General features: G+C 42.2%; 91 protein-coding genes and 1 riboswitch. Of the genes, 65 read left to right on the top strand and 26 right to left on the bottom strand.

Translation table 11 applies throughout. The features are described 5' to 3' along the window. From AC3AQ9_RS18180 to ystJ, 16 genes are all read left to right on the top strand, one after another. Positions 1-114: IS3 family transposase (locus tag AC3AQ9_RS18180; RefSeq protein ID WP_488308903.1), on the top strand; the 114-nt coding region annotated here is incomplete at its 5' end. Positions 115-200: 86 nt separating this feature from the next. Next, positions 201-2,321, top strand: a complete 2,121-nt coding sequence (locus AC3AQ9_RS18175) for an ATP-binding protein (protein ID WP_488308899.1) — start codon at positions 201-203, stop codon at positions 2,319-2,321. A gap of 19 nt (positions 2,322-2,340) precedes the next feature. Continuing rightward, on the top strand, positions 2,341-3,036 hold the full coding sequence (locus AC3AQ9_RS18170; RefSeq protein ID WP_488308898.1) for a response regulator transcription factor: 696 nt from the start codon (positions 2,341-2,343) through the stop codon (positions 3,034-3,036). Positions 3,037-3,203: 167 nt separating this feature from the next. Further along, positions 3,204-3,629, top strand: coding sequence for a DUF4870 domain-containing protein (locus AC3AQ9_RS18165; protein WP_488308897.1), 426 nt, complete (start codon positions 3,204-3,206; stop codon positions 3,627-3,629). A gap of 38 nt (positions 3,630-3,667) precedes the next feature. Continuing rightward, positions 3,668-4,459, top strand: a complete 792-nt coding sequence (locus AC3AQ9_RS18160) for a YveK family protein (protein ID WP_488308896.1) — start codon at positions 3,668-3,670, stop codon at positions 4,457-4,459. Beyond that, positions 4,401-5,096, top strand: a complete 696-nt coding sequence (locus AC3AQ9_RS18155) for a CpsD/CapB family tyrosine-protein kinase (protein WP_488308895.1) — start codon at positions 4,401-4,403, stop codon at positions 5,094-5,096. Before AC3AQ9_RS18160 ends, AC3AQ9_RS18155 begins: the two co-directional genes overlap by 59 nt. Positions 5,097-5,135: 39 nt before the next feature. Next, the gene (locus tag AC3AQ9_RS18150) at positions 5,136-6,989 is read left to right on the top strand and encodes a polysaccharide biosynthesis protein (protein ID WP_488308894.1); all 1,854 of its coding nucleotides are present in this window, start codon (positions 5,136-5,138) and stop codon (positions 6,987-6,989) included. 58 nt (positions 6,990-7,047) lie between these two features. Next, positions 7,048-8,409, top strand: a complete 1,362-nt coding sequence (locus tag AC3AQ9_RS18145; protein WP_488308893.1) for a phenylacetate--CoA ligase family protein — start codon at positions 7,048-7,050, stop codon at positions 8,407-8,409. A gap of 142 nt (positions 8,410-8,551) precedes the next feature. Continuing rightward, the gene (locus AC3AQ9_RS18140; RefSeq protein ID WP_488308892.1) at positions 8,552-9,757 is read left to right on the top strand and encodes a DegT/DnrJ/EryC1/StrS family aminotransferase; all 1,206 of its coding nucleotides are present in this window, start codon (positions 8,552-8,554) and stop codon (positions 9,755-9,757) included. A 139-nt stretch (positions 9,758-9,896) separates the two neighbouring features. Further along, complete coding sequence (locus tag AC3AQ9_RS18135) at positions 9,897-11,039, top strand: YeiH family protein (protein WP_488308891.1); 1,143 nt, start codon at positions 9,897-9,899, stop codon at positions 11,037-11,039. Positions 11,040-11,547: 508 nt separating this feature from the next. Further along, on the top strand, positions 11,548-12,948 hold the full coding sequence (locus AC3AQ9_RS18130; RefSeq protein ID WP_488308890.1) for a M20/M25/M40 family metallo-hydrolase: 1,401 nt from the start codon (positions 11,548-11,550) through the stop codon (positions 12,946-12,948). A 195-nt stretch (positions 12,949-13,143) separates the two neighbouring features. Continuing rightward, complete coding sequence (locus tag AC3AQ9_RS18125; RefSeq protein ID WP_488308889.1) at positions 13,144-13,473, top strand: hypothetical protein; 330 nt, start codon at positions 13,144-13,146, stop codon at positions 13,471-13,473. 241 nt (positions 13,474-13,714) lie between these two features. Then, a complete protein-coding gene (locus tag AC3AQ9_RS18120; protein ID WP_488308888.1) occupies positions 13,715-14,398 on the top strand; it encodes a hypothetical protein in 684 nt (227 codons plus the stop codon). A 221-nt stretch (positions 14,399-14,619) separates the two neighbouring features. Beyond that, a complete protein-coding gene (locus AC3AQ9_RS18115; protein WP_488308887.1) occupies positions 14,620-15,384 on the top strand; it encodes a 3-hydroxyacyl-CoA dehydrogenase family protein in 765 nt (254 codons plus the stop codon). Between the two features lie 36 nt (positions 15,385-15,420). Next, positions 15,421-15,567 (top strand): hypothetical protein, encoded by a 147-nt coding sequence (locus tag AC3AQ9_RS18110; protein ID WP_488308886.1) that lies wholly within the window; start codon positions 15,421-15,423, stop codon positions 15,565-15,567. Between the two features lie 399 nt (positions 15,568-15,966). After that, positions 15,967-17,196, top strand: a complete 1,230-nt coding sequence (gene ystJ, locus AC3AQ9_RS18105; protein WP_488308885.1) for an NADP-dependent malic enzyme — start codon at positions 15,967-15,969, stop codon at positions 17,194-17,196. Between the two features lie 77 nt (positions 17,197-17,273). On the opposite strand, the gene AC3AQ9_RS18100 is transcribed toward ystJ, so the two are convergent. Continuing rightward, on the bottom strand, positions 17,274-18,449 hold the full coding sequence (locus AC3AQ9_RS18100; protein ID WP_488308884.1) for an aminotransferase class I/II-fold pyridoxal phosphate-dependent enzyme: 1,176 nt from the start codon (positions 18,447-18,449) through the stop codon (positions 17,274-17,276). 130 nt (positions 18,450-18,579) lie between these two features. Continuing rightward, positions 18,580-18,682, bottom strand: a riboswitch (SAM riboswitch). A 191-nt stretch (positions 18,683-18,873) separates the two neighbouring features. On the opposite strand from AC3AQ9_RS18100, the gene AC3AQ9_RS18095 reads away from it, so the two are divergent. The 5 genes from AC3AQ9_RS18095 (at position 18,874) to AC3AQ9_RS18075 (ending at position 22,066) form a co-directional block, all read left to right on the top strand. Next, the gene (locus tag AC3AQ9_RS18095) at positions 18,874-19,179 is read left to right on the top strand and encodes an antibiotic biosynthesis monooxygenase family protein (RefSeq protein WP_488308883.1); all 306 of its coding nucleotides are present in this window, start codon (positions 18,874-18,876) and stop codon (positions 19,177-19,179) included. Continuing rightward, positions 19,176-19,529, top strand: coding sequence for a hypothetical protein (locus AC3AQ9_RS18090; protein WP_488308882.1), 354 nt, complete (start codon positions 19,176-19,178; stop codon positions 19,527-19,529). Before AC3AQ9_RS18095 ends, AC3AQ9_RS18090 begins: the two co-directional genes overlap by 4 nt. Positions 19,530-19,550: 21 nt before the next feature. Further along, a complete protein-coding gene (locus AC3AQ9_RS18085; RefSeq protein ID WP_488308881.1) occupies positions 19,551-20,201 on the top strand; it encodes a cobalamin B12-binding domain-containing protein in 651 nt (216 codons plus the stop codon). Beyond that, positions 20,179-20,952, top strand: a complete 774-nt coding sequence (locus AC3AQ9_RS18080; protein ID WP_488308880.1) for an STAS domain-containing protein — start codon at positions 20,179-20,181, stop codon at positions 20,950-20,952. Before AC3AQ9_RS18085 ends, AC3AQ9_RS18080 begins: the two co-directional genes overlap by 23 nt. Before the next feature lie 106 nt (positions 20,953-21,058). Beyond that, positions 21,059-22,066, top strand: coding sequence for an LLM class flavin-dependent oxidoreductase (locus AC3AQ9_RS18075; RefSeq protein WP_488308879.1), 1,008 nt, complete (start codon positions 21,059-21,061; stop codon positions 22,064-22,066). A gap of 94 nt (positions 22,067-22,160) precedes the next feature. Here AC3AQ9_RS18075 and AC3AQ9_RS18070 read toward each other — a convergent pair whose 3' ends face one another. The 6 genes from AC3AQ9_RS18070 to AC3AQ9_RS18045 form a co-directional block, all read right to left on the bottom strand. Then, on the bottom strand, positions 22,161-22,334 hold the full coding sequence (locus AC3AQ9_RS18070; protein ID WP_488308878.1) for a hypothetical protein: 174 nt from the start codon (positions 22,332-22,334) through the stop codon (positions 22,161-22,163). 168 nt (positions 22,335-22,502) lie between these two features. Next, the gene (locus tag AC3AQ9_RS18065) at positions 22,503-23,387 is read right to left on the bottom strand and encodes a hypothetical protein (protein WP_488308877.1); all 885 of its coding nucleotides are present in this window, start codon (positions 23,385-23,387) and stop codon (positions 22,503-22,505) included. 206 nt (positions 23,388-23,593) lie between these two features. Further along, positions 23,594-24,316, bottom strand: a complete 723-nt coding sequence (locus tag AC3AQ9_RS18060) for an amino acid ABC transporter ATP-binding protein (protein WP_488308876.1) — start codon at positions 24,314-24,316, stop codon at positions 23,594-23,596. Further along, entirely contained in the window at positions 24,309-24,968 is a 660-nt protein-coding gene (locus tag AC3AQ9_RS18055; protein ID WP_488308875.1) for an amino acid ABC transporter permease, read from the bottom strand. The genes AC3AQ9_RS18060 and AC3AQ9_RS18055 overlap by 8 nt, the downstream gene beginning before the upstream one ends. Before the next feature lie 179 nt (positions 24,969-25,147). After that, positions 25,148-25,933, bottom strand: a complete 786-nt coding sequence (locus AC3AQ9_RS18050; RefSeq protein ID WP_488308874.1) for an ABC transporter substrate-binding protein — start codon at positions 25,931-25,933, stop codon at positions 25,148-25,150. 526 nt (positions 25,934-26,459) lie between these two features. Next, positions 26,460-27,119 carry an HAD family hydrolase gene (locus AC3AQ9_RS18045; protein ID WP_488308873.1) on the bottom strand — a complete coding sequence of 220 codons (660 nt, stop codon included), beginning with the start codon at positions 27,117-27,119 and terminating at the stop codon, positions 26,460-26,462. Positions 27,120-27,276: 157 nt separating this feature from the next. On the opposite strand from AC3AQ9_RS18045, the gene AC3AQ9_RS18040 reads away from it, so the two are divergent. Continuing rightward, entirely contained in the window at positions 27,277-27,567 is a 291-nt protein-coding gene (locus tag AC3AQ9_RS18040) for a hypothetical protein (RefSeq protein WP_488308872.1), read from the top strand. Between the two features lie 77 nt (positions 27,568-27,644). On the opposite strand, the gene AC3AQ9_RS18035 is transcribed toward AC3AQ9_RS18040, so the two are convergent. The 5 genes from AC3AQ9_RS18035 to aceA all read right to left on the bottom strand — a co-directional run bounded on the left by AC3AQ9_RS18035 (position 27,645) and on the right by aceA (position 35,802). Continuing rightward, positions 27,645-29,714 (bottom strand): thioredoxin domain-containing protein, encoded by a 2,070-nt coding sequence (locus AC3AQ9_RS18035; RefSeq protein WP_488308871.1) that lies wholly within the window; start codon positions 29,712-29,714, stop codon positions 27,645-27,647. 67 nt (positions 29,715-29,781) lie between these two features. Then, positions 29,782-32,469, bottom strand: coding sequence for a phosphoenolpyruvate synthase (locus tag AC3AQ9_RS18030; protein ID WP_488308870.1), 2,688 nt, complete (start codon positions 32,467-32,469; stop codon positions 29,782-29,784). Positions 32,470-32,758: 289 nt separating this feature from the next. After that, positions 32,759-32,887, bottom strand: a complete 129-nt coding sequence (locus AC3AQ9_RS18025; RefSeq protein WP_488308869.1) for a protein YhfH — start codon at positions 32,885-32,887, stop codon at positions 32,759-32,761. Positions 32,888-32,906: 19 nt separating this feature from the next. Further along, positions 32,907-34,451, bottom strand: coding sequence for a malate synthase A (gene aceB / locus AC3AQ9_RS18020; RefSeq protein WP_488308902.1), 1,545 nt, complete (start codon positions 34,449-34,451; stop codon positions 32,907-32,909). A gap of 61 nt (positions 34,452-34,512) precedes the next feature. Continuing rightward, positions 34,513-35,802 carry an isocitrate lyase gene (gene aceA / locus AC3AQ9_RS18015; RefSeq protein WP_488308868.1) on the bottom strand — a complete coding sequence of 430 codons (1,290 nt, stop codon included), beginning with the start codon at positions 35,800-35,802 and terminating at the stop codon, positions 34,513-34,515. Positions 35,803-35,975: 173 nt separating this feature from the next. Here aceA and AC3AQ9_RS18010 point away from each other — a divergent pair, with 173 nt between their 5' ends. After that, positions 35,976-36,626 carry a LytTR family DNA-binding domain-containing protein gene (locus tag AC3AQ9_RS18010; RefSeq protein ID WP_488308867.1) on the top strand — a complete coding sequence of 217 codons (651 nt, stop codon included), beginning with the start codon at positions 35,976-35,978 and terminating at the stop codon, positions 36,624-36,626. A 78-nt stretch (positions 36,627-36,704) separates the two neighbouring features. After that, positions 36,705-37,199: a hypothetical protein gene (locus tag AC3AQ9_RS18005; RefSeq protein WP_488308866.1), complete on the top strand. Its 495-nt coding sequence runs from the start codon at positions 36,705-36,707 to the stop codon at positions 37,197-37,199. A gap of 65 nt (positions 37,200-37,264) precedes the next feature. Here the strand turns inward: AC3AQ9_RS18005 and AC3AQ9_RS18000 are convergent, their stop codons facing one another. Further along, on the bottom strand, positions 37,265-38,629 hold the full coding sequence (locus AC3AQ9_RS18000; protein WP_488308865.1) for an aspartate kinase: 1,365 nt from the start codon (positions 38,627-38,629) through the stop codon (positions 37,265-37,267). Between the two features lie 121 nt (positions 38,630-38,750). Between AC3AQ9_RS18000 and AC3AQ9_RS17995 the strand changes: the two genes are divergently transcribed. The 3 genes from AC3AQ9_RS17995 to thrB are packed head-to-tail and all read left to right on the top strand — an operon-like array spanning position 38,751 to position 42,003. After that, positions 38,751-40,043 carry a homoserine dehydrogenase gene (locus AC3AQ9_RS17995; protein WP_488308864.1) on the top strand — a complete coding sequence of 431 codons (1,293 nt, stop codon included), beginning with the start codon at positions 38,751-38,753 and terminating at the stop codon, positions 40,041-40,043. Then, positions 40,040-41,101 carry a threonine synthase gene (gene thrC, locus AC3AQ9_RS17990; protein WP_488308863.1) on the top strand — a complete coding sequence of 354 codons (1,062 nt, stop codon included), beginning with the start codon at positions 40,040-40,042 and terminating at the stop codon, positions 41,099-41,101. The genes AC3AQ9_RS17995 and thrC overlap by 4 nt, the downstream gene beginning before the upstream one ends. Next, positions 41,098-42,003, top strand: coding sequence for a homoserine kinase (gene thrB / locus AC3AQ9_RS17985; protein ID WP_488308862.1), 906 nt, complete (start codon positions 41,098-41,100; stop codon positions 42,001-42,003). The genes thrC and thrB overlap by 4 nt, the downstream gene beginning before the upstream one ends. Positions 42,004-42,045: 42 nt before the next feature. Here the strand turns inward: thrB and AC3AQ9_RS17980 are convergent, their stop codons facing one another. Then, positions 42,046-43,470 (bottom strand): NAD-dependent succinate-semialdehyde dehydrogenase, encoded by a 1,425-nt coding sequence (locus AC3AQ9_RS17980; protein ID WP_488308861.1) that lies wholly within the window; start codon positions 43,468-43,470, stop codon positions 42,046-42,048. 337 nt (positions 43,471-43,807) lie between these two features. Between AC3AQ9_RS17980 and AC3AQ9_RS17975 the strand changes: the two genes are divergently transcribed. The 10 genes from AC3AQ9_RS17975 to AC3AQ9_RS17930 all read left to right on the top strand — a co-directional run bounded on the left by AC3AQ9_RS17975 (position 43,808) and on the right by AC3AQ9_RS17930 (position 54,750). After that, positions 43,808-45,004: a hypothetical protein gene (locus AC3AQ9_RS17975; RefSeq protein ID WP_488308860.1), complete on the top strand. Its 1,197-nt coding sequence runs from the start codon at positions 43,808-43,810 to the stop codon at positions 45,002-45,004. A gap of 99 nt (positions 45,005-45,103) precedes the next feature. After that, complete coding sequence (locus AC3AQ9_RS17970; RefSeq protein WP_488308859.1) at positions 45,104-46,279, top strand: amidohydrolase; 1,176 nt, start codon at positions 45,104-45,106, stop codon at positions 46,277-46,279. A gap of 21 nt (positions 46,280-46,300) precedes the next feature. After that, positions 46,301-47,599, top strand: coding sequence for a Zn-dependent hydrolase (locus AC3AQ9_RS17965; protein ID WP_488308858.1), 1,299 nt, complete (start codon positions 46,301-46,303; stop codon positions 47,597-47,599). Between the two features lie 1,001 nt (positions 47,600-48,600). Continuing rightward, positions 48,601-49,272, top strand: a complete 672-nt coding sequence (locus AC3AQ9_RS17960) for a YveK family protein (RefSeq protein ID WP_488308857.1) — start codon at positions 48,601-48,603, stop codon at positions 49,270-49,272. A gap of 29 nt (positions 49,273-49,301) precedes the next feature. Further along, positions 49,302-50,282: a GNAT family N-acetyltransferase gene (locus AC3AQ9_RS17955; RefSeq protein WP_488308856.1), complete on the top strand. Its 981-nt coding sequence runs from the start codon at positions 49,302-49,304 to the stop codon at positions 50,280-50,282. 56 nt (positions 50,283-50,338) lie between these two features. Then, complete coding sequence (locus AC3AQ9_RS17950; RefSeq protein ID WP_488308855.1) at positions 50,339-50,812, top strand: hypothetical protein; 474 nt, start codon at positions 50,339-50,341, stop codon at positions 50,810-50,812. Between the two features lie 32 nt (positions 50,813-50,844). Next, entirely contained in the window at positions 50,845-51,168 is a 324-nt protein-coding gene (locus AC3AQ9_RS17945; RefSeq protein WP_488308854.1) for an MGMT family protein, read from the top strand. A 230-nt stretch (positions 51,169-51,398) separates the two neighbouring features. Further along, entirely contained in the window at positions 51,399-52,133 is a 735-nt protein-coding gene (locus AC3AQ9_RS17940) for a gamma-glutamyl-gamma-aminobutyrate hydrolase family protein (RefSeq protein ID WP_488308853.1), read from the top strand. Positions 52,134-52,325: 192 nt separating this feature from the next. Then, on the top strand, positions 52,326-53,381 hold the full coding sequence (gene cax, locus AC3AQ9_RS17935; RefSeq protein WP_488308852.1) for a calcium/proton exchanger: 1,056 nt from the start codon (positions 52,326-52,328) through the stop codon (positions 53,379-53,381). 82 nt (positions 53,382-53,463) lie between these two features. After that, on the top strand, positions 53,464-54,750 hold the full coding sequence (locus AC3AQ9_RS17930; protein ID WP_488308851.1) for a glucose-6-phosphate isomerase: 1,287 nt from the start codon (positions 53,464-53,466) through the stop codon (positions 54,748-54,750). Between the two features lie 46 nt (positions 54,751-54,796). On the opposite strand, the gene AC3AQ9_RS17925 is transcribed toward AC3AQ9_RS17930, so the two are convergent. Together AC3AQ9_RS17925 and AC3AQ9_RS17920 are read right to left on the bottom strand one after the other, a co-directional pair. Beyond that, a complete protein-coding gene (locus tag AC3AQ9_RS17925; RefSeq protein ID WP_488308850.1) occupies positions 54,797-55,078 on the bottom strand; it encodes a hypothetical protein in 282 nt (93 codons plus the stop codon). Between the two features lie 15 nt (positions 55,079-55,093). Next, positions 55,094-56,383 carry a helix-turn-helix domain-containing protein gene (locus AC3AQ9_RS17920; RefSeq protein WP_488308849.1) on the bottom strand — a complete coding sequence of 430 codons (1,290 nt, stop codon included), beginning with the start codon at positions 56,381-56,383 and terminating at the stop codon, positions 55,094-55,096. 432 nt (positions 56,384-56,815) lie between these two features. Here AC3AQ9_RS17920 and AC3AQ9_RS17915 point away from each other — a divergent pair, with 432 nt between their 5' ends. Both AC3AQ9_RS17915 and AC3AQ9_RS17910 read left to right on the top strand, forming a co-directional pair. Beyond that, on the top strand, positions 56,816-57,364 hold the full coding sequence (locus AC3AQ9_RS17915) for a YflT domain-containing protein (protein WP_488308848.1): 549 nt from the start codon (positions 56,816-56,818) through the stop codon (positions 57,362-57,364). 193 nt (positions 57,365-57,557) lie between these two features. Continuing rightward, complete coding sequence (locus AC3AQ9_RS17910; RefSeq protein ID WP_488308847.1) at positions 57,558-58,481, top strand: general stress protein; 924 nt, start codon at positions 57,558-57,560, stop codon at positions 58,479-58,481. A gap of 44 nt (positions 58,482-58,525) precedes the next feature. Here the strand turns inward: AC3AQ9_RS17910 and brnQ are convergent, their stop codons facing one another. From brnQ to secA2, 5 genes are all read right to left on the bottom strand, one after another. After that, positions 58,526-59,845, bottom strand: coding sequence for a branched-chain amino acid transport system II carrier protein (brnQ, locus tag AC3AQ9_RS17905; protein WP_488308846.1), 1,320 nt, complete (start codon positions 59,843-59,845; stop codon positions 58,526-58,528). 120 nt (positions 59,846-59,965) lie between these two features. Further along, entirely contained in the window at positions 59,966-60,148 is a 183-nt protein-coding gene (locus AC3AQ9_RS17900; protein WP_488308845.1) for a CsbD family protein, read from the bottom strand. Positions 60,149-60,263: 115 nt separating this feature from the next. Then, complete coding sequence (locus AC3AQ9_RS17895; RefSeq protein WP_488308844.1) at positions 60,264-60,545, bottom strand: hypothetical protein; 282 nt, start codon at positions 60,543-60,545, stop codon at positions 60,264-60,266. Positions 60,546-60,858: 313 nt separating this feature from the next. After that, positions 60,859-61,755, bottom strand: a complete 897-nt coding sequence (locus AC3AQ9_RS17890) for an accessory Sec system S-layer assembly protein (RefSeq protein WP_488308843.1) — start codon at positions 61,753-61,755, stop codon at positions 60,859-60,861. Further along, on the bottom strand, positions 61,752-64,115 hold the full coding sequence (secA2, locus tag AC3AQ9_RS17885; protein ID WP_488308842.1) for an accessory Sec system translocase SecA2: 2,364 nt from the start codon (positions 64,113-64,115) through the stop codon (positions 61,752-61,754). The genes AC3AQ9_RS17890 and secA2 overlap by 4 nt, the downstream gene beginning before the upstream one ends. 235 nt (positions 64,116-64,350) lie before the next feature. Between secA2 and AC3AQ9_RS17880 the strand changes: the two genes are divergently transcribed. Next, positions 64,351-65,427, top strand: coding sequence for a glycosyltransferase family 4 protein (locus AC3AQ9_RS17880; RefSeq protein ID WP_488308841.1), 1,077 nt, complete (start codon positions 64,351-64,353; stop codon positions 65,425-65,427). 256 nt (positions 65,428-65,683) lie between these two features. Here AC3AQ9_RS17880 and AC3AQ9_RS17875 read toward each other — a convergent pair whose 3' ends face one another. Further along, entirely contained in the window at positions 65,684-66,724 is a 1,041-nt protein-coding gene (locus AC3AQ9_RS17875) for an LCP family protein (RefSeq protein WP_488308840.1), read from the bottom strand. Between the two features lie 154 nt (positions 66,725-66,878). Further along, entirely contained in the window at positions 66,879-67,514 is a 636-nt protein-coding gene (locus tag AC3AQ9_RS17870; RefSeq protein ID WP_488308839.1) for a YigZ family protein, read from the bottom strand. 160 nt (positions 67,515-67,674) lie between these two features. Here AC3AQ9_RS17870 and AC3AQ9_RS17865 point away from each other — a divergent pair, with 160 nt between their 5' ends. The 6 genes from AC3AQ9_RS17865 (at position 67,675) to AC3AQ9_RS17840 (ending at position 73,229) form a co-directional block, all read left to right on the top strand. After that, positions 67,675-68,820 carry a sensor histidine kinase gene (locus AC3AQ9_RS17865; RefSeq protein ID WP_488308838.1) on the top strand — a complete coding sequence of 382 codons (1,146 nt, stop codon included), beginning with the start codon at positions 67,675-67,677 and terminating at the stop codon, positions 68,818-68,820. Positions 68,821-68,847: 27 nt separating this feature from the next. Further along, complete coding sequence (locus AC3AQ9_RS17860) at positions 68,848-69,522, top strand: response regulator (protein WP_488308837.1); 675 nt, start codon at positions 68,848-68,850, stop codon at positions 69,520-69,522. A 124-nt stretch (positions 69,523-69,646) separates the two neighbouring features. After that, the gene (locus tag AC3AQ9_RS17855; protein ID WP_488308836.1) at positions 69,647-70,204 is read left to right on the top strand and encodes a DUF4440 domain-containing protein; all 558 of its coding nucleotides are present in this window, start codon (positions 69,647-69,649) and stop codon (positions 70,202-70,204) included. A gap of 167 nt (positions 70,205-70,371) precedes the next feature. Further along, positions 70,372-71,205, top strand: coding sequence for a DegV family protein (locus AC3AQ9_RS17850; protein ID WP_488308835.1), 834 nt, complete (start codon positions 70,372-70,374; stop codon positions 71,203-71,205). A 39-nt stretch (positions 71,206-71,244) separates the two neighbouring features. After that, positions 71,245-72,573 (top strand): ATP-dependent helicase ComFA, encoded by a 1,329-nt coding sequence (locus AC3AQ9_RS17845; protein WP_488308834.1) that lies wholly within the window; start codon positions 71,245-71,247, stop codon positions 72,571-72,573. After that, a complete protein-coding gene (locus AC3AQ9_RS17840) occupies positions 72,570-73,229 on the top strand; it encodes a ComF family protein (protein WP_488308833.1) in 660 nt (219 codons plus the stop codon). The genes AC3AQ9_RS17845 and AC3AQ9_RS17840 overlap by 4 nt, the downstream gene beginning before the upstream one ends. 357 nt (positions 73,230-73,586) lie before the next feature. Here the strand turns inward: AC3AQ9_RS17840 and AC3AQ9_RS17835 are convergent, their stop codons facing one another. Next, positions 73,587-74,291 (bottom strand): SDR family NAD(P)-dependent oxidoreductase, encoded by a 705-nt coding sequence (locus tag AC3AQ9_RS17835; protein ID WP_488308832.1) that lies wholly within the window; start codon positions 74,289-74,291, stop codon positions 73,587-73,589. A gap of 126 nt (positions 74,292-74,417) precedes the next feature. On the opposite strand from AC3AQ9_RS17835, the gene hpf reads away from it, so the two are divergent. The 12 genes from hpf (at position 74,418) to AC3AQ9_RS17775 (ending at position 87,319) form a co-directional block, all read left to right on the top strand. Beyond that, on the top strand, positions 74,418-74,999 hold the full coding sequence (gene hpf / locus AC3AQ9_RS17830) for a ribosome hibernation-promoting factor, HPF/YfiA family (RefSeq protein ID WP_488308831.1): 582 nt from the start codon (positions 74,418-74,420) through the stop codon (positions 74,997-74,999). A gap of 315 nt (positions 75,000-75,314) precedes the next feature. Continuing rightward, positions 75,315-77,837: a preprotein translocase subunit SecA gene (secA, locus tag AC3AQ9_RS17825; protein WP_488308830.1), complete on the top strand. Its 2,523-nt coding sequence runs from the start codon at positions 75,315-75,317 to the stop codon at positions 77,835-77,837. 204 nt (positions 77,838-78,041) lie between these two features. Then, positions 78,042-79,143 (top strand): peptide chain release factor 2 gene (gene prfB / locus AC3AQ9_RS17820; RefSeq protein ID WP_488308901.1). Its coding sequence is split into 2 segments (ribosomal slippage): positions 78,042-78,113 and positions 78,115-79,143, totalling 1,101 coding nucleotides; the frame shifts between segments, so codons are not numbered across the junction. Positions 79,144-79,325: 182 nt separating this feature from the next. Next, complete coding sequence (locus AC3AQ9_RS17815; RefSeq protein WP_488308829.1) at positions 79,326-80,198, top strand: YitT family protein; 873 nt, start codon at positions 79,326-79,328, stop codon at positions 80,196-80,198. Positions 80,199-80,248: 50 nt separating this feature from the next. Continuing rightward, positions 80,249-80,596, top strand: a complete 348-nt coding sequence (cccB, locus tag AC3AQ9_RS17810; protein WP_488308828.1) for a cytochrome c551 — start codon at positions 80,249-80,251, stop codon at positions 80,594-80,596. Positions 80,597-80,860: 264 nt separating this feature from the next. Then, positions 80,861-81,547: a cell division ATP-binding protein FtsE gene (ftsE, locus tag AC3AQ9_RS17805; protein WP_488308827.1), complete on the top strand. Its 687-nt coding sequence runs from the start codon at positions 80,861-80,863 to the stop codon at positions 81,545-81,547. Then, positions 81,537-82,421 carry a permease-like cell division protein FtsX gene (gene ftsX / locus AC3AQ9_RS17800; protein WP_488308826.1) on the top strand — a complete coding sequence of 295 codons (885 nt, stop codon included), beginning with the start codon at positions 81,537-81,539 and terminating at the stop codon, positions 82,419-82,421. Before ftsE ends, ftsX begins: the two co-directional genes overlap by 11 nt. 72 nt (positions 82,422-82,493) lie before the next feature. Further along, positions 82,494-83,930: a murein hydrolase activator EnvC family protein gene (locus AC3AQ9_RS17795; protein WP_488308900.1), complete on the top strand. Its 1,437-nt coding sequence runs from the start codon at positions 82,494-82,496 to the stop codon at positions 83,928-83,930. Positions 83,931-84,106: 176 nt separating this feature from the next. After that, a complete protein-coding gene (locus tag AC3AQ9_RS17790; RefSeq protein WP_488308825.1) occupies positions 84,107-84,685 on the top strand; it encodes a peroxiredoxin family protein in 579 nt (192 codons plus the stop codon). Between the two features lie 12 nt (positions 84,686-84,697). Continuing rightward, positions 84,698-85,804 carry a trans-sulfuration enzyme family protein gene (locus AC3AQ9_RS17785; protein ID WP_488308824.1) on the top strand — a complete coding sequence of 369 codons (1,107 nt, stop codon included), beginning with the start codon at positions 84,698-84,700 and terminating at the stop codon, positions 85,802-85,804. Between the two features lie 199 nt (positions 85,805-86,003). Continuing rightward, complete coding sequence (locus AC3AQ9_RS17780) at positions 86,004-87,047, top strand: PDZ domain-containing protein (RefSeq protein ID WP_488308823.1); 1,044 nt, start codon at positions 86,004-86,006, stop codon at positions 87,045-87,047. Positions 87,048-87,061: 14 nt separating this feature from the next. Continuing rightward, the gene (locus tag AC3AQ9_RS17775; RefSeq protein WP_488308822.1) at positions 87,062-87,319 is read left to right on the top strand and encodes a CsbA family protein; all 258 of its coding nucleotides are present in this window, start codon (positions 87,062-87,064) and stop codon (positions 87,317-87,319) included. Positions 87,320-87,350: 31 nt separating this feature from the next. On the opposite strand, the gene AC3AQ9_RS17770 is transcribed toward AC3AQ9_RS17775, so the two are convergent. Continuing rightward, the gene (locus AC3AQ9_RS17770) at positions 87,351-87,662 is read right to left on the bottom strand and encodes an AzlD domain-containing protein (protein ID WP_488308821.1); all 312 of its coding nucleotides are present in this window, start codon (positions 87,660-87,662) and stop codon (positions 87,351-87,353) included. Further along, positions 87,662-88,354: an AzlC family ABC transporter permease gene (locus tag AC3AQ9_RS17765; RefSeq protein WP_488308820.1), complete on the bottom strand. Its 693-nt coding sequence runs from the start codon at positions 88,352-88,354 to the stop codon at positions 87,662-87,664. The genes AC3AQ9_RS17770 and AC3AQ9_RS17765 overlap by 1 nt, the downstream gene beginning before the upstream one ends. A gap of 407 nt (positions 88,355-88,761) precedes the next feature. On the opposite strand from AC3AQ9_RS17765, the gene AC3AQ9_RS17760 reads away from it, so the two are divergent. From AC3AQ9_RS17760 to AC3AQ9_RS17730, 7 genes are all read left to right on the top strand, one after another. Beyond that, a complete protein-coding gene (locus AC3AQ9_RS17760; RefSeq protein WP_488308819.1) occupies positions 88,762-89,391 on the top strand; it encodes a TVP38/TMEM64 family protein in 630 nt (209 codons plus the stop codon). Positions 89,392-89,468: 77 nt separating this feature from the next. Further along, positions 89,469-92,945 (top strand): helicase-exonuclease AddAB subunit AddB, encoded by a 3,477-nt coding sequence (addB, locus tag AC3AQ9_RS17755; protein ID WP_488308818.1) that lies wholly within the window; start codon positions 89,469-89,471, stop codon positions 92,943-92,945. Next, on the top strand, positions 92,923-96,528 hold the full coding sequence (gene addA, locus AC3AQ9_RS17750; protein ID WP_488308817.1) for a helicase-exonuclease AddAB subunit AddA: 3,606 nt from the start codon (positions 92,923-92,925) through the stop codon (positions 96,526-96,528). The genes addB and addA overlap by 23 nt, the downstream gene beginning before the upstream one ends. Positions 96,529-96,538: 10 nt before the next feature. After that, a complete protein-coding gene (locus AC3AQ9_RS17745; RefSeq protein WP_488308816.1) occupies positions 96,539-97,717 on the top strand; it encodes a DUF418 domain-containing protein in 1,179 nt (392 codons plus the stop codon). Positions 97,718-97,760: 43 nt separating this feature from the next. Beyond that, on the top strand, positions 97,761-98,660 hold the full coding sequence (locus AC3AQ9_RS17740) for a fumarylacetoacetate hydrolase family protein (RefSeq protein ID WP_488308815.1): 900 nt from the start codon (positions 97,761-97,763) through the stop codon (positions 98,658-98,660). Positions 98,661-98,729: 69 nt separating this feature from the next. Further along, positions 98,730-99,101, top strand: a complete 372-nt coding sequence (locus tag AC3AQ9_RS17735; RefSeq protein WP_488308814.1) for a YisL family protein — start codon at positions 98,730-98,732, stop codon at positions 99,099-99,101. Between the two features lie 310 nt (positions 99,102-99,411). Beyond that, on the top strand, positions 99,412-100,863 hold the full coding sequence (locus AC3AQ9_RS17730) for an alpha-amylase family glycosyl hydrolase (protein ID WP_488308813.1): 1,452 nt from the start codon (positions 99,412-99,414) through the stop codon (positions 100,861-100,863). Positions 100,864-100,970 lie beyond the last annotated feature (107 nt).

The raw sequence follows: 100,970 nt of genomic DNA, 5'->3' as shown, positions 1-100,970 counted from the left end.
AAGAAGCGGATCGAACGGTACATCGACTACTATAACAATGAACGCATCAAACAAAAATTGGCCGGCATGAGCCCGGTACAATACCGGACGCATGCCAGCCAATTAGCTGCATAACGAAAACTCTAACTTTAAGGGGTCACTACCTATCAGACCGCACCCATCACGGTGGGTATATGGCTGTATGCCTTGGGGTGTTTTTTATGGCTCTGGCATTAACTGATAAAGCTGCAGTGAAACGGCAGGAAAAATACAATCTGGAGCGTAAAGCGATAGAACGGCAACGAATGGCCATGGAGTCATTAAAGCACGCCAATGAACGGAAAGATGAGCTGCTTGCGATAACATCACATAGCTTAAGGACGCCTTTATATGGAATGATCGGCATTGCGGAATCGCTGCAGGAAATGTCAGCCGGCAGAGTTTCACAGACAATGTCCCATCAGCTTGGCACAATCATTTCAAGCGGAAAGAAATTGGCTCATATGATTAACGATATTCTGGATTTCTCAAAGCTGAAACAAAATGCTTTAGATATTCATGTAGAGCCGGTTAATTTATCCGATGTCGTAGAAGCGGTAATAACAGTATGTGCTCCGCTAGTAAAAGATAAAGATCTTGTACTTTACCAAACGATCTCCGACAGTATTCCTTCAGTAATTGCTGATCCTGATCGTGTTCAGCAAATATTATTCAATCTGGTGGGAAATTCCATCAAATATACGCAGACCGGAGAAATCGTGGTGTCTGCTCAAAAAGCCGGGAAACAAGTGAAAATTTCTGTAAGAGATACGGGAAAAGGAATACAGCAAGATAAAATCCAGACATTATTCGAACCTTATCACCAAGAAGAAACTGAAGCGGGAACAACAAGTGGAGTTGGTATTGGTTTAAACATTTCAAAACGGTTAGTTGAGCTCCAAGGCGGCTGGCTGGAGGTGGAATCAGAGGTAGGCGCCGGGTCTACATTCAGTTTTACGCTTCCAATCTATATAAAAGAAGAGCTGGAAGAAACCGAAGCCCATAAAGATGTGATCGTTGAAGAGTTATCAACCGAAGAATTGGCTAATTCCCTGATGCAGCGAAGATTCGACAGAAAGCAGATGAGAATTCTGGTCGTTGATCATGAAGATATCAATAGACAGATGGTGACTTACCAGCTCATGAGGGAAGGATTTGAAGTGACAGGAGTTACAGAAGGCAAAGGGGCTCTGCAGCTTCTCGAGGAGCAGCCCATCGATATGGTCATACTGGAATGGGAATTAGCCGACATGACAGGTGATGAATTATGCCGGAATATACGGAAAAACTTTACATTGACTGAGTTGCCTATACTAATGTTGTCAAAAGAAGAAGGGCTTCAGCATAAAACAAATGCCTTTACTGCGGGAGCTAATGATTATTTAGTAAAACCTTGCGATAAAGAAGAGTTCTTATTGCGTGTAGAGACACTTGCGAACTTACGAAGCTTGACACAGGAAATTACAAACATAAATTACTTTCTTGAACGCAATATTAAAGAACGGACCATGGCGCTGGAAATCACCAATATGAACCTGGTGACAGTCAATGATGAGATTCAGGAAATCGAGAAATCCCGAAATGAAATGTTATCAACAATTTCCCATGAATTAGGAACTCCGATCACTTTGATCCATAGTTATATCCAAGCGGTCAAAGAAAGTTTAATTGATGAAAAGAACCCTAGATATTTGGATATGATCCATAATAAGTTATTGCTGTTGGAACGGCTAACGGAAGACTTGGTAGAGCTATCGAAATACAAATCGGGCAATATGACATTGAGATTCGAGCAAGTGACGTTAGGAAGTTGGTTGCAGCGCCTGATTATGGGAATGGAATCGGATGTAACACAAAGTGGCCGTATTTTTGAACATCATAAAGGCAAGCATGAACCTTGGGAAGGTCAGATGATTTTATCCATTGACGTGGATCGGATTGATCAAGTTTTTTCGAATGTTTTATGGAATGCTGTTAAACACACTTCTTCAATAGATGGGAAGATTACAGTTTCAGCCGAGGTTTATACGCATGAGAAAGAAGATACAGTGCTCAATTTGGAAGAATTTGATGGTGAAGTGATCATTAAAGTAGCTGATACGGGAAGCGGTATTGATAAAGATATCTTGCCCCATATTTTTGACCGTTTTTTCAAAATGGATGCATCAACAAAACATAAAGGCAGCGGGTTAGGACTCGCGATTGCAAAAGAAATTATTCTCTCGCATAAAGGCGAGATTTGGGCGGAAAGCGAAGTAGGGAAAGGAAGTGTTTTCTATATTGCACTGCCGCTGAATTTCTAATTATTTTAGGAGGTATATCATGAGTGAAGCAACAGTACTTGTCGTCGAAGATGAAGAAGGCATCCGCGAACTGATTCGATTGTTCCTGATAAAAAAGGGATATCGGGTGATTGATGCCGAAGATGGCTATGAAGCGATGGACTTGCTGGCTAAAGAAAATCCGGACCTTATTTTGCTTGACATTGAAATGCCAGGAATGAATGGATTGGAGGTATGTGAACAAATCCGTATGCAAACAAAATTGCCCATCCTTTTCGTCAGTTACCGGAAGGAATTATCTTATAAAATCCAAGGCCTCGAAGTTGGAGGAGATGATTACATCACAAAACCTTTTGATTTCAATGAATTAGAAGCACGCATCCGGGCCATCCTCAGAAGAAATGGCTGGACAAACGGTGAAGAAGATAAGCTGGCAATTTTGCAGTATAACAATATTAAGATTCATATTGATGCCAGGGAATTGTATATAGACGACAAGCCTGTCCGCCTTTACCATAAGGAATTCCAGCTTCTTTTGCTGCTTGCCCAAAATCCGAACCGAGTATGGACTGCTGAGCAATTGTATGACCGTGTTTGGGGATATTATTCCGAAGGTGACATCCAGACAGTAAAAGTCCATATCAGCAATTTGCGAAGGAAAGTGGAAAGAGATCCGGCTAATCCGATTCATATTAGGACAGTCAGAGGATTTGGCTATAAATTTGCAACTGAATAATTCTGCCTAAAAGAAAACTCTCCTCCTTTTGTTTATAAGACAAAAGGAGGGGAGTTTATTTTTTTATAGAAAAAATATTTCAATAATTAAAACTATTTAACTTCTTTTTAACCTAATCTCTTTAGTATTAGGTCAAATGATTGAGAATGATAAAGGAGGAACAGAACATGGTTGAGAACAATTTTAAAATATCCAATGAACAGCAACTGGGAAATCTGGAAAAGCAGACAGTGTTCAAACGGCCTGCAGAAATGAGCACTGCAGGTCCAGATAGTACTTCGATTGGGCTCACTGAAAATATTGCCGGTTCACTTGCTTATTTATTCGGCTTTTTCTCGGGTTTCGTTTTTCTTTTGATTGAAAGGGAAAATCGATTTGTCCGATTTCATGCATTTCAATCCATTTATTTATCTATTGTCTTTTTTACCGTTTTTACAGTTCTAGGCATGCTTCCAATGATTGGCTGGCTGTCAGGGGTAATTCTATCGCCAATCGGCTTAGTGCTCTGGATCATTTTAATGTTAAACGCCTATAACGGAAAATACTCGAAAATAGTTTATATCGGCCAATTTGCTGAAAAGCAATTGCATTAAAAGCAGTTCAAAATCACTTAGAAATAGAGGTGTAAGGCATGGAAAGTACGTTCAATATTAAAGAATTTTTACAAGTTTTACGGAAGCGGCTTCCGCTGATCCTTATTGTGACGTTATTATTTGTCGCATTAAGCGGAGTTGTTAGCTATACAATGATGAAACCGGTTTATCAGGCATCCACACAAATTCTCGTTAACCAGAGAGTGACAAATCCGCTGCAAGCGAGTGAACAGCTAAATATTGATGCCAATCTTCAATTGGTCGAAACTTATAACATCATTATTAAAAGCCCAGCTATATTGACGGAAGTAATTGAAGAGCTGGAATTGAATGAGTCAGTTTCCCAATTGAATGAAAACATCACAGTCTCAAGTGCAGAGAATTCTCAAATTCTCACTTTGGATGTAGAAGATGCGTCTATGGAAAGAGCGGTTCTGATTGCTAATACCACTGCTTCGGTATTCCAGGCGAAAATCAAGAGCTTGATGAATGTCGACAACGTCAATATTTTGGCACCTGCATTCGTGCCGATTGATCCTGAACCGGTAAAGCCGGATCCAATGTTCAATATGGCAATTGGGGCAGTCATCGGTTTCATGCTAGGCACGGGCTTTGCCATTTTATTGGATCAAATGAATACGACCATTCGGAAAGAAGAAGATATTGAAGAAATTGTAGGCCTTCAAGTGCTTGGAATCGTCAGCACAGTGAAAGGCGGAAAAGAATTTAAAAGATTGACAAATATTAACGAGAAGAAGGAGTTGATAGCTGATGTGGACACAGAGAAAATCAAAGCGGTCAGCAACCCGAAAATTGGTGGGTCATACTAAACCGCAGTCCTTGGTAACTGAACAATACCGGACCATCCGGACAAACATTAACTTTTCCTTGCCTAGTGAGGATATGCAGACCATCCTGTTTACTTCCGCTGCAAAAGAAGAAGGAAAATCAACTACTTCCTGCAATATGGCCATTGTCTACGCAGAAGCAGGCAAGAGAGTGCTCCTGGTCGATGCGGATATGAGACGGCCCACGCTGCATCATTCGTTCCAACTCAGCAATAAAATCGGATTATCAAATTTGCTGTTGAAAAAAGGGAGATTGCAGGACACCGTCAAAAGAAGCGGTGTGGTGGGGCTGGATCTCCTATTATGCGGCCAGATTCCTTCAAATCCGGCAGAACTGCTCAGTACGCCTGTACTGGACAGCTTATTGGAAGAAATGAAAGCCAGATATGATTTGATCATTATTGATTCGCCGCCTTTACTGGCAGTGACAGATTCTAAAATCCTGGCGAATAAATGCGATGGGACCGTGCTGGTAGTAAATACGGGAAAAACGGAAAAAGACAGTGTCAAAAAAGCCAGAGATGCACTCGTTACTTCGAGAGCACTTATCCTGGGTGTGGTCATGAATAACTATCAGCTCAACAAAGACAATTACTATTACCATAATTACAGCAATTAAAGGCGTTTCCAAAATGAAAGATGAGATGGGGTAATTCAATTGACGATAAAGAAAAGATTCATTTCATTATTCTTCATTGACTCACTGATCCTTCTTTCCTCCATTTATGCTTGTTATTTGTTTCTGTATCCATATGCGAGCGTTCTGTCCAATGAGATGCTTTTCATCAGTACAGTAACGCTTTTCATCGCATATCATTCATTTGCCTGGCATTTCGGTTTATACCGCAAAGTTTGGTCTTATGCCTCTGTCGATGAATTAAAGTCGATTGTGACGGCAGTATCATTGACCATATTTGTTGCAATGATCATGCAGTATGCGTATTCAAGCCAGCTATATGTGAGAACATTGATGCTTTCATGGATGCTGCTAATTTTCTTTATCGGAACTTCCCGGATTTCATTGCGGATCCTGCAGGAAGGAAAAATTAAGAAAAAAGCGGTAATGACGAGTCGCACCATGGTCGTTGGTGCTGGCCAGGCAGGAAGAATGATTGCACGGCATATGAGGCATAATCCAGAGTGGGGGAAAAACCCAGTCATCTTTGCAGATGATGACCGAACTCAATGGGGTCTTGAAATTAATGGAATTGAAGTGGTAGGGGCCCTTGATAAGATCCCGGAATTCGTAGTAGATCATCGAATCGATCAGATTGTCATTGCCATTCCTTCATTAACTAAAAAAGAAATGGCTGAACTGACAAAAATGTGCATCGATACAGGTGCTAAAACACAGACGCTTCCACGCATTGAGGATTTAATGACCGGAAAAATCAAAGTGAGCGATATCCGTGACGTGAAAATTGAAGACTTGCTTGGACGTGAGGAAGTCAAGCTGGATATGGCTGCTATTGAAGAACAAGTGAAAGGGAAAACGGTCATGGTAACTGGTGCGGGAGGCTCAATCGGTTCTGAAATATGCCGGCAAATTTCAAATTTCAATCCAGCCCGCATTCTTTTATTAGGCCATGGCGAAAACTCCATTTATACAATTGACATGGAACTCCGCCGAAAGTTGCCTAAAGCCATTGAAATCATTCCAATTATTGCGGATGTCCAAGATCGGGAACGCATTTTTCAAGTCGTCAATAAATTCCGTCCGGATATGATTTACCATGCAGCAGCCCACAAACACGTGCCACTTATGGAAGCAAATCCGCTGGAAGCTGTGAAAAACAATGTGTTCGGCACCAAAAATATCGCGGAAGCTGCCGATAAGTATGGAGTCGGAAGCTTTGTTATGATTTCAACTGATAAAGCAGTTAACCCGCCGAACATCATGGGAGCGACCAAGCGGTTTGCCGAAATGATTGTCCAGAATTTAGCCATTAACAGCAAGACCACTTTTTCTGCAGTCCGATTCGGAAATGTATTGGGTTCAAGAGGCAGTGTTGTGCCGTTGTTTAAGGAGCAGATTGCCAAAGGCGGACCTGTAACCGTCACTGATGCGGAAATGACACGTTATTTCATGACGATTCCTGAAGCTTCTCGCCTTGTTATCCAAGCCGGACTGCTGGCTTCTGGAGGAGAAGTGTTTGTTTTGGATATGGGGGAACCGGTTAAAATTGTCGACTTGGCCCGTAACTTGATTAAATTATCCGGATACGAAGAAAACGAAATTAAAATACAGTTCACTGGTATGCGCCCTGGCGAAAAACTTTATGAAGAGCTGTTGGACGCCAGTGAAATTCAAGAAGAGAAGATTTTCCCGAAAATATATATCGGCAAATCCACTCCGATCAGCCAAGTTGAAATGCTCAAGATTATCAAGCAGCTGCCGGAGATGGACGCTGAAGAAACAAAGGCCGTCTTGATAAGGCTTGCAAACCGCAAACGCCAGGAACCGGAATGGCAAGAAAATTGGAATGTTGAAGCGAAAGGTGAATTTGCTTGACGCTTAGATCTGAACAAACTGCATGGCAATTTACTATCACTTAAAGGAGGAAGTGCGAATGCGTGATTTGACTATGAAAATATACGACAATTCGCCTATCTACTTCCAAAACCTTTTAACAAGCGTTGAGGGATATAGAAAAACCAAAAAGAGATATGGAAATATTTATTTTAAGTATTTGAAGAAACTGGGCCATCGTGATTATTCAGACGAGAAATATGAACAAGAGTATCAACAGGCGGAAATACAGAAACTGCTCAAGCATGCCTGCGGTAAAAGCCCTTTTTATCGTGAATTTTACAGAGGAATTGATATTGAATCTATCCAGAGCGTAGAAGATTTAAAGAAACTGCCGATTCTGGAGAAAGAGATGCTCCACGACAATATCAACTCGATGTATACACTTCCCGAAAGTTCAGCATTGGTTAGCCAAACACTGGATTCGGCGGGCATCCCATTGAAGTTTCTTCTGACAAAAGAAGATGTACAAAAGTATATGGCTTTTCTCGACTTTTTCAAAAAGCAGCATGGTGTCATTAATTTGGAAATGAAGCGTGCAACATTCAGTACTGAGCGCTTCATTCCCAAGAGACAGCAAAAAAAGGTTTTTTGGCGAGACAATTATTATATTAAACAACGTCTGTATTCCACTTTTTACTGCAATGAACAAAATTTAAAGGCATTTGTGGAGAATTTGGACGATTACAAGCCGGATTTTATAGATGGTGTGCCATCGGCAATTTATGAAGTTGCCAAATACATCAACCGAAATCATATCATTTTATCGTTTAAGCCGGTTGCTGTTTTTTCAACAATTGAGGCGCTTTCAACGGCCTATCGAAAAGAAATCGAAGAGGCTTTCGATTGCCCGCTTCGCATTCATTATGCTTCTTTAGAAGGTGCGCCTTTTATTACAGAATGTATAAAAGGTAACCTCCATTACAATTTGAGATCCGGTGTGATTGAAACGACAGAGAACCAAGAAATGGTGGTCACCAGTTTCAATACATATGGTACACCGCTGATTCGGTATAACATCGGTGAGCGGATTGAAATGCCTAAAGAAAAGCAGCGATGTGAATGTGGCAGTGCTCATCCAGTTCTAAAAGAGATAAAAGGAAAGAAAGAAGACTATCTTCAATCGAAAAGCAAAGGGAAATTTACTGCATTATATATGTCGATGGTCAGCAGTAAATTTTCAGCCAATATAAAGAAAATTCAATATATCCAAAGTTCCCAAGATGTAATCGATGTGATGATTGAAGCCGCTGAAAGTTATACGAATGCGGTAACTTCCATCATTTACGAAGAAATGGAATATATTTTCGGTGAAGATATGAAATTCAATATCCGGATTGTTGAAGAAATTCCATTACAGCCAAACAAAAAACATAGACTGGTCATCAATAACATAACTTAATGAAAGATTATTATTTGAATGATCATTGAAGGAGTGGAAGCGATTCAATGAATCTTTTGTGTGACAGTATTTTAATGGATGCATTAAACATTCTCCAGCCTATGAAAAACGAAATGCCAAAATATGATGAGGTGGTTAAACGATGAAGATTCTCCCTATAGATCATGGCAAGCAGACCGATATTTTTCTGACTGCTATTGAGAAGAAAGAAAGAATCTTACTGTCAGCTCCTCATATGACTGGCAATGAGATGAACTACATCAATGAAGCATTTGAAACCAACTGGGTTGCGCCAATAGGACCGAATGTGGATAAATTTGAAGAAGAATTAGCTGCTTATGTAGGAACGGCTGGCGGAGCAGCACTTAGTTCCGGGACTGCCGCGATTCATTTAGCGCTCAGCTTGTTGGAGGTTGGAAAAGGGGATCGGGTATTTTGCTCAACTCTGACTTTCGTAGCGAGTGCCAATCCTATCTTATATGTAGGAGCTGAACCGGTTTTCATCGATTCGGAAGAAGAAACCTGGAATATGTCTCCAAGCGCTTTGCGTAAAGCTTTTCAAGCGGCAGAAAAGGAAAAGCGTTTGCCGAAAGCCGTTATTGTTGTCAATATATATGGGCAAAGCGCAAAAATGGATGAGCTGCTGGCTATTTGTGAAGCGTATGGAGTGCCGATTATTGAAGATGCAGCTGAATCGCTTGGGTCATTATACAAAGGCAAAAAAAGCGGCACAATCGGCAAATTTGGCATATTTTCTTTTAACGGCAATAAAATCATTACGGCATCCAGTGGAGGGATGCTCGTCTCTAATGATACCAAAGCTTTAGAAAAAGCACGGTTTTTAGGGGCGCAGGCCAAAGATCCGGCACCTTTCTACAAACATCATGTTGTCGGCTATAATTACCGAATGAGCAACATACTTGCTGGAATTGGACGGGCACAGCTAGAGGCCATTGAAAATCGTGTCAGCACCAGAAGAAAAGTATTTGAGCGTTATGTTGAAGGGTTAAAAGATATTGCAGCCATCAAATTCCAACCCGAGCTCGAAGAAACTTATTCCAATCGCTGGCTGAGTGTCATGACGCTCGACCCGGAACTGACTATTATAACTCCTGAAATGATTAAGCAAGCATTAGCTGCTGAAAACATAGAATCCCGCAATGTATGGAATCCATTGCATCAGCAGGAATTGTTCAAAGATGCGCAGTTTTTTGCTCATGACGGGGAAGAAGTGGTCAGTGAAAAGATATTCCGGGAAGGATTATGTCTTCCTTCTGGTTCAAATATGACAGAAGCTCAACAAAAGCGGGTCATTGAAGTAATCAAAGGTTTGTTTATCCAGCATTAAGCAATATGTAAAGGCCAATCTTCTTTAGATAGGCCTTTTTGTTTTGTAGCAGAATTTTACCCCTTTACTTCATTAAATGCTAAGATAAGAAAAGGTATTTTGATTCGTTTCTAAGTATTATCAAGTGAGGAGAAAAAGAATGGCGGACATTTTAAAACAATTTCCTGCCGCAGCATTTATTCCTGGATTACTGATTTGTTTAACGGTAATGATAGCAGGAATTTACGGCGCTGATTTCATCGGATTTCTTTTGTTGACGGCCGGCATTTTGCCTGAAGGAAGCGTCAGCCCCGTTTCAGGGATATTTGTGGCAATTTTAATTGGAATTATTATACGGAACACGACCGGTCTTCATGAAATGTTTTTAAAAGGCATCAGTTTTGCAGTGAAATACGCATTGCGGGCCGGTATTATTTTACTGGGCTTGCGATTGAGTTTAACGGAAGCATTAAAGCTGGGTGCTTGGGGGGTGCCGCTGATTGTGGCATGTATTTCGGTCGGGCTGTTTGTCACTTTGTTTTTCACAAATAAGTTGAATCAGTCGAACCGACTGGGTACATTAATTGCGACAGGCACTGGGATTTGTGGCGTGACCGCCATCATGGCGACAGCGCCGGTAATCAAAGCGAAAGAAAACGAGATTTCATATGCGGTTGCCAACATTACTATTTTCGGATTGCTGGGTATGCTGTTTTATCCTTATCTGGCCCATGCTTTTTTTCCGGATGAGCCGATAAAAGCCGGGTTGTTTTTAGGAACCGCTATTCATGATACGGCACAAGTAACGGGCGCCGCACTTATTTATGATCAAACGTATGACTCGGATACGGTAGTGGATGTTGCGACTATTACCAAATTGACCCGCAACTTATTCATCATTGCCGTCATTCCTTTTGTTTCTTTCCTGTTTTTCAGAAATGGCAACAAGAACGGTCAGAAAACAAAGCTGCCGAAATGGTATAAACTGTTCCCATTGTTCATTCTTGGCTTCTTCTTATTATCACTGTTGCGTACGATTGGAGACGCTACTGTTTCTTCCACTGGACAGGCGTTTAATCTATTCAGCCCGCAAGCCTGGGAAGACTTTTATGGTTTTTGGAGTTCGTTCGGCTCTACTTATATGTTGGGATTAGCGATGGCAGGGGTAGGTTTAAGTACAAATTTGAAGATTTTTAAGGGTCTCGGCATCACACCATTTTATATTGGGTTAATTGCTGCTTTGTCGGTTGGCGGCGTTAGCCTGCTTCTAATTTCCTTGTTTGGTGATTTAATCAACGTATAAGACTTACGCTTCCCGCAATTAGCGGGAAGCTTTTCTGGCTGTTGAGAAACACGTATGTTCTTCTGTCATTGCGCTCCAGGGCGGACGCTTTCCGAGGGGTGTGGCCCTGAGCCTCCTCAGTCGCTGGCGAAAACCGTGTGCTCCTGCATCGCTGCGCTAACTTCGTCGCAAATGAGTTGGGCAAACTGCTTTTGCCCAACTCATTCCCTGCGGGGTCTCAGGGCTCACATCACTTCGCTGCTTCGTCGCAAAGACTTAGCCTCGTAGGCGTCGGCTAATGTCTTGCCCGCGGCAAGCGCAGCTGGTTGGCGGAATATCGGTTAAGGAATAAGGGTTAATACAAATTTCAATTTTCTCAACAAGCTACAAAGCTTCTCGCATTAGCGGGAAGCTTTTTTTGATTTTCAGGAAAACAGCTACAAAATACCATTTTAAATAAACAGAAAATTCGATGCTATTATCGTGTTACTTAGATATAATAATTTAAAAGAAAAGGAGGTATTATTAGATGGCGCATATAAGTGACTCTTTAAAATCTATAGAACGCATTATCAATGAACGGGAAGAAGAATATTTGAAGACATTATACAAGCTGCTCCGGATTGAAAGTGTCAGTGCTGAAAATAGAGGAATCGATGAAGCCTGCAATATGCTGCTAGAGCTGATGATAAATACAGGAATCAAAACGAAGATTATGCCTTCAGCAGGAAATCCTTTTATCTATGGTGAAATCATCCAAGATCCGGAAGCTTTTACTTTATTGATTTACGGCCATTATGATGTACAGCCCCCAGATCCTGTTGAAGAATGGCTGTCACCTCCTTTTGAACCCACTATACGAGACGGAAAGATTTATTGCCGAGGTGTCGGGGACAATAAAGGTCAGCTGATGGCCCAGCTATTGGCAATTAAGAGTTATCAAGATGTTGAAGGGAAACTTCCAATCAATATAAAATTTTTGTTTGAAGGCGAAGAAGAAGTTAGCAGTCCAAACCTGGCGGCTTTTGTAGCAGAAAACAAAGAGATGCTGAGAGCTGATCTGGTTTATACTTCAGATGGTCCAAAACACGACAGTGGTGCCCCATTGGTTCTTTTGGGCGTGCGGGGAATCTCCTATATTGAATTCACGGCAAAAGGCGCAGACTGGGATAACCATTCTGGCAACAAAGGAAATATTGTTCCGAATCCGGCATGGAAGATCATCGATTTATTGAATACGATGCGTGATTCAGATGGCCATATTTTAATTGAAGGTTTTTATGACAATATCCGCCCTATTACTGAAAAGGAAGAAGCATTGATCCGAAGTCTGCCATTTGATCGGGAAAGTATCGCGAATCAGATCGGCTATACCGGCTTTAACATGGACAAAGAAGAGTATTACCGAAAAATGACCTTGGAACCGACTTTTAATATCGCAGGTTTTACAAGTGGATATGGTGGCAAAGGTTCCAAGACCATCATTCCTTCCAAAGCAGTACTTAAAATGGATATCCGGCTGGTTGTTGACCAAGATCCCGATGACATCTACCGGAAAATTGAAGCGCACGTAAAAAAGCATGCACCGGATATTTCAGTGAAGAACCTCGGCGGCATGAAACCTTCCCGGACTTCGGCTGATCTTGAAATTGTGGATGTAGTAAAAATGGCGGTTCACAATGCGTTCAGGCAAGAGCCTGTTATGCAGCCGAGCATGGGTGGCAGTTTGCCGGATTATGTATGGACTGATGTACTGAATACACCATCACTTATTGTGCCGTATGCAAATTTCGATGAAGCCAACCATTCACCCAATGAAAAAATGGGCATCATTGATTTTATCAACGGCATCAAATGCACCTGCCATGTCATTGAAGCGATTGGGAAGAAAGAGAAATTCATGCATTCTCCATCCCCACCTCCCCTCTAGAGCAGGTGTCTTGCTGATGATTAATGCAGGATAAATCATAGCTTGATTTCATCAACAAAAAGAATTGAATTGGCAGCTGACATAATACAAATCTGAAAGTATAACTGTCTTATTTATAGGCTGTTGAATTACGCACCATGTTAATCCTCCTGAAGAGCGGGTATAAGTAAAAGAGAACAAAGGAGGCGGCCTTGCATGGAAATAATGGCAGAAAGAGATTTATTGAAAGACGATTATGGCAATTATTATATGGTCTCTAATGTAAGCGGGGATTCCTTGACTGTAGTGAATGCTGCTTTATATTATGCATTTAATGAAATGCTTGATGAATCATTAGTAGCCAAAGTGAAGGAACAATATCCGAATGAGGTAGCATGCGGTAAATATTTTGCCGATCAAGTAGAGGCGCATATTGAAAAGCTTGAAAGCGGAAAGCTGCCAGGCGGAATTTATGCTATTGAAGAAGTAAAGCAACAATATAAATTGCACGTCAAGCCTATTTATGATGAGTCCTTTCATGTATAAAAAATGCCATTCCGGAAGAATAATTCTTCCGGAATGGCATTTTCTTTTGATCTATATACATTTTCCAAAGCCTCTCGAGCATATAAAAGAAGTGTTTCCTCAATATCAGAAATGACATTAAGCGGTTGTTGTTCTTGGAAAAATTAATATTGCCAATAAGCCCTATAACTTTCTGCTTCCTGCCTTTATATGTGAAACGGCTGACAACGAATCACGTCTAATTCAAAAAGGAGAGATTCAAATGAAACGGCTACGGAAAGCGGGAATTCTTATCTTTTTATTGATGCTGTCTGCTTGTGGCTCTGAGCCTGTGATGCCGGAAGTGGGGACTCCTGAGCCTGAGACGGAAATACCGCAAGAAATGGAGAAGTCTGAAGGTGAAAAGGCAGCAGCAGAGGAACCGGATGCAAACCCGAAAGATCTCTATGCGTATTTCATGGAAGACGGCACGACGGCAAAGTTTAAAGGAGAAGGAAATGAATTTGCGGCAATTACGCTTCGCACCGAATATTTGGAAGAAGATCATGTAGCTGTTTACGAGGATAATGGTGGAACTGTAACATTGCGGGTTTATCGGCTTCAGGAAAATAGAATCGATTTAGTTAAAGAAGAGCCGGAGTATTATGAGGATTATCAGCCGACGACAGAAGAACTACAGTCACTGGAACCGATTGCGCTGTTTCTGGAAGTTCCAATAGAAATAGGGGATAAAGTCAAAGGAATGACCGTCATCGAAACTGACGCCCAAGTAGAAACACCATACCGCTCTTTTGAAGAAGCGATTCTACTGGAAAGCACCAGCGAAGAAGGTGCCTTGCTTCGGACATATCTCGTCAAAGGATTTGGGGAAGTGAAACGGGAATTTCGGATGGGTGAAGGAGAGGAAGAGTTTATCGTGACCTCTTCTTTGGAATCAATCGAATAGTCTAGTAAGCAGTTTGCCCATGTGTTGAGTGCATGGGCGTTTTTCGTTTTAAGATTGAATGAAATGAATGATTGGAGAAAGGAGTGACAAAGCAATTCAATCCGTAGAGTTTCTTAATCTCTGCTGAATATTAATTAATAAATCGAAAGTGCAGAGAAAGCTATTAATTTATTAATTTGCTGGGTATAGTTCGTTATACATATAAAAAAGAAGTGCGAACTATGGAGAAGCTTTCGATTTTAGGCTGTGGTACGATGGGGCATTCTATCGCATTGTCGGCCGCCTGGGCTGGGCATTCGGTAAAAGTTTATGGCATTAATGAAAAAGACCTTGAAAATGCAGGGAAAGGGCTGCGCAATAAACTCAGGGTCATGATTGAAAATGGCTTATTTGACGAAAGAGAAGCTGAACGAATAAAAGATCGTATCCATTTTTCAATGTCTCTTGCGGATGTGGTTAAGGACGCTACGTATATCATTGAAGTAATTCCTGAAATATTTGAATTGAAAAAAGCGATGTATAAAAAGCTTGAAGGAATGGCAGGGGAAGAAGTCATTATCGCAAGCAACACTTCCGGCTTTAAGCCGAGTTTATTGGCTGAAGATATGCAGCATCCGAACCGCTTTATCGTGACCCATTTCTGGAACCCTGGCCATTTGATTCCTTTAGTGGAAGTAGTCAAAGGAAAATATACTGACGACACAACGGTGGTGCGCACCATGGATGTACTGACTGCTATGAATAAAAAACCGATTTTATTGAACAAGGAATTGCCGGGTTTTATTGGAAATCGTCTGCAGTATGCATTGTTCCGGGAAGCACAGGACTTGCTCGATTCAGGGGTTGCCACAAAAGAAGACATCGATGCTGCAGTGACATATAGCATTGGGAGACGTCAGCCGGTAACCGGACCACTGATGACAGCGGATATGGGCGGATTGGATGTATTTTCTGCCATTTCGGATTATTTGTTCGAAGATCTTTAGAAAGCGCAGCGTTCTGGAGAGGTACTGACAAAATTGGTGGAAGAAAAGAAATTCGGAGATAAAAATGGTGAAGGTTTTTATAAATGGGATCCGGAAGTATCTGAGAAAATCAATGCTAAACGAGAACAGACACTCATTCATTTCCTGAAAAATGATATGAAATCTGCTGGAGAAAATGAATAATGAGTACTGGCAAAACCGAATAAGAAAAATAGAAAGTAATTATCAGAGACCGCTACACTGAAAGTGAAAGAGGTACCTGTCTTTGAAATGAATTGAACAAATTCGAGGAGAAGTCCTGAACACTGTTGCCTTAGAAATGCTTGATCGATATGGAAGGAACCACTGATATAGCTATTTGTAATGTTAATAAAAGTGGCTTGAGGAATGGATGGCCAATCTATATTTTAGATGGGACTATATGGGGCAGTAAGGATTTGGGAAGGAAGCGGCTTAGAAAGCGCTTCCTTTTTTCTTGCTCTCAGTCGAAAGACTGAATTGTAATACCAATAGCCGAAAAAGGGTTTCTTTTTTCAGAAAACTCTTTATAATGAACAATTATGAACAAAGGGAGATGAGGCAATGTCGAACCTAAAAAACGATTCTTTACATTTGCACCGACAACATCAAGGGAAATTGGAAGTCCGATCAAAAGTAGCGGTGAAGAATGAACGCGATTTAAGCTTAGCCTATTCTCCCGGAGTAGCTGAACCGTGCAAGGAAATTGCACAAGACCGCAGTAAAGTATATGACTATACGATGAAAGGCAACACTGTGGCCGTTGTCACTGATGGAACTGCCGTTCTTGGACTTGGAAATATTGGCCCTGAAGCGTCATTGCCGGTGATGGAAGGAAAGGCTGTATTGTTCAAAGAGTTTGCTGGTGTGGACGCTTTCCCGATTTGCTTGAATACTACCGATGCTGAAACAATTATTCAAACCGTCAAATTGCTGGAACCCGGTTTTGGCGGGGTGAACTTAGAAGATATTTCCGCTCCGACATGTTTTATTGTTGAAGAGCGTTTGAAAGCAGAAATGGGCATTCCGGTGTTCCATGACGATCAGCATGGAACAGCAATTGTTACATTAGCTGGTTTGATCAACGCTCTAAAATTAGTCGGAAAAAATATTTCAGAAACAAAAATAGTCGTCAACGGAGCAGGCGCTGCTGGCATAGCGGTGGTTAAGCTATTGAGAAAGTTCGGCTGCAGCCAGCTGATCATGTGTGACACCAAAGGAGCTATTTTTGAAGGGCGGACCTACGGCATGAATCCGTTCAAGGAAAAAGTTGCAGAAAACACCAATACGGAACGCATTGAAGGATTACTGAGCGAAGTGATCAAAGGTGCAGATGTCTTTATCGGGGTTTCAGCAGAAGGTGCTCTTACCCAGGACATGGTGCGCAGTATGGCTCAAGATTCCATCATTTTCGCAATGGCCAATCCAAATCCGGAAATCCTGCCGCATTTGGCGAAAGAGGCAGGGGCTCGTGTAGTGGGAACTGGCCGCTCTGATTTCCCGAATCAAGTCAATAATGTATTGGCATTCCCAGGGATTTTCAGAGGTGCATTGGACGTTCAGGCAAGTGCAATCAATGATGAAATGAAAGTTGCGGCTGTACATGCGATTGCCAGTTTGATTGAGGATAAGGCAATCCATGATGATTACGTGATTCCGGCTCCATTCGATCTGCGGGTAGCACCAGCAGTGGCAGAAGCTGTTGCAAAAGCAGCAGTGGAAACAGGTGTAGCAAAATACGCATCTGTGCAGGAAAATCAGTCAGTTGAAGTTGCGACCGGGTCAGGCAGTTAACATATATATAGAAGAAAGCCGTTCAATCTAATCGATTGAACGGCTTTTTTGTTGGACAAGAGGAGAAAAGTTGCTATTTATCGTATAGACGATGTGATTCCGGCAGATTCCCGGACTTTCTGCAATGCTTGTTCCAAGTCTTCCAGTAAATCATCGGTATGTTCCAATCCGACTGACAGGCGCAATAATCCGTCTGTAATGCCCCGCTTTTCACGTTCTTCTCTCGGCATAGAGGCATGGGACATCGTCGCTGGATACGATAAAATCGACTCGACTGCGCCTAAGCTGACAGCGAAGATGGGAATGCGCAAGCTCTCAACAAACGTCCAGGCAGCTGCTTTATCTGCCAAGCGAAATGACAGGACTGCTCCTGCACCTGAGGCTTGCCGTTCATGGATCGGGTAGCCCGGATGGAAACGAAAACCCGGATAAAAAACTTCTTCAATTACCGGATGGCTGTGCAGATAATCGGCGATGATGCGAGCTGAAGCGGCTGACTGCTTGAGCCGGGCCCCCAAAGTTTTAATGCCTTGGATCAAGTTATAGGAATCCTGTGCTCCTAAAACAGAACCGAATGTGTTTTGAATAAACCCAAGCCGGTCGCCCAGTTCCACATCTTTTGTAACGGCAAGCCCTGCAATGATATCACTGTGTCCAGAAAGGAATTTCGTCGCACTATGAAGGACAAGGTCTGCTCCGAGGTCCAGCGGATTTTGATAAAGCGGCGTCATGAAGGTATTGTCGACAAATGTCAGGCAATCGTTGGCTTTTGCCAGTTTTGCGGCAATTTCAATATCGGTGATGTTCATGACTGGATTAGAAGGTGTCTCAATATAAATCACTTTAGTATTTGGCCGGATTGCTTCAGCCATTTTACTTAAATCGGTCATATTGACAAACGTGTAATCGATTTGGAATTTGTTCAGCACTTCTGTAACAAAACGGTAAGTGCCGCCGTAGACGTCTTCAGACACCAATACATGATCGCCTGCAGAAAGAAGCATGAACGCGGAAGAGATGGCGGACATGCCGGAAGCGAACGCAAAACCGCGTGTGCCATTTTCCAGTTTGGCGATTGTTTCTTCCAGCTTTAAGCGCGTCGGGTTTCCTGAACGGCTATAATCGAAAGGACCAAATTCATCAAAGCTTGGCTGGTGAAAGGTCGAAGACAAGTATATAGGCACATTTACTGCACCGGTTCGCCGGTCAACTCCGGTTGAATGGATAAATTGAGTTTCCAAATGATCGGTCATAAGTGACAAACCTCCTCTTCAAATTTGGCGAAAGCCTAAGGGAAATCGATGATTAAAACTTCGCCATCTTTTTAATAAAAACAGGGGCTTTCTTCAAAAAAGAAGAAAGCCCCTGTTCAGGAACACAATCTTCTCATCTTTTAGGCGAATGCCTATTGGAATTAGCACCGTGGCCGCGAGGCTGGTTGCTGAGACATCATAGGGCCAAATCCCTCCGTCTCTCTTGATAAGAAATTAAATATGAAGTTATACGCTGTTCGATATTTCAAAGTTTAGAGCAATTCGAATAGAAGTGCAAGGGAAAAGTGAAAATTATCAAAAAATGACTTTGAACCGAAAGGGAGTTCGGCAACAGTGCATTTCTTTTAATTCGAATAGCGAAAGGTTATAATTAGCAATATCAATCATTAAAAGGGGAATGTGGATGTATATTGTGACGTCAACAGTAGAAGTGCCAGAAGAAAAGACAAAGGATCTCATAAAAATATATCAAAATCGTTCCCGGCGGGTGGACCAGGCCGAAGGCTTTCATCAGTTTCGCCTGATTCAGAACACTAAAAAGTTAAATGAATTGACGGTGCATTTGGAATGGCATTCAAAAGAAGCTTATTTGAAATGGGTCCGAAGCAATGAATTCAAAGAAATCCATGAACTTGAAAAACATTATCCGGACAAGGCATTAGCAGGAATCGTGCCGAAAGTCCGGCAATACGAGGTCGTCGCCGAATGAACAAAGCTATTAAAGATCAAATCGCCTTGGAAACAGCCACAAGCATTTATGAAGCGTATCCAAGCCTTTGGGAACGGTTCGGTGAACAGGGCTTCCAGCATACCGAGAAAGACAATCATCATCATTTGGATCATCTCGAAACAGCTTATGAACTGGAAGACAAACAAGTATTTTTAGATTACAGCCGCTGGCTGGAAACGGTATTGAACAGCCGCAATGTGGAAACAGCACTCATCATTGATAATTTTGAACGGCTCATTAAGATTCTTCCAGGAAAAACGGAAAAACTTGAAGAAAACTTTATGCTGGATTGCCTTCGGCAAGCAAATAAATTACTTTCTAAATCGTAGCAAAAGGAGGTTGAGGAGATAATGCAGCCAACCCAACTAGCGGAATTGTTTCTGCAAGGGGAAGATATGGAAGCATTGCGCCAGATTCAATCTTTTCTTGAAAGCCATAGCCGAAAAGAATTGTTCGACCAATTACTGACGCCGGCGATGTATCATGTCGGCACGTTATGGGAAAACAATGAAATCACAGTTGCCGATGAACATTTGGCTACCGCAATCTGCGATTTCGTGGTATCTGCTGTAGAAAATAGAAAACTGGCAGAAAGCGGCGGGGAAAGAAAAGTCATGGTATTGGGGCCAGAAGGAGAAGACCATTATATCGGATTGAAGATGGTGGCATCTCTGTTCCGGGAATATGGCTGGTCGGTCCAATATATGGGACCGAATCTGCCACTGCCGCATGCTTTGGAAGCAGCAGAAAAATGGAAACCTGACGTCATTGCTTTGTCGGCAGCGCTAGCTTACAGATTGCCTTTATTGAAAACCTACGTAAATGAATTTTTGGCATTGAAGTTCCAGCCGGCTGTTCTGGTCGGCGGACGTGCAGTCAATATTTCGAATTCGAATTCTTTAAGAAACAGCGGGGCAATGGTGGTAAGAGACTTAAACCAATTAGAACTTTGGATCAAGACGGGAGAGAAGCCTGAAAATGACTACGAAATCTCAATTTAATGGTTTGCCGCTCCCGGCATTTAAAGTGAACAATGAATTATCTGTAGTTGACTACTCTATTGAAGCATATGAATTATTTGGAGAATGCCGCAAATTCACAGATATCGTTGATGCAGATAGTTTGCAAAAAGCTCGGACTTTGCTGAGTTCCGAACCCCTTCAGCCTAAATTTGAACTGAATTTCGTCTCTAACAAAGGCGATTTATTTTTAGCGGATGTTTATGGCAATTGGAGTGATCCGACCTTTCTTTCTCTTATCATTGTGCCGAAGGACAATCAGCTGGAACGTGTTTCGGGCCAATTGGCCAAACTTCGGGAAAGACTTCGGGAAACGGATTATGATCTTTTTCAGGAAAAAGAACGAACGCTGGAATTGCTTCAAAAAGTGAGGGAATTATCTGCACCATGCATCCAGTTGGATACACAACGGCTGCTCATTCCCTTATTTGGCGATTTGACTGAAGAACAGGTATTGGCATTTACGCCACGCTTGCTGGTGCGCATTTATGAAACCCAGGCTGACACTGTCATTTTTGATTTGACGGCAATGGGAAAGGTTACCGATGACGGACTGCGCCATTTGGATTCCCTTCTTCAATCTTTCAGCTTGATGGGCACATCCAGCATCTTTACAGGAGTCAAACCGGAACATGCAAAGCGGCTGCATCTCATGCGCACAAAGCTGCCGATGTGTTTTGTTTCTTCCTTGCAAGAAGTGCTGTCTTCCGATAGAGGGCATAGCAAAAGCTGACTCTTTTCGCGAGAGTCAGCTTTTTTGTATGGCTTATTCCATGAGCGGATAAGATGTATTTATTTGGAAAAACCGATACAATATGAAGGACAAGGAGTGAAGACGAATGCACATAAAGAAATTCAAAGATATTCCTCTATCCGTATTGGATTTAGCACCGATCAACGAAGGCAGCGATGCATCCCAGTCGTTCCGCAATAGTGTCGAGCTCGCGCAGCATGCTGAAAAATGGGGGTTCAACCGGTATTGGCTTGCTGAGCATCATAATATGCCCGGAATCGGCAGTTCGGCCACTTCCGTATTAATTGGCCATATAGCCGGCGCGACTCAAAAAATACGGATCGGTTCGGGCGGGATCATGCTGCCAAACCACGCACCGCTTGTCATTGCGGAACAATTCGGGACGCTAGAAGCGATGTACCCGGGCCGCATCGACTTAGGATTGGGACGGGCTCCAGGCAGTGATCAGGCTACGGCTTATGCGCTTCGCCGTACGCTGCAAAGCAGCGGCGACGATTTTCCGCAGCAAGTGGCAGAGCTGGAAAACTATTTTTCCGACAAACCCGTAGGACGGGTGCGTTCTTATCCAGGAACGGGACTTCATGTGCCTATCTGGCTTCTTGGGTCAAGCGGCTTTAGTGCACAGCTGGCTGCCATCAAAGGATTGCCATTCTCATTCGCCAGTCATTTTGCACCTGACTTCACCATGCAGGCGCTGCAGTTATATCATCAGAACTTCAAGCCTTCTTCAGTATGGAAAGAGCCTTATGCCATGGTCGGCGTCAACGTTATTGCAGCAGATACACAGGAGCGGGCGGAGTGGCTGGCAACTTCAAGCCAGCAGCAAATGTTCAATTTGATGAGAGGCATGCCTACTGTTTTTACGCCGCCAATCGACGATTTGGAGGAAGTCTGGACTGACCGGGAAATCGCTATCTTCAAAGAAAAAATGGCGACAGAGTCCATGATTGTTGGCACACCGGATGTGGTGCTTGAAAAACTTCAGAACTTTGCCAATAAAACACGTGCCAATGAAATTATCATCAATTCACAGATTTTCCATCAAAAAGACCGCTTGCGATCTTATGAAATTGTTGCGGAGCTGATGGAATAGAATTTTTTCCCCTTAAAGCCCTTGGTGGCTTTAAGGGGTTTTTTACAAAATAAATCCGCCTCCTTTTTCAAAGAGGCGGTGAACGTGAAGAACTTTAATGAAGATTTTGTGCTTTCTTTTCTTCACTTTTTACTTCTTCGACTGCGTCGTCTTCTTCCACAAATGAAAAATCAGGTGCTCCTTCACCAACCATGTTCAGCGATGCAAAATAATCTTCATCAAATTGTCGGCGCTCAACTTCTTGCGGGTCCACACGTCTGCGGTCCATACTGATTACCTCCTTAGTTTTGATAAAAAAGTATGTGAAAAGAAGGACACATCTATACATCTTCATTATACAGATTATTCAGTTATATTTGAAGCGAACATGCTTAATGTTCAAAGGTTGGTGCAGAAAGAAAAAACCCGCTAAAGGAAAACTTTAGCGGATTGCCTATTATTCCAGAGCGGCTTTCGAATTCAGTACCATGGATTCGAAAAATAAAGAAGGGGCGGTTTTATTCCACTCCGCTGATACCGGGTCTTCTATTCGTTCTTCATCCAGGCTATAGGCCATTTGGGTGCGAAGATCTTCCGTTTGTTTAATTTTGGCCATCGGCCCTTCAGGAGTCAGCCAGTTGAGCTGCTGGCGCCGATTGTTCAAGGTGAAATCAATCCACTGATCTTCCTTGGCCGCTGTTTCAAATAACGGAGTTTCCGCTATCATAAACCATGTTTCAGTTTGATAATTAGGGGGCAGCCAAAAATTCTTTCTTAAAGCACCTTCTTCCATCGTCAAGTCCGGAATTTCATGACGCAATTCCTGAACTTCCGTTCCATTGCCAAGCGTTAAGCTCCTTGAGACATATAAATTTCCTTGCAGTATTTCACCAGTGGCCATTTTGATCGTACCAAAAGGATTTACCGTTGGGTCTACTCCGTACACTTCATCTTCTTGATGATTCACGGGTTCTGGATTCCACGTTTTAACTTCAGCTCCTGAAAGCCCGTTCGTATTCAGTGATACGGCATAAGGCATCCAGCTCGTATTGTCCAGTTGTTCAAAAATGATTTTTACGCCATTATCGAGTGTTCTTTCAACGAGTGTATATGTCCCGATCGGCAATCCCAACAAAGTAAGTTCATGGGAACGAATCGAATCTTTGCCTTGTTCAGTTACAGCAGGCTCAGACAAAGTGAAAAAAGTCGGCTTTTCTACCGTTAATGTGATACTTCCTTGTGAATAAACTTCCTGTTCGTTTTTCAAATACATCATGCCCGTAAATAAAACAAGCCCCATGAAAAACACCACGGCTACTAAAAGAATGATCTTTCTAAACAATTATTCCACCTCTACTATTTCATAGTGCTTTGATTATATCATGCAGATGGGGAAGAAAAGGAGCGGATATATGAGCATCGAATGAACGATGAAGGGGAGCTGCTCGTAAACGTGTTAAAAGCCCAAAGTTGCCCGTAAAACAGCTAAAGTCGCTCGAATGCCAAACAAAGTTGCTCCTAAATAAAAAGCGCCTTAAAGGCGCTTTTTCATAACACTTTTTCTAAAAAGTCTCTTGCACGTTCAGTTTGGGGACTGTTGAAAAACTCCACCGGCTGGCCTTCTTCAACCAGAACACCATGATCAAGGAAAATCACACGGTCAGCGACTTCGCGGGCAAAGCCCATTTCGTGGGTCACAACCGCCATGGTCATTCCGGATTTTGCCAAGTCTTTCATGACATCGAGAACTTCTTTCACCATCTCGGGGTCCAAAGCGGAAGTCGGTTCGTCAAACAGCATCAAATCCGGTTCCATCGCCAAGGCACGTGCAATGGCAACTCGCTGCTTCTGTCCACCCGACAAACTGCTTGGATAAGCTTTTTCTTTCTCAGATAAGCCGACACGCTTCAGTAAAGTGCGCGCTTTTTCCTGTGCCATTTCTTTTCGTTCGCCTTTGACTTTCATTGGAGCATAAGTCAGATTTTCAAGCACTGTCAAATGCGGGAACAAGTGGAAATGCTGAAAGACCATTCCGATATGCTGACGGATTTTTTGGACGTCTTTTTTCGGTCCGGTCAAATCTTGGCCATTGACAACAATGGTGCCGGAAGTAGGGATCTCAAGCATATTTAAACAACGCAGAAATGTTGACTTGCCTGAACCTGATGGGCCAATGATGGAAACCACTTCGCCTTTTTTTATCTCTGTGGAGATGTCTTTCAGTACTTCGTTATTGCCGAATTTTTTATACAAATGTTCCACTTTAATCACTTTGCTTCAGCCTCCGTTCAAACATTCTGCCGATGACCGTCAAGCCCATGACCAGGCACCAGTAAATCACCCCGACGAATAATAGCGGTTCAAAGTTACGGAACAAATCAGATCCAACGACTTGCGCGCGGCGCATTAAATCGAGATAACCGATTGTCGAAACAATCGCGGATTCTTTTGTCAGCGTGATAAATTCATTCATTAAAGCAGGGAGAATATTCTTCAACGCCTGTGGCAGAATGATGTCTGTCATCATTGCCCGGTAAGGAACGCCAAGAGCTTGGGCAGCTTCCATCTGTCCTTTATCAACAGCCTGGATACCAGCACGGATTATCTCCGAAATATATGCAGAGGAGTTTAACCCGAATGCCAGGATTGCCGAAAGAAAAGGCGAGATATCATAGCCGGTCAGCTGCGGAATGGAATAATAAATGATCATTAATTGCAAAATCAGCGGAGTACCCCGGAATACTGAGGTATACGCATCGGCAAACCAGCGTAAAGACTTGATGGAGCCAATTTTGAATAATGCCAGGATCGTTCCGAGAATTGAACCAAGGATGATGGCAAAAAATACGAATTTTAAAGTGACCCATATTCCTTCCAGCATGAAAGGGATATAAGGAACAATCTGCGAAAAGTCCAAGTTCATAGTTTACAACTCATTTCTATAAAAAAGATTTATGCCGCTAAGATCAATGTGGAAGAATAAAGATTGAGTGGAGAACGAGGTCCCCACTCAATGAAGTTTTCTTATTATTTATACTTAAACGGACAGTGGTTAAATTAATGCTCAAGCGGAAAAGAGATTCCTTACTCGAGTATGATTTTTTATTCTTCTATTTTCCATTTCTTTTTCAATTCAGCGAGTTCACCGCTTGTTTCCATTTCTTCAAGGACAGCATTAACATCATCAACGAGCTCGCTGCCTTTCGGGAAGGCGACAGCCATTCCCGGCGAAGAAGTTGTCGGATCATCGAATGCATCAAGGTCCTGGGCTTCGATATAGCCTTTTGCTACTTGTTTGTCCATGTAAGCAGCATCGATGCGGTTAGACAGGATTTCCTGGATCAATGCGCCCGAATCGTCTAATGCTTTAATTTCAAAATTGACGCCTTCTTCTTTCACAATAGCATTTGCGCCTTCTTCTTGGATTGTGCCAAGCTGAACGCCGACTGTTTTGCCTTCCAAGTCTTCAAGAGTCTTGATGTCAGACCCTTTCGCAGTTAAGAACATTTCGCCCGAATGGTTGTATTCAGTAGAAAAATCAACGTTCTTTCTGCGCTCTTCTGTTGCAGACATTCCCGCGATGACCATATCTACACGGTCATTTTGCAAAGCACCGATCAATCCATCAAATTTCATGTCGGTGATATTCAGTTCATAGCCAAGCTCTTCTGCAATGCGGTTGGCAAGGTCGATGTCAAAGCCCACAATTTCCCCTTCTGGATTTCGTGATTCAAATGGAGGGAATTCTGCAGAAGTTCCCATATCCAGCACTTTCGCCTCTTCTTCTGAACCGCCTGAATTGCCGTTTTGTGGTGATTCGCTTCCACATGCGCTTAGCAATAAAGCTGCTGAAGCAAAAAATGCAAACATAGTATGTTTCTTTATCATTTAAAGTTCCTCCTAATATCTTGTGGATAATTATTCAACTAAATGAATTTTAACAAACAAAAAGTACTTTGGAAAGTGTTTTTATAAGTATTAATGAATAATAATGAATTTTAATTTTTCTGTATATTATTATATGATGATTAGAACCGAGAGTCACTAAAAATTTAAGAACCACGGCGGATTGGATGGAACTTTAGGTTTTACAGTAAAAAGTGACATAAAAAATAAAAGATGCGGAGAAGGAAGAAGATCTTGAATGAGGAAGGTGGCAATGTATGTATTAGAATAATGTATAATGATTTCGATTTTCAAACACAAATAAAGCAGAAATTCTTAAGAAATACATAATTATTTTCTGCGTCATAAAAACTATCAGATTCCAAGTAATTCAAATTTGAATTTAGTGAATGAAGTAAGGAGTTATATGAATAAATGCACAAACAAAAAAGCGAATCGCTGCTGCGATTCGCTTTTTATTATTTCCAGGTTCCGTAGTGGTTGGAATTATAGAAATGCATGAGCTTCCCTAGATGATTTCCCAATGCCGCTTTTCAGCAACTGCCCTTAAATCGGGTTCCGGCTGTACAGCTACCGGATGGCCAACCAGTTCAAGCACCGGTAAATCAGAAAGGCTGTCTCCATAAGCAAAGCTATTCGGCCAATCCACATCTTGGCCAGACAAGGCTTCTTGAATTTTCTCCGTTTTGAGAGGACCTTGGATATGGGAAATCTTTGATTGGTGATCAAGTATATTATTGGCATAAGGGATTTCTGTGCCGATGATGGTCTGAATCGGCAGTTTTTCTGTCACGGCATGAAGAAGAGGAGTGAACGCTCCTGATACGAGCATGACATAGTCGTCATCATGCACATGCTGCTTCAAGCGCTCTACGACAGCCGGGTTAAAATCGCCATGCATTTTATCGGCAATTTCTCCGAAATAAGATTCCAGCTCCGGTTTTGTAAAACTCTCAAGCGCTGACAGATAAGCTTGAACAGAGCGTTCACGCATCTTTTTTACGGACACCAGCCTTAATTTCGAGCCAATGTACGGAGGCATAATGGTCCGATAAAACTGGCGGTATCTTTTGTTGTGTACAGGATGGTTTTTTAGATGGTCCATCATCAATTGAAAAGTTTCTTTTGAATATAAAGTTCCGTCAAAATCGAAAATGGCAACGCGCATTGGAATCACTCCGGTTATAGGATTTTCTGTTAGCTTCATCATAACGGAAATGTTGGCAGGCTTCTACAGTTTTAAGTAGAAGGGAGGGAGACCTTAGGTTTATGCGGCTTCAAGAGCAGGGTATAGAAGAGGAAATGAAATACTGGGAGGTTTTTGGATGGCAATACAGCGAATTATGGTTGGTTACGTCGAACTGACTGAAGAAGAGTCAGAAGAACTTTTTGATGAAGTGAAAAAAGATAAAGAAGTGGAAAGCTACGATGCTCTTCAGGCTTTGATGGAGGATTTTGATTCCCGGATTATTGAACCCGAAACAAAGCCATTAAAAGAGATCCTGGACGAAGAAGCTCCGACCGAAGAAGCGAGCACTGGAACTCGTTATATCGAGATTTTTAATAAATTGGAGGAAGATTCCAGTTATCGGATCAAATCTTCTAAACAAGATTAAAAATAACGCTTCAATGTGTTAATTGATAATATCAAAAAAAGCCGGCTGCGAAAGATTGCAGCCGGCTTTTACAATGTTTACAGCAAGCGGGTTTTTGCTTCTTCTACAGCGAATAGAGGCATTTTACAAACTGAATTCTCGCAGATGTATATAGCAATGGGCTGGTCGTTGTGAACTTTTCCTTCAGCCAGAGCGGAAATTTCTGTTCCGGCTTCAAGCCAGACATCAAAGGGACGGTAAGTGGTGCGGATCAATTCCATTATGCTTTCTTTATCGACACCTGAAGCTCCGCTAACAACGACTTCTTTGCCACCTGACTCGAATGCCATGCGTGCCATTAATAAACTGAGAACGGCTGTCGGGTATTTGACAGCTTCATCGGCAAACGAAGTCATTGCCTGCTCGGCTTTATCCAGCAATTGGCTATTTGCATCCAATTTTGCCAAGCGCCATAGCTGAAGAATGGCGATGCCGTTTCCGGAAGGCATGGCGCTGTCAAGAACGGTTTTGTCCCGGACGATAAGTGTTTCTGTATCTTTATCGGTAAAGAAGAAACCATGATGTGCCGAATCATAAAAGCGGCCAAATATTTCATCTGCCAGCTGCCGAGACTTCTTCAAATGGAGTGGTTTGCCGGTTGCCAGGAATAGTTCCAGATGGCCCGACAAGAGGTGGGCATAATCATCCAAATAACCAAGGTGCCGCACTTCGCCGTCACGGAAGCGGGCAAACAGCCCTTCGTTTTTCCATAATTCCTCTTCAATGAATGCAGCCGCTTTTTCCGCCATGTCAATAAACCGAGGTTCTGAAAAAACAGCGCCGGCTTTGGCAATTGAAGCGATGGTCATGCCGTTCCAAGCAGTGAGTATTTTGTCATCCAGATGCGGGTATGGCCGCTTTTCTCGTTCAGTAAGCAATTCACGCCTGCAAGACTCCAAATGCTGGTCTAGTTGTTCCAGGCTGAATCCGTATTTTTCAGCAATCGCTGATTTATTCGTACCGATCAAGTTCGGGATATTGCGGCCTTCAAAATTGCCTTCAGGTGTAATATTGTAAACATCCGCGTAAATTTCAGCGCGGGCAGTCCCAAGGATTTTTGAAATTTCATCGGCGCTCCAAATATAGTACGTACCTTCAGCGCCTTCCGAATCTGCATCGATTGCAGAATAAAAACCGCCATCGGAATGGGTCATTTCGCGTTGAATAAATTCAATGGTATCGTAAATAATTTTCTTGAAGCGAGGCTCCGGGTTGATGAGGTATGCTTCAGTATACGCTGCCAATAGTTGCGCCTGGTCATACAGCATTTTCTCGAAATGGGGAACAAGCCATTGCTGATCGGTCGAATAACGGGCAAAGCCCGAGCCGAGATGGTCGTAGATTCCGCCGTCTGCAATCCCGTTCAAGGTTTTTTCTACCATATCATACGCCTGCTCCACGCCAGTTGTGTGAAAATAACGCAATAAAAACAGCAATTGGCTTGGAGTCGGGAATTTAGGCGCTTTGCCAAAACCTCCAAAAATCGGATCAAACTCGTTTTTTAGAATAGCATAAGCATGTTCAAGTACAGCTTTTGGAATTTCTTTCTGCAATGAACCAGATCCAGGCTGCAGCACTTCTGTTAATTTTCCCGCAATATCCTGGATTTTTGAAGGATTGTCCTGGTAAATCGCATATAATTGCGGCAGCACATCCATCATGCCAGGGCGACCGTATTTTCCTGTTTTCGGAAAATAAGTGCCTGCATAAAACGGCTTCTGTTCAGGAGTTAAAAAGACATTGAGCGGCCAGCCGCCTTCGCCATTCAGCATTTGGCAGATGTTCATATAAATCGAATCGATGTCCGGCCGCTCTTCGCGATCCACTTTGATCGAGATGAAATGTTCGTTAAGAAGGGCCGCCACTTCTGGGTCCTCGAATGATTCACGTTCCATCACATGGCACCAATGGCAAGTCGAATAACCGATCGATAGGAATACGGGCTTGTTTTCACGGGAAGCCCGTTCAAAAGCGGTATTGCTCCAAGGGTACCAATTTACTGGATTCTTTTCGTGCTGGAGGAGATAAGGCGATTTTTCCTCCGACAGCCAATTCTTTTCTTCGCTGGGGCGGGCATCAACAAGAGGATTTTTTTCAGCAGGAGCCATGCAGAATCATTCCACCTTTCACAAAGTTTCTGGAATTACTGTTTGGAATAGCGGCAAAACACAACAATTACTGGCCAATGTATGACTGTTCTTTTCTGCTGAGTATTTGCACGTATCCATTCGTGCCATCAACTTGGATAAAGTCACCATCTTTGATCAGCTCTGTTGCTTTGTTCACTCCGACAACAGCTGGAATTCCATATTCACGGGCAACGACAGAACCGTGTGTCATCATGCCGCCAACTTCTGTTACCAGGCCAATCGCTGACGTGAATAAAGGGGTCCAGCCAGGATCTGTATAGGGGGCTATCAAAATTTCTCCAGGATTCAGCTGTGCATCTTCTGCCCGGAGAATCACCCGGGCAATGCCTGTTACTGCACCGGAAGATACCGCTGTTCCCATCAACGCGTTTTTTGGCCCTTTTGCTTTACGCGGTTTTCCTTCAATCATTTCCCCGTCACTGGTCATTACACGCGGCGTTTTTAATTTGTAGTTAAGGTCATGCTGCTTTTTTCGCGATTCGATCTTTTCTGGCAGGTTCTTCAATTGCTGTCCGTCAAGCAAATCAATCAATTCTTCCGAGGACAGGTAAAAAACATCCTCAGGTTTGATGATTTTACCTTTATGGACTAAAAATTTCGCCTCTTCCAAAATGGCAAGTTTGTATAAATACATCAGCTTCACCAATGCAAATTTATGATGTTCCCGCATGCCCATGAGGTTACGATAAAGTTTGACCAGCCTGGCAACATAGCGTTGTTCAATGCCGCTATATTGGCGAATGATTTCCTGGCCGGCTGCTTCTGCTTCTTTTATGCCATGCTCGAATCTTTTACGATGCTCACCGGATGACATGGTCTGTATATTGCTGATGATTGAAGGGATGAGCTGTCCGGGTTCTTCCTGCCAGCGCGGTTTCGCTATGTCAATTTCTCCGATGCATCGTGCGCCGTATTTCATGAGAAAATGGTCCAGTTTCTGTTTGAACTCATTGCCATCCGGAATATTTCCAAGCCTGCTACTAAAACTTCCAGGATCCGCTGTCTGTAAATAATGAATCAGCTCTGGTTTCTCCCGGATGGAATCTGCAAGGTCGCCGAGTTCCAACCCCATTTCCGTGGTTACATTGCCAGGAAGGGATTTATACAGCTTACTAAGCAATAAAGCGCTTTGTTCTTCGCCAAGTTTTTGAGCCAGTTTTTTCTTAAGTGTTCCAGAAGCGAGCATGCCTGTAATGAAATAAGGAATAATTTTGGACAGCACTTGTGGGAACATATTTGCCATTCCATGCTCAATCATGCGAATTCGTTCAGCTCCTGAAACTTTCTGCAATTTCAACTCGGTAGCTTTGACGTATCTATTGATAAAATCAGTGGCTTTGCTGTTTGCGGTTACAGGGTTTTTAAACCAGTAATTGGCGCTTACTTTAAAAGCGACAGGAAGGGCCATTGGGGCGATTCTGCGCAGTCTCAGCATGACAGTCTTTTTTGGCACGTTCACTTGATGGAACTCCGAACGGCTAATCGCTTCTGAAAGAGCGGAAGCCAAAAGCTCATCCATTCCGCTCATCAATTTCAGCAGCCGATGCCGGATTGGGGGCAGTGTCAATGCTCCGGTAAAGTCAGCAAATGCACGGCCGCCTGCTTCACGCAACACGCGGTTTTCGGGAGCGACTGGATTTTTATTGATAAAATTGGTGACATTGCTCAAAAGGGAAAGGGACAACGGGTGCATGGGATCGGTCATCATTTGGATATAACCAAAATTAATAAAGACATGAAACTGGTCGTCGTTGATAGAAGGAAGGGGGTATAGGGAAGTGATGGGACGGCTTTGCAAAATTTTGAATTCGCCATTTACGAGTCCCCATTCAATGTCTTGTTCGGACCCGTAATGATTTTCAATCTGCTGGCCGATTTCAGCCAGTTGCAAAACTTTATGATTTGGCAGCGCCTGTATTTCCTGAAAAGCCGGCGAGAGAGTTTTCGTTATAGTGCCGCCTTTCGGGAGAGCGTATATGGCCAGTTCTTTTTTTGCAATCTGCTTGTAGAATATCTGATTGTTGCGGACTTGATACAAATCAGCCGAAACGAGGCCGGATACTAGAGCTTCGCCAAGACCGAAGCTGGCATCAATTGATATCGTATGGCGGTGTCCAGTGATGGGGTCGGCAGTAAACATGATTCCAGACACCTCAGGGAACACCATTTCCTGGACAACGACGGAAAGATAAACGGAACGATGGCCAAAACCATTTTTAGCGCGGTAGGAAATGGCACGGTCTGTGAAAAGGGAAGCCCAGCAGTTTTGGACTGCGGAAAGAATCGCTTTTTCCCCGATAACATTCAAAAAGGTATCTTGCTGGCCTGCAAAAGAAGCGTTTGGCAAGTCTTCGGCGGTAGCGCTTGAGCGTACAGCGTATGACTGCTTCTCGCCGGCCAATTTCCAGGCAGTCAATATCGCGGTTCTAATGTCTTCAGGCACTGGCAGTGATACCAGATGGTTTCTGATTTGGCTCGCCACAACTCGGAGCTGGTCCAAGTCTTCAGGAGAAAGATTGTCTAAAAGGGTGAACAGCTCCTCCATTTTCACGCTGGATTGAATCAGTTTACGGTAAGCGGCCGTTGTTACACAGAATCCTTTTGGGACGGGAAAACCGGCACCTGCCAGTTCTCCCAGGTTCGCGCCTTTTCCGCCTACAAGCGGCAAATGGTTCCGATTGATTTCAGTGAAATTCAATACGTACTTTTCCATTGTTCCACCTCCGGCATTGCTATATTGCCTTTATTATAGTCTTTGTAGGTCCAGGGTTAAAGGTGTATTTGAAAAGAAATGGAGAGGGTTAATCAGTAGTGATTTCCAGTTATTTGGATATACTTTCTTTCCGGCGGCGAATACTGTCCGTTCGTAGCCAAATACTGTCCGTTTGACATGAAATACTGTCCGTTCACAACGAAATACTGTCCAAACCAAATATCCCTGTCCAATTCCCCATAAAAAAGAGGCCAAGCAGCATTTGCTTGGCCTCTCTCCGGTAAAATCTCTATTCCTCTTTCTGTCCGATGCAGCGTTCGCATTCGTAGATGATGGACTCGCGCTGTTCTTTGATTTCACATCCACATTCCCGGCATTCTTTCTTTGAGCGTGTTTCGTAAGTTTTCATCGTTTTCATCGTGATCTCCTCCAGTATTTTAGTTTAGTTTTTCATACCCGGGCAAGGTCAAAAATTCGGCAAAATCACTTTGCAACGTGAGGTCTCTAAACAGCTCGCGGGCTTCCGCGTAACGCCCGGAAAGGTATACCGCATCTCCGGCAGTTTCTTTGATCTTATCGGCTTCTTCTTCAAGAATTTCATGGAATAGGGAAACAGTGATATCACGTCCGTCTTCGAGCATTCCTTTTGGATGGCGGATCCACTGCCAGACTTGCGAACGGGAGATTTCCGCAGTCGCTGCGTCTTCCATCAAGTTATTGATCGGCGCTGCCCCGTTTCCGGACAGCCAGGAAGCGATGTACTGGATGCCGACGGAAATATTGGAACGGAGCCCTTCTTCGGTGATGCTGCCGGCCGGTACTTCCACTAAATTTTCCTTTGTCACACTGACATCTTCGCGTTTTCGGTGAATTTGATTCGGCGTCGGCATTAGTTTGTCAAATTGTTCCATGGCCACTGCCACCATACCTGGATGGGCTACCCATGTACCGTCGTGCCCGTCTCTCGCTTCCCGCCGTTTATCTTCCGCCACTTTCCGGAATGCCTCAAGGTTTGCTTCGGGATTTACTTTAATCGGAATTTGAGCTGCCATGCCGCCGAGCGCAGGAGCATTCCGCTTATGGCAGGTCTGGATGCATAATTGGGTATATGCCCGCATAAATGGAACAGTCATTGTCACTTGTGAACGGTCAGGGAACAAGTATTCCGGCCGGTTCCGCATCCGTTTGATGACACTGAAGATATAATCCCAGCGGCCGCAGTTCAGGCCTGCGGAATGGTCACGCAATTCATACAGAATTTCATCCATTTCAAATGCCGCCAAAATCGTTTCAATCAATACCGTAGCCCGAATGGTGCCTTGTGGAATTCCAAGCTCGTTCTGTGCAAAAACGAAAACATCATTCCAGAGCCGGGCTTCCAAATGGCTTTCCATTTTTGGTAAATAAAAGTATGGACCTGTACCACGGTCGATCAATTCCTGTGCGTTATGGAAAATATAAAGCCCGAAATCGACTAAGCTGCCAGAAGCAGGCTTGCCATCAATCCCGATATTCTTCTCCAGCAAATGCCAGCCGCGGGGGCGGACCATCAATACCGCCGTCTGTTCATTCAAGGTGTATTTCTTACGGGTGCCGGGCGCTTCAAACGAGATCTCTCGCCTGACGGCATCCCGTAAATTTATTTGCCCGTCAATGACGTTGAACCAGTTGGGCGCTGTCGCGTCTTCCAAGTCCGCCATGAACATTTTGGCACCGGAGTTCAGTGCGTTGATCAGCATTTTACGATTGGTCGGCCCTGTGATTTCCACACGTCGGTCTTGCATATCTTCTGGCAAGGGGGCAATCGTCCAGTCGCTTTCACGAATGTGTTTGGTTTCCGGCAGGAAGTCCAGAGGCTTTCCGCCATCAATTTCCTGTTGGCGTACTTGCCGCCGTTCGAGCAAGGCAATCCGCCGTTCATCAAAGTTCACATGCAGTTTTCTTATAAACTCCAGCGCTTCCGGCGTTAGAATCGATTCCATTTCTGGGGTTACTTTATTTTTTATTAAGACATCCGACTTTGTGATCAATCAAATCATCCTTTCATTTCACCGGTTGGAATTGAGCCGTTTCAGTTGATCCTTTCATCGCAGTGGTTGAACTTGTACCACCTGAGATGATTTGCGATACTTCGTCGAAGTAGCCAGTGCCGACTTCACGTTGATGACGCGTTGCTGTATAGCCTTTCGACTCACTTTCAAATTCAGCTTGCTGCAATTTCGAATATGCAGCCATGCCATGATCTTTATAATCATGAGCCAGTTCAAACATGCTGTGGTTCAAAGCATGGAATCCAGCAAGCGTAACAAATTGGAATTTATACCCCATCTTGCCAAGTTCAACTTGGTATTTCGCAATGGTTTCCTCGTCCAATTTCGCTTTCCAGTTGAAAGAAGGTGAACAGTTGTAAGCCAAAAGCTTGCCAGGGAATTTCTCATGGATGGCATCGGCGAAAACTTTCGCTTCTTCCAAATTTGGATGGGACGTTTCGCACCACACCAAATCTGCATAAGGTGCATACGCCAATCCACGGGCAATCGCTTGTTCAATGCCAGCGTTGGTGCGGTAGAATCCTTCAGGTGTCCGTTCGCCGGTGATGAAAGGATGGTCAACCGGGTCGATGTCGCTCGTGATCAAATCGGCTGCATCTCCATCAGTGCGGGCAATCAAGACAGTCGGAACGCCTAATACATCGGATGCCAGCCTCGCTGAGATTAAATTTCGGACTGCGTTCTGAGTCGGCTGCAATACTTTGCCGCCTAAATGGCCGCATTTTTTCTCGGAAGCCAATTGGTCTTCAAAGTGAACGCCGGCAGCACCAGCTTCAATCATCGATTTCATCAATTCAAAAACATTCAGGGGTCCGCCGAACCCGGCTTCTGCATCGGCGACAATTGGTGCGAACCAGTCGAAGCCGTCATTGCCTTCCACATTGTCGATTTGATCTGCACGCTGCAAAGCCTGATTGATCTTTTTCACAACATTCGGCACCGAGTCGACTGGATATAAGCTTTGATCTGGATACATCTGTCCGGCCGAGTTCGCATCGGCTGCTACTTGCCAGCCACTCAAGTAAATGGCCTCTAATCCTGCTTTTACTTGTTGAACAGCTTGATTGCCGGTCAAGGCGCCTAAGGCATTGACAAAATCTTTTTCATGGATGGAGCGGAATAGACGCTCGGCTCCTCTTCTGGCAAGCGTATATTCAATTTGGATGGAACCGCGAAGTTTGACTACATCCTCCGCTGAGTAAGGCCGGAAAATTCCGTTCCAACGGCTGTCTTCAGCCCAGCTCTTTTTCATTTGTTCGATTTGTTGTTGTTTAGTCATCATCTAATCCATCCCTTCGAAGAAAAAATTTTATAAACTGTGTTAATACAGTTTGTGTTGATGTATATTAATATATAACAGAATATTTCGACTGTCTTGAAAGTCGGACGAAAACAGGGATTTAGAGGATGAAATCAATTATTTTACGACGAACACTATTGAAAGGGGAATCGTGTATGGAGAAAAGTGTGTTGGAACAGGTAGGATTCATCATGGGGGACTGGATTCCGAAAGAAGCTTCGATTGCCGTGGCAGTGGGGAACAGTTATGTTTACTGCAGAGCAGGAGTTCAAGATTCCCGTATTCGAGTGGGCGATGAAGTGGCAGAGGATAGCGTGGCTGGCCGTACATATAAAGAAGGCAAGCGTTTAGAATTGCTGATGGAAGATGATTTTACGGGAGTAGCTTATTTGGGAATTGGTTATCCCGTGCAAATTTCAGATCAAGCAGGTGTTCTAGTCATTATTCTGCCGTCGAATTTTAGACAACGCTATAAACAGCCGATGCGGTTCCTGACAGGTAAACTTGAAGACACTTGGCGCCCCGTGCCGGTTGCCAATGTTTCGCATATTGAAAGCAGCCAAAAAAAGACTTGGTTTTATGCGGAAGATGAAACATACTGTTCTATCCATACATTGAAAACGCTCAAGGATCAATTGCCGGATACATTTTTGCCTATTCACCGTTCTTATATCGTAAATATTCCATTTATCCAGGAAATCTCCCGGGATATTTCGTCAAATTTTGTTTTGACGCTAAAAGATGGAGCTGTCCTGCCTGTGAGCCAGAATTACACCAGCTTGGTTAGGGAACGCCTAGGATTTTAAACAGAATATTTCCGGCGGAAACGATTAATTTTCGTAAGCCAGGGTAAAGTTCTGTATGGGAAAAGGAGTTGAAGTTTCATGGAAAATGAACAATATTATCATTTTGAAGATGACAAAGCCATCCCGAACAATCCAAGGCTGCCTTTGATTATTTATCCAGGAGCATTTAAAGAAAATCCGGAAACGATCGAAGCGGCATTCAACAAGAACGGCTGGACGAACAGCTGGACTGATGGCATCTTTGATTATCATCATTACCACAGCAATACACACGAAGTGCTGGGTGTGCGTTCAGGGGCTGCAACAATACAGTTCGGCGGAGAGCAAGGGGAGGCCTTGCAAGTTTCAATAGGGGATGTTGCAGTTCTGCCAGCCGGGACTGGACACAAATTGCTAGATAGCACGGATGATTTCCAAGTGGTAGGAGCGTATCCTGGCGGGGCAGAACCCGATAAGAAATTAGGCAATCCGGAAGAGCGGCCGGATGTGCTGGAAGCGATATTGGATGCGCCATTGCCAGAGAAAGATCCAGTCTTTGGCAACGATGGCCCGCTGCTTACTAATTGGACTTAAGATCAAAAAACCCCTTGGCCATTTAATGGCCAAGGGGTTAAATTTTTCAATAATACAGAGACATGTTAGATAACCAGAGAAGGAACAAAGAATTCATTGTATAACTCCTTTAAAATTTTGGTTTCATCTTCTTTCAAGACTCCGAAGACGAGGCTTACTTCAGAGGAACCCTGATTGATCATTTCGATATTGGCTCCGGTTCGGGCAATGGCCTCAGTTGCACGGGCGGCAAGTCCGGTCGTATACTTCATCCCTTCGCCGACCAAAACCACCATCGAGAAGTTGCTGATGAAATGCACATCGTCGACTTCCAGCTCGTTATTTATGCGTTCCACAATGCGGCTTTCCTTTTCAGGCGTCAATTGATGGCTGCGTATGATGACTGAAAGATTGTCAATGCCTGAAGGAATATGTTCATAGGAAATGTGCTCGTCTTCCAGAATCTGCAGCAGTTTGCGCCCAAAACCGATTTCCCGGTTCATCAAATATTTGCTGACGTACAGCGTTGAGAATCCGCTGTCCGCTGATATTCCAGTTACGGGAAGGCGTGAATAATCTCGTTCTGCTACAATCATCGTCCCAGGAGATTGGGGATTATCCGTGTTTTTGATGCAAACAGGAACAGACTCTTTGAATGCGGGCATTAACGCTTCATCATGCAGCACAGCGAAACCGGCATAAGATAGTTCACGCATTTCACGGTAAGTCATTGTCTCGATTTCCACTGGATTTTCAACAATTCTTGGATTGGCTGCAAACACACAGTCAACGTCTGTGAAGTTTTCATACAATTCCGCTTTTACAGCAGCCGATAAAATGGAGCCGGTGATGTCTGATCCTCCGCGATCAAAAGTCCGCAACGTGCCATCGTGTGTGTAGCCGAAAAATCCAGGAAACACGCTAATGACTTGTTGATTGGCCAAAGTGGATAAATTGTTGTATGATTCTGGCAACGCCTGAACTCGTCTTGGGAGTTCAGTGACGACTAGTCCTGCTTCTTTTGGATTGATGTATTCTGCAGGCAATCCTATAGAAGAAAAATAAGCCGCGATCAATTTTGCGGAATTGTCTTCACCGCTGGCTTTTACTTGATCAAAGAATAAAGAAGGATTGTCTTTGCTGAATGCCAGCCTGTGAGAAAGATCGGCTGCAATGATGGAAACAATTTCACTGTCGAGCCCCAATTCTTCCGCAATCGATGCATATCTGCCAACTACCTGGCTCAATGCTGAAGCAGTATCTTTTCCTGCTAATGCGGTTGTTGCTAATTGGATAAGAAGATCCGTGACTTTTACATCGCCCTCAAAACGTTTGCCAGGGGCTGATACCACAACGATTTTCCTTGCGGAATCCGATTTCACAATATTGGCTACTTTCTGGATTTGTTCCGCGCTTGCTACAGATGTTCCGCCGAATTTACATACTTTCATCTTTATCAAGTCCAATCTTTAGAGAATTGAGGGTTGTTTTCCATTTAATATAATACTATAATGTCCTTATGGTAAAAACAACTGTATTTTTACAGTGTACACAGCGTAGGAGGAATCGTCAATGAAAAATGAAATTTCAATCGGATTATTAGGGCTTGGAACAGTAGGCAGCGGGGTCGCTAAAATTTTGCAGCAGCATCAACAGGATTTGCATCATAAATTGGGTGTCCAAGTGGCCATTAAGAAAGTATTGGTCAGAAACAATAAAAAAGATCGTTTACCGATTCTTGATCCAAGCGTCTTTACAACCGATATAGATGAAATATTGAATGATTCTTCTCTGGATATCATTGTGGAAGTAATGGGTGGCATGGATGGAGCGAAACGGGCGATTGAAGAAGCGCTGAAAAACGGCAAGCAAGTAGTGACCGCAAACAAAGATGTTATGGCGGAACATGGCCACGAGCTTTTGAAATTAGCCGATGCACAGAAATGCGACTTGTTTTATGAAGCGAGTGTTGCTGGGGGCATTCCCATCATCCGCACCTTGGAAGATGGATTGGCGTCAGACCGGATTTCAAGCTTAATGGGTATCGTCAATGGGACAACAAACTTCATCTTAACAAAAATGAAAAAAGAGAATATGAGTTATGAAACAGCATTGGCGGAAGCCACGAGATTGGGCTATGCAGAAGCGGACCCTTCAGCAGATGTGGATGGGCTTGACGCAGCCCGGAAAATGGTCATTTTGTCTTCACTGGCTTTTTCAACAGAAGTCCATATTGAAGATGTATTGGTCAGAGGAATGAGGGAGATTCAAGACGGAGACTTGGAAATGGCGAATAACTTCGGTTATACCATGAAGATGGTCGGCTCTTCCAAAAAAGATGAAGACGGCATCGAAGTGGCAGTAGAGCCGATTTTCCTGGCAAATTCACATCCTCTTGCTTCGGTCAATAATGAGTTCAACGCAGTATACATATACGGAGATGCAGTAGGGGAAACCATGCTGTATGGTCCGGGGGCCGGTTCGCTGCCGACCGCGACTTCTGTTGTATCGGATGTTATAGCTGCATGCAGAAACTTATTGCTTGAAGTTAACGGCAAGCGGATCCATTCTGCACAGCACGAACGGGTGATGAAACCGGAAAGCAGCCGTTACGCGAAATATTTCCATCGCCTTCTTGTAAAAGACGAAGTGGGAGTCTTATCAAAATTGACTGCCATCTACAGCAAGCATGGAGCCAGCCTACAGTCGGTTATGCAGCATCCGGCTGCAGAAGACGGCCAGGCGGAACTTGTATTTTTGACTCATCAGATTTCGAGACAGCAGCATCTGGATGTATTAAATGACTTAGCAGGAACGGCAAGCGTCATCAGCCATTACCGCATCGAAGGGGAGGAAACAGCATGAGATGGCCAGGATTGATTGAACAGTATAAAGAGTGGTTGCCGGTAAGCGAAGCTACACCTGCATTAACGCTGCAGGAAGGCAACACGCCGCTTGTCCATTTGGAGAAGCTGTCAGAGCAATGGGGAATTGAACTTTATGCGAAACTGGAAGGGGCAAACCCGACCGGTTCCTTTAAAGACCGTGGCATGGTCATGGCCGTCGCCAAAGCAAAAGAAGAAGGAAAGACAGTATTAGTTTGTGCTTCTACCGGCAATACCTCTGCCTCTGCTGCCGCATACGGCGCCAGAGCAGGCATGCGTACAATCGTCGTCATTCCAGAAGGGCGCATTGCTCTTGGCAAATTGGCTCAGGCAAAAATGTACGGAGCAGATATCTTGGAAATCAAAGGGAATTTTGATGAAGCACTTCGGATGGTCCGGGAAGTTGGACAAGAAGCAGGGATCGCACTGGTGAACTCGGTTAATCCGTACCGTCTGGAAGGACAGAAAACAATTGCGTTTGAAGTCATTGATCAGTTGGACCGTGTACCGGACATCTTCGCATTGCCAGTTGGCAATGCAGGGAATATTTCTGCATCATGGAAAGGGTTTAGTGAATATGCTGAAAAAACTGGCGCAAAACGTCCGGAGCTTTTGGGCGTCCAGGCAGCCGGAGCAGCACCAATCGTCAACAACCAAGTTGTTGAAAATCCTGAAACGGTAGCAACAGCCATCCGTATCGGCAATCCGGCAAGCTGGAATTTAGCTCTAAATGCATTAGATGAATCGAACGGAACAATTCTGGCGGCCACAGATGAAGAAATTCTGGAAGCTTATCAATTGCTGGCTTCAACGGAAGGAGTTTTCGCTGAACCGGCATCTTGCGCTTCCATCGCTGGCATTAAAAAACAAGCAGAAAGCGGCATGCTGCCTAAAGGATCGACTGTTGTGGCAGTATTAACCGGCAATGGCTTAAAAGATCCAGAAACCGCCATTTCAGTCAACGAGCACAAAGCACAATTGGTGCCGGAAGATATGGAACGTTTTTGGGAGGATTTAAAGAAAGGAGTAAAGGCATGAATTGGAAAGACTTTACGGTAACAGTGCCTGCTTCGACAGCCAACCTTGGCCCCGGATTTGATTCGATCGGACTGGCACTGGATCTTCACTTATCCATCCATGTCTCCCATGCAAATGAGTGGTCGGTCCAGTACAACGATGAAAGCTATCAGCATTTAGCAGCTTCTGCAGATAATTTGATCATTATGGCTGCTAAAAAAGTCGCAGCTAAGTATGGCCGTGATTTACCATCTGCAAGACTCCAAGTGGAAACGGATATTCCGCTTAGCCGCGGTCTTGGAAGCAGTGCTTCCGCGATTGCCGGCGGCATTGAAATTGCGGATCGTCTTCTTGATCTGAACATGCCAATAAAAGAGAAAGTGGAGATCGGCACAGAGATGGAAGGGCATGCGGATAATATTTCAGCAGCGCTATTAGGCGGCTTGACGATATCTTATGCGGATGCAGAAGAATTGGCAGTTATCCATGTTCCAGATGTAGAGATTGCTGTCTTAATCTTGGTTCCTCCTACAGAGTTTCTGACTGCAGAGTCCAGAGGATTATTGCCAGAAGAACTGCCGCATGCTAAAGCAACCTGCAGCAGCATGGCGGCGAATGTACTATCTGCGGCACTGGTAAAAGGGGATTGGAAAACGGCCGGCCGGATGATGGAGAAAGATGAGTTTCATGAGCCGTACCGAAAAAGCAGGTTTCCTGACTTTGATGCCATCCGGAAAGCCTGCCGGAAATCGGGTGCTTATGGCTCCGCTATCAGCGGTGCAGGACCGTCCTTATTCGTAGCTGCAGAAAAAGGCAAAGAACATGAAATCAGCCAAAAGCTGAAAGAGCTCTTCCCGCATTACGAATGTCTGGTTACCAGACCATCAACTGCAGGAATTAAATCAGTTGAAACCGTGTTATAGCCTAGAAAAAACGATCCGAAAATTTTCGGATCGTTTTTCTTTTTATAATTTGATGGAAATATACTTTGTTTCCAAGAAAGCTTCCAATCCTTCTTGTCCGCCTTCGCGGCCAATCCCGCTTTCTTTCATGCCTCCAAAAGGCGCTTGGGCAGTGGATGGAGCACCGTCATTCCAGCCGACAATGCCGTACTCAAGATTTTCTGAAATATAAGTCCCCCGGGAAAGGCTATCTGTAAAGAAATAAGCAGCTAAACCAAATCGTGTATCGTTTGCCAGCCGCACCGCTTCTTCATCGCTATCGAAAGCCATGATAGGGGCAACGGGACCAAATGTTTCCTCGTTCATGACAAGCATATCCGGGGTAGCATCGATTAATACGGTCGGGTTATAGAAGTAAGCGCCGTTTTCCGCTTTACCATCTCCTCCAACTAAAACTTTCGCTCCTTTTTCCACAGCGTCTTGTACATGCAGCGCTGATTTTTCATAGCCATCCTGATCAACAAGCGGGCCAATCTGGACACCTTCATCCATGCCATTGCCGACTTTCAACTTAGCGGTAGCCTCTTGAAGGCGTTGCGAAAACTCTTCTACAATTGACCGATGGACATAAATCCGGTTGCCGCATACACAAGTTTGCCCAGCGTTTCGGAACTTCGATGCCATCACCCCTTCAATCGCTAGCTCCATATTGGCATCTTCACAGACAATGATTGGAGCATGGCCGCCGAGTTCGAGCGATAAATTGAGCATGGAATCCGCACTTTGTTTCATTAATTCTTTGCCGATTTCAGTCGATCCTGTAAAAGTCAGCTTTCGGACAGCTGGGTGGCTAGTGAAGACGCGTCCAATTTTGCTGGCACTCCCTGTAACCAGGTTAATAACTCCTTTTGGGAATCCCGCTTCTTCTGCCAACTCATACATACGTACAGCAGTCAATGGCGTCAATTTTGCAGGCTTCGCTACAAAGGTACAGCCGGCTGCAAGGGCTGGGGCCATTTTTCTGGCCATCATGGCGGCCGGGAAATTCCATGGTGTGATCGAGACGACAACTCCGACCGGCTGTTTCAATACTTGAATCCGTTTGCCTTCTTTTGTCGCAGGGATAAGCCGGCCATTTGAACGTTTCGCTTCTTCAGCAAACCAGGAAATAAAGGAAGCGGAGTATTCGATTTCACCGATTGCTTCTGCCAAAGGTTTACCCATTTCCTTTGTCATGATTTCTGCAACTTCCTGTTTGTGTTCCAGTAAAAGATCATGCCATTTCATCAATAGGGAGGCACGTTCGTAAACAGTCGTTTTCGACCATGTTGCAAATGCAGTGGATGCTGCATCCACTGCTGCTGTAGCTTCTGCTTCACTGCCATTTGGAACTGTACCAAATTTTTCACCAGTTGCAGGATTCATCACATCAATTACGCCATCACCCGATGTTGTCCATTCACCATTAATATAGTTTTTGCCTTCCATTAATCTTTTCCTCCTTTTATAGCTTATATTGTCCTATCCTATCCCGTTACCTCTAATGCTGAAAACATAAACCTCTACAAGTTTTTCTCTTATCAACAAGAAAGTTCTTTTTTCACGGTGTTCAGCTTATCAAAGCAGCAACGAAAGATAAAATGAAAAGAATGGTAACAGCCTTCTGCTGGTTAAATAACAGCTTAATTGATTGTTAGTTCCAAATTGTCATTGAATTCTATTTATAATAGCTTAAATTTATGCTAACATTGCAACAATACTTTATCTAAGTAAAGAAATAGTAAAGTGTCGAATTTTCTATTGAACGCTAAAGGAGGAAGTAGAAATGGCGCAGATGCTCGCGTTGACGATTGTGGTTTTCATATTATTTATTGGCGAAGTTGTATCAATTCGCACAAAAGCTTGGATTCCCTCTATTTTTATCAGTGGAGTATTATTCTTACTAGGATATTGGACATTTTTCCCGCCAGATATTGTTGAAATTGCCGGCATTCCACCAGCTGTAGTAACAATGCTTATTTTCTTGCTGATTACAAATATGGGAACTTTATTATCCCTTCAGGAACTGAAAGCCCAGTGGAAAACAATTTTGATCGCTCTTGCAGGAATTGTAGGGATTTGTGCTGCTCTTTTCAGTATTGGCATGGTGCTATTTGATTTTCAAACAGTAATAGTAGCTATTCCGCCATTAGTAGGAGGAGTTGTTTCCGCTTTAATCATGTCTGAAGGAGCACAGGCAGCTGGATTGCCGACATTAGCAGTATTTGCAATTGTCATTTACGTCATGCAAGGTTTTGCAGGCTATCCTCTAACTTCCATCATGCTAAAGCGTGAAGGCAGGTCTCTTCTGCAGAAATACAGAAACAACGAATTGAAGGAAAGAGTGTTGGTGTCTGAAGTAAAAGGAACACCGACTGAAGAAGTAAGAGAACCAAGAATGTTCGCAAATATGCCAGATAAGTACAATACCGACTTTTTTAAATTTTTCCGATTGGCGTTAGTTGGCTATCTGGCTTACCTTGTTTCCGATTTGTCAGCGCCTTATGTCGAAATCAGCCCATATGTACTCTGTCTATTCTTCGGGGTTGTAGCAAGGAGCATCGGTTTCCTCGAGCGTCATCCGCTTCAAAAAGCGAATGGTTTCGGTTTTGCCATCCTAGGTCTATTGCTTTTTGTTTTTGATGGCTTAAAAAACGCTACACCAAGCATGATGTTGGAAATTATTTATCCACTGGTAGCCTGCATTGCTTTAGGGGTTGCGGGGATGTATATTTTTTCTTTCATTGTCGGCAAATTATTGAAAGTCAGCAAGGAAATGGCGTTTGCTGTTTCACTCACTGCGCTTTACGGATTCCCAGCGGATTATATTATTACCGTTGAAGTGATCAATTCCTTAACTAAAGATGAAAAAGAACGGGATGTATTGACAAGCCATATGTTGCCGCCAATGCTGGTGGCCGGGTTTATCACTGTAACAATTGTGTCGGTTATTCTGGCAGGAATTTTCGTCGGATTCCTATAGTAAGGTACTTCTTTCAAGGATTCATCCAACTGAAGGCTGATTGAATCAAGGGAACCATTATTGCCCATTAAAGCGGAAGAAAACAGGAGGATTAGTAAAATGATTAATGAAATCATCAAGAACGCCGTACAGGAAAACAATGAAGAAATGATTGGGATTCGCCGCAAATTGCACAGTGAACCGGAACTGTCCTGGGAAGAGTACAATACTTCTCAATTTGTCTTTGAATATTTGACGGCTCTTGGGATCGAATGCAGAAAAACGGACCCTACTGGCGTGATCGGCACTTTAAAAGGCGGTAAAGAAGGCAAAACCGTTGCGCTTCGTGCGGATATGGATGCATTATCAGTAGAAGAATTGAATGCCGATTTGCCTTACAAATCAGCAACGCTTGGAAAGATGCATGCCTGCGGACATGATGCCCATACGGCAATGCTGCTATCGGCAGCAAAAGCACTGGCAGGCATAAAAGATGAACTTCCGGGCTCTGTCCGTTTTATATTCCAACCGGCAGAAGAAGTGGCAACAGGAGCCAAAGCAATGGTGGAGCAAGGAGCAGTGGATGGAGTCGATGATGTCTTTGGCATCCATATCTGGTCACAGATTCCGTCCCATAGTGTAGCTTGCAATCCAGGCCCATCTTTTGCGTCAGCCGATATTTTCAAAGTGAACTTTAAAGGGCAAGGCGGCCACGGTGCCATTCCACAAGCATGCATCGATGCAGCAATAATTGCTTCATCGTTTGTGATGAATGTCCAAACTGTAGTTTCACGGACAATCGATCCCCAACAGCCAGCCGTTGTAACGGTTGGTAAAATGATCGTGGGAACAAGGTTTAATGTAATCGCTGAAAACGCTGAAATTGAAGGAACCGTCCGCTGTTTTGATTCTGAGACGCGGGACCACATCGAGAAGCAGCTGAAAATCTATGCTGAAAACACAGCTGCGATATACGGGGGTACCGCTACGGTTGAATATTTTAGAGGTACACAGGCGGTCATTAACGACACTGAAAGTGCAGAGCTGGTTCAGCAAGTGGCTAGGGAGGCTTTTGGAGAAGGAGCCGTTTACGATGAAAAGCCGACAATGGGCGGCGAAGATTTTTCATTTTATTTGGATGAAGTACCCGGCAGTTTTGCGTTGGTCGGCAGCGGCAATGCAGAAAAAGATACGCAATGGGCTCACCACCACGGAAAATTCAATGTGGACGAAGACGCTCTGGCAACCGGTGCAGAATTGTATGCACAATATGCATGGGCTTATTTAAATAAATAATATTGTTGGAGGAATAAAAGAATGACGATAAATAACCCAGTATTGGATGATTTACTGAAAGGTTTTGATACTAGTCTGTCACATTCGGGCATCAACGGGGAACGCCTTGCCCGGCGCCTTTATGAGCTATCTCATATCGGCTTTACACAAGTAGGGGGAGTTAAACGCCCCGGTTTTTCTATAGAAGAAAAATCGGCGAAAGCGCTTGTGAAAAAGTGGATGTATGGAGCGGGGCTTGATGTGTCAGAAGATGGTGCTGGAAATGTCGTTGGGCGCCTTCAAGGAGCAAATCAAGATGCAAAAGTCATTGCTTCAGGTTCTCATGTAGATTCTGTTCCGAACGGTGGGAATTTCGATGGGCCATTGGGGGTGTTATCAGCTTTAGAAGTGGTAGAGGCATGGAAGGACAGCGGATATATCCCCGAAAAACCATTTGAAGTGATCATTTTCACGGATGAGGAAGGATCGCGGTTTAATAGTGGATTAAGCGGCAGCCGTGCTATGGCTGGAGAAATCAGCGATGAAGAGATGCTGAACTTGCGTGATTTTAATGGAGCTGATTTGGAGCAGGTACTGAGAGATTATGGAAGTTCAATACAAGCGTTCAAAAGTGCAAAGCGCGATTTCAAAGAACTTGAATTATTTGTCGAAGTTCATATCGAGCAAGGGAAGAAATTAGAGCAAGAAAATCAGCCAGTAGGCATTGTCAGTGGAATTGCAGGATTAGCATGGCTGGAAGTTGAGTTTTTCGGTGAAGCTGGGCACGCTGGAAACACTCCGATGATAGGGAGAAAGGATCCGCTGGTAGCAGCAGCAGAATTTATCCAGAAAGCCTCTGAATTTCCAAGAGAGGTAAGCGAAACTGCAGTAGCCACGGTAGGCAAAATGAACGTATTCCCGAATGGAGCCAATGTGATCCCGGAAAGAGTGTCTTTAAACGTAGACATCCGTGATATCCAAGAACAAACACGAGATCAACTGGTAAATCTTATTACAGAAGAAGCAAGAAGCATAGCAGCTAAACGTGGAATTCACGTAGAGATTAAACAAAGCACAAAAATCCAGCCGATTCCGATTGCGGCAAATTTAAAAGAGAATTTAGCTGAATCATTAGCGAAATTTGGAATTAAATCGACTTATATACCAAGTGGAGCAGGGCATGATGCCATGGTTCTCGGAAGGCATATTCCAGTTGCCATGCTGTTTGTCAGAAGCAAAGAAGGAATCAGCCATAATCCTAAAGAATGGTCCTCCTTAAATGATTGTGTAATTGGAGTCCATGTTTTAAAAGATTTTATCGAGAAAATAATGAAACAATAATGTATATCCGCAAACCCATCCAATTTCTTGGATGGGTTTTTAAGTTTACAAAAATTAATAATACTATTAGAATTTTAAGAAAAAATTTACAATAAAATGAATAATTAATTATTTATAGGGTATATATGTAAATGAGGAAATAAAATAGTAAAGATTTGGGAGGCGAAGGTATGGTATCGGCGAGAAATAACCTTTCTGACACTCAGCCATTTACGGATCATAAAATACTTCAGAAGAGCCGGGAATGTTTTGTTAATGAATCCGATCGGATTGCAGAAACGGGAGAAAGATTCATAAGATATTTTATGAAAAATTCCACTCCAGAAGGTGTCCTTTTCAAAACGATTAAAGAAATAACCATGGATATGAACATCCCGCATCAAACTTTATCGAGAGTGTTGAAGGCGCTTGAAAGTAATCGCATTATATATAGAAGGAATGGCATTATCGGATTAAGAAAAGACTAAAAAATCCCATTTCATTCGAGATGAGATCAGACTATGGACAAAAACGGTTTTGGAATGGCTTCATTCCAAAACCGTTTTTTGCTGTGAACCTATAGGTACGGCGTTAAACAAGAGAAATCGGAGCTATCATCTCATACCGTTCCTATAGTAAAAAAATTGCTAACCCGCTCGTATATTTCTGGCATCTTACATTGCTTCATTTGAAGTGATGTTTTTTATGTAGAAACAGAAAATATATTTTAATTTTCCTCATGACTTCTTTAAAGAATTAAAAAAGAATATAAAAAGCTTCATAAGACTGATAAATCAGATAATATAACTATATTGGGGCATAAAGGACTAACAATAAAAATCAGAAAAAAGTTAAATATATTATCAGAGCCTAAATACTTAATTATGACAATTATTTTTTTGTTATTTTGTCTAAAAGTGTAGATAGAACTAAAAAAGTATGATATAAATGAACTACAATTATCTGAATTTTAAGAAACTAATTATTCTTTAATTCTATTTGCTTAAAAGGAGGAATATTTTGTGGGCCAAAAAATCCTTATTTTAAATATCTTAAAGAATTTAAGGAGACAATTAAAAGTGATTCTCAGCATTACTTTTCTTTCAGTTGGAGCTGTGTGGTTTTTAATGTATTTTGTCTTAGTACCTGAATACAAGGCTACCAGCCAAATTCTAGTGGAACAGGCTGAAAGCATCACTCCTTCAGCGGAAGCAGATTTGCTGGTTGCTTCCCAAGGTCCTGAAATTATGGAAACCTATAGAGCTGTTATAAGGAGCCCTCAAGTTTTAGGGAAGGTCATTGAAGGATTAGGTTTGAATTTAACGATCAAGGAATTACACGAAAAAATTATTGTTTCTGAAGCAGCTGATTCTCAAGTATTAAATATAACAGTTTCCAGTGCAGAAAAAGATTTGGCAATTCAAATAGCTAATACAGTCGCATTAACTTTCAAAGAAGAAGTTCCTAAAATGATGGAAGTGGATAATATATCGGTCATTCCTATTACGAGTGATCAACTTCCAACTTCGTCATTTGAAAAAGATATGGTTTTCAGCTTAGGAGTTGCCGGGGCTTTTGGTTTTATAATCGGCACTTTGGTGGCATTTATCCTGGAAATGCTAAATACATTATTTAAGGCAGGAAGACGAGACAGCAAATCCGCAGCTGCAAAGCTGCAAACCGTATTTAAATAGTTTTTAGCCGAAAAACAGGGGTGAAGAGTATGTATGAGGTTGTTGCCATACACGATCATATGCGCTGGCAAAAAATTCTCGACCTTTTCCAAATTACAGATATATATTACACGAGCCAATATTTTTTAAGCGCAATGAAACTGGACCCCGGCGAATCGATGATGTTTTATTATACCGGTGAAGATGGGGAGGTAGTTTATCCATTTATCAAAAGGAGCATAGAAAATGATGCCCCAGGTTTTTTTGATATCACCACACCTTTTGGATACGGAGGCCCATTATTAAAGACTAAATCGAATGCTTCTAAATTGGCTGCAAATTTCCTTAATGAATTTTCTAGGTTTTGCGAAGAAGAAAAAATTATCGCAGAGTTTATCCGCTTTCATCCTTTAAAAAATAATGCTCTTTTATTTGAGAAACAACTGAAATTACTTCCTTTATATGACACTTTCTCCATTGACCTTAAAGAATATGAGCAGCAGGAGAATGAACTTGATCAACATGTTATAAAGAAACTAGGAACAGTACGCCATATGTTTGAATTTCTGGTTTTGTACTATTCGACTGTGAGGCGGAGAGAAGATGCCGATAGCTACTACTTTTTTACAAATGATTATTTTGAAACACTTATCAGTTCACTTGGTCCACACCTTCATTTATTTGGAGCTTACTGCGGAAACAAGTTAGTATCCGCTTGTTACGTATTAACTATGGGAGATACCATTTACCATCATCTGGACGGCAGTTTGGAAGAAGCAGAAGACTCCGACGCAATGAAAGCCCTCTTATTAAAGATTGCGGAGTGGGGAAAAGAGAATAATTTCACTTTTTTTCATCTCGGAAGTGATTTTAAAGGAGAGGGAAGAAAAATTTCAGGCCTTAAAAAAGGAATAGCAAATCATGAACCATCAACCTTCTACATTTGTGAAAAAGTTCATGATAGCTCGACTTATAAGAAGCTGATTTCTATAGAAGAAATTGACGTGATAAAAAGATATCGAAATGTTTAAAAGAAATAGTAATGTAGACCGTAAAACTATATGCCAACTTGGAGAGGGGATATATAATGAGGTATTTACAGTATAAAGGAGTCATCGAGCGAGAGTATAAGAAGTCGTTAAAAAAGATCATGTTTGACCTCTGTGTAAAAGAAGGCCTGACAGCATCTCAAGGAGCCAAAAAGTTAGGAATCGCTAAAGAAATATTCGTTTACTGGCGGCATCATTACCGATACGAAAGAAAACAATTATTGTTTGATCAAACTGTGAATGATTTGGACAAGCTGCAGGATTTGTATGCCGAAGACGCAAAATCCATCGACTTAAGCAAGCCATTCTTGTTTCAAAAAGAGGAGTCTGTGCGTGGGCTGGAAGAATTGATCGACCGCATGATTGATTATTATAAAATCGTTCATTACAATAGTAAGGGCTTAGCTGTCGAATCTGCAAAACTTCCTTTATATGAATTCAGTCAAGGTGTGGTTGAGCGCTATCGCCGAGGTGAGTTGCTGGAAGAAGCAAAGAATGCAGCAGCAACTTAAAGGAAATCTTTATCAGACAGGACGGAAGTTCAATGCAACCATTTACTGAAAAAGCTGTTGAGACGATAAAAAAAATACCGATTGGGAAAGTAATGACTTATGGGCAAATAGCTGCTCATGCTGGCAGTCCGCGGGGAGCTAGGCAAGTTGCCCGTTTGCTTCATAGTATGAGCAGTAAACATCAATTACCATGGCATCGTGTAGTGAATGCTCAAGGGCAAATCGTAATTCAAGATGAAGAGGCACGATTTACGCAACAGTCATTTCTTGAACAAGAAGGAGTCGAGGTCGATCGTCGTGGGAAAATCGATTTGCGGCGATATCAATACATACCTGAAGAGCCGTATGATCAATAATAAATACATAGTTTCATTAGATTTAATACATAAATTAACCTGCACTTCTTCGACATCCGTTTACTTTTTCTAACATGGTCTTTAATCCTCACTCACTTTTAAAATAAAGGAAACTCCCTTTCATTTTCATTTTAATAAATCGTATGCTTCTTTGATTTTTGTTTATTTTGTTAATCGGTTGGGTAAATAAGCAGAGTGTGCCGTTTTAAATGAAAAGAGGAAAACAATTTATGAAAAATACAGATAAACCAGTTATTGGAATTACAGCGCGAGTTGAAAAAGACCAAATGTATTCACTTGATCCGGTTTATGGCCAAGCTATTTTACAGTCCGGCGGATTGCCGTTGATTGTCCCGATTGTAGATCAAGAAGACATTCCGGTATTATGCGAACGGCTGGATGGCCTAATCGTTACAGGTGGAGGAGATATTAATCCTTTGCTTTATGGAGAAGAACCGCATGTCCGCTTGGGAGCGGTATATCCTGGCAGTGATGAATACGAGAAAGAACTGATATTAAATTTCCTGAAGCTGGATAAACCATTTATCGGGATGTGCCGAGGGCTTCAAATGCTGAATATTTCACTAGGCGGCACAAATTATCAGGATTTGGAAGCACAATTTGAAGGCAATTTAAATCAACATAAACAACTGGCAATGCGGACGCACCGGACCCATTCGGTTAAACTTGAAGAAGATAGTAAACTGCTTGAGATCATGGGCGAAAAAGAATTCAATGTGAATTCGTTCCATCACCAAGGAGTGAAAGATGTTTCAAGCCAGTTGAAAGTAACAGCCCGAGCTGCAGATGGACTCGTTGAGGCACTTGAAAGTGAGTTTTATCAATTTGTAATGGGCATACAGTGGCATCCTGAAGAATTTGCGGTCCAGGGAGACGAAGCCTCCAAAAAACTATTTGATCGTTTTGTAAAAGAATGCATGAAAGATAAAGGGCAAAATCAATAAATATTTTAAAGTCTCTATTCAAAAACCCCTACACTATCAGAAACCAATCTGACAGTGTAGGGGTTTTTGTTTTCATTTATATTGAAGAAAAAATGGGAGAGCAAAAGACTGAAGATATATTTTGAAAAGTAGAGGTTAAGGATATTCCAAGGGGGGGTATTGATGCTTAAAAAGAATATGGGAGAGGGTTCTATGAATCGAATTTTTATTATAACGGCGTTTATTGGTATACCGCTGACGGTTGTTGGATCACTGTTGCACTGGCCCAGTGTAGTTATGTTTATCATCTGTTCAATAAGTATAGTAGCCTTATCCAGTTTCATGGGACGTGCGACGGAAAGTCTTGCGATTGTCAGTGGCCCACGAATAGGTGGACTCCTTAATGCAACTTTTGGAAACGCAGTAGAACTTATCATCTCTATTTTCGCATTGCAAGCAGGGCTCATTGGAGTTGTTCTAGCCTCCTTGACAGGTTCTGTATTAGGGAATTTATTGCTTGTAGGAGGTCTTTCCTTTTTCCTTGGCGGCATTAAATTTAAAAGGCAGAAATTCAGTATCCATGATGCCTCCCATAATTCTGGCTTGTTGATTTTTGCCGTAGTAGTGGCTTTTGTCATTCCTGAAATTTTTGCTATGACGATGAATGATACGAAGACCATCCAATTGAGTGTAGGGATATCGATCATTTTAATTCTGTTGTATTTAGCCGGATTATTTTTTAAGCTGGTTACACATCGCGGCGTGTATGCCCATGCGGATCCTGAAACTGAGTCTTCACATGAAGAGCCGGAATGGTCCAAAAGAAAAGCGCTTATTATTTTATTAGTCGCTACTTTGTTTGTGGCTTATGTCTCCGAGAATTTAGTTCATACGTTTGAGGAAGTAGGGGAACAGTTTGGATGGTCAGAGTTGTTTATCGGAGTTATTATTGTGGCGATTGTAGGGAATGCAGCAGAGCATGCGTCCGCTATTATTATGGCAATGAAAAACAAAATGGATATCGCAGTTGAAATTGCCATCGGCTCTACGCTGCAAATTGCCATGTTTGTAGCACCAGTACTTGTGCTGATTTCACTTTTTATGCCGGTACAGATGCCATTGGTTTTCACTATATCTGAACTTGTAGCGATGATTACTGCGGTATTTCTGGCAATCAATGTAATGAACGACGGAGAATCCAACTGGTTTGAAGGTTTAACTCTTCTAGCCGCTTATTTAATCATGGGAATTGGGTTTTACTTACTGTAAAAAATATAAGACTTTTGACATCTGCTTCATGGTAAACTGAATATATCAAAAAAAGGCGGTGGTTCTTATCGGAACAGTATCTTTGAATGACAAGTATCTGAATCAATTCATTGAAAAAGATGAAGTAATGGCAATGCAGGATTTTGTCGAATCAGCTCACCGTAAGATTCATGAAAAAAAAGGAGCCGGAGCTGAATATTTGGGCTGGCTGGAATGGGCTTCTCAAATGGACAGGAACGAATTGGCCCGAATAGAAGAAACTGCACAAAAGCTCCGGAAAGAAGCAGAGGTACTAATTGTTATTGGTATAGGTGGATCCTATTTAGGTGCAAAAGCGGTACAAGATCTTCTTTGTCCATCTTTTGGCTTGAATGATATGGACGTAGTTTATGCAGGCCAAAATTTGAGTGGCCGTTATATGGAAGAACTCTTGTCTTTTATCCAAGGCAAAGAAGTGGCATTAAACGTTATTTCAAAGTCGGGAACAACTACTGAACCGGCTATAGCGTTCCGGGTGCTGCGTGCATGGATGTACGAAAAATACGGCGAGCAAGCTGCAGAACGTATTATTGTCACAACTGATAAAACGGAAGGTGCTCTTCGCAAGGCTGTTGATTCTACAGGTTATACGTCATTTGAAATTCCGCCTGATGTCGGGGGACGTTATTCAGTTCTGACTGCAGTTGGATTATTGCCTTTAGCTGTCGCAGGAGTAGATATTCGTGCATTAGTGGACGGTGCAGCAAAGGCGGAAAAAGAATTGGCATCGGCTGATGTGTTTGAGAATGACGCTTACCTTTATGCGGCGTATCGCCAAATTCTCAACGCCCGGGGGTATTCAGTAGAAGTTCTCGCCAGTTTTGAACCGGCAATGTCAGGCCTGAATGAATGGTGGAAGCAATTGTTTGGCGAAAGCGAAGGCAAACAAGGGAAAGGCATTTTCCCGGCATCGGTCATATATTCGACCGACTTGCACTCTTTAGGGCAATATCTTCAAAATGGCCGGCGTACCTTGTTTGAAACGATGATTAGTTTCAGCGAAGATCAATACCAAAGCAAAATCCCTTTTGATGAAGAGAATGGAGACGGCTTAAATTATTTGGCTGATAAAACGATGCATGAAGTCAACCAGCAAGCTATGAATGCTACAGCATTAGCGCATGTAGAAGGTGGCGTGCCTGTTCTGACAATTGAAGTTAATCGAATAGATGCATTCAATACAGGGTATTTAATTTATTTCTTCTTAAAAGCGTGTGCAATGAGCGCTTACTTGTCCGGCGTTAATCCATTTGACCAGCCTGGCGTCGAATTGTACAAGCAAAACATGTTTAAGTTGCTTGGAAAGCCAGGATACGAGAAAACGATTTAAGCAAAAAAACCAGCGGCTCATAAAAGCCGCTGGTTTTTTCATTTGATTAAGCTTTGAAATTCTCTTTCACGGACCAAGGTTCAGGGACACGCCAGTTGGCCACATCACTTTTCACGGACCAAGGTTCAGGGACACGCCAGTTGGCCACATCACTTTTCACGGACCAGGGTTCAGGGACACGCCAGTTGGCCACACCATTTTTCACGGACCAAGGTTCAGGAATGCGGAATCCACTCGCTAGATCTTCTTCTTTATCAAAAGAAGTATTAATAGAAAGGACAGTTAAAGCTAAAATTGTAGTTAAAAGTAATCCAGTGCCTTTTTTCATGTGCTTTTTCACTCCTCATTGTTTTCTTATTAAATTTTTATAGGCTTCTTGAGACTTTCTATAAGCAAGTGCAGACTTTTCATATAGCTTTTGTTTATAGTAGACATTACCCAATTGACTATAAAAATATCCCAATTCATAAAAGTTTTTATGGTGTTCTAGACTTGGGATTAAATAAGTTAAAGTTAAATTTTCAAAATCGGTAAGTTCTTCCGCTGTCAGATGAATTAAACACATAAATTCAATATAAGATTCTTTGAAGGCATGGTTAGTAGGGGAATCTAAATTTACTTTTTTTGCTTTAATAAGATCCAGGCCTTTATTTTTCCAAATCTCTATCGACTCATGGTTGTTCTGTTCAATATCAGACATAATGATTACACAATAACTTAATAAAGTGTCTGAAATATATTCGGCTGGAATAAAGTCTAATGCAGCTATCATGTGTTCTTTCGCTAATTCATATTCTTGATTGAGAAAGTAATTATAGCCTAAGTTATATTCAGTGGTGAACTTTAGTATTTCTATATCTAATTTTCTTCCAATAGCTGAAGCATTTTGATAGTGTTCAATTGAAGTTTTGTAATTACCGAGTCTATTATGAGTGATTCCCATATTAATATGGCATTCAACGATTCGCTTAGGTATAAACTCTTGTTGATAAATCTTTAAAGCCATCTCAGTGTATTTAAAGGCCATTTCGGTTTCCCAGCATTGTGAAGAAGTAATTCCAATAGAATAATATAAATCGCCTTTTTCAGAAGCAGTTAATGAATTAGGTGAAATTTTCTCAGCCATTAAATATGTTCTAAGGGCAGCTTCGAAATCATTTAATATATAGTAATAATTCCCCGTATATTTATGAAACAAGTAAAACTGTTCCTGGTTCATAAACTCTTTAAAACGTTCCATTTCTTTCAGTTTTTCTTCTGCACTGTCTAAATCTCCCGTGATAATGAAATAACGGATTTGCTGAATGTTATATTCGAGTTCGATATCTTCATTAGCATGCAGCAAGGGGTGGTCATGAATATCTGCATATTGTTCCATGATTTTTCCTTTGTTTTGAGGATGAAGCAAAGAAGATTTGAAGTTTTTGACTAACACTTGGCCAATCGGGTTTTCTTTTGGAGCTAAAGAAATTTCCAGCTTTTTGCACAACGCTTCAAGATCACGCAATGACGGCTCTTTAAGACCTGATTCAATTTTTTTCAGTTCTCTCGGAGAGAGGATCCCTGAAGCGGTTTCTTCTAAGCTGATTCTCTTTTTTAGCCTATGGTATTTGAGGCGTAAACCTGTATTCATTGATTCTCTCCTTTCCGTTTGAATGGGCAGAATATCGGTCATCCACGTAGGAGAGTTCTTTTCCAACTTAGTCGTGGCTTCTGTGAAATAGAAAGATGAAATATTGTTAAGTACTATAATATCCGCCTCCACAACTCTTAGTGTACTGCAATTCCATATATTACATCCATGATATCATCAATTTTCGAAATAAACTGCTTTTTTAAGACCTATTTTAATAATAAAAATAAAAGGTAAATAATACCTAGAAGGGGAATTATTATAAAGCATAAACGATTATAATAAGTATGTAAATCTACGTTTTCGAGAAAATCTGTGCAGAATCGGTCAATTATTGAGCGGATGATTGAAGACATGGCGCCAAGCAAGTTTAGAGCTTCTTCTTTTAAGGGTAAAGATAGTAAAAATACTTAGTCCTTTGGAGGTTTTTGTATGGGTTCTGAAAAGCAAGTATTGGCAGTTGTCTATTCAGAGAAAGATCTATTATCTAAAATCAATGATTTAAAGCAGCAAGGGTACGAGGAAAGTGAAATTCATATTATGGCGAAAGATATAGATCGATTTGATCGAGTTGAAAATAAGACTGAGGCAGAAATTGAAGGAGCAGGTTCTTTCAAAGAGAAATTCAAAGGGATTTTCTCCAGTCACGAAAATAAGGGAGGTGGAGTTAAATCATTGGGATTGTCTGACTCTGAATATGAACGTTACTCAGATGAACTTGAAAAAGGCGGGATTCTTCTGTATGTCAACGCTGGCCGAAAAGGCATTGATGAAGTGATCGCTGAAAGCCATTTTCGGGACCGTGAAGGAAATCCGGTAGAAGCTTCTACCAATGAATATGTAAATTCAGTAGATAATACATTTGATGATCCACAAGATCGCTTTGACCGTGGAGAATCGTTTCAGCATGATCCATTGCTGATGAAAGAAGAAAATCACATCTCTTTTACTACTTTACCTGAAAATGAGAAGAAAAAGTAAGGGGTAAAAATGGAAAATGCTCTAAAATCTTTATTGAATGAAAAGATGTAGAAATATAAATAAAACATAAAAAACCTCCGGATTTCTTCCGGAGGTTTTCTTTAGTGCTAATAATGAAAGAAATGCAGATGTTTTAGCTTTCAAGACCTTAGGGTACACATATATTAAAACCAGTTACAGGAGGATGAAACTTATGAATCGTGAAATTGTTTTAGTATACAGCCAGGAAGAAATGCTAAGCAAAGTGGAAGAATTGAAAATGCGCGGTTATCAGGAAAACGATATACATGTGCTTGTAGACGATGATTCCGTACTTGGGGCAGTTGGCGATGACCGGGAAATTCAAACACATGAAACGGGCTCTATAGGCAGCAAATTCAAATCATTTTTTACCGGAAGAGATACGGTCCGGGAAGAATTGAAAAAATTGGACCTTGAACAACGGCAAATAGATGATTATCAGGAAAACCTTGAAAATGGAGCGATATTGCTTTATACCGAACTGCCATCAAGAGAAAATGATAACTATTCTTCTTTCGGGGATGATACCCGGACAGTTGACAGCGATGAAGTAAAGCGCAATACGGCTATGGCACCTTTTGGGCGCGATGTTGAACGAGACGATCGAAGACATAATGATGCACCTATCCGTGATAAAGATGTAAGAACGGATTTGGGTACTACCGGCATCCGGTCAGATGAAATTTACACTACGAAAACGCCGAGAGAAGAACAGTATGGCGTTCCAGGCTACGGGGATAAAACACAGGATTCCCGGCTGAAAGGTGACAGCATTCACCCAACAACCGGCAGCCGAACTGCCGATGAGAGTTTACCGGAAGAAAAACTGATGGAACATGAACCGGGGATCGGATCAGATGCAGGAGGGGATATAATGAATTCGGATGATGGCGTCCATCGGAGACAAGATGATCAGTCTCCTGGCATCGACCCAAATCTGGGGCCAGCGCCATTTGGCCGTGATTCCGAAGAAGAGCATTTATTAAATGACAGAAATGATGATTTTGAAGAACCGCGCAGCCCAAGAGAAGGGAAATCACTTCACGAAGAAGCGAATAAAAAACCAGGCACTCCACCAACTCCTAAATTATTCTGAACGAAAAAACAGCCTTCAATTGAGGGCTGTTTTCTTTCGTTATTTTATTGCCTCTTAAAGCGGGCAATCACGGTGCCAAGGAGGGTTCCAACAATGGCTGGAACCAGCCAGCCGATGCCTTGTTCAAATAGCGGCAAGATGCTTAATGCTTTGTCTATGCTATTGAATGATAGACCAGCTGCACGAAGGCCGTCAAAGACACTGATGATGCCTGTTAAAGTGAGGGCAATTACATAAACAAACGGTTGGCGGTCGAATGAACGGTCGAAGAACGACAATACTACCAGAACGATAGCTATTGGATAGATTGCCAATAAGACAGGGAGCGACACTGCAATCAACTGCGCTAACCCTATATTAGCAATTAATGTGCTGAATCCGGCATAAGCAATAACATAAGAGACATATGAAATTTTCGGATATATCTTATGGGAAAACTGGGCAGTGGCTGCAACTAATCCAATGGAAGTTGACAAGCAGGCAAAAAGAATAGTGGCCGATAAAATAACTCCTCCCATTTCGCCATAGAGTACACGTGATGCCAGAGCAATAATCGTCCCTCCATTATCCTGTAAGCCAACAGCCGATACGCTGGTGACACCTATGTAACTAAGGGACACGTAGACCAATGCCAATCCTGATGCAGCAATAAAACCTGCAAAAGCAGTTGTTTTTAAAATCGTTCTTTGGTCGATTACGCCTTTTGCGCGGATTGCTTCAATAATGACAATTCCAAAGACAAGGGCCGCAATCGCATCCATTGTTAAATATCCTTGTAAAAAACTGTTGAAAAAAGCATCGGTGCTGTAATTGCCTATCGGTTCCTCTATTTCACCCATCGGTGTAAGAATGCTTTTTACAGCCAACAATCCAATAACCAAAATTAAAATGGGCGTTAAAATTTTTCCTATCCGGTCCACTAACTTCGTAGGGTTTAAAGAAAACAGAATGGTCACCGCAAAGAAAATGATCGAGAAAATGAGCAATGGCCAAAAAGAGGAATCGAAATTGCTAGGGAGAAAAGGCGCTATCCCGATCTCAAAAGAAACAGTTGCAGTGCGCGGGATTCCAAAAAAAGGACCGATTGCTAAATAGACGATTGAAGTGAATATAATACCGAAAACAGGATGAACACGGCCTGCAATTGTTTGCAAATCTCCTCCTGCTTTCGCAATTGCCAAAATCCCAAGAAGAGGCAAACCGACACCGGTCAATAGAAAGCCGATAATGGCAGGCACGATGTTGGTTCCTGCGAGCTGGCCAAGGTAGGGAGGGAATATGATATTGCCGGCGCCTAAGAATAAGGCAAATAACATAAGTCCAATCATAATGGATTCATTTAAAGTCAGCGTTCTCTTTCGCATAGCAAACTCCTTTTAAAAACTATTTACACAAATTCTTATTATAGCTGAACTTAAGAATTTTAAAAAACTTTAAATAGAGGAATCAAAAAATCCGATCAAAATGACCGGATTTAATTTCTTTTATTTATTGTCTTTTTTAAATTCTCCGACTTGATCCTGCAAATCGCCTTTAGCTTTATCAAGTTTACCTTCTGCTTGTTTCTTGTGGTCGCCTGTGGCATTCCCGACTTGGTCTTTCATTTCACCTTTGCCTTTATTTACTGCGCCTTTTAATTTATCTGATAAACCTTCACCATTGCTCATTGAAATTCCTCCTCTTAAATGTCTTAGTGTATATATAACCGACTGGGAAATAGTTAAACATTGAGCGTTAATCGGCAGTTAAAACTCCGATCATCTTAATGGGGATTTTATAAATTTAGATAAGTGACGATAAGGTATCTTTAGCGGCATCCCGTACACTGCCGCAAAAATCCTGTTCTGCCAAACGCCTTAAAGTAGTTAATGGAGTTCGAGGATTTTCAGCCACTCCTTTGCGAACTTCAATATGCTGATCCATGGACAAGTCGACAAGTAATCCTACACAAGTGATAGATTTAGCCAGTTCAGCGCGGTACAGATACTGCATTTTCAATACAGCTGCTTCGTCCCAAGGCGTCCATTCTATCAAACTTGCATAAAATTCCAGATTGCCATTCATCGCTTTTTGCACCCCTAAGTATAATTTTTGTAAAATTCGAACTACAAGTTGATTATAACATATATCCTGTGATTTAAAAGAAAATTAGTACGAATGAAACGTTCTTAGTTAATTTATGCTTTTTCCTGAGTTCATTAAATAACTTTAATCAGTATTCTTGGTAAGAAAGATGCAGTGATGTTCATTGACGTAAAAGATACTTTTGTAACCAAGCGATATAAATAATGATGACAGCAAAAGACTCCATGTGTTGATAAAAATGAATAGAAAAAGGCCGCCTGTTCGAAGGGATTTTGAACAGGCGGCCTTTTTCTTATTTACTGATTCGGGCGGTCCAGCGTGATAAATCAGGGTCATTCATTTTAAGCATCTCTTTTGGGAAAATAAATGTCCATGGTTTAGAGGTGTTGGCTTTGATTGTCAGATTTTCTAAAGAAAACGAACCTATCGCAACTTGTTTTCCAGCTGCATCTAAGATTTCCAGTGGTATTTTCTCTAATTGAATATGTCGAGTATGTCCATTACGAATAAAAACGGATACTGCTAATCCATTTTCTTGTGTAAATTTTGCTTGAAATCCAGTGACATTTACTTCTCGAGGATTCAAATCTGGTAAAGTTTGCACGAGTTCTCTTAAAGCGGTTTTTTGGCTGTCTTCTAGCGCATTTTCCCAAGCAGGATCCAGTTCCAAAGAGTGGGGGACAAGAGATTGTACATTAAAAGCTATTGTCCACTGATTTGTTGGCGATTCAGAATTTATGATATTGTTTTTATCAAATTTAAATATCCATGGCCGATCAGAAAAAGCAGGCAACGTGCCAATTTGAGATAAATCGAATTCCTGGGCAGCAACGATTTTTTCATCTTCGTCTAGTAGCATCAGTTCTGCTTTACCAAGTTTTATTGGCCGATCCAGAGAAGATCTTAGAAAAGCCTGGACATTCCAATCACCTGATTGTATTTCTTTGTCAATATCAATTCCCGCTAACGATAATTGATTCGCTTTCAATGGAGGCAAATCATTGGATAGAAATTTCAGAACATATTCTTGTTCTTTGTTCATTGTCCATTCAGGAGAAATGGATAAAGTAGTTGAAACTTCACTTGTTCCTCCATTGCTGGATATGCCATCATCAATCAATTCTGATGAATCAATAATAGACTCATTTCCAGTTGCCGCAGTTTTTTTAAAGAATGAAAAGATATTCATAGTGTTGTCTCCTTATCTTCATTCTCAAGCATTCGTAAAAAGCCAAGTAATTCAGTTGCAATTGAGTAGCGCAATTCTTGAAAATTACTTGTAAATAGCTCGAGACCCTCACGCTGATATATTCTCAATGGATCTTCTTGTTGATAGGATCGCAAACCGATTCCTTCTTTTAAATAAGACATAGTTTCTAATTGTTTTATCCACATTTTATCGATATAGGACTTCATGACGAAAGGCAAAATGTCAGTAAATCTTTTATTGTTCGCGTATGAATCAATTAAATCAAGTGAATCATTGATGAGCGATTTTACAGCATCTTCAACTTCTTTTACCGTATTAGCCTCTGGAAGTGCTATGTCTTTTCCTACTAATTCATGTAAGGAGTGCCGCGTTTCCTGGATATATCCATGGTCTTCATTTTGATTTTCGATTATCGTTTTTGAAATAATGGATTCAGCTGCTTCAAAAACCATGTTTTTTAGTATTTGCATATTTTCATTGCCGCTTAAAACACGAGTGCGTAAGTCATAAATAATTTTACGCTGATCATTAATGACGTCATCAAGTTTCAAATTATATTCACGCATAGAGAAATGAGAACCTTCAACTATCCGTTGTGTGCGTTCAGTTAATTCATGGACTTCTTTATTCAGTATTTCTCCGTCCTTAGTTGTTTCAACTTTTTTAGTGAATTTCTCAATTTCTTCTTTCGCAAAACGCTTAAACATATCATCCGTCAAGGAAATGATGAACTGGGTAGAGCCTGGATCGCCTTGGCGGCCGGAACGTCCGCGCAATTGATTGTCAACCCTGCGGCTTTCATGCTTTTCCGTTCCAATTACATGCAAGCCGCCAATGGCAGCAACGCCTTCACCTAACATTATGTCAGTGCCGCGGCCAGCCATATTTGTTGCTACTGTAATCTGGTTTAATTGACCGGCTTGAGAAATCAGATCGACTTCCTGTTCCACACTTTTAGCGTTCAATAATTGGAAGTTCAAACCTTTCTCTTTCAAATATTTTGCAACTTCTTCAGATTGCAAAATTGAAGTGGTGCCGATCAAAACGGGTTGTCCTTTTTTATGGCGTTCAAGCACTTGCCGTGCCACTTCTTCATATTTATTTTCTGCAGTTAAAAATACACGGTCAGGCAAATCAATTCTTGCCCGGGGGTTATTTGTCGGCACTTGAATAACGTCCATGCCATAAACATCTCTGAATTCTTTTTCTTGTGTTTTAGCAGTACCAGTCATACCAGAAAGAATTGGATACATTCTAAAGTAATTTTGAATAGTGATTTGTGCCTGTGCTTTATTTTCTTCTGTAATTTCCACTTTTTCTTTTGCTTCTATCGCTTGATGCAGGCCATCAGACAATGTTCTTCCTTCCATAGTCCGGCCAGTGAACATATCCACAAGTACGATTTTTCCATCTTTTACAATGTAATCGACGTCTCTTTGAAACATGACACGCGCTCTTACTGCCATAATGACATAATGATAAAGTGTCTGATGTTCTAATTCATATAAGTTTTCAATTCCAAAAGCTTTTTCAACTTTTTCAATCCCTGTCTCTGTCAATGAAGTTGCTTTTGTTTCAGGATCAAAATCATAATCCACTTCTTCTATGAACCGGGATGCCAATATTGCACTGATTTGATGAAGTTCTGCACTGGCTTTTGTTTTGCCGGCAACAATTAAAGGGGTTTTTGCTTCATCTATCAAAACGCTGTCTACTTCATCAATAATTGCATAATGATAGGGGCGTTGTACTGTATCATTCATATTCTCAACCATATTGTCGCGCAAATAGTCGAAGCCAAACTCTGTTCCTACACCGTAAGTAATATCTGATAAATAAGCAGCTTTCTTTTCTTCTGCGGTCATTAGAGGAAGATTCAAGCCAACTGTTAAGCCTAAAAATTGATGGATTTTACCAATTTGTTCAAAGTCGCGTTTAGCCAGATAGTCGTTGACTGTAATGATATGTACGCCTTTACCTTCCAATGCTCTAGCATAAGCAGGGAGGGAGGCTACAAGTGTTTTTCCTTCTCCAGTTGGCATTTCAGCTATATTACCTTCAGCCAATACCAATCCGCCGATAAGTTGAACATCGAAATGGCGCATATTTAAAACTCTCTTTGAAGCTTCCCGCACTACAGCAAAGACGTCCGGAATTATTTTATCCAATTTGGTTTTATTTTGAAGTTGTTCTTGAAATATAGTAGTCATATGCTGAAGTTCTTCATCACTCATTTTTTGATAAGTTGCTTCCAGTCTATTAATTTCATTAACAATTTTATTGTATTTTTTTAATTTCCTGGAAATTAGTTTATTTGAGTGTTTTAAAAATGTTACCATATATGTTAATCTCCTTTTTTGCTCCACAAATACCTGATTATTTTATCAAACTTTACCAATAAACACCACTTAAATAAAGGTCACTTAATTATATGGAACCTTTTTTATCGGAATACGTCAATTATTTAGGCAAAAAAATGAAAGATAAAACTCCTTTATTTATTTAGTGTACATGCTATAATCAAAATGGATACATTTGTGAATAAAGAATTAAAAAGTAAGAAGGAGGAAGGATATGCTATACCTAACTTTGGTTTTGGCATTTATCGCTTCGATAGTTCTCACTCCGGTTGTTAAGCGATTGGCATTCCGGATAGGAGCAGTTGATCGCCCAAATTATCGAAAAGTTCATGCGAGAATAATGCCGCGTTTAGGCGGATTAGCTATATTTGGCTCCTTTGTGATCGGCTATTTTATCCTGAGACCTGAAGAATCGATTTCTAACGCTGTAGAACCAGCATTTATTCCGATTTCAAGTGCAATTCTAATCGGAGCTTTAATCATAACGGTTACGGGTGTTTTAGATGATTTATATGAAATATCAGCGAAAGCCAAGTTATTTGGCCAGCTGGTTGCTGCTGCAATCGTTGTCGTTGGTGGGGGCTTAGAAATTTCATTTATTAACTTGCCGTTCGGTGGAGAATTGGATTTCGGCTATTTCAGCATTCCGTTAACCATCATATGGATTATAGGGATTACTAATGCAATTAATTTGATAGATGGTTTAGATGGCTTGGCAGCAGGCGTATCAACTATCGCTTTAATCACATTGGCTATTATGGCGTTTATCATGGGAGATCCTTTCGTATTGGCTACAGCAGCTATATTGGCGGCTAGTTCTTTTGGATTTTTATTTTATAATTTCCATCCGGCTAAAATCTTCATGGGTGATACTGGCGCATTATTTCTAGGATTTATGATTTCAGTATTAGCACTTATGGGCTTTAAAAACATAACGGTGGTTGCATTGATTATCCCCATTATTATGCTGGGTGTTCCTATTTCCGATACATTTTTCGCCATTGTACGCAGAGTGCGCGAAAAACAATCAATATCAGCAGCTGATAAATCTCATTTACATCATTGCTTATTGAATATCGGATTTTCGCATCGGCAAACAGTTCTTATCATCTATGGTATAGCGGCATTATTCGGATTAGCAGCATTGCTCTTTTCTCAAGCAACCCTATGGGGTGGAATCCTGCTGATCAGCGTTATGCTAATTGCAATAGAATTGTTCGTAGAAATCGTTGGTTTGGCAGGGAAAAATTACCGCCCTCTGATCAACCTTGTAAAATTCATTGGAAAATAAAAAGGATCGAACGAAAAGCGACATGCTTGCGTTCGGTCCTTTTATTTTTTATAAAAGAAATTCGAATCCAGTTCAATGCACTGCAAGAAGGTTGGCAATGGCTTACATAAAGCATCAATCTTTCTAAGCTATTTTTCTTCTATCACATAAGGTAAATAGAATTGAAATTTAAAAATTTTTTTTAAAGGAAGAAAAAACCGTCTTCTGCTGATGGATTAACATCTAGTAGCAGAAGACGGTTTTGCTTCGTTGCGGTTTAAAAATTCTCTTCTTCAGTTCGTTCAGCAAAATCAGTATTGCTATTGTCCGATAAACTTGATGTGTCAGGCTGTAATCCTAAATGCCCTTTCAAGATATCCTGGACCTCTGTCAATGATTCTTCATCCAATTGCCAATAATAAATTCCGGTAGACATATCATCGTAACCATCTAACGTCAATGTATCTATGTTCGGCTTGCCGCCTTTTGCATATTCGAAAAATGACTGCATGTCTCTGAACGTTAAATTGGTTTTCATATTATCACCGATGGCATCGATTACACTGCCATATCTGGTAATAGATGAAGTAGACAAAATTTCATCCATAATGCTTTCCATTATCATTTGCTGGCGCTTTCCGCGTTCAATGTCATTATCTTGATGGCGGGTTCGCGCTAATGCAAGTGCCTGGCTGCCGTTTAAGATTTGAGGTCCTTCTTTTAACACTATAGCACCTTTTTTATCATTCTCGTCTTGTTCTTTTATATCATAAGGCACTGTCGCTTCTATGCCTCCAAGAGCATCAACTACATCGATAAAGGCATCGAAATTCATACGTACATAATAATCGACAGGTACTTCCAATAATTCCTCAACGGTTTCGATTGTTGAAGTCGGCCCATTGTACCCGTATGCATGCGTGATTTTGTCTTCATATCCTGCGTCGGGAATGTAGGCGTAAGTATCCCGGGGAATGCTTACCAATTTAATCGACTTGTCGGCATTGTTCAGTGTAGCAAGAATCAATGCATCCGATCTGGTGCTGCTTTCACTTTGGCTTCGCTTCTCACTATTATCCACACCTATAAATAAGACGGAGATATTGTCATGCAAGGGCTCTACCTGCTCATCGCGCAAATCTGACTTATCACGACCTGTGGCTTCAAATGATCTGTCTGCTGCACTTTCCGCTTTTTTTATTAAATAAATTCCGTAAGCTGACCCACATATGAGCAAGGAAACAACTAAAGTAGCGATAATTTTGATTGCTGCCCGTTTTTTGCTCGATTTCTTTTTGCGATAGCTTTTACGATTCATGGTTATAACTCCTCTGTATAGGAATGGGCTAACCGACTATTCAATTCGATTGATCCAATCTTACTGGTGTAATTTGACGTATTATTGTGGGTCTTTGGTTCCTTTGATTCTATCTATTATACAGCGAGACAGAAGAAACGTAAATGGAAAATGATTAACCTAATTTGAACTCTAAAAACTCCTTTTGCAGACAGATGATTTCCGCTTGGCCGTTCGTCATTTCGTTGATCCAATTGATGAAATCCGTTTCTTTTTCTACGGGCACATATACCAAAATCTTAACTCCATCAGTGTATTGAATATCTTTCAAGGGATATGGAGATTGGCGAATTTCGTTTTCTGCTTTGCCGAGCCAACTATAATCAATTGATATGGCCATAAGGTTATGAAGCCTTCGTTCGACAATGCCGGATGCTGAAATTGCTTCAGTTGTCGTTTTTCCATAGGCCCGGATTAAGCCGCCGCCTCCAAGCTTGATTCCGCCAAAATAACGCGTCACCACCACTACCGTATCTTTTAACCCTTGCTTTTTCAGCACTTCCAAAATAGGGAAACCTGCAGTTCCACTAGGTTCGCCATCGTCATTGGCTTTTTGGATTGAATCGTGTTCACCTATTATATAAGCAGAACAATTATGGTTGGCAGCACGATGTTTCACTTTAATGGATTCTATAAATGCAATAGCTTCTTGCTCGGATTCTGCTCTTGCGGCATAGCCGATAAATCTTGATTTTTGTATAATAATTTCACATTCTGTTAACTCACCAATAGTTTTGTAATTTTCTCGCATTTTAACTCCCCCTGGTGTAAAATATAATCAGATATTTTGTAATGTGTTTTTAATACTGATTTGCTTATAAAGTGGTATACTTGTGACAGCCGTGACAGGCATAAAGGTGCAAGGTATTTTTCTCCATATACAGTTTAAGTATAGCTAAGGCGGTTTTAAAATGGCTAAAAAATTCGATTTGAAAGCGCTAGATTCCATTTTTAATGAAGTACTCGATAAAATGGAAAGTTCCAAGCAGGATATTTTCGTCATAAGTGAAAAAAGTCGCCAAAGTTATGAAAATATGAAAGACGAACTTGAAGATGTGCGATCGAATATATCCCGTGTGATAAAAGCGGGGGATGCGCTCGAAGAAAAGACTCGGGCAGCACGGCGTCGCCTCGCCGAAGTATCTCAATTTTTTAATTCATTTTCTGAAAGCGAAGTTCGGCAAGCATATGAGCAAGCAAACGAACTTCAAGTCCAATTGTCAATCAACCGTTCAGAAGAAAAGCAATATCGCCAAAAGCGGGATAGGCTGCAACGCCGCTTGCAGACGCTGCTGCAAACGATTGAACGGGCTGAGCATCTGGTTAACCGTATTAATGTAACCATCAATTATTTATCTTCTGATCATCAGGAACTTGGAGAAGCGATTGACAGCGTCAAGCTAAAGCAAGATTATAGCCTGCGTATTATTGAAGCGCAAGAAGAAGAGCGTAAAAAGCTCTCACGGGAAATCCATGACGGACCAGCCCAGATGATGGCAAATGTCTTGCTGCGTTCAGACCTGATTGAACGGACTTATCGGGAAAAAGGGCCAGAACCGGCTTTCAAGGAGATCTCCTCGTTAAAAGAAATGGTTAGGGATGCGTTGACTGAAGTCAGAAGAATTATCTATGATCTTCGGCCGATGGCTCTTGACGACTTAGGTTTAGTACCCACCTTGAAGAAATATCTTGAAACCACTGAAGACTATAATAATGGCACAAGGCTCCATTTCCACACTAGCGGAAAAGAAGTCCGGCTTCCAGGCAATTACGAAACAGCCATCTTCAGATTGGTGCAAGAAGCCGTTGCGAATGCAATACGCCACGGCAAAGCTACTGTAATTGAAGTTAAAGTAGAATGGTTAAAAGACCATGTCACTCTAGTAATAAAAGACAATGGTTCAGGATTTGATCAAAGTATAGTAAAGAGCCAGTCTTTTGGATTGATTGGCATGAAAGAACGAATTGATTTAATAAACGGTGATTTTTACATCAATTCTTCATTAGGAAACGGAACCGTATTGATGTTCCAAATCCCGTTGGAAACTGACGGATAAGATATGGTATTTGAGGAGGACAACATAATGACGAAAATTATTATTATCGATGATCACCAATTATTCCGCGAAGGGGTAAAACGAATTCTGGATTTCGAAGATTCGTTTGAAGTGGTCGCTGAAGGTGGAGACGGCACAGAAGTTGTCAAATTGTATGAAGAACACCAACCCGATGTCGTATTGATGGATATCAATATGCCGCAAAAAAACGGCGTTGAAGCAACGGGGGAATTGATGGAAAAGTACCCGGATGCAAAAGTCATTATGCTGTCAATTCACGATGATGAGTCCTATGTTACCCATGCTTTGAAAACTGGGGCATTGGGTTATATGTTAAAAGAAATGGATGCCGAGGCAATCATTCAAGCAATCAAAGTGGTAGCTAAAGGCGGGTCTTACTTACATCCTAAAGTGACACGCAACTTAGTTATGGAATTCCGCAGATTAAGTGAACGTGAAAATAAAGGGTCTTTCCATCAAACAGAAATTCGCCGTCCGTATCATTTATTGACTAAGCGCGAAAGTGAAGTACTTCAATTGCTGACGGACGGACAAAGTAACCGGGTAATCGGGGAAACTTTGTTTATTTCCGAAAAGACGGTTAAAAACCATGTTTCCAGTATTCTTCAAAAAATGCAGGTGAACGACCGGACACAAGCTGTAGTAACAGCAATTAAAAATGGCTGGGTTGAAGTTAGATAAACGAACGATTGCCAAAAAGGCTTGCAGCTTGCTGCAAGCCTTTTTCGTATAAAGAATTAGACACATATTCTTCATTGTATTTGGTGTCTTGCTATGGCAAAATGAACCGCAGGAGGAATGTGCTATGAAAAAACTATTAGTAACAATAGGAATATTGCTCACTCTTGCTGCATGTTCAGAGACAGAAGATTCAACTGTAAATCAGAACACTGCAAATGATGGCGATTCAACAAGTGAAAATAATGCAGTCGACCATGGAATTGAAGATGAAAAGGTTGGCTTTACTTTGGATGACAAGGGAAAAGTGATTGAAGCGGATGTACCAAAAGGAGAAGCTGATGCAATTTTAGCGGCTTATCAGGAATATATTGAAGCTTTTAATGCAGAAGATCTTGAACGCTATATGAATGTGATTTCAGAAAACCCGGATGGCTTTGACCGGGAAGAAGACAGCAAGGCTTTGACAAAAGCTTTCGCTAGTTATGATACAACGTATGAAACCAGTGATGAAACCATCGTGAAATATGAAGAAGACAGAGCAGAAGTTTTTGCTAATAACAATGTCACGATGACAGATCCAAATACCGGTAAAAGTACGAAGCAAGCCGGACGCCAAGTCGTAGTCTTCAAAAAAGAGCAAGACGAATGGCGTGTCAGCAGCCTTCACTTTATCGGCGGTTAAGAAGCGAAACTTTGGTTCAGTTTAGGGGTTTTTTGTCTTCTTTCAAGGACATCTTGAGTCGCCGGATTTAATGGTATAAAAACTTCCTGGAAAATTTTCCAGGAAGTTTTTTTATTTGTCTTTTTGGCTGTTTTTTTTGGTAAACTGACAGAGGAGGCTGGTTAAATATGAAAACAGCAATAGTAACGGACAGTACAGCTTATATTCCCAAAGCAATACGAGAAGAAGCGAATATACACATGGTTCCGCTTCAAGTAACTTTCAGGCATGAATCGTTTGCAGAGGAAGAAGATCTGTTCGTTGAAGAATTCTATAAAAAAGCGAAAGAAGAGTTGCCGAAAACTTCGCAGCCGCCGTTGGGAGAATTTGTGAGTTTGTACACAAAACTTTCCAGTGACTATGATGAGATTATTTCTATTCATTTATCGAGCGGCATCAGTGGAACTTATGAGGCGTCACGCCAAGCGAACGATTTGGTGAAAGAAGTAGCCGTCCATTCTTTTGATTCAGAGATTTCCTGCGCTATGCAAGGGTTCTACGTTTCAAAAGCTGCTGAACTGGCAAGTGCAGGAGCGAGTGCTGCAGAAATTTTGAAAGAGCTTAATGAAATGAAAAAATCAATGCGTGCTTATTTTATGGTCGAAGATTTGAAACATTTAAGCAGGGGCGGAAGATTGTCAAATGCCCAAGCAATTGTTGGCGGCTTGCTTCAAATCAAACCGCTTTTACATTTCGAAAATAAAGTGATTGTACCTTTTGAAAGGATTCGTACAAGAAAAAAAGCGATGAATCGAATTGCTGACTTGCTTAAAGAGGATGCTGCTGGCGAATCGATTCAAGCAGCTGTAATCCATGCGAACCGGCCAAAGGAAGCGCAAAAATGGCTGGAAGAATTGCAGGCTCTTTGCCCGGAAGTCGATTTTTCCCTGTCTTATTTTGGTCCGGTCATAGGTACACATTTAGGCGAAGGTTCAATGGGTCTTGGATGGGTGAAAAAATAACCCTCCAGACCTTACTGGATTTTCTGAAGGAGGATGCGAATGTTAGAGTTGGAAGCATTTTTGAATGGCCGAATTTGGCTGAGGAATTTTACTCCCTTTTCAAAAGAACTTATTGACGAAGCGATTGCGAAAGGCTTTATTACAGTCATCAATGGAATTAACAGCGGGCGGACATGTTCCCGTTGCCTAGAAAAATCCCCTCAAAAAATCATTTCTTTTTACTGTTCGAATTGTGATGCCAACTGTTTGTATTGCAGGCATTGCATAAAAATGGGACGAATCAGCTCGTGCACAGAACTCATCATATGGACATCCCCATCATCAAATCCCCCAAAAAATCACTTTTTTGCCTGGAACGGCATCCTGACCAATTTGCAGCAGCTTGCTTCGAGCGAAGTTTCATCCAGCCTTTCAAGTGGAAAGTCTCATCTTGTATATGCCGTTTGTGGAGCAGGAAAAACTGAATTGTTATTTATGCCGATTTTTGAAGCACTTCAAAAAGGCATGCGTATATGTATAGCTGCTCCTCGAACAGATGTAGTACTTGAATTATCGCCTCGTCTACAAGCCGCTTTTCCCGAAACTATTGTCCACACTCTGTACGGAGGAGCTCCTTTGGAGACGGGTTTTCCAGACATCGTCATTGCCACCACCCACCAGTTATATCGATTTCAAGAAGCTTTTGACTTCATGATTGTCGATGAAGCAGATGCTTTTCCTTATTCCTATGATCCGGCACTTGAACGGGCAGTCGTGAAAGCAAAGAAGAAAAAAGCGCCAATCGTTTATGTTTCAGCTACACCGTCCCTGGCATTGCTGAATAGAATTGAGAACCGCTCTGAGATTTTTCAGCGTTTCCATGGCCACGCTTTGCCTGTTCCGGTTTTTGAGCCGTTGTGGAATTATAAAAAGAGCTTATTAAACAACAAGATCCCATCCAAATTGGCAAAATGGGTTCAGGAAAAAATCAGCAAAAACGAGCCTTTTTTATTGTTTTTGCCAACGATTGAGCTGATTGCCCATAGCATTAAACTTTTTCAGGAATTGGATTCCCGGATTGAAGCGGTTCATGCACAAGATCCGGAACGAAAAGAGAAAGTGCTGAAATTGCGCAATGGTGAAATTATGGGTTTGCTGACTTCAACCATTTTAGAGCGGGGAATCACAATTGCGAATGTCCAAGTGGCTGTAGTTGGTGCAGACGAACGGATTTTTGACGCTTCTGCCTTGATACAAATTGCAGGACGTGCAGGAAGATCTCCTGCCAATCCTTTAGGCGATGTGATTTTTTTTCATGATGGAATTGTCAGAGAAATGGACAAGGCGAGGCAAAAAATCCTTTACTATAATAAAAGAGGGATGTCATGAATTGCCTTATCTGTGATAATGCCATTCCATACAGTCCGTCTTGGAAGAGTTTGTTATTAAAGGACACAGAAGCAGTTGTGTGTTTCGGCTGCAAAAGAGATTTCGAGAAAATTAAAGGCGGTGTCTGCGGAAAATGCGGTTTGCCAGGAGATGAAACTTGTCGGGATTGCCTATACTGGGAAACAACAGAATACGCTGGACTGATTCAAAGCGGAAGCAGTTTATTCCATTATAATGAAGCTATGCAGACTTTTTTGCATCAATACAAGTTTTTGCAAGACGTAGCCTTAGCATACGTCTTTGCCGAAGAGTTAAAATTGGCTCTTCGCAAATCTAGAGGCGTTCTTGTCCCTATTCCGATGAATACCAGGAAATTAAAAGAACGTACATTTCCGCAAGTAGACCGGTTATTGGATGCGGCAGGATTAACTTATCAACATTTTCTTATTAAAAGTGAAGATGTACAAGGGAGTAAAACGAAGATGGAGCGGATGTCTGCGAATAATCTCTTTACCTGGAATGGAGTAAAAGTGCCGAAAAAAATTGTGTTAATTGATGATTTATATACAACCGGTACAACGATACGGCATGCTGCAAAATCTATGAAAGAGGCCGGAGCGGAAGAAATCAGTTCGTTAACACTGATTCGAGGATAGATTGCGTTTTTTTAAAAATGAAGCAGAAGGGTTTTAAGCTTGATAACAGGAGCAGAAAGTTATCGGCATTTGTTTTAGAAAATGGGCTGAGACCCATATTAAAAAGTCATACGGCAAAAATAATCACGTTGCGTATTTGATGAGGATCCTAAGGCACAAGAAAGTATGGGGCAGAAAACTGTTATAACTGGCGGACAACTATACGAAATTTAGCAGACAAAAGATTTGACTGGGGATAACGCATCAACTTGATTCTAGTAAAGAAATAAGGCAAAGAGAGACGCGGACATAGGAGCTTCAAAGCCTCTGGCCGTAAAAGCGAAAAACCAGCCTGCCGAAACACCGGCAGGCTGGTTTTTAATGCTCATAAATCATTTTTCTGGTCATACCGCCATCAATCGTTAAGCATTCCCCTGTGATAAAAGAATTTCTTGGATCACAAAGAAACAGGCAAGCCCGGGCAATGTCATCACCTTTTCCAACACGATTGCTCCAATGCTGATGATGATCGATTTCACGCAGCTCTTCAGAACCGGTATGGATCCATCCAGGAGCAATAGAATTGACCCGTATGTTTTTTTCGCTTAAGCTCGCAGCTAGTGAATGTGTCAAAGCAAAAATCCCGCCTTTTGAAGCGGAATAAATTTCTGTGTTCGGTTCTGACATGAACGCTCGAGTTGATGCCATATTAACGATAGACCGGATATCTTCGGTCATATAGCGGGCAGCTTCCCGGCTGCAGATAAACACGCTCTTTAAATTGGTATTGAGGATTCGATCCCAGTCGCTTTCATCAACTTCCCAAATTGATTTGAATTCTGAAATGCCGGCATTGTTGATCAATGCGTGAATTGTTCCAAAATCCTTATGGATATCAGAAAAGACCTGGATCACTTCATTAAAATTTCCAACATCGCATTTGCGGTATTCCACACCGTCAATCTTCACTTCTTTGACGTCCAATCCGATAACTCGGGCTCCTTCTATTATAAAATGTTTTGCAATACTATGGCCAATGCCTTGTGCAGCACCGGTAACAATAACGGTTTTGTTTGTAAACATAGAATTCATCTCCTTGTCACTATATTTACCTGTAATTCATGAACGTAAAACTTTTAGCGTTTTAAGAAGGAGAGTTAAGGGAAGATATAGAAATGTATAGCAGGTACAAAAGAAGGAGGAGTTAACATGTTACAATTCAATATTAAAGGTGATAACGTTGAAGTAACTCCCGCAATCCGAGAGTTCATCGAAAAGAAAGTAGACAAAATTGAACGCTACTTTCCTGAAGGTACCAACGCGACCGCAATGGTCAATTTAAAAGCGCTTAACCACAGTCAAACCAAAGTGGAAGTAACAATTCCAATGAAAAATTTAGTATTGCGTGCCGAAGAACGGCATGATGAATTGTATGCAGCCGTCGATTTGATCGTTGGGAAGCTCGAACGTCAAATCCGGAAATATAAAACGAAGATTAATCGCAAATTCCGCGACCGCGATGGAATGGGAATGGCATTTGCAATTGCAGAACAAGAAACAAGACCATCATATGATTCAGCTGCTGACGTTGATGAAGATGAGGATGACATCAAAATTGTACGGACAAAGCAGTTTGATTTAAAACCAATGGATGAAGAAGAGGCTGTTTTGCAAATGAATATGCTTGGCCATAACTTCTTTGTTTTTACTGATGCAGAATCAAACGGAACAAATATTGTTTACAAACGAAAAGATGGAACTTACGGATTGATTGAAACTAGCGTTGAATAATGAAGAAGCCTCTCATTTGAGAGGCTTTTCTTTTGTCTGGACCAATATATGATTCAAGGACATGGAATACTTTTAGGCTGTACTTTCACAACAAGCAGAACAATCCGTACTTCGAGGGGAAAACCAGTCTGAATGATGTTTCTCTTTATTTGCACAGCGATACTAGCAATGTTAAAATAAGTAATGAGATTTTTTGCCATGGACTAAAGAGTACAAGGTCTCTAAGTTAAAAAGACCTAGAGATAAAAACTAAAAGCAAAAGCGATCTGGAAACCTGAATAGGTTGGCCGGACACTACGCAGGGAGCGGTTATAAATGCTTGGAGTATTGAATAAGGTATTTGACCCGAATAAACGGGATTTAAAAAGATTGGAAAAAACAGCCGATGGAGTAGAAGCACTGGCTTCTGAGTATGCTGCCCTTTCAGATGATGCTTTAAAAGCTAAGACTGAAGAATTTATTGAACGGTATGCGAAAGGTGAAGATTTGGACAAGCTTTTGCCGGAAGCATTTGCTACCGTACGTGAAGCATCCAAACGCGTTCTTGGAATGTTTCCTTTCCGGGTTCAAATTATGGGAGCAGTCGCTTTGCATGAAGGCAACATTGCAGAGATGAAAACAGGGGAAGGTAAAACCCTGACTTCTACAATGGCCGTATACTTAAATGCCATTTCGAAAAAAGGCGTCCATGTCGTGACAGTCAACGAATACCTGGCCAGCCGGGATGCTACGGAAATGGGCCAATTATTTGAATGGCTCGGTTTATCGGTCGGCTTAAACTTGAATAGTTTGTCGAAAGAGGAAAAGCGTGAAGCTTATGCATCAGACATAACTTATAGTACCAACAATGAGTTAGGCTTTGATTATTTGCGCGATAATATGGTTCTTTACAAAGAGGACATGGTTCAGCGGCCATTGAATTTCGCTGTTATCGATGAAGTGGACTCAATTTTAATCGATGAAGCCCGTACGCCTTTGATAATTTCAGGACAAGCGGCAAAAGCGGCCCAGCTTTATGTTCAGGCAAATGCATTTGCTCGCCTATTGATGAAAGATGCGGATTATACTTATGATGAATCAACAAAAGGTGTCGTTTTGACTGAAGATGGCATTGAAAAAGTTGAAAAGGCATTCGGCATTGATAATTTATTCGACATTAAACATGTACGCTTGAACCATGCCATCAACCAATCGCTTAAAGCGCATGTAACGATGCATAAGGATGTTGATTATGTGGTTCAAGACGGCGAAGTAATAATTGTTGACCAATTTACTGGCCGCTTGATGAAAGGCCGTCGGTATTCAGATGGGCTTCATCAGGCTATCGAAGCAAAAGAAGGATTAGAAATCCAAAATGAATCGATGACAATGGCAACGATCACATTCCAAAACTTCTTCCGTATGTATGACAAGCTTTCCGGTATGACAGGAACAGCGAAAACGGAGGAAGAAGAATTCCGGAATATTTACAATATGAATGTAATCGCCATTCCAACCAACAAACCGATTATCCGAGATGACCGCGTTGATTTGATTTACGCTTCAATTGCCGGGAAATACAAAGCAGTTGCAGAAGATATTGCGGAACGCCATAAAAATGGCCAGCCGGTGCTTGTTGGTACAGTTGCTATTGAAACTTCTGAAATCATTTCAGATTACCTGTCTAAAAAAGGAATCAAACATTCGGTCCTCAATGCTAAAAACCATGCCCATGAAGCAGAAATTATTTTAAATGCCGGACAGAAAGGTTCGGTTACCATTGCGACGAATATGGCCGGCCGCGGTACAGACATCAAGCTTGGCGAAGGTGTTGTCGAAGCAGGTGGATTAGCGGTATTAGGTACAGAGCGACATGAATCTCGCCGTATCGATAATCAGCTGCGCGGACGTTCAGGTCGCCAAGGGGACCCAGGTGTCACTCAATTCTATTTATCATTGGAAGATGAGCTGATGCGCCGATTTGGATCGGATTCCATGCGCGCAATGATGGGGAAACTTGGTATGGATGATTCACAGCCATTGCAGTCTAAAATGGTGACTCGTTCTGTTGAATCTGCACAAAAACGAGTGGAAGGCAATAACTTTGATGCCCGTAAACGCTTATTGCAATATGACGATGTGTTGCGCCAGCAGCGGGAAATTATTTACAAAGAACGTATGGAAGTCCTTGAAACAGACAATATGCGCCAATTAGTGGAAAACATGATCAACGGTTCAATCGAGCGGATGGTCTCTTCCCATACTTCTGGAGAAAAGCAGGAAGAATGGCATTTGAAATCATTAGTTGATGTTATCGGAGCTACTTTACTCCCTGAGAACACAATCAGTCTGCAAGACTTGGAAAACAAATCACAAGAAGAACTGATTGACTTCATTAAAGCGGCTGCCATTAAACACTATGACGAAAAAGAGCAGGAGATGACACCGGAGCGCATGCGCGAATTCGAGAAAGTTGTCCTTCTCCGTTCAATCGATACCAAATGGATCGATCACATTGATGCAATGGATCAACTTCGCCAAGGAGTTCACTTGCGCGCTTATGCACAGAATGATCCGCTTCGCGAATATCAGAATGAAGGGTTTGCTATGTTTGAAGACATGGTGCAAGCCATTGAAGACGATGTTACGAAGTATGCCATGAAAGCGGAAATCCGCAATAACCTGGAGCGTGAAGAAGTGGCTAAAGGACAAGCTGTCAATCCGAAAGAAGATGGACCGGCTCCTAAAAAGAAAAAAGAGCCTATCCGCAAAGAGATGACAGTAGGCCGCAACGACCCTTGCCCTTGCGGCAGTGGCAAGAAGTTTAAAAACTGCCACGGCGTTACAGCGAAAGTGTAATGTCAGTTATAAAAAAGGATAAAGAGAAACTGCAATCAGCGGGGGCTATCCCGCTGATTGCTAGTTGAACCAATCGGACTTTTATGGACAGTAGCTCGCTGCTTGAAAAGCGGAGAGCCAACTGACCGTTAAAGTGGAATAAAGGTACGTAAATACCGAAGAGCATCTGCTCTTCGGTGTTATTTTGAGGAGGAACACGAAATGATGGAATTAGCAGATATCCGCAACGAGCTCGACAAATCAGCCAGTAAATTGGCGGACTTTAGGGGGTCTCTTTGACTTAGAAAACAAAGAGGCACGGATTCAAGAACTGGATGAAATGATGCTTGACCCAAACTTCTGGAACGATCAGGATAAGGCACAAGTCATCATATCGGAATTGAATGGATTGAAAGAAATCGTCAATACGTATCACCGCTTTATGGATACGCAGGAAAACCTGGAGATGACCTTAGAACTGCTGCGGGAAGAAAACGATGCAGAACTTCATGAAGATATCAGTTCGGAAATGAAAACCTTCATTTCTGAATTAAGTGATTATGAACTTACCATGCTTTTAAGTGAACCATATGATAAAAACAATGCGATTCTCGAATTGCATCCAGGAGCTGGCGGTACCGAGTCTCAAGACTGGTGCTCGATGCTGCTTCGTATGTATACACGCTGGGCTGAAAAGCGTGGTTTTAAAGTCGAAACGCTGGATTATTTAGCTGGAGATGAAGCTGGAGTTAAATCAGTGACCCTTGGCATAAAAGGCCATAATGCTTATGGATACTTAAAAGCAGAAAAAGGAGTACATCGCTTGGTTCGCATTTCTCCGTTTGACTCTTCAGGGCGCCGACACACCTCTTTTGTATCTTGTGAAGTAATGCCGGAATTCACTGGAGAAATTGAAATCGATATCCGCACCGAAGATTTGAAAATTGATACGTACCGTGCGAGTGGTGCTGGAGGTCAGCACATCAATACGACGGATTCAGCTGTCCGCATTACCCACCTGCCAACGGGAGCGGTCGTTACTTGCCAGCAAGAGCGTTCTCAAATCAAAAACCGTGAAAAAGCGATGCAAATGCTGAAAGCAAAATTATATGCTTTGAAAATTGAGGAACAGGAAGCTCAGTTGCTTGAAATTCGCGGTGAGCAAAAGGAGATTGGCTGGGGAAGCCAAATCCGCTCTTATGTATTCCATCCTTATTCAATGGTAAAAGATCACCGCACCAACTATGAAACGGGGAATTTACAAGCTGTGATGGATGGCGATCTTGACGGTTTTATCAACTCACTATTGCGTTCAAAAATGCAATAAAAGAAATCTAAGGGGATGCAGATTCTTCATCTCAATTAATAGATGAAGCTGTGCTTTAAGCCGTTAATTGGCTTATGGCACAGCTTTTTTGCTTTATCCTGATGAAGTTCACAACTTTGCTCTTGTCTGATATACTCTGACAAGATTCTTACGAACACTAAATGGAAAGAGGAAACGACATCATGAACAAGAAAAAACAGCGTAATCGCCAAGACCCTCATCCGCTTCTGACCTTTATTAATGATTATGTCAGCATTCTCATTGGTTCGGCAATCGTTGCCATATCATTTAATGTATTTTTATTGCCCAATGAAATAGCGTCAGGGGGAGTAAGTGGAATAAGCACTATTTTAAAAGGGCTGTTTGATTGGACTCCTGCCTTTGTCCAATGGTCGTTTAATATTCCGCTGTTTTTAGCAGGTGTTATTCTATTGGGGAAAAATTTCGGCATTAAAACGGCTGTCGGCACCATATTTTTGCCATTCGTTGTGTATGTCACGGCTTCTTGGGAACCGTGGACGTTAAATCCGCTTCTTGGCGCATTATTTGGCGGCATTATGGTAGGCGCGGGTCTTGGAATCGTCTTTAGAGGCAAAGCTTCAACAGGCGGAACAGATCTAGCAGCTCAAATCATAACGAAATATACAGGATTAACACTTGGAACAAGCGTTGCTTTGATAGATGGATTAATCGTATTGGCAGCTGCAATTGTTTTCGACATCGAAAAAGGTTTGTACGCTTTAGTGGGCCTATATGTAACCACGAAAACCATCGATTTAGTGCAGGTTGGTTTTGGCCGTTCAAAACTTGTCTATATCATCACCAACAAACAAGTGGAAATGCGCGATGCCATCTACGAAGAAATCGATCGTGGTGTAACGAAGTTAACAGCGACCGGTGGCTATACGGAAACGGAAAAACCGATTATTATGGTCGTTGTGCATCAAACTGAATTTACCCGGTTAAAGCAATTAGTGAAAAGTGTCGACTCTTCCGCGTTTGTAATTGTCTCGGATGCAGCAGAAGTACTAGGGGAAGGTTTTAAACGGGCTTAACTTTGGTATACTCTATTATGTATGAATAAATAAGTGAGGAGGAACCATGCATGAAAAAGCAATTAATGGCTTTGCTGTTCGGTTCTGCTTTAGTTCTGGGAGCATGCGGAGGCGGCGGAGATGAAGCTGCGGAGCCGCCTGTTGATTCGCCTGACAGCGCGGGCACAGAAGAAACTTCGGTAGACCCTGAACAAGTGGTACAGCAAAACTGTATTTCCTGCCACGGTGAAAATCTGGAAGGTGCAGGCAATTTCCCACCATTAAATAATGTTGGTTCTCGTTTATCAGAAGAAGAAATTCGCGGCGTTATTGACAATGGCAAGGGTGCGATGCCAGCAGATATCATTGAAGGTGAAGAAGCAGACGCAGTAGCAAAATGGTTATCTGAGAAAAAGTAAACCGGCTGACATAGCCGGTTTTTTTTTTCGTCCGCAAGTATTTAAAGAAGGCTTGATAAAAGAATAAGTTCGAAATACCTATAACTTTTTGAAATTTCAAAAGAAAATAACTTTATTCCTATATAATTTTATATTTCAAAGTCTGAAGCGAATTGATACATAACTGTAATAAAAATATAGGTTTAGGATGTTATAATGAGTCTGCCGGATTTTTTGAAGGAACAGTCAGCTTAGGGAAACTTAATTAATATAGGTGGTTATTAAATGATTCAAATGAAGAATGTCTACAAGAAATATCCGAATGGCATCGTTGCTCTCAACGGTTTGAACGTTGAAATCGAGCAAGGTGAATTCGTATATATAGTAGGTCCGAGTGGAGCAGGAAAGTCGACTTTCATCAAAATGATGTATCGGGAAGAACGTCCTTCTTCCGGACAGATGCTGGTGGATGGCATTGATATTGCTACATTAAAAAACAAAAAAGTTCCTTTGCTTCGCCGTCAAATTGGCGTAGTGTTCCAGGACTTTAAATTGTTGCCGCGACTAAATGTCTATGAGAATGTTGCTTTTGCCCTTGAAGTAATTGAAGAATCGCCTGCCAAGATCCGTGAACGCGTATTGAAAGTGTTGGATTTAGTGGGATTAAAACATAAAGCAAGAATGTTTCCGACGGAATTGTCCGGGGGGGAACAGCAACGGGTTTCAATTGCCCGCTCGATCGTCAACCGGCCAAAAGTGGTTATTGCCGACGAACCGACTGGAAACTTAGATCCCGAAACGTCTTGGGATATTATGAATTTATTTGAACGGATCAATGCAAGCGGAACGACAATTTTAATGGCAACTCATAACCGAGAAATAGTGAATACATTGAGACATCGGGTTATTGCCATTGAAGGCGGATTAATTGTACGAGATGTAGCCGGAGGTGATTACGGCTATGAAGGCTAGAACCATGGGACGCCATTTTCGTGAAAGCATGAAAAGCCTGGGCCGTAACGGCTGGATGACATTTGCATCTGTCAGTGCTGTTACAGTTACATTGCTCCTTGTAGGAGTATTTGTAATGATCATGATGAACTTAAATAAAGTTGCAGATGATTTGGAGAATGACGTTGAAATAAAAGTGTTTGTTTCTCTCGAAGCAGATGAAACAGGGACTAAACATATAGAGCAGATTCTTACTGATATGCCTGGTGTAGAATCAGTTGACTATTCTACAAAAGAAGAAGAATTAACGGATCTGGTCTTGGATTTTGGAGACGAGCTTAGTTTATTCGAACAAAGTAATCCATTATTTAATGTTTTTTATGTAAAAGCGGCTGATCCGCAGCAAACTGAAAAAGTAGCTGCTGAAATAGCAAAAATAGGAAATATCGAAGATGTGGAATACGGGGAAGGCAAAATCGAGAAACTTTTCGATTTCCTGAACACGGGAAGAAATGTAGGTTTGGTTTTGATTCTGGCCTTGCTGTTCACTGCAATGTTCCTCATTTCAAATACAATCCGCATCACAATCGTTGCAAGACGGCGAGAAATTGAAATTATGAAATTAGTGGGCGCGACCAACTGGTTTGTCCGCATACCATTCATCTTAGAAGGCATGTGGCTTGGTTTATTAGGTTCTATTATTCCAATCGGATTAGTTGCCACGTTGTACTACAATGTCACTGAATATATTCAGCCTAAGTTAAGCGGCGAATTGATCCAAATACTTGACTTTACTCCGCTCGTTTACCAAGTGAGTGCCTTGATTTTGGTAATGGGAGTCTTTATCGGTGTTTGGGGAAGCTTTATGTCGATCCGCAAGTTCTTGCGCGTCTAAATATAAATCAACAATAGAGAGATAGAATGAACGTAAATCCGAAAGGGGAACACGAACTTGAACTCGAAGCCAATGTCGAAATGGATGTTGACTGGTTTATCTTCTGTATTAGCATTGTCGGTCTTAGTACCGACAGCTGATGCTGATAAACTAAGTGAACTGGAACAAAAGAAACAAGAAGCACAACAGCAACAAAGCGAATTGAATTCAGGAATTAGCGAAAAAACAAATGCAATGGCTGAAAATCAATCAACTTTGGAAAAAATCATGGCTCAAATCAATGAATTAAACGCAAAGATCAAAGAAACTGAAGCAAAGATTGCCAGCGTTGAAGGCGAGATTGAGCGAACAAAAACGGAAATTGAAGAATTACGGGCTTCGATTGCGGAATTAAAACGTAAAATAGATGAAAGAACAGCTTTGTTGCAAGAACGCGCACGCGCGATTCAATTGAGCGGCGGTTCTGTAGATTACATAGATGTACTGCTTGGCGCTAACAGCTTTGTTGATTTCATTGACCGTTTCTCAGCAGTTAACACTTTAATCGATGCAGACCGCGAAATTATGCGTGAACAAGCGGAAGATAAAAAGCTGTTGGCTGAACAAAAAGCGCAAGTGGAAACAAAACTGGCTGAACAAGAAAAACGCCATGCAGAATTAGAAGGATTAAAAGCATCTCTTGATGGCCAGAAAGCTGAACAAGCTGGTTTAGTGAAAGACCTTCAAGCAGAACAAAAACGTCTGGCAAGTGAAAAAGCGAATTTGGTTCAGCAACGTGAAGAAGCAATTGATGTTACCGCTGAGCTAGAGAAACAAATCATGGATGAACAAGCAAGACTTGCAGAATTGGCAAGAAAAGCGGAAGAAGAGCGCCAACGCAAATTAGCGGCTGAAAGAGCAGCTCAGGAAAAAGCGGCAGCGGAAGCAGCAGCTCGCCAAGCGGCAGAAGAACGTGCAGCGGCGGAAGCAGCAGCTCAGGAAAAAGCGAATGCGAATGCAAATGCAAGTGCGAAATCGTCCAGCTCTTCATCATCCAGAGCTGCAGCAGCACCAAAACCGGCTGCTTCTTATACACCGCCGGCAGTGAAGCAAACTGTAAGTTCTAACTTTATCCGTCCGACATCTGGCCGTTATACGTCTAAATTCGGATGGCGCGATATTGGTGCTGGCCAAGAATTCCACCAAGGCGTAGATATCGCTAATGGAGTCGGAACAAATGTCGTAGCCGCAGCAGGCGGATATATTTCTTATGCAGGATCAATGGGTGGTTACGGAAATGTAGTGATCGTGACCCACTCGATCAATGGACAGACACATGCAACTGTTTATGCCCATTTAAGCTCTATCGGCGTATCTGTAGGCCAGTCGGTCTCTCAAGGACAAAGCGTAGGGAAAATGGGGAATACAGGCCGTTCATTCGGATCTCACCTGCATTTTGAAATTCATGTAGGACCATGGAATGGTGCACGTACAAACGCAGTAAACCCTGCTAATTATATTGCTCTATAAAAATTTTCGGCCGGCATCGTTAGCGATGCCGGCTGTTTTTATTCCCTTGAAGTTCACGTCTATGTAATTCATTGGTGATACTAGCCTTCACATAAAAGCCAATTTTAACTGGACTCTGCAGTGGAATAGTGGATGCGTTTTGTCGTATGATGAAGTTTGAATGAGGTGAGTGTGGAATGTCAAAAAAGTTATTCGGCTTATTGTTGATTGCTGCAATGATTGGCATCGTCGTAGCCGGTATTGTAAAGAATAATATTGAAAATACATCTGAATTTGATAATATTGCTTTAGGCAGTGATGTGGAATTTTTGGCTACGGATGAGGGTTTGGCCAAAGGGAAAGTTGCTCCTGATTTTGAACTCACCACTTTAGACGGTGAAGTTGTTAAATTATCGGATTATGAAGGGAAAAAAGTGATTTTAAATTTCTGGGCGACCTGGTGTCCGCCATGCCGTGCAGAAATGCCACATATGCAAAAGTATAATGAAGAGCAAGCGAAGGATGAAAACGTTGAAATTCTGGCGGTCAATTTGACGACAGAAGACCGGGGCATTGATAAGGTGAAAACGTTTGTCCATGACTATGGTTTGACTTTTTCGATTCCGATGGATTTAGAGGGTGAAATCGGAGCTTCTTACCAAGCGGTTACCATTCCCACTAGTTATATGATTGATACAAAGGGAAGAGTGCAGAACAAAATTGTAGGGCCGATGGATGAAACAATGATAGAGAACATGGTTTCCAATTTGGAATAAGGGGCTGAAATGATGGAAATGATTGAAACGAAAGCTGTACATACTGCAGCACTAGAAGAACGAACGATTAAACCGAAAGTAATGCCGCTATATCAAACCTCCGCTTTTTCTTTTTCTTCACTCGAAGAGCTGGAAGGGTATTATGAAGGCAATGGTACTTATCTGTATTCCCGTACCGCAAATCCTAATACGGACGCTCTAGGGCAAACGGTTGCTACGATGGAAGGCGCACCTCGCGGAGTGGCGGCTTCATCCGGAATGGCAGCTATTCTGGCTGGCATCTTGTCAGTCGTAAAAGCTGGCGATCATGTTTTAGCAGCTGAAGATGTATACGGTGGTACATTTCATCTATTAAAAGATGAATTAACCCGAATGGGCATACAAGTTCATTTTGCTGATTTTGCACATATCAATGAAATCGAACAAATATTGATCGATTATCCAGAAGTCAAACTGATTTTCAGTGAATCGATCACCAATCCTTTTTTGAGAGTGGAAGATATCGCCGTTCTCGCTCAATTGAAAAAACATTATGGAGTTAATGTCATGATTGATAATACGTTTGCCACTCCCTATACAATGAATCCGTATAAATTGGGAGCAGATTTAGTGGCCCATAGTGCAACAAAGTATTTAGGCGGCCATAGCGATGTAACAGCGGGGGTGCTGGTAGGCGATGCAGCGCTGATTGCCAATGCAGAAGACCGCATTGTAAACCTGGGGATGAATCTGAGCCCTTTTGAAGCCTGGCTTACCCTTCGGGGGATTAAGACGCTTGCAGTTCGCATGAAAACGCAAACTGAAAATGCAAAAGCGATTGCAGCATTCTTGGAAGATAAAGTCCAAGTTTGGTATCCGGGGAAAGGTGCAATTGTAACGTTTGCTTTACCCGAAACTGCAGATGTTTCTAAGTTCTTTTCATCGCTGGGATGGATTAAAATCGTACCAACATTAGCGGGAGTTGAAACCACAGTTTCTTATCCTTATGGAACTTCCCACCGTGCGTTGTCAGATGAAGAAAAAACGAAAATTGGCGTGACAAAGCAAGTGATCCGTTTGTCTGCTGGCATAGAGGGAACAGAAGATATTTTGGCGCAATTAGATGCCGCCTTCGTTTAACTTAAAAAGAAGTGCAGAGTGGGCTACTTCTTTGGTACAATGGTAAGAAACGTCAGTTGCCAGTGATAGGATGGTGTGAAAAAAAGTGATAATGACCGCGTTACTAGATATAGGCAGATTTTTTATTAACCCGCTTTTATACATAGCACTGTTAGCCGCAGTTTTTCTAGGGTATATTCGGGTAAAGCGTGAGCGAAAAATGTTCCGTACGCGGATCGTATGGGGTTGGACGGAATTATCGGGTTTCCTGAAAGATGGTTTGAAATATGCTTTGATTTTTTCGTTGATCTTTGCTGGTGCCGGCCTAGTCGTTCCTTTAGAATGGTTAGTTGCCTTGAGCATCGTGAGCATAATTATGGTGATTTCAGGATTTTATCAAGTGGGGTCGTTTATTTATTTAGCGGCAGCTGCGGTAGCAGTCGGTTGGCTATTCCGTTTTAATGAATGGTCGGTCAACCTGGGATTCATCGATTATGATGGCTATTTTGTTGAATGGGAATGGCTATTGCCGGTAGCCCTCCTGGCAGGCGCTTTTGTTATTGCAGAAGGTCTGATGATCAGTAAAAATGGAGCTCCTTCAGCTTCTCCGAGGCTGCAAAAGTCTCCGCGGGGATTGACTGCTGCTGCATATGATTCTAAGCGGTTGTGGCTTATTCCGGTTTTACTGGTAGTGCCGGGTTCCTTAGTAGAAGCAGTGGCTCCATATTGGCCGCAGCTTCCAATTGGACAAAGCTCTTTCTCATTTATTTTATTCCCTTTTGTTTTTGGATTTCAAAACCGCGCTCGAAAAACCTTGCCGGTTTATCTATATCCCGCTATCGGCAAAATGACCTGGAAACTGGGTATTGGAATAACCCTATTGGCGTTAGTGTCGCTGCTATGGGAGCCGATGGCTGTTATCGCACTTCTATTGGGCGCTGTTGGCCGTCTGGCAATTACCGTATACTATGAGACTAAAGAACGGCAAGGAAACCACGTAGTAACACCGCAATCCCAAGGGGTCATGATTGTCGATGTGCTGCCGGATTCGCCAGCACACAAAATGGGTCTGGTGCGCGGGGAAGTGATTCGCAAAGTGAATGGCTTGTCTGTCTCAAACGAATCGGAATTATATGAAGCGATTCAAGTAAATGCAGCACATTGCCGGTTGGAAGTCCTCGACCACAGCCGTGAAGTGAGACTTCGCCAGCATGTAATTTTTCGGCATGATCATCACCGATTAGGGTTGATTGTTGTCAACTGAGGAGTTTATTATAAATGGAATCGATGTTCACGAAATTTATATTGTCGCTGCTGCTGCCGGGAATGTTTGTTATTTTATTCACGAGAGTCACGTTTAATCATATTGTTGGTTTGATTTTAACGGTCGCACTGATAGCAGCGGCAGTTTATGCAGGGTACACCAATACTTGGTTTTTATATGCCGTGAATGCCGCTTCTTTAACTTTAGGGTTTTGGTACGCTTCCAATATGTATAACCGCTCAAAAAAGGCCGGAACTCATGAAGATGAGTGACGGCCTTTTTCTTTTTTCTTTGGGGCGGTGATCATAGGAAAAACAAGCTATAAATTGCTAAGACTGCAATAGAGCCTAATACAACAATCATCACATTTGCTCCTAAAAAAGCGAAGCCAAAAGCTGCAGCGGCCCCTAACACGCCAAACCAAACATTTTCTTCCTGAATGAAAAATATGGCGGGGAAAATAAGCGCACCAAGAACCGCGTAAGGAATGTTTTTAAGAACGTTTTGGACAGCGACAGGAAGTTCCCGCCCTTCTAAAAATGTCAGCGGAATAGCGCGCGGAATATAGGTGACTGCCGCCATTCCAAAAATCATCCACCAGAACCAAGAACCCATTAAGCTTTCCTCGCTTTCGGGGAAATAAATTCAATAAATACTGCAGAAGCAAGTGTGGATACCAAGATTGCCCATCCCGTTGACAACCAGCCAGTAAAATAGAAAAGCGAATTGATGATGCCAGCAATCGCTGCAAGACTCATCACTTTCCGGTTACCCCGCATCGAAGGAACGAGCAGCCCGACAAACATGGCATATAAGGCGATTCCCATTGAAGCTTGAAGAAACTGCGGCAGGTTAGCACCGATTAAATGTCCGATTGCAGTGAAAACCACCCAGCTGCCATAGGAAATGACAATGACTCCAGCAGCAAAGGATGTCCGCAGCCTTCCGCCTTTTTGTGTAGCTAACACTGAAAACGATTCATCTGTAATTCCAAAAGCGTAAAGAGCCTTTTTCCAAATGGCATCCGGCTGCATCTTTTCGTTCAGTGCGGCCGTCATTAAGAAGTGGCGGATATTCACAACAAATGTATTCACCACAATAACGATGGGAGAGACACCGGCAGCAATCAGCGATAAAGAGATGTATTGTGCAGCCCCAGCAAAAACAAAAATACTCATTGCAGTCGCTTCAATTATAGAAAGGCCGGTAGTTTTGGCAAGAAGCCCGAATGTCAAAGCAATCGGAAAATAACCGATTGCTATACTGATCCCGGCTTTTAAACCGGCTGAAAAACCACGTGCATCCATCTGACTCGCCCCTTATGTATAAGTATTACTCATTTTCCAAATGAGTAGAAAGAGTGTAAAGTAATTAATATAGCATATCAAATACTATTCAATTTTTGAAGGCAGTTTTATAAAGTTGTATTTAATTCCAGTATTTTCTATTAAAATAATTAAGTTGGGCTAAAGAGTTGTATTTTCATATTCCGTCTCACCTGTAGAGGCGCCTTGCTGAATAGGCTTTCCAGAAAAGATAAATCATTGAGATTGCTGTTTTAATGTTTGCTCCCTTAGACCTGAAGCAAAACAACTTAGACAACCGTGGCAAGTGAAGCTGTTTTGCGGGAAATTTATGGTTAATGAATAATGGATAGTGAATAATAACAAAGAGCCGATAACTTAAAATCTACAAAACTTAGAGGATGAAACACATGTCAGATTTTTTTTCCATGGAAAATATAATTGAATTGACGCAGTCATATCGGGCATTTGGACCGCTTATCGGCTTTTTGCTGCCGTTTATTGAAGCGTTCCTGCCATTTTTGCCTTTGTTTGTCTTTGTATTTGCCAATGCAACAGCTTATGGCTTGTGGATCGGGTTTCTTTTATCCTGGGGAGGAACAGTCATTGGAGCTTATGCTGTTTTTCTAGTTGTCCGGAAATATGGACGTGCCCGTTTCATGAACTTTATGACGAAACACGATAAGATTGAGAAATTGATCCATTGGGTGGAACGCAATGGTTTTGGTCCGCTGTTTCTGCTGCTCTGTTTTCCTTTCACTCCATCTGCCCTCGTCAATGTAGTAGCGGGATTATCAAATATCAGCAGGCATTATTATTTATTGACAGTTATGGCAGGTAAGTTCGTTATGGTCTTTATGATTTCATTTGTCGGCTATGATATAAAAGCTTTATTTACACAGCCTGTCCGAACGGCAATAGTCATAGTAGTTATTGTCCTGCTTTACATAGTAGGGAAAGTTTTGGAAAAAAGGCTCAACAAACGAGTAGAAGCGGACTTTCGGAGAGCAAGCGAAGAACGCAAAAAAGAAAGTCTATAAACTGCTTATAAAGTGGAAACCATGACTTAATTCTTATATAATAAGAACAAACGTTCTATCTGAAAGGGAGTGATATTGTGTCATTGCGAATTGTATATGGGCGGGCTGGTTCAGGGAAAACCCGGTTTATCCAAGAAGAGATTGCAGAGGAATTGAAACGCAGCAGAGATGGCAATCCGATATTTTTGATTGTGCCGGATCAGATGTCGTTTTCAACAGAATATCGGCTTTCTTCTGCTTATGGCATGAGCGGAATGATCCGTGCCCAAGCTGCTACATTCAAGCGTTTGGCTTGGCGTGTCTTGCAGGAAGTTGGCGGAATCAGCCGGAAAGAAGTGGATACATTCGGGTATCGCATGCTGATTCGCAGTTTACTGGAAGAGCATAGGGAAGATTTTCAATTGTTCCGGAGAGCAGCTGGAAAAAGAGGGTTTACTGACCAGATTGAACAGTTAGTGAAAGAGTTTGCCAGGTATTGTGTCGATTGTGGAGAATTGACAACAATCCGGGCTTCTTTGGCATCCGCTGGAGCTCCGCGGACTTTACTTGATAAAGCCGCAGATCTGGAACTCATCCTGAATGAATTGGAAAGCCGGCTCGGAAAAGTTTTTGTGGACTCTGAAGGCCATTTGGCTATGTTGTCCGAAAAAATCAAATTTTCTGAGACGATCAAATCCGCTGATATTTACATTGATGGCTTTTTTGCATTTACTGCACGTGAATATGAAATCATCTCTGAATTGATGAAGTACGCTAAGAACGTAACAATTGTCCTTCCTCTGGACAATAGGACTGATGCGCGGGATGAACAGGCGATCTTCTACCAGGCAGCCAATACTGCCGAGCGCATTTCCGAGCAAGCTAGAAAAAAAGGAGTGGATATCGACCAGCCGGTGTATATGGGCATGCAGCAGCGTTTCAACAAGGCCGAACTTGCGCATCTTGAAGAACACTTCGATGACTATCCGTTGGCAACTTCGGTATCAAGCGGCGCCATCTCTTTAGTCGAAGCTTCCAACCGGAGAGCGGAAGTGCACGCGATGGCGCGCTCCATTCGCCAGCAGGCACGGGAAGGCATGCGCTACAAGGATATCGCCATTTTGTACCGGCAGCCTGAAGTGTACGATGAACTCATCAATACAATCTTTCCGCAATACGATATCCCTTATTTCATCAGCCGCAAAAAATCGATGCTGCACCATCCGCTGATTGAATTCAGCCGGTCGGTGCTGGAAGCCGTATTGTCCAATTATTCCTACGAGCCGGTATTCCGTGCTGTTAAAACTGATTTATTTTTCCCGGAAGGCAGTGTATCGAAATGGCGGGAACGCAGTGACCTTCTCGAGAATTTCATCATTGCCAATGGAATCTATGGCGAACGCTGGTTTGAAGAAAAGCGATGGTTCTATAAAAAATACCGGGGCTTGGAGTTCCATACTGGCATCCAGACAGACGAAGAATTGGCTGCACAGATGGAGCTGCACGCTGTCCGCGATTTGATTCGAGGACCGCTTTCAGAATTGAAGGATAAACTGGATGAGTGTTCAACGGGCAGAGAAATTGCAGAAGCCCTTTATGTATTCATGGAACAAATGAATGTATACGGGAAACTGCAATCATTAAAAGAGCGGGAAGAATCAGAGCACCGCTTGCTGGCTGCAACAGAGCATGAACAAGCCTGGAAACAATGGATTGATGTGCTGGATCAATTTGTGCTTATGTTCGGGGATAAGGAAGTCGAACTCGGCACGGCAGTTAAAATTTTGGATGAAGGGTTTGAAACCCTGGAGTTTTCACGCATTCCGCCTTCTCTTGACCAAATAACAGTGTCTAAAATTGATTTAGCGCGGCTTATGGATATCAAGTCAGTATTTGTCATTGGAGTGAATGATGGCGTTCTGCCTCAACGCGTGGAGCAGGAAGGGCTGCTGACCGATACGGAACGGGAATGGTTTGCAACAATTGGCATTGAACTGGCTCCGACTTCAAAAATGCGCCTGATGGATGAAACTTATACGGCTTATCGTACTTTCACTGCATCGTCAGATTTTTTGACCGTCTCTTACCCGATTGCAGATGAAGAAGGAAAAGCGCTGATGCCGTCGTTATACATCCAGAAGATTAAAGATATGTTCAATCTGGAAATGACACCGGCAGTGATTGATCCTGAAGAATTGAAAAACGCTTCTCCACTGCCTTATATATCACATCCTCGTGCCAGCCTGTCGTATTTGACGTCTCAGCTGCGTGCAGGGGAGCTCGCGCCGGAATGGCGGGCAGTACTTTCATATTACCGGGAAGACCCATTTTGGGCGTCTGTGGTCGAACGGATAGTAGAGCCGATTAAACCGAATGTGGCAGATCAATTGCGTGAAGAGATTGCAGAACCGCTGTATGGATTGCCGGTTTCTTCAAGCGTCTCCCGGGTTGAAACTTATTTCAGCTGTCCATTTGCCCAATATGTTTCATATGGATTACGGCTGGAAGAGCGGGACCAATACAAGTTGGCTGCTCCAGCAATGGGGGATTTGTTTCATGCAGCGATAAAGTGGATTTCAGATGAAGTAAGCCGGCTCGGTGTTTCTTGGTCTTCCTTAAGCCGAAAACAATGCCAGCAATTGGCCAAAGGCGCCATTGAACAGTTGTCGCCTTATTTCGTTAATCATATTCTTATCAGTTCACACCGTTACCGGTATATTCAGCATAAATTGGAAGGCATTATCCGCCAAACAGCCTTTATGCTCAGCAGACATGCCAAAGTCACCGGATTTTCTCCTGTGGCGTTGGATGTGGGATTTGGTGGAGCGGAAGCGATTCCTCCACTTGATATTGCCTTAAAGCGCGGCCGTAAAATGAATGTGCGTGGCCGCATCGACCGCATTGACTCTACTGAAATCAATGGCAAGCCGTATATTCGGGTTGTAGACTATAAGTCTTCAAAACAAGGTTTGGATCTCGGTGAAGTTTATCATGGGCTGTCTTTGCAGACCTTCACATATCTGGATGTTGCATTGACTCATTCGGACCGTTGGCTTGGCACTCAAGCGGAACCGGCTGGGGTCCTGTATTTCCATATGCATAATCCGATGCTGAAGCTGTCAAAGCTGATGACCGCGGACGAAATTGAAGAAGAAGTTGCCAAATCGTTTAAAATGAACGGCTTAATTGTAGAAGATCCTGACGTTATTTATGCCATGGACAGCGAAATTGAAGGCTTTTCAAATGTCATTCCAGTCAGAATGAATAAGAAAGGCGAAATTTCAAAATCGCAATCTAAAACGGTACAACGAGAAGACATGGAAATGATTCGCCATTTTGTCCGAAACAAACACCAAAAGGCCGGCAATGGCATTTTGGATGGCGATACCCAAATCACACCTTATAAAGTGAAAGAAGACACACCGTGCCAATTCTGTTCCTACCGTTCCATTTGCCAATTTGATCCGTCAGATCCGGAACAGCATTACCGAAAACTGCCGGATTTAAGCAGTGAAAAAGCAATAGAATTGATTCGAAAGGAGACTGCAAGCGATGATTCCGATAAAACCGACTGAGGCTACTTGGACAGACGAACAGTGGCAAGCAATTTGGGCTAAGGGCCAGGATATGCTTGTTTCCGCTGCCGCAGGATCAGGGAAGACGGCTGTCTTGATCAATCGGATGATTGAAAAAGTGCTGGCTGAAAAAGATCCGATATCAGTGGATGAACTGCTTGTCGTTACTTTCACCAACGCTTCCGCGGCTGAAATGCGCCTTCGGATGTTAAAGGCTCTGGAGACAGCCGTGGCTGAAAATCCTGAATCCCAGCATTTGCGCAGGCAATTGCGGCTGATCAACAAAGCACAAATTTCCACGCTGCATTCATTTTGTCTGCAAGTGGTTAAACAATATGCTTATTTATTGGAGATAGATCCGGGCTTCCGGATTGCCAATGAAACAGAGGCAGCTTTACTGCGGGATGATGTGCTTGAAGCCGTATTGGAATCAGCATACGAAGGAGATAAAGCGGATGCCGTATACCGGCTTGCTGACAGTTTTACGTCTGACCGGAATGACCAGGCGATGGAAGTGCTGTTGAACAAATTATATGATTATTCACGGGTCCACCCGGATCCTGAACGCTGGCTTGAACAAGTGCCAGCACTATACGCAGTGCCAGAAGGAGCTTCGGTGGATGATTTGCCTTTTATCGGCGAATTGAAGATGACGATCCGTCATGCTTTTGAAGAAGCTTTGCATCTGGCGTCCGAAGGGAACGAATTGGCCAATCAGCCAGAGGGCCCATACTTGCTCAGTGAAACATTTGAATTGGATATGGACTTGATTCGAACAGCGATTTATTCATTAGAAGAGTCATGGGACAGCCTGTATGCCTTCTCAAAAGGGTTCAGCTGGGCGAAAGCCGCTACAATCCGCAAAGATTCCTGTGACCCTCAGCTCGCTGAAGAAGCAAAAGCGAGACGCAATGACGTTAAAAAAATCGTCAACAATGTCTTTGAAGCTTACTTTACACGCACGCCAAAACGTTTGCTTGATGAGATGCGTGAAATGGCACCATTGATGAAAACGCTGGTTGAATTGACGAAAGTCTTCGCTAACCAGTATAAAGCGCTAAAAATTGAAAGAGCAATTGTCGATTTCTCGGATTTAGAGCATTATGCTCTTCAAATTTTGAGTGAAGAAGGCAAACCCTCAGCAATTGCAAAAGATTATCAGAACCAGTTTAAAGAAGTGCTGGTGGATGAATATCAAGACACTAATATGCTTCAGGAAACAATTCTTTCTTTAGTGAAATCCGGTGGAGAAAAAGACGGGAATTTATTTATGGTGGGCGATGTGAAACAGTCGATTTACCGTTTCCGGCTTGCTGAACCGATGCTGTTTCTCGGGAAATACAGCCGCTTTACGAAAGAGGCGGAAAATACGGGTCTGCGGATTGACTTGAATGCCAATTTCAGAAGCCGGAAAGAAATTCTGGACGGCACCAACTATATTTTCGCTCAAATCATGGGTGAACGTGTTGGAGAAATCAATTACGACGAAGCAGCCGCTCTAAAAACGAAAGCTCCATATCCTGAACAGGATATACCTATTGAACTGACCTTGATCCATGAACCGGAAAGCGAAGAAGAACCGGAAGAAGATTTGGCTAAATCGCAATGGGAGGCCCGTTATATTGCTGAGAAAATCCGTGAATTGATGGAGAAGGAGACACTTGTTTACGATCCATGGAAAAACGGGCAACGCAAAATGGAATATAGCGATATTGTCGTATTGATGCGTTCAATGACTTGGTCAGGGGATTTTGCCGATGAGTTCAAGAAGGCAGGCATTCCATTGTATGCAGAATTGACAGGCGGTTATTTTGATGCCCTTGAAGTGATGATCATGCTTAACACTTTGCGTATCATAGACAACCCTTATCAAGACATTCCGCTCGTATCTGTACTAAGGGCTCCATTTATCGGCCTTAAGGAAAATGAATTGGCGGAAATCCGTCTGGCGGCACCGCAAGCTTCATTTTATGAAGCAGTCAAGACATTCATCCAAGACGGATCAGGCATCGATCCGGCAGCAGCAGAAAAGCTGCGCCGTTTTATGCTGCATTTAGAGGATTGGCGGAATTTGGCACGCCGGGGCTCGCTTGCTGACCTGATTTGGCAGGTGTATTTAGATACCAATTATTACGAAATGGCTGGAGCGATGTCGAACGGCAAGCAGCGCCAAGCGAATTTGCGCGCGTTGCACGACCGGGCATTGGAATATGAGAAAACATCGTTCCGCGGCTTGTTCCGCTTCCTTCGCTTCATCGATCGGATGCGGGACAGAGGTGACGATCTGGGCACTGCCAAATCACTGAGTGAAAAGGAAAATGTTGTCCGGTTAATGACCGTCCACAAGTCGAAAGGGCTGGAATTTCCAGTGGTCTTTTTTGCAGGGACTGGCCGTTCATTCAATGAAATGGATTTCCATAAGCCTTATTTATTTGATCAGGATTATGGATTGGCTGTAAAAGCGGTGAATCCAGATACTCGTTTGGAATATACATCCTTGCCATTTTTAGCGGTAAAAGAAATGAAGCAGCTTCAGATGAAGGCAGAGGAAATGCGTGTATTGTATGTTGCGATGACTAGGGCGAAAGAGCGCCTTTATCTGACGGCATCTGTCAAAGACATTGAGCGCTTAATCGAGAAATGGAAAGTGAATTCACCGGCTGTCTTGCTTCCGGATTATATGCGGTCGCGGGCAAAAGGCTATCTGGACTGGATCGGTCCAGCTGTTTCACGCCATCCGGATGCCGCAGAGATTATACAGGGAAATAGCAGTTCCTTGCCGCATGCTTCCAGATTTCACATCCGGATTGTTGAGTCTACTTCATTGCTGCCAGCTTCTATTGACGTCGAGGAGTTGCTCCGGCCGCATGAAGGAGAAGAAGACTATACAGAAGAAGTGGCAAGCCGTTTTGATTTCCGTTACCCTTATCAGAATGCAGTCGATAAAAGATCCAAGCAATCCGTTTCAGAGATGAAACGCTTGCAGATGCTGCAGCGGCTGAATGAACCTGAATCGTTCATTCAAGCTAATGCGCCATTGCGGCGCACATTAATTCACCGGCCAGATTTTATGCAAGATAAAAGCTTGTCGGCTGCTGACATCGGAACTGCTGTCCATGCCGTTATGCAGCATATCCCATTAGACAAAAAGATGGCAGCCCCTGAAATCAAAGAATTTGTTGAAACACTGGTGGGCATGGAAATTTTATCGCCGGAAGAAGGGAAGGCGGTCAATATAAATGACATTGAACTTTTTTTCGGCAGTGATTTAGCAGAGCGCTTATCAAATTCAAAAAATATCAAAAGGGAAGTTCCTTTTACGTATTCAAAAGAAGATTTGGAAGGGGACCGCCAAATTATTCAAGGGATTGTGGACTGTATTTTTGAAGAAGAAGATGGCTGGGTCTTGCTCGATTACAAAACGGATAAAATCGGCCAGATGCCAAATATTGACCAAGAAATGGCTGCTAGGTACGGCGTTCAGTTAGCAGTTTATCAAGAAGCGGTGGAAGCGATCTTGCAAATTCCGATCAAAGAACGCCTTTTATACTTGTTTGCCGCAAAGCAGACAGTGAAAATTTAGGAGGATTTTTGTGAAATTACAACCCGTAGCTTTAAATGAACGTGTAGAAGCAATTGATTTGATGAGAGGCTTTTCGCTTTTGGGAATTCTGCTCATCAATATGCTGGCGTTCCATTCACCGTTTTCATATATCGATCCTTATACGTGGTTTGACGGTCCGTCAGATACCGTAGTATTCGGATTTATCGATATCTTTATTCAAGGCAGCTTTTATCCGTTATTTTCTATGTTATTCGGGTATGGTTTAGCAATGCAGTACATGAAAGCCCAAAAAAGACAGCAGCCCTTTCTGCCCGTAGCAAGCAAACGGCTGTTGATCCTTCTCGGCTTCGGTATTATCCATGCATTTCTGATTTGGTATGGTGATATTTTAATTACGTATGCTATTACAGGATTTTTCCTGCTGGCTTTTCTTCGCCTGAAGCCAGCATGGCTTTTGGCCATTGGAGCTGCCATCTATATTATTCCGCATGCTTTTCTATTAGGTTTGATGTTTATTGCGGTTTCAATTGATCCAAATATCTATACAGGCATGCAAGCGGTGCAAAGTTCCCTTGCAGCTTATCCGACAGGGACTTTTGCTGATATTTTCAGCCAGCGTTTTTCTGATTGGATGCATAGCAATAATCCAAGCGGTTACCTTTATTTGATTATAACTATCTTGCCATTTTTGATGGTTGGTGCTGCAGCGGCAAAAGTCCGATTGATTGAACGCGCCAGCGAGTTTCGGAAGGGATGGGTCAGCTTAGCGGCTGTTGCGCTTATTATCGGATTATTATTAAAAGCGACGCCGCTTTTGATTGATAATAATTATGCTTTTAGATACCTGCAGGATATCTTCGGGGGGCCGCTTGTGGCAATCGGCTATGCTGCACTAATCGGGCTGATTGCACAGAACCGCCGCATGCGGAAGTTGTTGAGCCCTGTTGCAAAAGCAGGCCGCATGTCGTTGACAACTTATCTAAGCCAATCCGTTATCGCTACTTTTATCTTTTATTCTTATGGGTTAGGCCTATACGGCCAAGTGGATGTCTTAACGGGTACCTGGATCGCTTTAGGGATATTTGCTATCCAGCTGATTTTTGCTGAACTTTGGTTAACAAAATATGCTCAAGGGCCTCTGGAATATTTATCAAGAAGAATGACATACGGAAGAAATTTAGAAAAAAACAACAATTCAAAACGCTGAATGTGTATAATGAATGGAATCATAGAAAAGGAGTGTTTGACGAATGAAGCTGTTATCTTTTCGATTTGAAGGAGAAGAACGTTTTGGACCAAAAGTGAAAAAAGAGGAAGCTGTATGGGACGTTTTAGCAATTCAGAAAGAACTTGAAGTATTGCCATCTTTCCCGGAGCGGCTGATTGAAGGAGTACCACAGGGAATGGAATTTGTAGAACAGATTCGCAAGTTGACCGAAGCTGCGGCAAAATCTGAAAACCCTGGGCAATTCAAACACTCTTTTTCGGATATCGAATGGTTAGCACCTATATCAAGAACTCCAAAGAATATTATTTGCATCGGCAAAAATTATGCGGATCATATAAAAGAAATGGGAGCGGAAGCGCCTGAAGATTTAGTTGTATTTACAAAAACGCCACAGACCATTGCTGCAGATGAACAAACTGTTCCCGTCCATAGTGATTTAACGGACTCCTACGACTATGAAGGGGAATTGGCAGTGGTCATCAGCAAAAAAGGAAAGTCCATTCCAAAACAAATGGCATATGATTATGTCTTTGGCTATACGATTGCCAATGATTTAACTGCACGTGATCTTCAAAGCAAGCATCAGCAGTACTTTTTAGGAAAAAGCCTGGAAGGCTCTTGCCCGATGGGACCTTATCTTGTGACAAAAGATGAAATTCCTCAGGCACAGAATTTATCGATCGTCACGAAAGTAAATGACGAAGTCCGCCAAAATGGCAACACCGGTGATATGATGCGCAGAGTGGATGATCTCATTGCGGAAGTCTCCAAATATATTACTTTGGAGCCGGGAGATGTTATTTTGACTGGAACTCCGGCTGGAGTCGGCAAAGGCTTTAATCCGCCGAAATTCCTGAAAGCTGGAGATACGGTAAAAGTTTCTATCGAATCAATCGGCACGCTCGTCACACATTTGTCATAACGGCAAACATGTCTTTTAGCCTTCCAGTTGTGCTAAACTGGAAAAGACTAAATCAAATGAGGTGACGTTTTGGACTTCTTAACTAATTCTACACATCTACACATTACCACTTGGGTCATCGCAATCGTGCTATTCTTAGTAGCCGCTTTCATGAACCCGGCAAGCAAAGGCCGTAAAATTACGCATATGATTTCGCGTTTGTTTTATGTGTTAACTCTGATTACAGGTCTGGCTTTGTTTATTGAATATTCTTCTTCAGATGCCATGATGTACGGCCTGAAGTTCCTTTTCGGCTTACTGACAATCGGTATGATGGAAATGGTACTGGTTCGTTCGAAAAAACAGAAGCCGGTGACGATGTTCTGGGTGTTATTTGCAGTATTTCTGTTTATCACCATGTTCCTAGGCTTCCTATTGCCGATTGGATTAGATCTGTTTTAAAAAATTGGCGCTTATGGCGCCTTTTTTTTATGCAGTAATACAGATGGGGGATGGGGAGTCTCAAAAGAATCAGAGCTGAGAGAACTGTTCATTTTACCAGTCAGCTATGGAAGTGCAATTTCTTTACTAGATGATACCGTTTGGCGTTTCATGCAAAAACTTTCATTTTTCTGAGGAAATTCACAGATTAGACGAAAGTAGGGCAGGTTGCGGTAGTTTTAAGAATTATACATAGCAGTGATGATGTGATTTTGTTAGAATTAACCGGGTGGAATGCAATAAATACGCCTCATTGAGGGAGGATTTTAGATTGAAAGCAAAATGGATTTTAGGCTTTTTGGCAGGGATGTTAGCAATAAGCCCGATTCAACCGGCTGCAGCTGAAGAAGAGCAGACGATTGAAGATGAGATTATATACGATGTTTTGGTAGACCGGTATTTTAATAAACAGATACAAAATGATTATGAAGTAAACGCTGTAGATCCGGCGGCATTTAATGGCGGAGACTTTGCTGGGATAGCCGATCAGCTGCTTCATGTAAAAGAAATGGGCTTTACTCTTTTATCGATTGGACCAGTTTTCGCATCCGATACATATGATGGAAAAGAAGTGCTGGATTACACTCAGCTTGAGCGTCATTTTGGAACAGAAGAAGAACTGAAAAACCTGATAAAAGAAGTTCATGAGCAAGACATCAAACTTATGGTTGATGTCCCGACCCAAAACGTTAGTAAAGAGCATATCTGGGCAACGGAAAATCCGGAATGGTTCAATGAGAATGAAGACGGTACATTGTCGTTGGATACCGCAAACCCTGAAGCCCAGGATGCATTAATTTTAGCGTTTAGCGAATTCATCAGCCAATACGATGTGGATGGACTGCGCTTGCAGGATGCTGATCAACTGGATAGCGGTTTTATAGAGAAGTTTTCTAAAGCGATGAAAGATATTCGGGATATTTATCTGATAAACGATGTAGAAATGGAGCCTGCGCCTGGATTGGATGCAGTTGTCTTGCCTGGAGGGGAAGAAGTGCTGCGGAACTCTTATAAGCAGTTCGACCAAGATACCTCGAAAATACCAGCTTTACTAGAAGGAAGTAATGGAAACCTGATCCGGATGGATTCGCTCCGCAGTTCACGCTTCATCGCCGATGTAGTGGAAGAAAGAGGTTTTCCGCCGACACGCATGCGCTTAATCCTTACCCAATTATTGACGATGCCGGGCATTCCGGTAGTGCAATATGGTACGGAAACCGTCATGAATGGAGCAACTCTGCCGGAGTCCCATCAACTTCTGAATCTGGCTGTAGATGAAGAAATAATCGATCATATTACAAACTTGACTACCCTTCGCAACTCTTCTCCTGCTCTGCGCAGCGGAGAGACGGAAGTGCTAATGGAGGAAGACGGCTGGTTGGTATATAAACGCTTTAACGATGAAGAAACATGGATTGTTGCTATTAACAATACGTCATCAACAAAAAGCATCAATATACCAGCTGATGTGATTGGCAGTGACAAAGAATTGCAGGGATTATTCGAAAGCGACCGCGTGCGCCAAGAAGCCAATGGCGAGTACCGAATTTCTTTAGATCGGGAAATTGGTGAAACTTTCCATGTTACAGAAGAAACAGGCTTTAATAAGGCTTATATTGCAGCATTGGCCGCGTTATACATCATCTTTATGCTTTTCCTTTTGATTGTATGGAGAAAAGGGAAACAGCGGAAAGCAGACGAAGCTTCCAAAAAGCTTCAATAAGGCAAAAGAAACCAGTACCTCAAGAGGGTAGGTAGTGCACCCCAAAAGTTAGAGTCCAAATCTAACTTTTGGGGTGTTTTTTATATGGCAAAATATAGTGAAGGTTT

The sequence above is a fragment of the Planococcus sp. VCh962 genome (assembly GCF_057748275.1).
This window is presented reverse-complemented; position numbering and strand designations above follow the sequence as displayed.

What these genes read in the sequence shown, in the direction of transcription:
- AC3AQ9_RS18175 (WP_488308899.1), top strand. Translation starts at nt 201, where the DNA reads ATGGCTCTGGCATTAACTGATAAAGCTGCAGTGAAACGGCAGGAAAAA.
- AC3AQ9_RS18170 (WP_488308898.1), top strand. Translation starts at nt 2,341, where the DNA reads ATGAGTGAAGCAACAGTACTTGTCGTCGAAGATGAAGAAGGCATCCGC.
- AC3AQ9_RS18165 (WP_488308897.1), top strand. Translation starts at nt 3,204, where the DNA reads ATGGTTGAGAACAATTTTAAAATATCCAATGAACAGCAACTGGGAAAT.
- AC3AQ9_RS18160 (WP_488308896.1), top strand. Translation starts at nt 3,668, where the DNA reads ATGGAAAGTACGTTCAATATTAAAGAATTTTTACAAGTTTTACGGAAG.
- AC3AQ9_RS18155 (WP_488308895.1), top strand. Translation starts at nt 4,401, where the DNA reads ATGTGGACACAGAGAAAATCAAAGCGGTCAGCAACCCGAAAATTGGTG.
- AC3AQ9_RS18145 (WP_488308893.1), top strand. Translation starts at nt 7,048, where the DNA reads ATGCGTGATTTGACTATGAAAATATACGACAATTCGCCTATCTACTTC.
- AC3AQ9_RS18140 (WP_488308892.1), top strand. Translation starts at nt 8,552, where the DNA reads ATGAAGATTCTCCCTATAGATCATGGCAAGCAGACCGATATTTTTCTG.
- AC3AQ9_RS18135 (WP_488308891.1), top strand. Translation starts at nt 9,897, where the DNA reads ATGGCGGACATTTTAAAACAATTTCCTGCCGCAGCATTTATTCCTGGA.
- AC3AQ9_RS18130 (WP_488308890.1), top strand. Translation starts at nt 11,548, where the DNA reads ATGGCGCATATAAGTGACTCTTTAAAATCTATAGAACGCATTATCAAT.
- AC3AQ9_RS18125 (WP_488308889.1), top strand. Translation starts at nt 13,144, where the DNA reads ATGGAAATAATGGCAGAAAGAGATTTATTGAAAGACGATTATGGCAAT.
- AC3AQ9_RS18120 (WP_488308888.1), top strand. Translation starts at nt 13,715, where the DNA reads ATGAAACGGCTACGGAAAGCGGGAATTCTTATCTTTTTATTGATGCTG.
- AC3AQ9_RS18115 (WP_488308887.1), top strand. Translation starts at nt 14,620, where the DNA reads ATGGAGAAGCTTTCGATTTTAGGCTGTGGTACGATGGGGCATTCTATC.
- ystJ (WP_488308885.1), top strand. Translation starts at nt 15,967, where the DNA reads ATGTCGAACCTAAAAAACGATTCTTTACATTTGCACCGACAACATCAA.
- AC3AQ9_RS18100 (WP_488308884.1), bottom strand. Translation starts at nt 18,449, where the DNA reads ATGACCGATCATTTGGAAACTCAATTTATCCATTCAACCGGAGTTGAC.
- AC3AQ9_RS18095 (WP_488308883.1), top strand. Translation starts at nt 18,874, where the DNA reads ATGTATATTGTGACGTCAACAGTAGAAGTGCCAGAAGAAAAGACAAAG.
- AC3AQ9_RS18090 (WP_488308882.1), top strand. Translation starts at nt 19,176, where the DNA reads ATGAACAAAGCTATTAAAGATCAAATCGCCTTGGAAACAGCCACAAGC.
- AC3AQ9_RS18085 (WP_488308881.1), top strand. Translation starts at nt 19,551, where the DNA reads ATGCAGCCAACCCAACTAGCGGAATTGTTTCTGCAAGGGGAAGATATG.
- AC3AQ9_RS18080 (WP_488308880.1), top strand. Translation starts at nt 20,179, where the DNA reads ATGACTACGAAATCTCAATTTAATGGTTTGCCGCTCCCGGCATTTAAA.
- AC3AQ9_RS18075 (WP_488308879.1), top strand. Translation starts at nt 21,059, where the DNA reads ATGCACATAAAGAAATTCAAAGATATTCCTCTATCCGTATTGGATTTA.
- AC3AQ9_RS18070 (WP_488308878.1), bottom strand. Translation starts at nt 22,334, where the DNA reads ATGGACCGCAGACGTGTGGACCCGCAAGAAGTTGAGCGCCGACAATTT.
- AC3AQ9_RS18055 (WP_488308875.1), bottom strand. Translation starts at nt 24,968, where the DNA reads ATGAACTTGGACTTTTCGCAGATTGTTCCTTATATCCCTTTCATGCTG.
- AC3AQ9_RS18050 (WP_488308874.1), bottom strand. Translation starts at nt 25,933, where the DNA reads ATGATAAAGAAACATACTATGTTTGCATTTTTTGCTTCAGCAGCTTTA.
- AC3AQ9_RS18045 (WP_488308873.1), bottom strand. Translation starts at nt 27,119, where the DNA reads ATGCGCGTTGCCATTTTCGATTTTGACGGAACTTTATATTCAAAAGAA.
- AC3AQ9_RS18040 (WP_488308872.1), top strand. Translation starts at nt 27,277, where the DNA reads ATGGCAATACAGCGAATTATGGTTGGTTACGTCGAACTGACTGAAGAA.
- AC3AQ9_RS18035 (WP_488308871.1), bottom strand. Translation starts at nt 29,714, where the DNA reads ATGGCTCCTGCTGAAAAAAATCCTCTTGTTGATGCCCGCCCCAGCGAA.
- AC3AQ9_RS18030 (WP_488308870.1), bottom strand. Translation starts at nt 32,469, where the DNA reads ATGGAAAAGTACGTATTGAATTTCACTGAAATCAATCGGAACCATTTG.
- AC3AQ9_RS18025 (WP_488308869.1), bottom strand. Translation starts at nt 32,887, where the DNA reads ATGAAAACGATGAAAACTTACGAAACACGCTCAAAGAAAGAATGCCGG.
- aceB (WP_488308902.1), bottom strand. Translation starts at nt 34,451, where the DNA reads ATGGAATCGATTCTAACGCCGGAAGCGCTGGAGTTTATAAGAAAACTG.
- aceA (WP_488308868.1), bottom strand. Translation starts at nt 35,802, where the DNA reads ATGATGACTAAACAACAACAAATCGAACAAATGAAAAAGAGCTGGGCT.
- AC3AQ9_RS18010 (WP_488308867.1), top strand. Translation starts at nt 35,976, where the DNA reads ATGGAGAAAAGTGTGTTGGAACAGGTAGGATTCATCATGGGGGACTGG.
- AC3AQ9_RS18005 (WP_488308866.1), top strand. Translation starts at nt 36,705, where the DNA reads ATGGAAAATGAACAATATTATCATTTTGAAGATGACAAAGCCATCCCG.
- AC3AQ9_RS18000 (WP_488308865.1), bottom strand. Translation starts at nt 38,629, where the DNA reads ATGAAAGTATGTAAATTCGGCGGAACATCTGTAGCAAGCGCGGAACAA.
- AC3AQ9_RS17995 (WP_488308864.1), top strand. Translation starts at nt 38,751, where the DNA reads ATGAAAAATGAAATTTCAATCGGATTATTAGGGCTTGGAACAGTAGGC.
- thrC (WP_488308863.1), top strand. Translation starts at nt 40,040, where the DNA reads ATGAGATGGCCAGGATTGATTGAACAGTATAAAGAGTGGTTGCCGGTA.
- thrB (WP_488308862.1), top strand. Translation starts at nt 41,098, where the DNA reads ATGAATTGGAAAGACTTTACGGTAACAGTGCCTGCTTCGACAGCCAAC.
- AC3AQ9_RS17980 (WP_488308861.1), bottom strand. Translation starts at nt 43,470, where the DNA reads ATGGAAGGCAAAAACTATATTAATGGTGAATGGACAACATCGGGTGAT.
- AC3AQ9_RS17975 (WP_488308860.1), top strand. Translation starts at nt 43,808, where the DNA reads ATGGCGCAGATGCTCGCGTTGACGATTGTGGTTTTCATATTATTTATT.
- AC3AQ9_RS17970 (WP_488308859.1), top strand. Translation starts at nt 45,104, where the DNA reads ATGATTAATGAAATCATCAAGAACGCCGTACAGGAAAACAATGAAGAA.
- AC3AQ9_RS17965 (WP_488308858.1), top strand. Translation starts at nt 46,301, where the DNA reads ATGACGATAAATAACCCAGTATTGGATGATTTACTGAAAGGTTTTGAT.
- AC3AQ9_RS17955 (WP_488308856.1), top strand. Translation starts at nt 49,302, where the DNA reads ATGTATGAGGTTGTTGCCATACACGATCATATGCGCTGGCAAAAAATT.
- AC3AQ9_RS17950 (WP_488308855.1), top strand. Translation starts at nt 50,339, where the DNA reads ATGAGGTATTTACAGTATAAAGGAGTCATCGAGCGAGAGTATAAGAAG.
- AC3AQ9_RS17945 (WP_488308854.1), top strand. Translation starts at nt 50,845, where the DNA reads ATGCAACCATTTACTGAAAAAGCTGTTGAGACGATAAAAAAAATACCG.
- AC3AQ9_RS17940 (WP_488308853.1), top strand. Translation starts at nt 51,399, where the DNA reads ATGAAAAATACAGATAAACCAGTTATTGGAATTACAGCGCGAGTTGAA.
- cax (WP_488308852.1), top strand. Translation starts at nt 52,326, where the DNA reads ATGAATCGAATTTTTATTATAACGGCGTTTATTGGTATACCGCTGACG.
- AC3AQ9_RS17925 (WP_488308850.1), bottom strand. Translation starts at nt 55,078, where the DNA reads ATGAAAAAAGGCACTGGATTACTTTTAACTACAATTTTAGCTTTAACT.
- AC3AQ9_RS17920 (WP_488308849.1), bottom strand. Translation starts at nt 56,383, where the DNA reads ATGAATACAGGTTTACGCCTCAAATACCATAGGCTAAAAAAGAGAATC.
- AC3AQ9_RS17915 (WP_488308848.1), top strand. Translation starts at nt 56,816, where the DNA reads ATGGGTTCTGAAAAGCAAGTATTGGCAGTTGTCTATTCAGAGAAAGAT.
- AC3AQ9_RS17910 (WP_488308847.1), top strand. Translation starts at nt 57,558, where the DNA reads ATGAATCGTGAAATTGTTTTAGTATACAGCCAGGAAGAAATGCTAAGC.
- brnQ (WP_488308846.1), bottom strand. Translation starts at nt 59,845, where the DNA reads ATGCGAAAGAGAACGCTGACTTTAAATGAATCCATTATGATTGGACTT.
- AC3AQ9_RS17900 (WP_488308845.1), bottom strand. Translation starts at nt 60,148, where the DNA reads ATGAGCAATGGTGAAGGTTTATCAGATAAATTAAAAGGCGCAGTAAAT.
- AC3AQ9_RS17895 (WP_488308844.1), bottom strand. Translation starts at nt 60,545, where the DNA reads ATGAATGGCAATCTGGAATTTTATGCAAGTTTGATAGAATGGACGCCT.
- AC3AQ9_RS17890 (WP_488308843.1), bottom strand. Translation starts at nt 61,755, where the DNA reads ATGAATATCTTTTCATTCTTTAAAAAAACTGCGGCAACTGGAAATGAG.
- secA2 (WP_488308842.1), bottom strand. Translation starts at nt 64,115, where the DNA reads ATGGTAACATTTTTAAAACACTCAAATAAACTAATTTCCAGGAAATTA.
- AC3AQ9_RS17880 (WP_488308841.1), top strand. Translation starts at nt 64,351, where the DNA reads ATGCTATACCTAACTTTGGTTTTGGCATTTATCGCTTCGATAGTTCTC.
- AC3AQ9_RS17875 (WP_488308840.1), bottom strand. Translation starts at nt 66,724, where the DNA reads ATGAATCGTAAAAGCTATCGCAAAAAGAAATCGAGCAAAAAACGGGCA.
- AC3AQ9_RS17870 (WP_488308839.1), bottom strand. Translation starts at nt 67,514, where the DNA reads ATGCGAGAAAATTACAAAACTATTGGTGAGTTAACAGAATGTGAAATT.
- AC3AQ9_RS17865 (WP_488308838.1), top strand. Translation starts at nt 67,675, where the DNA reads ATGGCTAAAAAATTCGATTTGAAAGCGCTAGATTCCATTTTTAATGAA.
- AC3AQ9_RS17860 (WP_488308837.1), top strand. Translation starts at nt 68,848, where the DNA reads ATGACGAAAATTATTATTATCGATGATCACCAATTATTCCGCGAAGGG.
- AC3AQ9_RS17855 (WP_488308836.1), top strand. Translation starts at nt 69,647, where the DNA reads ATGAAAAAACTATTAGTAACAATAGGAATATTGCTCACTCTTGCTGCA.
- AC3AQ9_RS17850 (WP_488308835.1), top strand. Translation starts at nt 70,372, where the DNA reads ATGAAAACAGCAATAGTAACGGACAGTACAGCTTATATTCCCAAAGCA.
- AC3AQ9_RS17845 (WP_488308834.1), top strand. Translation starts at nt 71,245, where the DNA reads ATGTTAGAGTTGGAAGCATTTTTGAATGGCCGAATTTGGCTGAGGAAT.
- AC3AQ9_RS17840 (WP_488308833.1), top strand. Translation starts at nt 72,570, where the DNA reads ATGAATTGCCTTATCTGTGATAATGCCATTCCATACAGTCCGTCTTGG.
- AC3AQ9_RS17835 (WP_488308832.1), bottom strand. Translation starts at nt 74,291, where the DNA reads ATGTTTACAAACAAAACCGTTATTGTTACCGGTGCTGCACAAGGCATT.
- hpf (WP_488308831.1), top strand. Translation starts at nt 74,418, where the DNA reads ATGTTACAATTCAATATTAAAGGTGATAACGTTGAAGTAACTCCCGCA.
- secA (WP_488308830.1), top strand. Translation starts at nt 75,315, where the DNA reads ATGCTTGGAGTATTGAATAAGGTATTTGACCCGAATAAACGGGATTTA.
- AC3AQ9_RS17815 (WP_488308829.1), top strand. Translation starts at nt 79,326, where the DNA reads ATGAACAAGAAAAAACAGCGTAATCGCCAAGACCCTCATCCGCTTCTG.
- cccB (WP_488308828.1), top strand. Translation starts at nt 80,249, where the DNA reads ATGAAAAAGCAATTAATGGCTTTGCTGTTCGGTTCTGCTTTAGTTCTG.
- ftsE (WP_488308827.1), top strand. Translation starts at nt 80,861, where the DNA reads ATGATTCAAATGAAGAATGTCTACAAGAAATATCCGAATGGCATCGTT.
- ftsX (WP_488308826.1), top strand. Translation starts at nt 81,537, where the DNA reads ATGAAGGCTAGAACCATGGGACGCCATTTTCGTGAAAGCATGAAAAGC.
- AC3AQ9_RS17795 (WP_488308900.1), top strand. Translation starts at nt 82,494, where the DNA reads ATGTCGAAATGGATGTTGACTGGTTTATCTTCTGTATTAGCATTGTCG.
- AC3AQ9_RS17790 (WP_488308825.1), top strand. Translation starts at nt 84,107, where the DNA reads ATGTCAAAAAAGTTATTCGGCTTATTGTTGATTGCTGCAATGATTGGC.
- AC3AQ9_RS17785 (WP_488308824.1), top strand. Translation starts at nt 84,698, where the DNA reads ATGGAAATGATTGAAACGAAAGCTGTACATACTGCAGCACTAGAAGAA.
- AC3AQ9_RS17780 (WP_488308823.1), top strand. Translation starts at nt 86,004, where the DNA reads ATGTTCCGTACGCGGATCGTATGGGGTTGGACGGAATTATCGGGTTTC.
- AC3AQ9_RS17775 (WP_488308822.1), top strand. Translation starts at nt 87,062, where the DNA reads ATGGAATCGATGTTCACGAAATTTATATTGTCGCTGCTGCTGCCGGGA.
- AC3AQ9_RS17770 (WP_488308821.1), bottom strand. Translation starts at nt 87,662, where the DNA reads ATGGGTTCTTGGTTCTGGTGGATGATTTTTGGAATGGCGGCAGTCACC.
- AC3AQ9_RS17765 (WP_488308820.1), bottom strand. Translation starts at nt 88,354, where the DNA reads ATGGATGCACGTGGTTTTTCAGCCGGTTTAAAAGCCGGGATCAGTATA.
- AC3AQ9_RS17760 (WP_488308819.1), top strand. Translation starts at nt 88,762, where the DNA reads ATGTCAGATTTTTTTTCCATGGAAAATATAATTGAATTGACGCAGTCA.
- addA (WP_488308817.1), top strand. Translation starts at nt 92,923, where the DNA reads ATGATTCCGATAAAACCGACTGAGGCTACTTGGACAGACGAACAGTGG.
- AC3AQ9_RS17740 (WP_488308815.1), top strand. Translation starts at nt 97,761, where the DNA reads ATGAAGCTGTTATCTTTTCGATTTGAAGGAGAAGAACGTTTTGGACCA.